The following is a 115096-nucleotide window of genomic DNA, read 5'->3' as shown; positions in this document are numbered from 1 at the left end:
TTTTGAAAAAACATATTATAGAAAATCTTGATGAAGACACGGTCGCCAAGCTTGAAGGGAAAGTCTATTTCTTCAATTCAGCCGTCGACCGCATTGTACCGATGCAGGACCAAGGTTCATTGGATGTCCTTGTTGAACCGTATTACGAGTGGGTGGTTGAAACGGCTGAAACAATCCCACCTGTCAAAGGGATGACGATTGTAGCCGACCTTGCTCCATTCATCGAGCGTAAGCTGTTCACGGTAAACACGGGACACGCGGTCATTGCGTACCTTGGTTACCTCCAAGGCAAGTCAACGATTGATCAAACATTGGCCGATGAAGCGATCGCCGAGCAGGTTAAGGAGACATTGAGAGAAACAGGTGCGTACCTTGTGAAGCAATATGGTCTTAATGAAAACGACCATCTTGCATATATTGAAAAAAACATCGAACGCTTCAAAAATGTTTACCTGAACGATGATGTCACTCGAGTCGGCCGAGCTCCGATCAGGAAGCTTGGTCCAGACGATCGCTTGATCCGCCCTACAACAGAGGCCCAAAAAGCAGGACTCTCTTATTCTTATCTTGCCAAAGCGATTGCAGCAGTCCTTCTGTTTGACAATCCAGAGGATGAACAAGCGATGGAAATCCAAGGCATGATCAAGGAACACGGACCTGCCCATGTATTGAAAGAAGTGAGTGGGCTGGATGGGGATAGTGAGATTGTGAAGGAAGTATTGGTTCAATATGATAGATTGAAGAACTAAGAACGGATGACTGTCGAATGAACCTCGGCAGTCATTTTTTATTTAGGTTGAGGAATATACCCCGAATCCTGCTCATAAACCCACAGATGTCATTTCTGTGACGCCCACATATCCACGTCACTCCTGCAATTATCCCCAACCACGGGAAAATCCCTGATTTTTCATCAAAAAAAAGATAGAATTCCCACCATCCCAGGTGTAAAATATATGAAAATACACATACGGGAGGAAACAATCAAATAATCCCTGCAGTTATACCTATTGTTGCAATCGTTTCTTTGGATTGGAAGAGTCAGAGAATGCTTCCACTAATGAAAGAATTCAGAATGTTAAAAATACGATAAGAGGTTGATGAAAAGTTGGCAATGGATACGACTGAAGTAACTATAAAAGAACAAACGATATTTCACCATACGGGGAATAAGATCAAGACGGAAGACCGGGAAATTCAAATCATCGCGAAAATGGAAGAACCGCTGATCGTCATTCTTGGTAATGTGTTGAGTTATGAAGAATGTGATGAGCTCATTCAGCTTTCAAAGGACCGGGTCGAACGGTCAAAAATAGGGAACACCCGGACAGTGGATGAACTGAGAACAAGCAGTTCAATCTTCCTGGAGGAGAATGAGCACGACGTGGTGACACGTGTTGAAAAGAGGGTCTCTCAAATTATGAATATTCCTGTGGAGCACGGGGAAGGTCTTCAAATCCTTAACTATAAACCGGGTCAGGAATATAAGGCACACTTTGATTTCTTCTCAGCATCGGCTCGACCGGTGAAGAATCCGAGAATCAGCACTCTCGTCATGTATTTGAACGACGTAGAGGAAGGCGGGGAAACCTACTTCCCGAAACTGAATCTTTCTGTTTCTCCACAAAAGGGTATGGCGGTTTACTTCGAGTATTTCTACGATAATCAGGAATTGAACGACTTGACTCTTCATGGTGGAGCACCCGTTGTCATCGGGGATAAATGGGCAGCGACCCAGTGGATGAGAAGAAGGGTATTTAAATAAAACGAAAAGGAGGTGCATGACGGCTTGCGCCTCCTTTTTAACTTGCTGATTTTACCGGCTTAGGCATTCCGGAATTCATTTTTTTCACATTCACAGTGTGGATGATCATGCCGGCGATGATCAGGAGGATACCGATCCGGGAGATTCCTGACGGAAAGGGAACGGATAGGAGTGCGGCTTCTCCCATGATGACGAACAGGATCTGGGTGGACTGGGTCGCCTCCACTGCAGCAAGCTTGCCTGGATGATGCCTCGCAAGGTTCGTAGCAAGGAAAAAGAGGGATGTTGCAATCACTCCGGAACAGATAGCGACGATAAAGGATTGCATCACTTGCGATGTGTTGGGTGTGCCTGCTTTAAAAAGCGCAAAGCATCCCAATATCAGCCAGAAGGGAGTGCTTGCAATTGTCATCCCCAGCACCCGTTGGAATGTATCAAGCCTCCCTCCGCATAATTCCATCATTTTACGATTCCCAAGCGGGTAAGCGAAGGAGGCGATTATCACAGGTAAGACACCAGCGACCATTTCTGAAAAGGACAGCCCGCTTGCATGTTCCCCTTGTATGAACAGCACCCCAACTAAAATGATCGAGGAGATGGCGAGAGCCCTTCTTTGAATGGTATGCCTGCGTCTGACAGGTCCGGTAGAATAAAACAAGGGAGCGAGCAAAATCCCCGCGACGATAGTGAACTGCCACGTGCCAGCCACGAGCCATCCAGGTCCATAAGCTGCCGCAAAGGTTAAAGGACCATAGAAGAGTACAAACCCAATAAAACTCCACGTCATCCATTCGTAAGGTTGCTTCTTCATTTCCATCCACACTTGATTTATATTCTTCCGTAAACCTACAATAAGAAAAAGAAAGGGGAGCATGAAGAGGAATCGCAGGGATGAACTCCACATCCAGCTTCCCCCGGCCAGTTCCATGGACCGGTTCAGGATAAAGGTAACGGCAAAGAACATAGATGAAATGATACCGAGAGTCAGTTCCTTGATGATAAGCACTCCTTTCTATTTTATATACTATAGTTTATTTTATATATATTATAATATACTTTCAATCATTTTCTTTAGAAAGAGGTAAACGTATGAACAATAATGGTTTAACGTGGCAAGACCCGAAAAAGCTCGCTCAACATGTCGGAAAAACACTGAGAAATATACGGAATGAGCGGAGTCTAAACTTGCAGGAGCTCTCGGAAACCACCGGTGTCAGCACTTTGACGCTTGGGAAAATCGAAAGGGGAGAGGCGAATCCATCCCTTACGATTATTTGGAAAATCGCCAATGGACTCTCAATCCCGATATCCTCCCTCCTTATGGAAAAGCAGGAAGTACAGATTTCCAGAAAAAATGAAGGAAGTAAAGTGATCAGTGCCAACGAGTCCCTGACACTCGAACCAATGTTCACTTCCTCAGGCTATGGATCATTGGAAACACATCGTGCCTTCCTTAAACCTGACAGCGAATACCGTGCCGATGCCCATCCTCCCGGAGTAATCGAGTTCGTCACGGTTATGGAAGGAACTATTCAAGTGAAGCTTGGGAATGAGTTGTTTGAGCTCAGTGAGTATGACTCTATTAAATTTCATGCAAACAAAGAACACAGCTACATTAATTCAGAGGCAATGGAAGCGGTTCTTCACTTTGTGATGATTTATACAGGAAAGGCAGATTGAAGCTTATGGAAGAAAGCTTCTTTATTAAGCCGAAGGTCAGAGAAAGGGGATCAATATACCCTTCGTGCTGACTGTATCTGAGGGCATTTCTATATGTGAAGAAAGAAGATGCCTTGAATGTGGTGCAGGAGAAGGTTTGTAAGATGTTTCCATTGATATCCAGTTTGTGAAATCCTGAGTATATAAAACAAAACTGGATTAAGAAAATCCCCGGAATTTAAATCCGGGGATTTTTTTAATAGCAGGTTGTCAGGGTTAAATACGGGGCTTTGCAGGGTCACAGTCCGGACCTTGCTGGCTGGTTGCTTCGGCGAGCTTCGTTAAGTAATAGCATTCTTCCCTCAGCATATGATCGGCCATTAAAGCGGCAAAGGTTCCGAGTGCAGTCTTACTTAATTCCATTTCCTCAATCTCATCTAAAAAGCCCATAAACAGCTTCATCTCAAGTTTGACATCATCATTGAATCGTTCGAGTGCAGGGAAGTGGCCCACTTCTGTCCGCAGGAACCCTGCCATTTCAACGGCCTTTAAGTAAAAGGCTTCAAAATCCGTTGTGAATTCATCACTTTGCTTCTTGATTTGTTTTTCTATCCGGTCCATATTATCGGAGATGGCTCCGGCATGCCCCGCTGCATCTAACAGCCACAAGAGATGATGGTGGAGTTCGTGGAAGATGGGAGGCTTTTCTCCTTTGGTCAAGTACTTTAAAACGCGGAGGTATTCTTCGAGCTCATTCACCATATGATTTATAAATGTGGGTCCAAGACCTATGCTGATTTCCCCTGTTAAATGACGTTTAATCAGTTCAAGTTTGAATTTCCTGAAGCGGAGGCTGACCTCTTCTGCCTGTCTGCTTAAAGAAATATCAGGATTCTGTTTCGACCGTTCCAACAGTTGATCCCATTCTTTTTTAAATGTATTGGCGGAATTGATCAATTCTTTTTCTTTTGGAGCAAGGGAGTCATGGATAAATCGTGCATGATCTCCAAGCACCTGCAGCCAAAAACCATGTTCAAAACGAACTGTTTCTTGATAACTTGGCATTTAGTATCCCCCTAAAATAGTTTCCTTGTATATGTATTAAAGAAATATCGAAAAAATGTCCGCCTGCTCGTCCATCCAGGGGAACAAAAAGCATTGACAATCTTTTCAAGAAAATGATATAGTAATGCCAATAAAATAATAAATCACTCTCTGATAATAGAGGCGCGAGAATGATGAGTACCTTCTTTGAGAATAATGGATTCCGGGATAAGTTGGGAAAGGCAGATCGCCGAAGCAGAAAATAGCCAATTCTATTTTTTGTTGGGCCAGCATTGAAGAAATGCTGGACTGTCACAATGACAAAGGTTGTGGAGCACTATTGAAGAGATGTTAATACATAGTCTTCATCATGTGCTGGAACTTTTGATGAGTAACCGTATGAGCATCGCTTCATACGGTTTTTTGTGTTTTTTAGAGAGAGTCAAAAGGAGTTTAGGATATGAGTACAATGGATGTAAATGTTCGTGGAGATCTTGAAATCGGTGGAATGAGTACGAGTGAGTTGGTAGAAACATATGGGACGCCTCTAATGGTCTACGATGAAGGAATGATCCGGGGGAACGCCAGATTGTTCCGTGATGCATTTCAGGAAAGTGGTTTAAAGTATCAAGTGGCGTATGCGAGTAAAGCGTTTCTGTGTAAAGAAATGGTGCGCCTGGCGGAACAAGAGCACCTATCTCTGGATGTCGTCTCAGGCGGGGAATTGTATACGGCGTTGGAAGCAGGATTCCCGGCGGCACGCATCCATTTTCACGGGAACAATAAGTCTGAAGACGAGCTTCTCATGGCATTGGAGGCTGAGATCGGATGTTTTGTCGTCGATAGTTTCCTCGAACTTGAACTGCTGCATGACCTGGCAAAGGAACATGAGCAGGAGGTACAGATTCTGATAAGGGTCACACCGGGCGTGGAAGCCCATACCCATGAGTATATTACGACGGGACAGGAAGATTCAAAATTCGGATTCAGCATTTCCAATGGACAGGCCGCGACGGCGATTCAGCTGGCTATGCGCAAACCGTATTTCTCATTGCTTGGTCTACATTCCCATATCGGATCCCAGATTTTTGAACGGGAAGGGTTTGATCAGGCGATACAGGTGCTGGCTGATTTCATGCAGCGGACCCGTATCGAACTGGACGTAACGATGCCTGTTCTGAATATCGGAGGGGGATTCGGAGTCCGTTATACGGAAGAGGACCAGCCCCTGCCTATTCCGACCTATGTAAAAGGTATTACGGATAGTGTGAAAACCTATTTCGCTAAACATGAATACCCGCTTCCGGAAGTTTGGGTAGAGCCCGGCCGGAGCATGGTGGCCGAAGCGGGTACGACGTTGTATAAAGTGGGATCGAAGAAAATCATCCCCGATGTGCGTACGTATGTCGCGATTGATGGAGGGATGACGGATAATATCCGCCCGGCTTTGTACCAGGCGAAATATCATGCGGTCCTCGCTAATCGTCCCAATGAAGAGTGCACGGAGCGTGTAAGCATTGCCGGAAAATGCTGCGAGTCGGGGGATATGCTAATCTGGGATCTCATGCTGCCGCCGACGAATTACGGCGATATACTGGCCGTGTTCAGTACTGGGGCTTACGGCTATTCCATGGCGAGTAACTATAACCGGATCCCGAGACCGGCTGTTGTTTTTGTGAATAACGGGGAATCCAGGATCGTGATTGAGCGGGAAACATATGCAGATCTCGTACGGAAGGATCGATAAGTAAAAAGAGGGTACATCCAATGACCCGTTTTTATAATCTGGAAACACAAAAGAAAGAAGGAAGCGACCTAAAGGGTGCTGCCTTCTTTCTTTTGTGTTTCCAATCAATACGGGCTTTCGCTCAAGCATGTGCTCTGAATGCCCGGTTTCGGTGTGCAGCAGATGAGATCGATCAGTCAAAAGATTTTCTTCGGAATAATAATCTTTAGGATTATATAACAGGACTTTAGTCATCTTTATATTGATCGTTATGGGTGGATAAGAGTTTTGTGTTGATATTCTCCATCTTGTTCCAACAATACGACTTAAGTATCCCTCATGTCTATGCCTAATATCATAGATTTATTTCCTTCTTTCCCCAGTGGGATTGCTCTCTAGTACTCTCGTCCCGAAAAATAACCCCAATTGAGAATTCCATGTTCCCGCCATTACAATTTAGTTAACGACATGAGCCCTACTTGACTGCCAGAACGATTTCAACAATCCATTTTAGGAGGCGGTGACTGACTCACATTCCAGTAGTCTATCATTTATGTAATTGATTTTTGGACTACATACCTTGTTCATTTTTCCTCATCAAGAATGGACTCTATGAACAAATCAAGATCTTAATAGAATAGGAGAATGATTATGAAAAAGCTGAACGTGAAACCACTTCTCGTGGGATCTATCGCTGCAACAATGATTTCAGGATCGATGTTCCAAGCCGATGCCAAAGGTGTCACTTCCAATGAGACAAGTCCGGAACAGTCAACGGTCAATGTGAATGGTGCCATTAAAGGGGAACATACCATCACCCTCATTACTGGTGATGTGGTGAAAGTCTCCACTCTGGATAATGGAAAACAAGTAATCAATGTAGAGCCTGCAGAGAAGAATGGACAAGGGGTCCGGGTCATGACGATTAAGGATGAAACATTCGTGTTCCCTAACTCAGCCATGCCATATATGTCGGCAGGAAAACTCGACGAGGACTTATTTAACATCACGAAATTGATCGAGTACGGTTATGATGACAAAAACGCCGATTCGGTACCAGTCATAGTCGAATATAAAGAGTCAAAGGTGAAAGCAGTCAACACTGAACCAAAAGGCTCGAAAAAAATGCGTGCCCTGGAAAGTATCAATGGAGCAGCCTTGTCGACAGAGAAAAAACAAGCTGAAACATTTTGGAAAGACATCACCACTGATGTTGAGAATAAAGAAGTGGGGAAATCTTCCCAGTTTGACCATGGTGTAGACAAGATCTGGCTCGATGGCCGTGTAGAAGCAGCTCTTGATCAAAGTGTACCGCAAATCGGAGCAGACCAGGCCTGGGAACAAGGATATACGGGTGAAGGCGTCAAGGTTGCGGTCCTTGATACTGGAATCGACTCAGAGCACCCGGATATCGAAGGTCAAATAGATGAGGCGGTTAGCTTTGTACCTGGAGAAGAAGTGAAGGATGTGAATGGTCATGGCACCCATGTTGCTTCCACGGTGCTTGGGACAGGAGCTGGTGACGGCAAGCATAAAGGGGTTGCCCCTGATGCCCGTTTGTTGGTAGGGAAAGTATTGAATGATGAAGGATCTGGACAGGATTCCTGGATCATCGATGGGATGGAGTGGGCTTCTGAGCATGCCAAGATCGTCAACATGAGTCTTGGTAGCGATACGCCAAGTGATGGAACTGATCCGATGGCAGAGGCGGTCAATCGGTTGACTGACGAGAATGGTACCTTATTCGTCATCGCTGCAGGTAATAGAGGCGGGGAAGGGACGATCGGTTCTCCAGGGGCCGCTGATTCGGCTTTGACAGTAGGAGCAGTGGATAAATCGGACGAACTGGCGTATTTCTCTTCCAAAGGACCACGTTTTGGAGATATGGGATTGAAGCCCGATCTCTCTGCTCCTGGTGTTGATATCGTAGCTGCCCGATCTCAGTATTCAAGTGGGACGGGATTGTACAAGAGCCTAAGTGGTACGTCCATGGCCACCCCACACGTAGTAGGAGCCGCTGCGATCTTGGCAGGTAAGCATCCGGAGTGGGACGGTCGAACCTTGAAAGAAGTACTGATGAATACGACAAAGAAACTCGATGGTTATCAGCCTTATCACGTGGGAACCGGTAGAGTTGACATACCTGCGGCACTTGAAGCAGATGTAAGGGCAACTGCATCCGTTTCATTCGGCTTCTTCAAATGGCCTCATGACCATACTGAACCCGTGGAAAAAGTGGTCACTTATACGAACGATGGTGAGCAAGAAGTGACAATGGTATTAGATTCTACTTTTACCAATGCAGAAGGGAAGGAAGCTCCCGAGGGCATGCTGTCATTATCTCATGAATCAGTTACGGTTCCTGCAGGTGGTCAGGTCGATGTAAAGGTGACGTTGGATTCCAAAGCAGGTGAAACCGGATCCCGCTATCAAGGGTTCCTGACAGCCAAAGTGGAGGGGGCAGATCTTGTCCACACGACAATGTCCATGGTCAAGGAGGAAGAGCGTTATCCACTGACACTAAATGCAACAGATCGTAACGGATCGAAAGGACAGGCGTATGTCGTCCTATTCAGTGAAAAAATGGAACCTGAGGTTGTGGCTGTCGATGGAACACTCGAGCTTCGATTGCCTCCAGCTACGTATTCTGCCATGTCCCTCATGGATGTGGATGTAGAAACAGATCATGCGGGTGTAGCACTTGTAGGTAATCCGGAAGTGAAACTGAATGGACCGAAAACAGTTGAACTTGATGCAAGAAAAGCCAAGGAAATTCAAGCAGTTGTTCCTAAGAAAACGGAAGCGAATTACCGACGTATGGAGTATCATCAAACCATCGGTGATATGCCGATGACGAGCCTCTATTTAATGCCGGTATGGATTGATAAACTGTATGCTGTTCCAACTAAAGAGGTGAAAAGTGGTTACTTCGAACAGTTGACCCGCTGGCGTCTGACCAAGCCCCTTTTGACGATTGATTTTAAAGGAAAAGAATTAGATGATATTCCATTATCCGGAAGTACTTTGTTGGATGGAAAATACAATCTGTCCACCGTGTATGCCGGAAAAGGAAGCACTGCAGACTTTGAGCGATTGAAAGCAAAAGGAAAGGCAGTCGTAGTGGATCGAAATGCAGAAGTGAGCGTTTCACAACAAGCTACAAATGCTGCAGATGCAGGAGCGAAACTGGTTATTGTTGTAAATAATGAAGATAAAGAATTCAGTGTATATGCAGGGACTCCGGATTATACAGACAATCCATTAGCTGTTGCAGCCATCAGCAAAAAAGAAGGGGATAAGCTAGTAAAAGCAGTACGTTCCGGGAATATAAAGCTGAAGGTGGAAGGAAACTCAGATTCTCCATACGTGTATGACCTGATGGATGTCCATGAAGGATCAATCCCTAAGGACTTAACGTACGCACCAAAAGGCAAGGATTTAGCGAAAGTCGATACCCGTTACAATTCACCTGTTGAAGCGGATGGAGGGGAATTCCGTTATGATCTTCGTCCACATACAATGGGAGCGGTAGGCTTCCTTCAAAAGGTTTCACTGCCAAGTGCCCGCACTGAATATGTATCGGCAACAGAAGGCACAGGCTGGTATCACCAGGCAAATGTACTCGATGCAACGTGGGAGATCCGTCAACCTCTCGTTACGTATACAAAAGGACAAAAAATAACAGAGAACTGGTTTTCACCAGTGGTTCGTCCAAGTCTGGGAGAGGGATACTGGGCACCTAAAAGACAAGGAGATTCCCTTCAAATCAATGTTCCGGCATGGGCTGATGGAGGGAAAGGAAACACTGGGGGGACGGACTACGATGTATCTGTCCAAAACCAAACCTCTCAATTATTCAAAGGGGACACATTACTCAAAGAAGGTAAAGGGCAGGCGTTGAATGCATTTGGTATCTTACCGAAAGAACGCACCCAATTCCGATTCGTAACAGACGCGAAACGTGATGAAAATCGCTGGAATACATCCACCCGGACCCATTCGGAGTGGACATTCTGGACGGAAGAAACAGATGATTGGCAATATGACCTGCCTTTCCTGACTCTGGATTACAAGGTGGATACAGATGTGAACGGTGATGCTATAGCCAATCGCCCGACAAACCTTGAGCTATCTGTCGGCAAGGTGAAAAATGGCATAGGCTACGGAAATGTGGAAGGAGCAACGTTAGAAGTGTCCTTTAATGAAGGGAAGTCATGGAAGAAAGTGAAGCTGCACCAGGACGGAGACACGTTCAACGTCACGATCAGAAATCCTAAGAACGCAGCAAACGTTTCTTTGAAAGCGAGTGCCTGGGATGATGAGGGGAATAAGATTACACAGGAAATTATTAAGGCATATGGATTGAGATAATAGTATAGGAAGAAGATGCCTCGTTCATTTTGAGGCATCTTCTTCTATTTTTATTTGTATTATGATTTACGCCTCCAAGAAAATTTCCTCCAGGGAAGGTTCTTCTACTTCAACCCGTAATATGTCCACTTTCAATTGGTTGAGGGCACGGATAAGAATTATGTTTCCAATTAAACTCGGGAAAATGCAGAGAATGTGGGAATCCAGGACCATCTTTGAAACCTTTTGAGCATCGATTCGTATAGAATAATGATCGATATTACAATTTCAATAACCATATGTGATTACGGAGTTATGATACTGAATAAAAAGAAGGTGCCATAAATGAACAGTGAATTAGAAAGGATTTTCTTCCTGCCTATTTGGATCGGAACGTGGGTTGAGAAAAGGATTGGACGAGGAGTCAAAGGAGTCTTCAGTTACGTGGTCATCTACTTCATTGTTACGTCATTCCTATTCATCCTCACGAATGGGGTAGATGGATGGTGGATTAATCAAATGTTTTCATTTTTCAATACATATCTTTTGTTAGGGATGTTGTATGTGTTTTTTGATTACTGGAAGAGAACCGGGCATGAATCCTGACTGAAAACTTAACTCACTTTTACTTTAGACTGCAAGCAATCGACTGATGCCAACTCAGCCTTTAACACCTAAGACGAAATACTATTAATCAACATTTTTTTAGATATTCAAATGAAATGGATGCCAACTTCAGGCTACACCATCTACAACCGTGAGCACTTTGGACGATTCAAGTAACACTATCCAACCATCCGATCCCAACGCAGGTGGAAGAGGTTTTGATCCCGATGCGAGGGACGGACCTGCGAATTTGATAAGAAAGTCAAGAGGGACGGGCCTTCATATGCAAAAATGAAGGTCCGTCCCTCTACAATTGATTCAGTTTCCTGCCAATGTTGTTGAAGTAGTCGAGCATGAATGGGTGGAATTGTTTGGCTGTTTTGGTGAAGTGTCTGCGTTTGGACCAGCCGAGTCCGATGGTTCGTTGACTGGTTGGGTTCGTGATCCGGATTTTATGCGGGAATGGGGAACGCCGGTTCATCCATGAGATGGCAGGGATGAAGGCGATGCCGAGTCCCTGTTTTACAAGATCCCCGATGACACCGGGCTCGTCCCCTTCAAAGGAAATCACGGGTGAGAAGCCTGCCCTCAAGCAGAATTCATCGGTCAGATTACGCAGTCCGTAGCCTGTATTCATGCTGATAAACGGCTCATCCCTCACCTCGGACAGGTCGATTTCATCCCTGTCCTCTAACCAGTGCCCGGGAGGAACGATCAGGAAGATTTCTTCTGTCATCAGCGGTTCCCATACAATGTCCTCCTCATCATCTATCGGGACTGAAGAGATGCAGAAATCAACGTCTCCATTTTTTAACTGTTCCCTCATTTTTGACATGGAGTGGACGAACTGCTGAAATCGGACGTGAGGATTTTCTCTCAAGAACGATCCGACCAGGTCCGGAAGAACCCTTGGTATCGTGACGGCCATCCGGATGGTATTCTCCTCAAGCTTCATCTCCTCAAGAATCTCTCTTCTTCCTTCATTGATTTCCATAAAAATACGTTCAACCCGATTTAGAAAAAGCTCTCCGAACCGGTTTAGCTTGATCTGACGGTGTTGTCGTTCAAATAATGGGACCCCAAGATCTTCTTCCAAACGGGAAATCGTTTTACTGAGGGAAGGCTGGGCAATTCTTAGTTCCTCGGCAGCCTTCGTCATATGTTCCAGTCTGGCAACGGTTTGAAAATAGTACAGTTGCTGTAGTTCCATATATGTTCACATCCTTACATAGACTAAAAGCTATATATGTATAATTAATTATATATTATACATTATCATTTTATACACGTATGATAAATGAGTGTAAATGAGTAGAAAAAGGAGTTTGCTATGAAAGGATTCACATTAATACTTCAAGATTTAAAAGCAATGGTCAGTCATAAACACAGAAGAATCGCCCTTGGCTTTCTTCTTTTAGTTCCACTAATCTATTCTGGATTATTCCTGTCCGGTTATTGGAACCCATACGGTAAGCTTGAGCAATTACCTGTTGCCGTCGTCAATGAGGATGAGGGAGCTGTCATGGAGGACGAACCGATCCAGGCAGGCAAGGATTTTGTAAGCGAGCTGAAAAATTCAGGAGAGCTGAATTTTAAGTTTGTTTCGTCATCTGAAGCGGATGAAGGTCTGAAAGAGGGCACGTATTATATGGTGGTGACCATCCCGAAAGACTTCTCAGCAAAGGTGAGCACCTTGATGGATGAGAACCCCGAGCAAGCCAAGCTTCTATATAAGGACAATCCAGGGAAAAACTTTGTTGCCTCTCAGATCGGTTCAAGTGCTACAGAGAAAATGAAGGCAAAGCTGTCCGATACGATTTCGAAATCCTATGCGGACGGAGTGTTTTCAAAGTTTGAGGAATTGGGGAAAGGCTTAACAAAAGCGAGTGATGGGGCCAGCCAATTGCATCAAGGAATGGCAGATGAAAAGGAAGGAATGAATACTCTTGCTGCTGGCATCAACGGACTAAGGGAAGGGTCTGACCAGCTCCAAGCAGGAGGTCAGAAGCTTTCAACCAGTGCCGCATCCATCGAAAGTGGAATCAACAAACTGGATTCAAGCTCTGCACGATTATCAGCTGGCATCACCAGTCTCTCACAAGCTGGAGAAAAAATGAAAGCAGGTGCCGAACAGCTGAAAAATCAAACCAGGCAGCTGGCCGGGGCAGAAAGTCAGCTCTCCCAACAGCAATCTAACGCAAAAACAAAGGCAGAGCAGTTGGAAAGTAAGCTTAAAGAATACGAAGAATCAAATCCAACCGCGAAAAATGATCCTGAATTCGCCCGGATTCAAGCGCTATCCGAAAGCGTGTCAGCCTCCACGACAGAATTGGAGAGTGAGCAAGCAAAGCTTCACCAGGAAACAGAGCAGCTTGCAGGAGCTCAAAGTCAGCTAAACGCAGGATTCTCCCAGTTTACCGGCAAACTGAATCAGGCATCTGAAGGAGTTTCTGAACTGGCATCCGGCACTTCAAGGATCTCAGCAGGATTTGCTGATTGGAACAAAGGTTTCATAAGCCTGACCGCCGGAATCGATAGCTTATCAATTGGGACTGACAAGCTGTCTACAGGAGTCGGTTCCTTAAACAACGGACTGACAAAACTTGAAGCAGGCTCAGGAGAGCTATCGACGAAACTCGCCGACGCGGCAGAGAAAACATCAGAGGTCCATTCAACGGATGAGCTTTCTTCCATGTTCTCGGATCCCGTCCAACTCGTAAAATCCAATGTTTCCAAGGTGCCGAACTATGGAACAGGAATCGCTCCCTATTTCCTATCATTGGCTTTATACGTTGGAGGAATCATGGCGGCGAATATTCTGCCACTGGGCAGACGCAACGATCTCCACGTGAATGGGACGACTCATTTCATCAATAAATTGGGACTGGTGTTTTCAATAGGATTCATTCAGGCACTCATCGTTGACGGTGTCCTTCTATTTGGGTTCCATTTAGAGGTCGTGAATATACCTTTATTTATTCTCTCGAGTGTCATTGTTTCCTTTACATTCATGACCTTTATCTTCATGTTGGTCACTGTATTCGGATTTGTCGGGAAGTTTGCAGCTGTGACCTTCCTCGTGTTGCAGCTTGCCACATGCGGAGGGACATTCCCCAGAGACTTGAATACACCGATCTTGCGCAGCATCGGTGAGAACTTACCGATGGCACACTCATTAAGCAGCTTTCAGGAAGTCATTACGCTAGGTGATTTCAATCAGCTTACTCATCAGCTTTGGATTCTGTTTGCATACTTGGCTGTAGCCGGCGGTATCGCCTGGTTCACCAGTCATGTGCAACATTCGAAAACGGTTGAAGTAGCGAAATGATCATAAAAATGCCTGTTCCCCTTTTTGATGGAGGACAGGCATTTTTTTATGATAGTGCATCCGTCACATACTTCTTCGTCACAGCCTGATAAAATCCCGCCTGAACAGTCAGCACAGATACGATCATGACATGGAGGACGATGCTGAGATTTTCCTCCATGATTCCGTCAAAGGTTGATAGCATGGCCTGACACTCCTTCTTGATGTATCCGTCGATGTGTTCGTTAACTGAACCATCCGCTGTCTTAATGGAAGGCAGGGATTGATGATGGATCTGATCAAAGACCGAGGCATAGGCAAGGTAAAGATCCGTAGGATTGACGATATCATCCGTACGATCCTCGATATTATTGAACACCAGTGTCAGGATCTTCCGAATGGATTCGAAATCCAAGGTGGCTTTTAGGTCTTCGACAATGAACAGCATAGCGGCTTGTTCGATCGTGTACTTTTTACCGAGCTGTGGAGAACCGATCAATCCCCTTACATCCCGCTTTACCCAATTCTGCACGGTACTTTGGGGAAAGTTGGTGAATTCGATCAGATTTCCCAGGGAGACGATTTCATTGAGAGAAAAACCGATTTCGCCTTTGGCAGGTTTGAGGATCTTTTGTAGGATACGAGGCAGCTGGTCCTGATTATGTAAATCCGTCCACGCATCCTGAAGCACTTTGAGTGGGGTCCGGTTGTTAATGCCGTGCAGAGAGAGAAGCAGGTCGGCCATATTCTTGCGTGTTAAATTAAACGTTACCATCATGATTACCCCGTCTCTATAGCAAATATCTTCTTCTATACTACTGGTTAGGGGAGGTATCGTCAATTTCACCTTTTGCTTGTATTTCACTCTGAAAGGAATTATAATATATTCAAGATACAGGTTCATATGAACTTGAAATAGGAGTGAGGAAACTAGATGGGGAAACGTATATTTTACTTCCTGTTAACGAACGTTTTAGTATTATTGACGATCAGTATCATTTTTTCCGTCACAGGAGCGGGGAATTACATCACTGCATCAGGGGGAATCGATTTAGGGGCTCTGTTGGTATTCAGTGCAATCATCGGATTTTCCGGGTCGTTTATTTCTTTAGGGATGTCGCGCTGGATGGCGAAGAAGATGATGGGCGTCCAGGTATTGAATCCCGATGGTGCTCTATCTTCTGAGGAACGTGCTGTTGTCGAGAAAGTCCACCGTCTATCAAGAGCGGCTGGACTTGTGCATATGCCGGAAGTGGGAATCTATCATTCTCCTGAAGTGAATGCCTTTGCAACGGGTCCTTCGAAGAAACGCTCACTCGTTGCCGTTTCGACAGGATTACTTCGTGAAATGGATGATGATGCAGTTGAAGGAGTCATCGCCCATGAAGTGGCCCACGTAGCGAACGGAGATATGGTGACGATGACCCTGCTGCAGGGTGTAGTCAATACATTCGTTGTCTTCCTGGCACGGATCGCTGCATGGATCGCTTCCCGTTTTGCAAGGGAAGAAATGGCACCAATCGTGCATTTTATTGCCGTCATTGTATTCCAAATCGTTTTCTCGATACTTGGTAGCCTGGTAGTCTTTGCCTATTCCCGACACCGTGAGTACCACGCTGACAGAGGCGGAGCCGATTTAGCCGGTAAAGACAAAATGGTGCATGCTCTCCAAATGTTGAAAGCTTATTCCAGCCGCATGAAAGGTGAAGACGACACTGCGATTTCTACGTTGAAAATCAATGGAAAGCGTAAATCTGCGATGTTTTCGACTCACCCGGATTTGGATGAGAGGATCAGTCGTTTGCAAGGAAAATAATAGTTGAAAAGATGCCTGATCCCGATACTCGGGGTCAGGCATTTTTTTCTGTCAACATTCCCGTTTTACTAGCCGTGACCAATTTTTCAACTTAAGAATATTTTACTAGTAAAGGAGGATACAAAAAATGGCAAAAGCTAGTGATTATTTAATAGCATTGGATGATGGTCACGGTCTTGGGACAGCTGGTAAACGGACGCCTTATATTCCGTCTGTTGGAAGGAAAATACAGGAGAATGAGTTCAATGAGAGAGTGACCTTGTTTTTGAAGATGGAGTTGGAAAGGTGTGGATTTCGCACGTTGTTAACGGCTCCGACGGATGCAGATACTCCGCTTAAGGCTCGGACTGACGCAGCGAACTCCATGGGGGCGGATGCGTTGGTTTCCAACCATTATAACGCTTTCGATGGGAAGTTTGATGGCCCGGGAAAGGATGCTGAAGGGCATTCGCTACATGTTTATTTTAATGATGCCAAGGACAGAAGACTTGCTGAAAATATCGCGAAGTACTTGAAACAAGGCACGAAGCAAGTGTACCGGGGAATCATCGAACAAAATCTTCATATGACGAGGGAATTCAATGGACCGGCTGTTCTTGTGGAAAATGGCTTCATGGATAATGAGAGGGAAGCATTGCTCATGATCAACGAGGATTTTCAACGAGAGACAGCAAGGGAGCAGGCACTTGGAGTATGTGATTTCTTCGGCATCCCTTATGTGGCTGCTGGAAACGGCGGAAACGGTGGAACTCCCCCGAATCCAGACGGGACAAGCGGTGGGAATGTTGTCGGTAAGCGAGTCGAGAGCATCTATAGAGGAGCAGAAGGACTTGACTTTTACAGCCGGCCGACTTTTGATGATGCCTACCGTGCAGGAACACTGAAGTTTGGATATGGCTTCCCGACAATCGTAAGGAAGTTGAAGGTGGAAGGAGCAGACATGTATGAGGTCAAGAACTCAAGGGGACATGTGTTTTATGTAACGGCGGCTCCACAATTCGTGAAAGTGGAAGGAAGCGGACAATCATCCGGGGGTTCTGCCTCGCCTCCTCCTGCATCAGGAGGTCCGATTGCCATCGGGGAAATTACCATTATAGGTGTTGCGAACGCTGCCATCGTACAAGACCGTCCGGATCGTTTAACATCAAAAGACCTGGGAACCATCAGAAAAGGACGTACCCTGCCCGTTACAGGGTCTGTAAGAGGGAAAAACAGCAGCTCCGGCTACTGGGAAGTTATCTACAACGGCAGAAGAGCCTATATCACCGGTAAATTTGGCCGTTACAAGGCATATTAAGGAGGGGCGGAGGGACAGGTCCACTGTCCCGGTTCACATTCTTAGTACAAAAGGAGACTGGACATCCAGGCTCCTTTGTCGCGTTACCGTCCTCATATCCCTGTTGCATTCCATCTCCATTTTTAATAAAGTATAGAGTTAGAGAGAATTTTGAAGGAGGACGTAGAAATTGGCGAATTTCAAACCAGAAACTATGGTTGCTACGATAGAAGAATTAGATACAAAAGGGTCGGGACAGGCTGTACTATGGCGGGAGAATGAGCTTGGGAATCCGAAGAAGTTGAGACTCACGATCCCACAAACCCTTCCCGGAGAAAAAGTGGAAGTGACCGTGGACCAACCGGACCGCAGAAGACGAAAGGCGATGCCGGATGAAATTCTGGAGGCACACCCTGAACGTACGGATCCACCTTGTCCGCATTTTGAACGCTGCGGTGGGTGTGTGTGGCAGCACTGGGAATATGAAGGTCAGCTGAAGCATAAGACGGATCACGTGAAGCATGCTCTAAAAGATCAAGGGTTTGACCCCGCCCTCGTTCGTGACACGATAGGAATGGACAACCCGTGGCGTTACCGTAATAAGATGGAATTTACTTTCTCACGGGATGGAGCCCTCGGTTTGCATGAACAGGGGAACTTCCGGAAGGTCATTTCCCTTGAAACCTGCCTGATCGCTAGTGAAGAAATGGTGGAAGCGACGATGGAAGTCGCTGATTGGGTGAAGGATCATGCCTTACAAGGGTATGACAAGGACAAGCATGAAGGGCTGCTGCGCCACTTGATGGTCCGCCAATCGTTTGCGACAGGTGAATTGATGCTTGCGCTGTTCGCTACAGAAGCACCTGATTCCCATTCAAGAGCTGTTGTCGATTTAATCAAGCGTGTCGGCGAGAAATTTCCTCATGTAAAGAGCTTATTGTGGCTGGAAAATACCGCATGGGCAGACCGCACACAGGCAGAGGAAATTCATCTGCTGTCTGGCAGGGACTTCATCTATGACGAAATGGACGGCTACCGTTTCCGCCTATGGTTCGATACATTCTTCCAGACCAATCCGACACAGGCTCAGAAGCTTGTGGATCTGGCGGTGGAAATGGGGCAGCCGAAGGAATCTGAAAAGATGATCGACCTGTTCTGTGGAGTCGGGACGTTCTCTCTTCCGTTTGCAAGCAGAGTAGGAGAACTTGCAGGTATTGAAATCGTGGAAAGCTCCATCGAATCGGCGAAGCGCAATGCTGATGATAATGGAATTTCAAATACCACGTTCCTGGCAAAGGATGCGAGAAAAGGAATCGACCAGATGCTCGAGAGCTTCGGACATCCGCAGTTGTTAATGCTTGATCCTCCACGTTCCGGTGCAGGCGGAAAGGTCATGAGACGGATTGGTCGCGCCAAACCGGAGCGCATCGTATATGTTTCATGCAACCCTGATACATTTGCAACAGATATCAAGGAACTGGAACCATTCGGATACACTCTTGATGCGGTTCAACCTGTTGACCTGTTCCCGCATACGGTGCACGTCGAATGTGTCGCAACACTGACATTGAATTCATAAGCAGTGCAGAAGCTGCATCATCCGCATGAAAGGAAAAACCTGACCATACGAAGGTCAGGTTTTTTTGTGGTATGAAGAGGGACGGACCTCTTTTTCTCGACCCAATACAGAATTACAGGTCTAAATAGAGGTCCGTCCCTCATTTTATTGCCCTGGATTTTTTCGGGATGTTTGTCAGGTTCCATTTAGCCTTATTTCCGTTGGGGTCGGTGATGCTTACAATGGGGGCGACTTTGATCATCCCGGAGATGGTGTTTTCGTTGTATTCGAAATCCAGATAGCCGATGTTGGGGGCGATGTCTTCTCCCCAGAATCCGTAGATTTCCTGGACTTTGGATTTTTGGATGGCCGGATTAAAAAGGACCTCGAGCTTGTAGCGCGATTCCGGATTGCCCCGGTCCACTTTGATTTGGAAGTTCCCTTTTTCGTCCACCACACCAGTGTTTTCCGTGACATATTCCTTCCCTTCTTCCCCCTGCCAGTTAATGACCCTGGCGTAGGGTTCGAACTCACCGTAATCTTTGAGACCGGCAAACATGATGCTATCCTCAGGAAGATTGGATTGTCCCTCTACAATGAGCTCGTTCCCTTGAAGCAGGACAGTTCCGGTTATATCGATCCTGACTCCGGACGGCGCCGTCTGCTTTTGAGGGAGTTCTGTCGCCATTTCAACCCGGCATCCGGTCAGGAAAACAAGGCAGGCAGTTAAAAGACACAACAGCCAATTTCTCAATGGAATTCCTCCTTTGAGCGATTGGTGAACGCAAATGGATCTTCAAGGTATAAAGGAGCTGCCGGTTTGATGGAAGGGGCTTCTCCCATCCCGACAGGAAGTGTATCCTCGAGAAGCACCTCTTTTAAAAACCTGGTCAATTCATTGATACAGAAGATGGAAGCCGCAAAAAAAGCAAGTGGAATTAAAACCAGCCACGTATGAAGAAAGACCATCTGAATATTGATACTCATCGTGGCCGCCCACTCATTTGTATAAGAAAAGTATTCCGGTATGTGCTCCATGATCCCGAACTCTTCTGTTTTCAGACCACCCAGACAGATGTGAAGTACCCCAAGCTGTATGAGGAGGTACAGGGTCTGGGAGATTTGTTCTGAAAACATGACCAGGGCATGGCGGCTGAACTGCGGACGTAAATGCCGCTTGATTATATAGAATTTCGTTGCACCGATTTGTTTTGATACACTAATAAAATCATTTTTCAAATAATCCTTCATTTCTTCCCCTATATACATCCCTAGTGAAGGGATCACAATGATGGCAATCACCGCTATTTCAATGAGTAGAAATTGGAACGAATACATCGCCCCAGTCTCGAAGGCAAGCTGGAGAGGGGTGAGGAGAACAAAGGCAATGATGGCAAGAGGAATGAAGTTGAATGTATCCCCGACTCCTTTAATCATCTGTCTAGCCCAATGGGGAAGGAAAGCATACATTATTCCGAATATGAATCCACCGACCATACGTAGGAGTGCAATGGAGATCGCCGACAGCAGCGTATATTTCGCCCCTGCAAGGAGTAAATAGAATAGATTCCGTCCAAGTTTATCGCTACCCAAAGGGGTCATTTCCTCCATTGTATATGGGGGATCCGCAATGACCCTTCCGGCATCATCCTTTAAATAAGGCGGACCGGGCTCCAGAAGTCCTGGGTAGCAGGCAGGCACAATGAAGCTTGCAATGAGCATAATCAGGAGAAAACCAAGTGGCAGCCAGAAACGGAGTGATGTAAGAATTTTCATGAAGTGACCTCCTCGCCTGAAAGCCATTTCTTTAGTAGTACGGCTCCCAACGTAAATACAATGAAAAAGGGTATGTAAATCATCATCATCCCGATGAAAAAAGCGATAGGTGTATGAATGGACACGTCAAGAAGCACATTCATAAATCCGTTGATGTTAAAGAGAATCTCAATGATTAACAAATTCGAAAGCATAAGAAGAAAAATCGGCTTAATATGATAATAAAAGTGTATCCATACATTTCGGAACAGGTGAACCCATATCGTATATGCCTTCGAAAAACCTTTTGAATAGGAATACTCCACATATGGTTTCCCCTCTTCTTCCCGAAGCTGGAATAAAAAGTGTTTCGTTAAAAAAGCAATCGGCATGATAGCAAGACAAATGATCGGGAGAAGATAGATCTTTTCGTCCCCCAGGGTGTAAATGTCAAACAGCAGGATATCCGTTTTCTTGAAAAACCAGATGATGAAAAGCTGAATAAATACGATGATTAAGACGTCGGGAAGGGAATCCAGTGAATCAAGTAAGCGGAAGCTGATACGATAGATTTTTTTAGGCAAAAACATAAACAAGTAGCTTATAAGGGAAGACATGATGCCAGCAAGAAAAAAGGCTAATAGCAAGAGTGAGAAGGAATAACCGAACAGCTGGAAAAACAATGGGTACATCGGGTAGCTTTTATAGTCCATCGGATCTCCGATTTTGATATTAATGGAGCCGGGATTAAGCATTTCACGTCCCATCTCCTGCAGGGTTTGAAGGTATTTTCCCAGCATGATAACCAACTCATTGTCGTATGCAAGCAAAGAACCTGCGCCGCTGAAGAGGAATAGTCCGATACATGTGAGTAAGAATTGGATGGGAAGACCAATGACATTTAATCTTTTCAGGAGAAACACCCCCAACGTCTTTTAGGTCTATTATATCTTTGTGTTACAAAAATTTCAAAATTATTGTAATTTTTACAATAATGTTAATGTACTGGATGCTGCCTCTCTGAATAGTAATGGATGCTGATGAAAAACCTAACCGTATGTGTACATGTGAAAGGGTGGTTGGATGAAAGACGAGCATTTATTGACTCAGACGGTTGCTCATCAGCAGAAAAAGAGAAGTGAAAAAAGGAAAGGGACCAAGCTCAGTTGGTGGCAGCTTTCTCTCATCGGCATCGGGTCCGTCATCGGGGCAGGGTTCTTTCTGGGAACGGGGTTATCCATCAATACGGCGGGACCGTCGATTCTCATCGACTACATTATCGCCGGCGTGACGGCTTATTTTGTGTTCAGTGCCCTGGCGGAGATGATCACGAATGATCCACAAAAGGGGACGTTTCGTATATACGCGAAAAAAGCATTCGGACATTCTTTCGGATTTGTCTCTGGTTGGATGTACTGGCTATCCGGTATTTTGATCATGTCCAGTGAAATTGTTGCATTATCAACATTTACCCAGTTCTGGTTTCCCCAAGTCCCCCTATGGGTCTTTTCCATTCTTTATGCGGTGTTGGGATTTGGTATCAATCTACTGGGGGCAAGCAATTTTGGGAAGATCGAATCCATTTTTGCCGTGATCAAGTTATCGACTTTGCTTATATTCATCGTGTTCGGTGCCCTGTTACTCTTTCATATCATCACCCCCATTGAACTCGCTTCAGCTAAGGACGCAGGAATTTCGCCGTTTATGCCCGAGGGGATCAAAGGGACATGGGCCGCATTGATCTTCGTGTTTTTCTCATTCGGGGGAATTGCTGTTCTCGGTATCGCTTCCAATGAGTTGCGTGATAAAAAAGATGTTCCGAAAGCGGGGAAAGGGACTCTATTTTCACTTGTTGCCGTGTATGTTCTTTCCTTGTTCTTTGTTTTGAGTATGGTGTCCTGGACAAAGATCAATGAATCGGAAAGTCCGTTTGTGACGGCGCTTTCGGCTTATCACATTCCGTTCCTTGATTCGATTTTTAACATCATCATTATCAGCGCAGCCTTCTCTACAATGGTCGGGGCTCTCTTCTCCATCACGAATGTGATGATTTCCCTGGCAGTAGACGGAGATGCACCGAAAAGATTTGCCGAAAAAAATGACCGGGGAGTGGCGGTGAAATCCTTGATGATTACAGCGGTAGGACTTGGACTATCGATTCTGTTTTCCTTCCTCCTGCCCAATGAAGTGTATGAATACATCACTACTGCGGCAGGAGTCATGCTGATTCTGAACTGGGGTATCATCCTTGTTTCCCATATCAAGCTACACCCTTCCTATGATACTTCGAATGGGGAATTTAAAATGTTTGGTTACCCCTTTACCTCATATCTTGGAATCGTGTTGATTCTCCTCGCGATTTCAGGTGCCATGGTCCACGCTAATCAACGGGTTGGGTTGTTCATTTCATTAGGATTGATCCTTGTGATTTATCTTTCTTATTGGGGTGTTGTCCGAAGGGGCCATAAAGGACTTTAGAGGAAAAGAACGATATAATGAAAGGGAGGTAAAAGGGATCTTTACAAAAAATCATAGAACAGGTCTATGATTTTTTGTTTCATTTATGAAAAGAAGGAGATGACGATTATGGAAAAGAAAACATGTTGGAATCTCGAAAATAGTTATAGAAGTCTTCCGGGGGTCTTTTTCACAAGTCAGAACCCGGAACCAGTGCACGCACCTGAGCTGATCGTTCTAAACGAGCAGGTTGCTGAGTCTCTGGGTCTCGACGTCAAAGAACTGGGAGCGGGTTTCTTATCGGGCAATGTGGTGCCAGAGGGTGCCGCCCCTCTTGCTCAAGCCTATGCCGGCCACCAGTTCGGACATTTTAATATGCTGGGGGACGGTCGTGCTGTACTGATTGGCGAGCAGATTACTCCAGGAGGAGAACGATACGATATTCAGCTTAAAGGGGGAGGAAGAACCCCTTATTCCCGGGGAGGGGATGGTCGGGCAGGACTTGGTCCCATGCTGCGGGAGTATATGATCAGTGAGGCCATATATGGACTTGAAATCCCCACGACCAGGAGTCTGGCAGTGGTTACCACCGGAGAATCCATCTATCGGGAAACAAAACAGCAGGGGGCGATTATGACCCGTGTAGCCACCAGTCATATCCGTGTCGGCACATTCCAATTTGCTTCAAGATTCGGAGAGGTGGATGATCTTCGTGCCCTTGCCGATTATGCATTGAGACGCCATTACCCCGACGGGTTGGATGCTCCTAACCCCTACCTGTTCCTCCTGCAGGAAGTCATTAAGCGACAGGCCGCCCTCATTGCCAAGTGGCAGATGGTTGGTTTCATCCATGGTGTCATGAACACGGACAATATGACAATCAGCGGGGAAACGATCGATTACGGTCCCTGTGCCTTCATGGACGCGTATGATCCGAAAACGGTCTTCAGCTCCATTGATACAGGAGGACGATATGCCTACGGAAATCAACCGGCGATTGCTGGCTGGAACCTTGCCCGTTTCGCCGAAAGTCTGCTGCCGATCCTTCATGACGAACAGGAAGAATCTCTAAAGCTTGCACAGGAAGCCGTAATGGAATTTCCGAACCTATATGAGGGTCATTGGATTGATGGCATGAGGTCGAAGCTTGGGTTATTCAATGATGAAGAAGGGGATCGTGCACTAGCAGAAGAATTACTTAATCTGATGGAAGAAAATCAGTCAGATTTTACTAATACCTTCCGCAGCCTGACCTTGGACAATGCCGATTATGCCCTTTTCAAAACACCTGGATTTTCTGCATGGAAAGAAAAGTGGGAGATAAGACGGAACAGGCAGGGTGAATCGATGGAAGCTTCCCAGAGACTCATGCAGAACAGCAATCCGTCTGTCATTCCCCGGAATCACAGAGTAGAAGAAGCATTGCAGTCTGCTGTTGATCAGGAAGACCCCGGTATGATGGAGCGGTTACTAGCCGTGTTGAAAAATCCTTATGCTTATTCTTCTGAACAGGAAGAATATTATATCCATCCAAATCCTTCGAGTAGACCGTATCGAACATTTTGTGGAACATGACGATATGACAATTATTTTAAAGCTCAGAGTTAAATACTTTGAGCTTTTTTACATTTACTAAAGGGAAATAGCGGACTAAAGAAGAACTATTATGAAAGTGATGAAAAGGGGGCGGTTTATAATGACAATTATAATTGAACGACAACCATACGGCAGAGGATTAAAATCGTAAAGGGGTTTTGAACGTGAAACAGGCATTACTGGTCATTGATGTACAGGAGGAATTAGTGGAAGGAAACGAAAAGGAACAGGCAGTCTTTCAAAAAGAAAAACTGATCGACACCATCAACGGAGTGATCGACAAGGCGAAGAAAGTGGATGCCCACATCGTCTTCATCAGGGATCGGGATGTTGCAGGCGGTACGGGTGCAGGGTTCGAGGTGCATAGGGATCTGCTGGTTCCGGATCATGCTGAGACATTTGATAAGCTGGCTACCAATTCATTTTACGGGACGCCGCTATTGGAGTTTTTAAAAGAAAAAGAAGTGGAGCATATCGTGATGACAGGCTGCCAAACCGAATACTGTATCGATACGGCAGTCCGTTATGCTACGGTAAGTGGTTTCGACGTCACCCTAGTGTCAGATGGTCACTCCACCAAGGACTCATCTGCATTGAAGGCGGAACAGATCATCGCCCATCATAACGTCGCTTTGAGAGGTCATTACAATGTGGATCATTTCTCGGATGTAAGACCTTCCCATGAAGATCTATTCCAACCGAAGCATAATGAATATCGGAAGGAATATGGAATGTAAAAAGAAAAGCCCACTTTATCAGTCACAGCACTGATGAAGTGGGCTTTTTTTAGTGAAAGCAAGGATTGTTTCCGGAAACTGCCCCTCTGATCCTGATATGCTATAGTAGTAGCATATCAGGGCAGGTCCCGTTTTTTCATCATAACAAGGGGGAAATGGAGAATGTATGATTTAGTTCAGAAAGTCCGAGAAGAAAATCCATTAGTACATAATATAACGAACGTAGTGGTCACGAACTTTACGGCCAATGGTTTATTGGCTATCGGGGCATCCCCGGTGATGGCCTATGCAAAAGAAGAAGTAGGGGATATGGCGAAGTTGGCAGGTGCCCTCGTCCTTAACATCGGAACCTTATCGACAGACATCATCAATAGCATGATCATTGCTGGAAAAGCGGCAAATGAAAAAGGGATACCTGTTGTTTTGGATCCAGTTGGAGCTGGGGCCACATTATTCCGTACCGATATGACAAGGAAAATCCTAAATGAAGTAAACGTCTCTATCTTAAGAGGGAATGCAGCCGAAGTGGCTCATGTTGCAGGAGAACAATGGTCAATCAAAGGTGTAGACGCAGGCTTGGATGGGGGAAACACGGTGGAATTAGCCCAAAAGGTAGCAGAGCAATTGGATTGTACCGTTGTCATAACAGGGAAAACTGATATCATCTCAAGTAGGCAAGAAACCTATATAGTAGCGAATGGTCATCCGATAATGACGAAGGTCACCGGAACCGGCTGTTTATTATCATCGGTCATCGGTGCGTTTGCAGCCATTGAGAAAGATCTATTAAAAGCGGCTGTAGCTGCAGTTGCTGTTTATGGAATAGCAGCAGAAAAAGCAGCCGGTGTCACGTCAAATATGGGTCCTGGAAGTTTTCAAATTGAATTCATCGACCACCTTTCCTCCATCTGTGAAGAGGATGCTGCACTTGCGAAAGTAGAGAAAATCTAAAGGGAAAGGGAGTTAGTATCATGACTGTATATAAGGCATTAACAAAAGCAGGTTCAAATAGTGGAGAAGAGGCAGCCTTTGAAAATCCCCTTGGAAAAGGTCATATTCCTACGAATCGATATGCTTATAATGAGACTGTATCAGGTGTTAACAAATGATAAATAGGCGGGAGCAATTAAAGGATTTTCTTACTCTTTATTTTATTATGGGAAGTGCAAATTGCCTGAAAGATCCGATTTATGTGTTACAACAGGCAATAGAAGGGGGCATAACCCTCTTTCAATTCCGGGAAAAAGGGGTCGGTGCCTTAGAAGGACAGGAAAAGATGAAATTTGCAGAAAAACTGCAAAAGATATGTAAGGATGCAGAAATCCCTTTTATTATAAATGACGATGTGGAATTGGCACTAGCCCTTGAGGCTGATGGAGTTCATATCGGTCAGGAAGATGAACGGGCAAGTATCGTACGGGAAAAAATCGGTCACAAATGGCTCGGGGTGTCCACCCATACACTGCTAGAAGCGCAGCAGGCAATTGCCGATGGGGCGGATTACTTAGGGCTTGGCCCTATTTATCCTACGATTTCAAAAGACGATACGGTCAAAATTCATGGACTGGATATTATAAAAAGCTTTCGCACAAACGATATTCCTATCCCAATTGTAGGGATTGGAGGTATCAGTGCAATGAATGCCAAAGAAGTCATCGATGCTGGTGCAGATGGAATCTCGGTGATCTCATCCATATCGGGTGCAGAACACATCACAGATGCGGCGAAAGAGCTGAAGAGAGCAGTGAATCCAACCCGATAAATAGCATACCCTGGCCTGCCCAACACGTTAGCTCAATAATGTGTTGGGCAGGCCTTATTTGACATTCAAAAAAATACCAACTAAAATATGAATATATTCATAAATGAACTCGTTCATTTTTTAGGAGGAGCAACAATATGGCAGGGTTACGAGAAGATAAAAAACGGCAAACACAGCAAAACATTATGGAAGCGGCGAAGCATATTTTTTCTGAGAAAGGGTTTCAACAGGCTTCGATGGCTGAAATTGCAAAGGATGCAGGAGTCGGGACAGGGACCATTTATAATTATTTTCCATCTAAGGGATCATTGCTGCTCCGCATTTTCACAGAAGAAGCCGAGGAGATGAAGGGGGGGCTCGATGATCCATACGAGAATGAAGGTGGTTTAGTAGAGAGTGTGATTGGAGCCATGCATGGCTTTGCTGAATTTTTTCAACACTATCCGAAATCGTTTTGGCGTGAACTGTTTCACGTGATGACGGAGGAAGTGGAGGAAAGCATCCGCCTGAGACAGGGATTATTCGGAATTGATGAAGAGATGATGAAATGGATCATGTTTATGATTGAAAACCATTCCGATTGTTTTCTCGTCAAGGTTGACCCACAGGAAGCGGCCTATGCCATCTATAGTGCAGCCATGTCGGATACGATTTTTTACATGTATAGCGAATCCATGAGTCACGAAGAGTACAAGGAACAGCTGGCGAGGCATATAGGATTTTTATTTGTTGGGAAAATAAAACCGGGAAAGAAGGAATGAAGATGAGCATCTTGAGTATCGATGGAGTTCATAAAACCTATCAAAGCGGCCAAACCACCTTTCAAGCCCTGACGGATATACACATACAAGTAGAAGAGGGAGAAATTGTCGTCATTCTTGGCCCCTCCGGTTCGGGGAAATCCACCTTGTTGAATGCTATTGGCGGCATTGATGGGATTGATTCCGGAAGTATCAAGATCCATGAGAAGGATATCACCCAATTAAATGATCGTAATCTCGTGGATTATAGAAGGGAAGAAGTTGGATTTGTCTTTCAAATGTATAATCTGATCCCTAATTTAACGGTCTATGAAAATATCGAATTGACGGCGAATATCAGTCCCAAGGCACTTTCAATTCCAGAGGTTATTGATGCCGTTGGATTGTCTGGGATGGAGGATCGCTTTCCTCGTGAATTAAGCGGTGGGCAGCAGCAGCGAGTATCGATCGCCCGTGCCGTCGTGAAAGCTCCGAAACTATTATTATGTGATGAACCAACGGGAGCTTTGGATTCCGGCACATCAAAAGAAATTCTGCAGCTGATTGAGAAAGTGAATAAAGAGTTTAACACAACAATCCTCATCATTACACATAATCAAGCGATCCAAAACATGGCGAACCGGGTCATCACACTAAAGGATGGGAAAATTGAATCCGACTTGGTCAATGAACATCAAATCTCCGCTGAAGGGGTTGAGTGGTGATGCCTCTTCGAAAAAAACTCTTTCGGACCATTATGGAAAAGAAAGCGCAGTTTTTCTCTGCTTGGTTTCTGATCGTAATCAGCACCATTGTATTTTACTCGTTTACTGCAGCTGGTGCGAATCTAATTGAAAATCTACACATATTCTTCAAGGAAAATAAGGTAGAAGATGCTTACTTTATTACACAAAAGCCATTAAACGATATCGAAGAAATTGAAAAGCAGAGTGGAGTGAAAGTCGAAAAAAGGTTGGCAGCTGATATTTCATATAGCAAGGATTCGATTCTGAGGGTGCTGGATGAGACGGATGATATTAATCTTGCCACTATCGTGGAAGGTGATAAGCTATCGTCGTATCACGATATTTTAGTGGATAAAGGTTTCGCCAAAGCTCATGACATGGAGATAGGAAACGAGGTTGAACTGGGAGGGGAAACTTTCCGTGTCTCAGGATACATGGCGATCCCGGATTACATCTATCCACTAAAAGAAGAATCGGGCTTCCTGAAAAACCCTGATGCCTTCGGTGTAGCAGTCGTGAAAGAATCTGTCTTATCAAAGTGGGAAGACAATCAGAGTTACTATAGTATCCGTCTTTCCGATACCTCCCCAGAAGAATTGAAGAAGCAAATCAATCAAACAAATTCCATCATTCAATGGACGGATAAAAAAGATAATAATCGGATTTCCTTCATCAAAGGGGATATTGCCGGCGTCAAAAAGATGGGACAATTTCTTCCAATAGGCATTTTGTTCATTAGCATGGTGATCATTCTCATCTTGCTGTGGCGCTTAATGAAAAAGGAATATGTACAGATCGGCACATTGTATGCCCTCGGATACAGGAAAAATGAAATTATCCGTCATTATCTTTCCTATGCCGGAATTCTCGCCATCACAGGAAGTGTGGTGGGAACGATCCTTGGCTGGGGGTTTCTGCACCCATTATTGTCAGCATTTGCGGCTTATTATAATCTGCCTGTATTAGAAGTGAGACCACATGTGATTTATTTACTCACGAGCCTATTGTTACCACTAGTTCTGTTCATTCCGTTAACCTATTTCTTGGTTTACCGTGTCTTAAAGATTCCACCTGTGAGTTTAATTAAAGGTGGGGAACAAAAGGTGAAAGTAAGCAGACTGGAGCGGTTGCTTAAACTGAGGAAGCTGCCGTTCCGGAGGAAGTTCGTGATGAGGGAAATCATGAGAAACCTTCCCAGGGCACTCTTTTTGATCATCGGTGTAATGTTTGCCACATTATTATTGTTATTCGGATTTGTCACGAAAAACTCGATGGAATACCTGGTGACTGATAATTTTCAACAAGTGTACGACTATGAGTATAGCTATTTATTCAAAGCTCCACAGACCGAAGAGCCTGAATCGGGGCAAATTGGAGCGGTGGCGCCATTTACAATAGACAGGGAGAGCGTGACGATCACGGGCCTTAAGCCAGATAATACAGCGATTCGGTTAGTGGACTCCAGGGGGGAAAAGCTCAGGTTCAATTCAGTCATCATGAATAAATCCCTCGCAGATAAATTAGGGGTTCAAAAAGGAGATTCCATTCATGTGTCAAATGAATTAACAGGCAAATCCTTCACTCTCACCATTGATCACATCGCAGAATCATATCTTGGAAATATGATCTATATGCCACTGGCGAAATTCAACCAATTAAATGACTATCCTTCAGGTAGTTATACAGAGGTGTATTCAAAAAAAGAACTCATGCTACCTCAAGAAAAACTCGTGTCGACAACCAAATCCTCGGATACGATAGACGGATTCAAGGAAATGATCAAGCCGTTGAACTATGGTGTAGCGGGGATCGCCTTTGTTGCTGCAATCATTGCTGTCATCATCATCTATATTTTGATTTCTTTATTAATTGAAGAAAATTCATTCAAAATTTCACTCATGAAAGTCATTGGTTATCGGGAGAAAACAATCATGAACATGATGATCGGTTACAATATTTGGTTTATCATACTTGGGTATGTGGCAGGTATACCCGTGACGCTCCTGTCTATTTCAGCCTTTATGAATTCGATCACCGCAGAGATGAATGTAACAATTCCTGTAAAGCTGGATTGGATCAGTGTCCTCATCAGCTTTATCATCATCATAATTTCGTACTATGTATCCCTGTGGCTGAATCATCGAAAATTGAAAGGGATTTCCATGAAAGAAGCGATTAACAGGAGTACGGAATAAAAACGTTTAGTTTGAGGGTACGTGGCATTAAGTAAGAATGCACGTACCCTTTTTTTCGTTATTATTCAACTCCTTGAGAAGCAGGACAATAATAGAGCCTCCTTGAAGCTGGCCACTCTTATCTCGATTTTATTTCCACAGTTGAAGCAAGATTCACCTTCACGACAGGTACCACGTCTTGCCCCTATGATATACCCATTCTATTATGGCGCGTCCGTCCTCCCTATTCAATCAATCCAACGATTTGTTCACAAATCTCATGGGTGATCAGAGAGTCCTCTATGGAAGGATCGGGCTCAAGTCCTTTTTCCACACAGTCCAGAAAGTGGTCGATAAGATCATAAAATCCACGCTTAAACAAGGTAGGCTCCCAGTCTCCAAATGAAGATATGCACTTCTTTTTGTTATGGTAGTGAGTCGTTTCAACGAGATTGTTAACGACATACTTATGGTGATCCGATGCGTATTCGATGATTTCTTCCGTCACGCCGCCATCACGGTTCATGATGCCGACAGCCGTGCAGTCGTCAGCGATAAGCTGGATGATGAGATGGTGGAGGAAATCTCCCTTTTTAAGGGATTGAACCTTTACATCCTTCACTTCCGAATCCATCAGGAAACGCAGGGTGTCTACGACATGGATGAAATCTTCCACGATAAATCTCCTCGGTTCTTCAGGTGAAGCATAGCGATTTTTCTGCATTAATATAAAACTGGGTTTCCCATGCGATTTCAGTTCCTTCACCTTGGGAATGAAGCGTCTGTTGAATCCGACCATGGCGATCCTCCCGCTGTCTCTCGCGAGTTGAACGATTCGTTCAGTTTCTCGTAAGTTCAAGGAAATCGGTTTGTCTATGTATACATGAACACCATTTTCGAGAAGATTTTCCGTTATCTCAAAATGGGCCTCTGTAGCAGTGCTCACGATGGCCGCGTCGATATTTGAATCAATCAGTTCATCCACCGTCTGAACGCAGTTTTCGATTCGATATTTGTCAGACAATCTATGCAGTGTTTTTTCGTTTCGAGTACAAAGTACAAGTTCGATGCCGTCTTTTTCAGAAAGAACAGGTAAATAGGCTTTTTTTGCAATATCGCCTAATCCAATAAGTCCAATTTTCACGCTCTTCACCTCATCGTTTTTCTTTCATTATAGTATTCTGTCTTAAGATTTCAAATTTCAGGCTAATCCTTCAATAAAAATTTTTGGTGAAAAGACGAACATTAAAATAAAATTTTAAAATAAAATTCGTGTTTTTGTTGAATTTGAGAATAAGGTTTGTTATAGTTGCAACGTAGTACAATTACATAGCGTTACTCGTATATTCTCAGTAATATGGTCTGAGCGTTTCTACCTGGTTCCCAATATAAGAACTGGACTACGAGTTAAAGTATTCGGGTTTTCGGATTGTTTGCCGTTCACTCATACTTTGACTTCAGAGGTCTGGAACGTAGAAATCACTCTACTATTCTAGGTCTTTTTCTTTTGGCCAAAACAGACATCGGAATCTAATCATCAAAGAAAAGGGAGAGATTTAAATGAAAAAGAAAATCGCATCATTGGCAGTATTATCCGTACTTTCTTTATCCGTATTTACAGGCTGCAGTTCAACCAAACAAACGGAAGCGAAGGGGAAAGAGGAAGAACAGCCGATCATCATACAGGGGCCAATGCCCATCGAAGCTGAAAAGTTTGCAGGGAAGCTTGAAAATGTGAAAGAAGAAACATCCGGATCATTTGTTTTTTATAAAGGAACGGTGGATGACTACCCTGTCATTGTTACCAAGACAGGAAAAGGAATGGAAAATACGGCAGCAGCTACAGCTGTCGCCATTGAAAAATATGATCCTATCGCCATCATCAATCAAGGAACATCCGGCGGTCATGACCCGGAATTGAATGTGTTCGATATCGTTTTAGGTGAAAAAACGGTGAACCTCGGTTCTTTAAAAACAGGCAACATGGCCGATGAAGAAGGGATCGATCCGACTGCCTGGAAGCCGATGGACCTGATGGCCTCTGAAGGAAGTGCAGGGGAAGATCCGAATGCTGAAAAAATCCGTTACTATGATGGTGATGAAGAATTACTCGCAGCGGCCAAAGCCGTCAAGGACATGTACAAAAAAGGGAAAGTCGTAGAGGGGACGATTGGTTCTGCTGACGTGTGGAATAACGAAGTGGATCGTATCCAATGGTTCCATGAGAAATACGGCACGTCTGTAGAAGAAATGGAGGGCGCGGCTGCAGCACAAATCGCAGGTGCCTATGAAGTCCCATTCCTTGGGATCCGTGTATTGTCTAATAATAAGACAAATGATGGAGCATACAATCCCGATACTGCATCAGCGAATCAGGAATATGTATTTGAAGTGGTGAAAGAGTATATTTCAGAGATGGAATAATTTCTATTGTGGGGACGGACTTCCGGTGAGCTGATTCTAAAGCGGGCCGGGAGTCCGTCCCTTTTTTGTGTTACAATGATGGAATGGAACATAACGTATTTAACCTCACACGGAGTTGATCATAATAGAAATGAAGAAATATATTTATACGTATACATGGGAACCGAACGAAGAATCCCTTTGTGCACTGGAAAAGCGTGTTTTATTCGGAGAGGATTCTAAATCCGGCATTCTCGAAAGTTCGCATGAAATTGATCCGAGCAGAAGCCCATTCATTCGTGAGAGGGTGGAGGTTCTTTGCGAAGCTGTCGAGTTTGAGGAACTACTGAATGAAATACACCAATTAGAATCCGTTGATGGTTTTAAAGTCGTGTTTGTACAGGATCCGGATTCTGAAAGAGTGGGTTTCAAGAAGCTGCGCAAAATTGAGAAGGAAGTGGGCCTGCATCTTAAAGGGGAAGCAGAGTTAGTCGATCCGGAAATCTGGTATGGGGTCATGAAGGTAAATGATCGCTGGGTGTTTGGGAGCTATGAGAGAAATGAAGCGGTGTGGCTGCACCATGTGAAAAAGCCCCACAGCTATTCTACGGCACTTAGTACAAGAGTAGCAAGAGCCGTCGTTAACATTGCCGCCCCGGATACTGATGGAATAAAGATGATCGATCCCTGCTGTGGAATCGGGACGGTGCTTGTAGAGGCCTTATCCATGGGTATCGACATTATCGGCAGTGACCGCAATCCGTTGATCCTCGATGGAGTGAGAGAGAATATTGCACATTTTGGACTAGAAGGAGAAGTGTCGCTGAAAGATATTAATGATGTGACGGGAAGCTATGACACTGCTGTCATTGACTTGCCATATAATCTTTGTTCCGTCATAACCAACGACGAACAATTGGAAATGCTCAAGAGTGCGAGGCGATTCGCTGAAAGGGTCGTGATTGTGACGTTGGAAAATGTTGATAGGAACGTGATAGAAGCTGGTTTCGATATCGTCGACCGCTGTGAAGTCACGAAGGGAAGGTTCGTCAGACAGATATTAGTATGTGCGTGATGAGTGTGGGAGAATGTTTCCACGCTCTTTTTTTGTCCCTCGTCCATCGGGTACTTCCAGGTACCTATCCCACAAAAAAGTGCCTACTTCTCAAATTCAATGACATGATTCATACTAAGTGCATGTTCCCTTCAAGGGGCAAACCACTATGATTTAAAAGGAGAGTGCAGCTATGACAATTAAATCTATCACTTTAAATAATGATATAAACATGCCCGAGGTGGGATATGGCGTTTTCCGTGTGGAAAATGGTCCCGGTTTGGAGAAAGCAGTGCAGACGGCAATCAAAATCGGTTACCGCAGTATTGATACAGCGGCTATTTATGAAAATGAAGCGAGTGTAGGGAAAGGAATCCGTATGGCGATTGAAGCGGGTCTCGTCACGCGTGAAGAATTGTTCGTAACATCCAAGGTGTGGAACAATGATCTTTCTTATGATGAAACGATTGCCGCTTATGAAGAAAGCTTAGAGAAAATGGGTCTGGATTATCTTGATCTTTATTTGATTCATTGGCCGGGGAAGAATAAGTACATGGAATCATGGAAAGCTCTTGAAGCCCTATACAAAGAGGGGCGCGTGAAATCAATAGGAGTTAGTAACTTTCAAGTTCACCACTTGGAGAGACTATTAGAAGAAGCAGAAGTAACACCGGTCATCAACCAAATCGAGTTCCACCCCAAGCTGATCCAATCCGAGGTGAGAGCATTCTGTCAGCAACACAATATTCAGGTGGAAGCCTGGTCACCGCTGATGAATGCTGAATTATTGAACAATGAAACGGTCAAAGGAATTGCTGAGGCACATAATAAATCGGCAGCACAAGTGATTCTGCGATGGGACCTTCAACATGAAGTCATCACCATTCCTAAATCCATGACAGAATCAAGAATCAAGGAGAACATTCAGCTCTACGATTTTGAATTGACCGAAGAACAAATGAATCAATTGGATGTACTGAATGAAAATCACCGCAGCGGCCCGGATCCCGATGAGTTTGATTTTTAATCTGCCGTAATTAAGAGGATGTTCTCAGGTTTTATTGAGGACATCCTCTTTTTATTGTTGAGGGCGTATTGACCACTGGGTTCTGTTCTTTTTGGCATTTTTTTCTCTCAAACAAGAATATTTTTCTTCTGTCCAAAAATAATAAAACCAATTGAATAGGAATGGGTGACTGGAAAATCGAGTAGTATCAAGGGTTTTCACTACTGAAAGCGCATGACAATTTCTCCCTTATGACATTTGTCATGCCCAGCATATGACACCTACTACTAACACGATGATTCCTTCTATCCTATAATGAATCCAATGCCTTAAACGAAGGGAATAATGACATGACTAATATAAAAACGTTGAAAAAAGAAGTTGCTCCATATGAAAAATCAACCACGAAGGAAAGTGTCTGGCAAATGATCAATACACTGGGACCGTTCTTTCTATTATGGTTCCTTGCATATCAAAGTCTGTCGGTATCGTATTGGCTGGCACTCGTTCCAATCGTGATCGCTGCAGGATTTTTGACCAGGATCTTCATTATCTTTCATGATTGTACCCATTTCTCATTCTTTAGAAGCCGTCGTGCCAACCGGGCAGTCGGAACGGCTATGGGTGTCCTGACGCTGTTCCCGTTCGATCAGTGGGGGCATGATCATGCCGTCCATCATGCGACAAGTGGGAATCTGGATAAACGAGGGACTGGTGACATCTGGACTCTTACCATTGATGAATATTTGGCAGCGCCTTTGAAAACTCGTTTAGCGTATCGCTTCTACCGCAATCCGCTCGTTATGTTCGTCTTGGGACCGATTTATGTATTCCTTTTGAAAAATCGATTTAATCGTAAAAATGCACGCAAGAAAGAGAGATATAACACTTATTTAGTGAATGTTATCATCGTGGCTCTCATTGCACTGCTCTCTGTCACGCTTGGATGGCAGGAGTTCTTACTCGTTCAGGGTTCAATCTTCATGATTTCAGGCTCGATTGGAATCTGGTTGTTCTACGTGCAGCATACGTTTGAAGATTCTTATTTCGAAGAAGACAAAGAGTGGCAATATGTACTCGCAGCCGTGGAGGGAAGTTCATTTTATAAACTTCCGAAAATCATGCAGTTCCTGACAGGGAACATTGGGTATCATCATGTTCACCACTTAAGTCCAAGAGTACCAAACTACAAGTTGGAACAAGCTCATGTAAATACGGAGCCTTTGCAGAATGTACCGACGATTTCACTCTTAACAAGCTTAAAATCTCTTCGCTTTAAGCTTTGGGATGAAGAAAATAAGACGTTTGTAAGCTTTCGAGGCATTAAATCTTCAGCGAAATCGGACGCACGTATTTCTGCAGAAGCCAAACCTGAATTATAAACGCAGCGGGCTCTCCTTATGAAACATTCATAAGGGGAGTCTTTACTTGATACAGTTTTAAAAGGAGAGGACCCACATGATTCGCATTGTAATGGCCGAGGATGAAGAATTGTTGTTAGGAACAATCGGCTCTCTACTCAACCTTGAAGAAGACATGGAAGTGGTGGGGAGGGCAGCAGACAAGGAACACACCCTGGAGCTCATCCACCAACTGCAACCCGACATCCTTATTCTGGACATTGAACATCTTTTGAGGGACGGACCTCTGGAGGTCATGGGGTGCAGACTGCTGGTACTCGCAACATTCGCCAAAGAGGGGTATCTTAAGAGGGTACAAGAATCCAGTGCAAGCGGATACTTATTGAAGGACAGTCCGAGTGATGAATTAGCTTTCTCGATTCGAAGAATGTTGGAGGGACAAAAGGTATACTCCCCGAAGCTATTGGAGAAGAAAGACCCTGCCTCATACGAGATCCCCCATGCACCTGGACCGGTGAAAAAGAATTATTTCACGATGATCTTGGATAAAATGAAGCATCCGACAGGGTGAATATCGTATAGTGAGCCAGACCTTCACAGAACATAATGAGGGTCTGGTCTTTTTATGTGTCATCATCATCATCATAATCATCGTACATATAGGTAATGAGATGTTAAAATATAGAAAAAAACGAAGGGGGAAATGAGTATGTATGACGGCGGAGATTTTATGTTTCAAGCGGTCCCGATTTTCATTGGAATCATCTTTGTGATTGTGATTTCGTTCGTTTTGTTTACTGCCATAAAGGGAGTTTCACAGTGGAACCAGAACAATCAATCGCCTGTGATGAATGTGCGGGCGAAAGTGCTCGGTAAACGGACGGCTGTGAAAGGCGGAGGAGAAAGCAGGGCCTACAACCATTATTTCATTACCTTCGAAATGGAAAGCGGCGACAGAATGGAATTGAAGGTGAAAGATGCGGATTATGGGATGCTCGTTGAAGGAGACGAGGGGGAATTGACTTTCCAAGGGACTCGTTATCTGGGGTTTGAACGTCAAGGACTAAAAGCACAACGATAAAAGGAAGTCAGAGGAGGGAACGTCCCTTCTGACTTCCTTTTTTTAGAAAAATAAATTCAAAATATAAAAGAAGATGGCGGCAAGACTTGCCGAAATGGGCAATGTGATGACCCATGTGATTAACATTCTTTGAGCTGTTCCCCATTTGACACCCTTCAATCTGTGAGCGGAACCCACACCAAGGATGGAAGAGGAGATGACGTGAGTCGTACTGACAGGTAAGTGAATGGCCGTTGCACCAAAAATAACGGCGGCTCCAGTTAAGTCTGCTGCCACTCCATTCACGGGACGGATCTTCATGATTTTCCCACCGACGGTTTTAATGATTTTCCATCCACCGATAGAGGTCCCGAGCCCCATGGCTGTTGCACAGGAAACCTGTACCCACGTTTGAATATCATCAGAGGTTTGGTAGTTGTTGACGATAAGGGCCATCGTGATGATTCCCATCGCTTTTTGGGCATCGTTCGTTCCGTGTGTGAAGGATTGAAGTGCCGCAGTCGCAATCTGGATCAGACGGAAATTCCGATTCGTTTTCGCTAAATTCCCGTTCTTGAAAACGATTTTAAATATACTATAAAGAAGGAAACCGACTACAAAAGCCAGGATCGGTGAAAAAATCAAGGCTTGAATAATTTTAATGAATCCACTGTAATTCAAAGCGGACACCCCTGCTGCAGCAATGGCCGCCCCTGCAATCGCGCCGATCAGCGCATGAGAAGAACTACTTGGTATCCCGTAATACCATGTCACTAAATTCCAGGTAATAGCTGCAAGGAGCGCCGCCAGGATGACGATCGTACCGTTCTCCAGGGAAAATGGGTCGACGATGTCTTTGGTGATCGTTTTGGCTACTCCTGTAAAGGCTAATGCACCGGCGAAATTCATGACTGCTGCCATGATGATGGCATGCCTCGGCTTAAGTGCCTTTGTCGATACAGCTGTCGCGATGGCATTAGCCGTATCATGGAACCCATTGATGAAATCAAATGCAAGGGCTCCCACAACGATAAGTATGGTTAAGATTAATATTGTATCCATTCCCGCAAGACTCCTTATGCATTCTTCATAATAATGGTTTCGAACGTGTTGGCCACATTTTGACAATAGTCCGCTATTTCCTCAAGCTCTTCATAGATCTCCTTGTACTGAATGATACGAATGGGATCCTTTTCCGTATGGAAGAGATGTTTGATGGATTGACGGAGAATGCCATCACATCTTGATTCATAATCTTTGATTTTGATTGCGTGTTCTCTGATTTTGAGCCATTTTTTTGTTGAAAGAAGCTCTACTGCTGCTTCAATCTCATCTGAGCACTGGCGGATAGCTTCGACAAACTTCAGCATATACTCATCTGCCTGAGTGATAGAATACATTTCAAACATAGCGGACGTGTGTTCCAACCCGTCCAATACGTCATCCATACTCATGGCGAGTGCCAGGATATCTTCCCGCTCGATAGGGGTGATGAACACTTTATTCAAATCCAGGATCACATCATGAACAAAGGAGTCTCCTTTTGTTTCATAATCCTTCATCGTACTTGAGAATTCTTTCAGATCACTCACATTTTTGATTTTATAATCGGCAAAATAATGAGCACTCACTTTCAAATTACCAGCTATTTGACTAAGAAGAATAGCGAATTTATCCTTTTTCTTGAAAACCATGTGTTCTCAAACCTCCACAAAATCTAGTTAGAATTTCTAAACTATATAATAATAGCGTATATTGTCGAAAATAAGAAGAGCCAATCCACTATTTTTTGAAGCGGGAATCAAAAAAAGCCGATGATATGACTGTGAGACAGTCACGGCATCGGGATTGTCTGATATTACCATTCCTTCGGTTCATAATCCAGATCCTGAAATAATCGCGTCTTTTCTTTCTTGGAAAGGTCTCGCCACTGCCCAATGGGTAGATTCCCCAATTGAATATTCATGATGCGTGTTCGCTGCAGACGGTATACCTCATATCCGAGGACCTCGCACATGCGGCGGATCTGCCGGTTCAATCCCTGGGTCAGCGTGATTTGAAATACATATTTCGACACCTGTTCCACTTTACATGGCATTGTTTTCGTTCCAAGGATCTTGACGCCTTCTGACATCTGCTTTAAAAAATCGTCTGAAATAGGACGGTCTACCGTGACAATATATTCCTTCTCATGCCGATTTTCCGCACGGAGGATTTCATTGACGATATCCCCGTCATTCGTCAGAAGAATCAATCCATCGGAATCCTTATCGAGGCGTCCAATATTGAAAATTCGCAGCGGATGATTGACAAGGTCGACAATATTCCCCTTTACCCCTTTTTCTGTCGTACTTGTAATGCCGACGGGCTTGTTTAGAGCGATATACACATTATTTCGGGCGACACGGACAGGAGCGCCGCTCACCAACACGTCATCCCCAGGGTTCACTTGATCGCCGATTTTCGCAATCCTCCCGTTGATCGTGACCCGGCCTTCTGTAATCAACTTATCAGCACCTCGTCTTGATGCCTTTCCAGCTTCACTGATATATTTATTAATTCGCATACACAACACAACCTTATACTAAAAAATGACTATACTAAGAATATCGGACTGACACTTTATTTTCAAGGAAATCCCCAATTAGATCCCAACCCGATTTTTTTCTTAAATCCCCTTTACATTCACGCTGCGTCAACCTGTAAAGTAAGAATTGTCAGGAGGTGAAATCATGGAATATACCGTCAAAAAATTGGGAGCGATCGCCGGAGTGAGCACGAGGACCCTTCGATATTATGATGAAATTGAGCTTCTGAAACCCGCCAGGATTAATTCGTCAGGGTACCGGATATACGGTCAAAAGGAAGTCGACCGCCTGCAGCAGATCCTCTTTTACAAAGAATTAGGTGTAGGACTCGATGAAATCAAGGATATTCTTGATGATCCTGCCTTTGATGCAAACCAGGCTTTAGAGAATCATCGTGAAAATTTACTGGCCAGACGGTCACAACTTGATCGATTGATTGCGAATGTCAATAAAACATTACGTGTAAAGGAAGGAAGAATCACCATGTCGGATAAAGAAAAGTTTGAAGGTTTCAAAGAAAGATTGGTCGAAGAAAATGAGAAAAAGTACGGAAAAGAAGTGCGGGAAAAATACGGTGACAAGCGAGTGGATGAATCCAATGCGCGTGTCATGAACATGTCACAGGAAGACCATGAAAAAGTAACGAAGCTGGAGGGAGAAATTAAACAAGTCTTAGGAGAAGCATTTCAAAACGGTGATCCTGCAAGTGACACCGCCCAAAAAGCAGCTGATCTTCACAGACAGTGGCTTACCTATTTCTGGGGTCACTACAGCAAGGAAGCCCATGCCGGTCTTTCACAGATGTACGTGGATGATGAGCGGTTCAAAGCATATTATGATGCTGAAAAGGATGGGGTGGCGGAGTTCCTCAGGGATGCGATTCACATTTATACGGGGCAGAAAAATCAGGTGGAATAAACAAGAAGTATTCTGCTCTTCTGATACGTGTTATGATAGGGAGACATGTTTGAAAGAACGTACCTTATTATAATGGAGTGGAAAAATGAGTAAACCAAAGAAAAAGAGCGGAACGGGTCAAGGCACTGGAAAAAAAGGCTGGAATCGCTGGCAGGCCGGGGCAAATAAGAAGAAGAGTAACAAGCCTTATACGAGTAAAGGTGTAAAGCACGGGAATAAACAAGAAGATTGAGAATCGAATTCAGGTCCATTTCCTTTCGGGAAATGGACTTTTTTCTCTTTTGAACTCCTCAGGCAGAGGTGAGAAGAATGGTTTACTTCATTTTATACTTCAATTCAGAGACCGTTTTTAACGATTTTTAAAAAAAATTTGCTATTTTTACGATTTCCTGTTATTCTAAGGAAGAATTATTTTTGTTCGGTCTGTAAGGAATGAAAGTATTTAAACTTTTCGCCTTTGATATCTAATTGAGCAATAATAGTAATAAACCGTGGACACAATGTTCACACAGGAGGATACACATATGCAAGAAGGTACAGTAAAATGGTTTAACGCAGAAAAAGGTTTCGGTTTCATCGAAATCGAAGGTGGAGAAGATGTATTCGTACATTTCTCAGCTATCCAAGGCGAAGGATTTAAATCTTTAGACGAAGGTCAAAAAGTTACATTTGACACTGAGCAAGGTCAACGTGGACTTCAAGCGACTAACGTAAACAAAGCATAATCGCTTTGCTTTGAAAAGGGGACTCTCTCTGAGAGTCCTTTTTTTGTGCAAAAAAAAAAAGGGTGCCGGATGTCTGGCACCTTTTTACAATCAGGTTAACGCATATTTCATAATTCCTTGAATGTAGACTGAAGTTTCCTTCAGAGTACACTCCCTGATCTTGATCTTGCCCTCTTTTTCTAATTCATTTGCCGTCTTTTCAATGGTTTCTGCTTCTTCTCTGGAAGAGGCAGGTAACTCAATTGAAAAGAAGTTTCCACGACTCGCTTGACTCAGACTTTTGAGTAATCCGATTTTATTCATTGGGCCATCCCCTTTATATCTCTTACTTTCGACAAAGGGAGGGGATTCTCCTTTATAAAGAGACAGTTTGAAGATAAAATTCAAATCGATTTGCTTTTTATCAGATTATCTGTTATTCTAAGGAAGAATTATTTTTGTTCGGTCTGTAAGGAAAGAAAGTTTTAAACTTTTCGCCTTTGATATCTAATTGAGCAACGATAGTAATAAAACGTGGATGCAAACATCCACACAGGAGGATACACACATGCAAGAAGGTACAGTAAAATGGTTTAACGCAGAAAAAGGTTTCGGTTTCATCGAAATCGAAGGTGGAGAAGATGTATTCGTACATTTCTCAGCTATCCAAGGCGAAGGATTTAAATCTTTAGACGAAGGTCAAAAAGTTACATTTGACACTGAGCAAGGTCAACGTGGACTTCAAGCGACTAACGTAAACAAAGCGTAATAGCTTTTGATGAAGGGGCTCTCTCAGGAGGGTCCTTTTTTTATTTGAGTGACAGATTTTCAGATAGAGTTGGGTGGAGACTGCTTGTTGCCTCTGTTCGAGCCTCCTGCGCATTTGGTGACGTCTAGCTCCGGCGGCTAGAGGCTCGAGGTCATAAGCGAAATGGACCAAGAAGGCAAAAGGACGCCTTCTTGGTCCATTCATCTTATGCTTGTCGCCTCTAATCAAGCCGCCTGCGCTTTTGGTGACGTCCAGCTCCGGCGGCTAGAGGCTCGAGGTCATAAGCGAAATGGACCAAGAAGGCAAAAGGACGCCTTCTTGGTCCATTCATCTTATGCTTGTCGCCTCTAATCAAGCCGCCTGCGCTTTTGGTGTCGTCCAGCTCCGGCGGCTAGAGGCTCGAGGTCATAAGTCAAACAGGTCAAAAAGGCAATGAGCGCCTTTCCGGCCTGTTCGTCTTATGCTTGTCGCCTCTGTTCGAGCCACCTGCGCATTTGAATATAAAAAGGGACCGACAGCGTTCGTCGGTCCCGGAGACAACATGTTACAAGTTAAAAATGGTTAGGTAAAGCATAACACACTATTGGGGGAATACCTAAATAAATTTGAAAAGAATTTAAGAAGAGTTTTTTTCTTTGAATAGAATCCACCCATTCCTTTGAAAATAAGAAAAAATAAATGAGGTTTTTGAATATGACAACCATACAATTTAGAGATTATAAGCTCAGCAAAGAGATTGTACGAGCACTCTCCGATTTAGGCTATGATACACCAACCGAGGTACAGTCCAACGTACTGCCACTTGCCCTTGAGAAGAAGGATCTTGTCGTCCGCTCTCAAACAGGAAGCGGAAAGACGGCTTCTTTCGGGATTCCCTTATGTGAGATGGTGGAGTGGGAAGAAAACAAACCCCAGGCACTGATTCTCACACCGACCCGGGAGCTTGCGGTTCAAGTGAAGGAAGACATCACCAACATCGGGAGATATAAGCGGATCAAAGCTGCTGCTGTATACGGGAAATCTCCTTTTCATCGCCAAAAGCTTGAGTTGAAGCAGAAAAATCATGTCGTCGTCGGTACACCCGGTCGTGTGCTTGACCATATTGAAAAGGGGACCTTTCCCCTTGATCGACTTGCATACCTTGTCATTGACGAAGCAGATGAAATGCTCAACATGGGCTTTATTGATCAGGTGGAGAGGATTATTCAGAAGTTGCCATCTGATCGGGTAACATTGACATTTTCCGCTACATTACCGGAGGATGTTGAGGCACTTTGTCATAAATATATGAAGAAACCTGTTCATATTGAAATCAAGGCAACGGGGATCACGACGGATAAAATTGAGCATTCGGTCATCCAGGTGAAGGAAGAAGAGAAGCTGTCTCTTCTGAGAAACGTGACAACCGTTGAAAATCCTGATAGCTGTATTATTTTTTGCCGGACAAAGGAAAATGTGGACACATTATGTGATGAGTTGGACCGGTCAGGGTATCCCGTTGATAAAATTCATGGTGGTATGATTCAGGAAGCACGCTTTGAAGTGATGGACGACTTTAAGCGCGGGGATTTCCGCTACCTGGTAGCCACGGATGTGGCAGCACGTGGGATCGACATCGAGAATATCACTCATGTCATCAATTATGATATTCCGATGGAGAAAGAAAGTTATGTTCACCGCACAGGAAGAACGGGCCGAGCTGGTTCTGCTGGAAAAGCGATCACCTTCTGCACACCGTATGAAGAAAAATTCCTTGTGGAAATTGAAGACTATATCGGGTTTATGATTCCAAAGCTACAGCAACCCTCACAAGACACAGTGGCAAAATCAAAGGCTGACTTTGAACGGAAATTAGAAACAGAACCCGATTTTAAATCAGACAAGAGTGAGCAATTGAACAGAGACATCATGAAGCTCTACTTCAATGGAGGAAAGAAAAAGAAAATAAGAGCAGTCGATTTCGTCGGTACACTTGCGAAAATCGAAGGAGTGAGCGCTGGTGACATCGGCATCATCACCATTCAGGAAAACCTTTCCTATGTGGAGATTTTGAATGGTAAAGGCCCACTCGTATTGCAAGCGATGAAGAAAACTACAGTTAAGGGTAAAATGCTGAAGGTTCATGAAGCGAGAAAATAAATATGTAGGCCCCCCTTCTCTAAAGAGGAGGCCATTTTTATAAAAATCAAATCCTGCAAAATGGTGCACGATAAGTCGGGTTGGTTTATTTCAATTTTGCTATTCTATTGATGAAGGGGGCAGTGGAAATGGATTCATTGAAGAATATGAATGACGCATTACGGTACATCGAAGAGAATTTAACGGAAGAGATCAAGTTTTCGGATGTGGCCAGGATTGCCTATTGCTCGGAGTATCACTTTAAACGGATGTTTTCGTTCCTTGCGGGGATTCCCTTATCGGAATACATCAGGCGCCGCCGTTTGACCCTGGCAGCCCTTGAACTGCAAAACAGCGACGTAAAGGTAATCGATATTGCCATGAAATATGGCTATTCTTCACCCGATTCCTTTACGAGAGTGTTTCAAAGAGTGCATGGGATCACTCCGTCACATGCGAGGGGCCATTCACTCAAAGCATTTCCACCTCTGGCCTTCCAGTTATCCATCAAAGGAGGTAATGAATTGAATTATCGAATCGTAGAGAAAGAACCGTTTTCCATTGTAGGTATCAAGAAGCGGGTACCAATCATCTTTAATGGGGTGAATCCTGAAATTGCAGCCATGTGGCAGAGCTTGGACGAGGCCATGATCAAGAGATTTAAGAGCATATCAAATGTAGAACCAAAAGGATTGGTTAGTGCATCCGTCCATTTTTCCGAAGGCAGAATGGAGGAAAAGGGGGAGCTCGATCATTATATAGGGGCAGCAACTACAGAGAAATGTCCAGATGGATTATCGGAACTTGATGTTCCCGATCTGACATGGGCTGTTTTCGAAGCGGTCGGACCGTTTCCGGACACGTTACAGCAGGTGTGGGGACGGATATACGCTGAATGGTTCCCGTCATCGAGCTATGAACTAGCAGAAGGACCGGAGATGTTGTGGAACGAGAGTAAGGATGTTGAGTCGGATTCGTTTAGAAGCGAAATATGGATACCGGTTAGGAAGAAGTGAGGAGAAAGCAGCGAATTCATTGGGATTCGCTGCTTTTTTGAGGATGCAGAAATCATATGGGAATAGTGATTTATCATCGAACTAATGATTTTATCAGCGATATTTTCAATTTATCAGCGAAATTCGGATTATATCAGCGGAATTTCAAATTTATCAGCAAAAATATCTCAAAGTAGGCTGGACATGTTGGAATTCAAAATCATCAATAAAAAGAGTAGACCGGAACCAACATGGATCTGCCTCTCTTCAAACAAATCTCAGCTTAAAAATATTCCGCATATCGACCGTATTTATCCAATGACCTTAGCAAGTGAAGGGAAGTACTCTGCCCTTTTTTTCTCTTCTATTATATTTGCCGGTCCAACTCTACCATTTTTTCATAGAATAACGTTGTAAGAGAGCTCACTTACTAGATTACAGATAGAAAGGGGGGATTCTATATGCCTTTAGGACTTATTACCTTTCTTATTGCCGTTTTATTACTTGTCGGATGGTTGTTGGTATCAATCTTGGCTCCAAACAGTAACCTGGTATCTGTTTTGAAAAATGCTGTGTGCAGTACTTTAGGATGTTAATGAAGTTAAGACCCTATATATTAGGGTCTTTTTGATTTTTCTAGGGGAACCAAAAAAATATTTAAAAAAACTGTAGGGATTTCCCTGTTTCCTTCGTCTATTATTATGAGACCACAGGAAAGGGGGAGAGAGATGGTTGATCCACTAGTTGAAAAAGCGAAGAATGGCAGTGAACATGCGTTCAGGATGCTGATTGAAATGAATAAGCAGTATGTGTTCAAATGCATTTACGGTGTCTTGAGAAATCAGAAGGATGCAGAAGATGCGTCTCAGGAAGTGTGGATGAAGATTTACAACTCTCTCCCTCAGTATGAGCATCAAGGTTTCAAGACATGGATGACGAGGATTGCAGTGAATCATGCGATTGATTGTAAACGGAAACTTGCAAGAAAAAGCGAGGATCTTGTCGATGAGCTCCCGGTCAAGCAAACACTCGATTCAGCAGAAACCAGGTTGTTAAAAAAAGAGCAAAAGCAGCTAGTGATGAGATATTTACAGGATGTACCTGATTCCTACAGAGAAGTAATTGAAGGATTCTACATAAAAGAAAAATCCTATCAGCAATTAGCGAATGAACAGCAAGTGCAAGTGAAGACGATTGAGACAAAACTGTACCGCGCCAGGCTTTGGATGCGGAAAAATTGGAAGGAGGAGGATTTCAGATGAGACATATCGCCCTGGAGGAATGGAAGATGTATGCCAAAGATGAAACAGATGAGGACATGCGCATCGAGTATGAAGAGCATCTTTACAGTTGTGATCAATGTATGGTGCTTTATATGGAAGCTGTGGATGCAGTCCAGGAAGATCTTCCTTCCATTGAAGGTCCGTCCCTCTACACAGATGAGGTGATGGAGCGGATTCCGTTTGAAAACAGTGATGTAAGAAAACCGTCCCGGAAGCGTTGGTATGAGGAGAAGGTGTTTCATTATGTGCTGGCGACGGCGATGACGCTGATTTTGATGGCTACGGGTATATTTAGTGAGCTTCTGAAGGTCACCTCGGAATTCGAAAAAAATCGTCAGCCATCCATTACAGAAAATATGTTATTGAAAACAACGGCACTACTCGATGGTGTCGAAAAAGTAGAAGAACAGGAGGCAGAGTAAGATGGAAAATAGGAAGAATCCGATTATAGCATTTTTGTTGGCGTTCATACCTGGGGTTGGGTTGATGTATCTGGGGAGGGTGATGAGAGGATTCGGGTTCTTAATGATTGTTTTCGGATCCCTTCCCGTCGCTTTTTTTGCAGCAGACTATATCATGAGTGCTCCGCTGGCCATATTGTTTGCAGGAGGTGGATTTCTCGTTTATGTGATCAGTATTGTGAATACAGCATTATTGGCATCAAAAGGATTAAAGGGCCGGGAAAAAAGCATAACAAATGATGAGAATTTAAGCAGTGAACGGTTCTACACGATCATTCTTTCTATGATTCCGGGACTTGGTCATTTCCAGCTTGGATTGATGAATCGTGGTGTTACGTTTTTGGCGACGTTTCTCGGAGTTGCCGCTATGATCCTATTTGTGACTGCGATGACGGGAAGAGGAGAATTTATGGTATTCCTGATCGTCCTCCCTGTTGTTTGGGTATACAACTTCTTCGATACGATGCAGCTGTTGAATAAAAAACAGGCAGGCGAGGTGCTTGCGGACAGGTCAGTATTGGAAGACCTGGAAGCGCAGCATGAAGGGGGAAGGAAGAGCAAGGCATTCGCCACTTTCTTATCCATGTTTCCCGGGGCAGGGCATTTATACCTTGGTTACCAAAAAAGGGGCATTCAGCTCATGGCTGGATTTTTGTTTTCAATCTACATCTTGGATGTCCTTCGCCTGGGTATCTTTCTATTCTTAGTGCCGATCATCTGGTTCTACAGCTTTTTCGATGGACTTCAGCGGGCGACGAAGCACGGGAAAGAGCCTTTAGAGGATACCCCAATCGTATCCTATTTGATTAATCAGCAGAAGTGGGTGGGTATCGGATTGATGTTGCTGGGGGTCTATTACCTGGGAACGAACATTCTCGTGCCAATGACCATGCCGTTTTTAGAGACATATGGAATTGATCTTTATCATGTGATGAACAATTATATTCAACCGGGTATCGTATGTCTTCTCCTGATTGGGGGAGGCATCAAATTGGTGGCCGGAAGTAAAAAAGCACATTCAAAAAAGGGGGTATCAGAATGAGGACCTGGAGAGTCGGATCTATATCAATGGGGGCATCCCTGTTGTTCTTGGGAATCTATTTGTTGCTTTCACAGTTGTTAAAATGGGATTCCGCCTATGTACTGGCAGGCTGGTGGCCGGTGATACTGATCGTATTGGGAGCAGAAATCTTAATATATTTGTACTTTTCGAAGCAGGAAAAACCGAGTTTAAAATACGATTTTTTAAGCATATTGTTTGTCGCTGTCATTGGAACAGTTGGAATCGGATTTACCGTTCTGCAGGCAACAGGCTTGATGGGACACGTACAAAGGTTCATTGATTCTGAAGTGAAAACAGCGGATCTTCCTGTCTTTTCCCAAAAGGTGAGTGAAGACGTGAAGCGGATCGTGGTCGATTCCAGTCATCATCCGTTAACAGTAGAGACGGTAACGAATAAGGAAGTAAGTGTGTTTGGTACATATCGGGCAACCTCCACGAATGATCGGCCATTCCTTTTGAAGCCTGACGATTATTTAATGACAACACAAAAAGGTGACACATTGTATGTCACTCTTAAGGACCTGCCTGAGTCCAATGGATGGAGACAATCTGGTCAGGAAATAAAGGCGACCCTCGTCGTCCCGGCATCCAAGTCCTTGGAAATTTCCAGTGACTATAATGAAATCACGCTTAAGCCGAGAACCCTTTCGAGCTCATGGGAAGTAACAAGCTCTGCAATGGTCAACCTGGTTGTTCCTTCATCAGGAGACTTGACCATCAATGCCGAAAACGTAGGTGACATACAGGGGGAGGATGCCGATTGGCAGTTTACACAACAAGCAAATGCACAGAATTCAAAAGAAGAAGGTAGGAACGACGAAGGCATCCCAACCAAATCCGCCACCCTCAAACTCGGCAACGGACAAAACCCCATCACCATCTCCAAAGCCGACCAGATAAACGTATCAATCAGCAACTAAGGGACGGACCTCCAAGATATCACCATTCCATTTATCAATCTACTGGAATGAGTGAACAATTGGAGGTTCTTTTCTTTAGCGGGGTAATGTGTTGAGGGACGGACCTCATCATTTATCTTCTGCCAGCTTCTTACGGTCTGCAGACTGTGGGGGTTCTTCCAGCCAACCGTTAGTAATCATGATGTCTGCCCCGCTTTTACCTAACTCCGCTACCTCAAGAATGAGCCTGAAATAATTTAAAGCCAGGTCTGCTCTCATACTTGCGGCTGCAGCCATACCATAGTTCCCAATTCCGGCGTTGCTGATCAAAGTGGTGTGAAACATCATCAGCTTATCCGAGAATGCCGGTTCTGTTGATGCTTTGACATTTGTATCCCATGACATAGGTGCCTGCATGTCGTTGTTAATGAGTGCGTCACTAAAAATATTCAAGTGTTTTTGAGCAATTTCCTGCGAGCGGCGCATGAACTTCCTTACCTCTTCAGACTCAGCCATTTGAGCAAAACTCGTAGCAATCATACTTACGAGTAAATTGGTTTCAGTGTTTAAGAAAAGGTGAGATATTTCAACGGCATTCAATGGCCGTCTATGAACAAATGGATTCAAACTGGAGCTAAGATATGATTTTTCCTTAATAAATTCCACTTTTTCTGGATAGTCAATATAAGGTGGTCTGATTAATATCCCTTTTTCTTTGGAAGCCTGAGTTGATTGGGCATAAAGGTCGCTTGAAAATTGAAGGGCGTGTTGAAAGAACTCGAGAATGTCTTTCCTCACTGTAAGAGAAACAGCACCACTGTAGGTGATCATCCCTACTTTCGCCATTTGCCTGAGATACATGAGGAAAAAGGAGTCACTATATATGGTGGATGCTCCTGGAAATACATCTTTCTCCTTAGAAAAGCCAACCGGTATCGGGATCTGCTCTTCTTCGAATATGGAGGAGATGAATTCAATATGCTGTTCGGACGTTTTATAAGCAGAAAGAAGAATGGATTCGGTATCAGGATCCTGATTTTTCGCGATAAAATATTCAAATACACAAAGAGCCAGGCTGTCACTTTGATATGTAGACCAGAGTGTGGCTAATTCTGCTGAGGTTAAATCGGTTTTCGGATGGTGCACCATGGATATTATCCCCCTACTTTTGAATGTATGTATTGATTAGTATGGTTTTGTCAGATGAAGATTATGAATTGTGAAGAGCTTTATTGATGACTAGGGAATACGCCACCATATTTTAAGTGAATAATGAGTACATCTGAAGAAATGCAAGGATGATCATAAATGATTTTAATGTGGCTTACAATTTTTATTCTTAATGGACTCGTTTTCATCGTCAGAAAAAAGCTATCCTCAATAGAGATGTATACCACTTCTTTATTTTCCATTTTCTTGGCTTTATTTGCAGATTCCATATTCGGTGGGATGTTTAAACTATATTCATATTTTGAAGCTGGGGTCGATTGGATCGATTTTGTTGGAGCGATCGGTATTTATCCCGCAGTAAATATCTTGTTTTTAGCGTTATATCCTACCGGGAAGAGCCTGATCAGGAAGGTCATATATATAGTGGGTTGGACCCTTTTTGCTCTTAGTTTTGAATATGTAGCGTCCCACTATTCTACATTTTTTCAATACAGTGGTTGGAAATTGATCTATTCTATTCCGATATATCCTGTTTTGTATATACTCCTTCTATATAATTTCCGCTATGTTAAAAAATTCCGGGGAATTAAGGAACCAATTTTTCATTTGACCCCTTTGGAGTGGTATGGCAGCATATTTTTTATCTTGTACATGAACTTATCCACTGATGCAGTGCTGAAAGGGAAGTACGAACTTTATTATTATGTAGTGAATGACGTCCACCTGGTTGATTTCCTTTATCGGTGGATCGGTTTATGCATCCCGATCCTGCTCTTTCTTAGTAAACAAGCCGCACATCCCTCGCTATGGAGGTTCATCCTGTGGATAGGGATATTAAGTGTCATTCAACAAATCGCTATCCTGATCAACCTATTTCACACCATCGAGTGGGACCACTTCCATTCCATCCTTCACTTTGCATTCATCCTTTTCCTTCCATGGATCAACCTCCTTTTGCTCCGATATTTAATGAGGGGGAAAAATAGAGGGACGGACCTTACATAAAGGGTTTTTGAGACCGTGAATAGAGGAATTGGAGGTCCGTCCCTCAAACCATATCTTCCCATCTATCATCAGATGTGGTAGAATGGTTTTAACTTATGAGAAATGGAGGTTTTCCTTTTGATTTTAATCAGACTACGCATCCGCAATTTGAACGTTTAATTGAATAAGTTCAAAGGCTCTGCCTGTGTGCAGGGTAAATGGGATTGGTCTGACTATTTTTAAAGGATAACTTCATTTGACACGGAATGAAGGAAGGGTGTTCATCACACCTCATAAAAATAGAATTGAATACTTACCGAGCGGTGCTATTTGGCGTTTTTTTCAGTCAGTGAAAATATCGCCAGGGGAAAATGCGGTCTTCTTCTTGTGCCCATCGGTATATTCAAATCCATTTACAAAAAGCACAGGCGGAGGCCTGTGCTTTTTTCCGCATCCAAATAAAAAATAGGAAGTGAAAACCAAATGGAAGATAAATTAAAAGCCATCGCCATTGGCGTTAATACAAAGGATAAGAACAATGACTTTGAGTATTCGATGCTTGAATTGAAAGGGTTGGCAGACGCGAGGCACATTGATGTCGTTGGGGAACTCACTCAAAACCTGCCCCGGCCAAATCACGTGCATTATATTGGTAAGGGAAAGATTGAGGAACTGCTGCCCCTGATCGAAGAGTGGGAGGCGGATGTTCTCATTACAAATGACGAGCTTTCTCCTTCCCAAATCCGCGTCCTGGAGGAAAAGCTGGATGTTCGGGTTATGGATAGGACGATGTTGATTTTAGACATCTTCGCAGAACGGGCAAAAACCAGGGAAGCACAGCTTCAAGTCGAGGTGGCACAGCTTCAATACATGCTTCCGCGCCTGGTCGGCCGCCGGGAGTCACTGGGTCGGCAAGGCGGCGGTTCAGGACTTGCCAACCGCGGTGCCGGTGAAACGAAGCTTGAACTTGACCGCCGTCGAATTGAAGAGAAAATCACAGCCCTGAATAAGGAACTTGATTCACTTATCGACTTGCGAACAACACAGCGAAAGCAGCGGAAAAAGAGTGAAATCCCCGTTGTTTCCCTGGTTGGCTACACCAATGCGGGAAAGTCGACGACGATGAATGCTTTCGTGGAAACATTCCATCCGAACGAGAACAAGCAGGTATTCGAGAAGGATATGCTATTTGCGACCTTGGAAACATCGGTGAGAAACATCACTTTACCGGATAAAAAAGAATTTCTCCTGACAGATACTGTGGGATTCGTGAACAAACTGCCACATCAACTGGTCAAGGCGTTCCGTTCCACTCTAGAAGAGGTCGTGGAAGCTGATCTAATCGTTCACGTGGTGGATTATTCAGATCCTCATTATGAAAAATTGATGAAGGTGACGGATCAAACCCTTGATGAACTTGGGACTGGTGACATTCCTGTGATCTATGCGTTTAATAAAGCTGAACTGAAGGAAGAAAAAGTTCCCAGAATTGAAAAGAATCGAGTTTACTTATCTGCTAAAAAGAGAATCGGGATAGACGAATTGTTGGACGTAGTGAAGAGCTATATTTTTAAGGACTACAAAAAGTGTCAGATGCTTATACCATTCGATAAAGGTCAATTGATTTCTTATTTTAATGAACATGCGAATGTAGTGGAAACAGATTACGAAGAGAACGGGACGAAAATGATCCTTGAATGTAAGGTAAGTGACTTTGAAAAATATCAACAGTATGTCATTCATGAATAACTAGGAAAAGAGGCTGAGACAAAAGTGTTTTAGTCAAAGGAAAATCCGAACGATCATTCGAACTTCTTTTATGAAAATCGAAATCGTTCGGATTTTTATTATTTTTTTATAAAGCCTATTTAGTGTATATAGCTGGTTCCAGCTGTTGATTGGAGTGAGAAGACAAAGACTCCAGCGGGAAGGTAAAAAAGCGAAAGGGCTTTGACCAATAGCGACAAGCAGAAGATGAGACTACCGGAAAGGTGTCTTTGCCTTTTGACTTATGGCCTCTAGCCCTTAGCCCTGTAGCTGGACATCTTGAGGCCAGGAGGAGGCTCCGGCTTCCACGGAAATCAACGGCGGTGTAATAAATGTCTAAATTCTATTTCATATGAATAGTTCGTCTTAGATTGGATCGATTAAATTATGTCCCGATAAAGCTAATAAGTATGGTGAAGCTCGAATGTTGATGCAATTACGGAACTTTATAGAGCTGCTTACGAAAAGTTTACCTTCATAAAAGAAAGGGTAAAATGGCTAATAATTTACAAAGGGGGGCCATGGTACCATGCAAGAAAACTATACAAAAACATCTTCAATACGGAATTTGTGGTCCGGTATCTTATTTGGAATGGGACTTGTGGCATTTATTGATGAAACAGTATTCCACCAGCTGCTCCATTGGCATCATTTCTATGACAGGTCCACCACAGTTGCAGGGCTTGTATCCGATGGTTTTTTTCATGCGTTTAGCTGGTTTGCTACAATTGGCGGGTTGTTTATGTTTGCTGATTTACGCCGGAAAAAAGGATTATGGGTGAAGAGATGGTGGGGAGGCATCCTACTTGGTGCAGGCGGCTTTCAATTGTATGACGGGACAGTGCAGCATAAGCTGATGGGAATTCACCAAATACGCTATGTGGAAAATATCCTATTGTATGATATTGTCTGGAATTTCATTGCGGCAGGTATGATTCTTGCAGGCATCATAATGGTTGTAAATACAAGATATAACAATTGGACCGTCACCCATGCACGCTGACCATTCTATCACACACGTAACTCAAGGATTCGAATGGGTTTCTCAGATTCTCCTATCCCTTCCTTTTACAGTGGCGTTGGTACTGTATATGCTGGCTGTCGTGGTTTCCAATCGTAAACATAAACCATGGCCCATTCACCGTATACTCTTATGGATCATCGGTGTCTGTTGTGCCTTAAGTGCTGTATCAGGACCATTGGTTCAGCAGGCACATGTAGAGTTTACTTTCCATATGCTTGGTCATTTACTTCTTGGGATGTTGGCTCCTCTCCTCATGGCACTCGCTGCACCGGTAACCCTTTTACTGCGGGCCATGCCTGTCGCTCAGGCGAGGAAACTTTCACGAATAATGAAAAGCCGGATAATGAGAGTAATCAGTGATCCCATTGTTGCTGTCATCCTCAATGTGGGAGGCCTCTGGATTCTTTACACAACCAGTTTGTACGAAGCAATGCATCAACACATTCTACTTTACCTTTTCGTACATTTGCATGTTTTTCTGGCTGGATATCTATTTACGATTTCCATGATTTATATTGACCCTGCTCCACATAAAACCGGCTTTATCTATAGAGGAGCTGTATTGATCATAGCTTTGACCGGTCATGGCATTTTGTCGAAATACATATATGCATTCCCTCCAAACGGTGTACCCAGTGATCAGTCACAGAGTGGTGGGATGCTTATGTACTATGGAGGCGATATGATTGATTTGATTTTGATAACTATCTTTTGTTATCAGTGGTATAAGGCAGCCCGGCCAAAAGGCGATGGAGGTAAGAGCTTGGGCAGTAAGAGACTCCTTAGGACGCCGGAATTCTAGGAACAAAGAGATTTTAGCACATTTCGGAAAATGGTAACATGTTTATTTGTTTGTGGAGGAGGTAAAAGTATAGCACTAGAAGAGAAAGGAGCATGCAGATGCCGACATTAACTGTAGGATTCCAAACCATGCCAAACGGAAAAGACGTTGATACAAAAGGAATTATCCCAAAAATGGTTAAAGTAGTGGAAGAATCAGGTTTAACATATGAGGTGGGGCCGATGGAAACCGTAGTGGAAGGTGAATATGATAAAATTATAAGTGTCATTAAAGAGACCCAGGAAGTGGGGATACAAAACGGGGCAACGGAGATTTTTACCAATATTAAAATGCACTATAAATCAGATGGTGTATCAATCGCAGAAAAAAAGAAGGATGCTTAATGAGAACTTCGGGTTATATAGAGTATGATTATAAGCACCTGATTCAGGTGCTTATTTTTTTATAGTAAAAAGTTTTTAGTGAAAAATCAGGCGGGGTTTTTACTCTTCATCATTGTACTTGCTCCTCCCCCTGGGCTGCTGCATACAGTAAATGTGGAGGAGGGATGCAGTATGTTTTTTCAGAGACGATATCCGGTTTATCCCGTACCGTATGAATGCTATCCATATGGAGCGGAAGTAAGAAACGGTTTTGAAGAGACTCTATTACCACATACTTATCAGCAATACTTTCCACAACAGGAATACTATCCACAGAATCCTAACTACTATGATCCTTATCAGGGATACGTTCAAGAGCCTATTCACAATGACCCATTCGATTCACGGGCCAACTGGAGGGAATGGGAAGATCTGGGTGCACCGGCACGTGGGATGAAGGGTTCACCCGCCGTTGCATCCTGGCAGGCGAACCGGCTGGATACATTTGTAAGAGGCGAAAACGACAGAATGTATCACAAATGGTGGGACGGTTCTCGTTGGAGTAATTGGGAGGACCTTGGAGCTCCAAAGCGAGGGTTGAAGAGTTCTCCTGCTGCTGTGTCATGGGGGCAGAACCGTATTGACACCTTCGTAAGAGGAAACCGGGATACTCTTTGGCACAAATGGTGGGATGGCAGGAGATGGAGTGAGTGGGAAGACCTTGGGGGACCACCGCGGGGCTTCAAGGGAGATCCGACAGTGTCATCTTGGTCAGCCAATCGCCTGGATGTATTCGTCCAAGGATACGACAATAATCTTTGGCATAAATGGTGGGACGGCAGAAACTGGAGTCAATGGGAGAACCTTGGCGCACCGAGGGGCGGTTTGAGGGACTCACCTGGTGCTGTATCATGGGGACCGAATCGCATTGATTGCTTTGTACGGGGAAACAACGACCGGATGTGGCATAAATGGTGGAATGGCTCAAGGTGGAGTAATTGGGAAGATCTCGGTTCACCGCCTCGAGGCTTCGAAGGTGCTCCTGCTGCAGCTTCATGGGCACAGAATCGCATTGATACCTTTGTACGAGGAGACAACAACAATATGTGGCATAAATGGTGGAACGGTTCCCGTTGGAGCAACTGGGAGGACCTTGGTGCTCCACGGGGAGGCGTACGTTCATCCCCGGGAGTTGTATCGTGGGGAGCCAACCGTGTGGACGCCTTTGCCAGAGGTAGAAATGATCATATGTGGCATAAGTGGTATGCGTGATGAGAAGAGAACCATCCCTGAGTGTGAATAGGGATGGTTTTTTTATTGCTGAAAATTAAGTATTTCGTATGTTATTATTTTGGAAAAGGGAAGGGGTGCCTCCAACAATGTTAGAAGAGATTCGTACTATCAGACTGGCGAAAAGTGAAGACCTTGGGAAAGTTCTGGAGCTATTGGTAAATGCAGCAGGCTGGTTACATACTAAAGGAACGAAGCAGTGGGATTATTACCTGACCAATCTAGAGGGAAACAAAGAAGAAGTGGCAGCTTCCATTGAAAATGAGTCAACCTATATCGTAGAAAAGGCAGGGAGAGCCATGGCTACACTGTCACTTGAATCTGTCCCCAGTGAGTGGGATATGGATATATGGGGAGAGGGGGCAGTGGATGATGTTGTATACCTGCATAGATTGGCCGTTCACAGAGATTTTGCTGGGAAAGGAATTGGAGAAAGCCTTTTGGATTGGGCTGAAGGCGTTGTGAGAGCATCCGGCAAAAAAAGCATCCGCTTCGATTGCATCGCAAGTAATGAGGGTCTGAATCGTTATTATCAACAACGGTATCCTCTAAAAGAAGTCATCAATATTCACGGCCGTCACTGTAAATATGAAATTCTATTAAACAAAAGCCCGGAGTGATTTCAAATCACTCCGGGCTTCTATTTAACTCGCTTTTCGTTTAGGACGTGCGTCCATCATCGGCATATATTCATTGAAATAATGATTCGTCTCCGAAACGATCACTTTATAGAGTAATAGTAATGCGATTAGGTTCGGAATCATCATTAATGCATTAGACATATCTGCAAAGGCCCAAACAAGTTCCAAATTGGCGACTGCCCCAAGTCCAGTGGCAATAATGTAAATGAGCCTGTAGGAATTGGCAAATCGATAGTTTGTGATATATTCAAAGCATTTTTCTCCGTACATATACCACCCGACAATAGTGGAGAACCCGAAGAAGATGACAGAGAAGGAAACGATATATTCTCCTACTACACCAAGAGCATGTCCGAACGCGGCGCTGGTCAATGCTCCACCGTCAAGGCTCGGTGCGTGCTCGACTCCTGATATCGCTCCTCCAGTCGGGTCCCAGAAACCTGTGATCAACAGCACAAGCCCCGTCATTGTACAAACCACTATCGTGACGATGAATGTTCCCGTCATGGCAACAAGAGCCTGCTTGACCGGGTGATCGGTTTTCGCATTTCCGGCAATCAGTGCCGCAGTACCAAGACCTGCCTCATTGGAGAAAATTCCCCGTGAAACCCCGCTGCGGACTGCTTCTGAGATAATGATTCCCGTAAATCCACCTGCAGCTGCCACAGGATTAAAGGCATAGAAGAAAATCATTTTAAATGCCGGAATGATCATATCGTAATTCAACACGATAATCAGGAGTGAACCTCCGATATACAAGAACGCCATGACAGGGACAAAGAAGGAAGCGACGGTACTGATCCGTTGAATCCCACCGAAAATGATCAATCCTGTCAGGACGGCGAGAACGATCCCTGTTACCAGGTTGTTTATGTGAAAGCTTGTACTCATGACATCCGCGATGGTATTTGACTGCACGCTGTTCCCGATTCCGAGAGCGGCGAATGCACCGAATAAAGCAAACGCAACTGCCAGCCACTTCCACTTGCTGCCGAGGCCTTTTTCTACATAATACATAGGACCGCCGGAGTATTCCCCGTTCTTATTTTTCACACGGTATTTCATGGCAAGCAGTGCTTCGGCATATTTCGTCGCCATGCCAAGAAGACCGACGATCCACATCCAGAAGATCGCCCCGGGTCCACCGATGGTCAGAGCTGTTGCCACCCCGGCAATGTTCCCATTCCCGATTGTTGCCGATAAAGCCGTCATCAGTGTTTTGAAGTTACTGATATCCCCTTCTGATTGGTCAGATGAGGCAGAGGGCTTCTCTTTTGTAAAAGCAAGTTTAAAAGCATACATCAGTTTACGGAACTGAAGCCCTTTAAGCATAAATGTTAAAAAAAGACCTGTACCGAACAATAGTACTAAACTTGGTGTCCCCCATAAGAATGAATTAATCTTGTCTAGCACATCTAACATAGAATCCTCCTTGTCATCTCATGTTGTAAACGTTTTCTTTGTGAGTTTCCATCTACTATTTATATAGTATTCCAAACAATCTGTCCATAACAAAAGCCGAATTTCCATAGATTGAGCCTTTTTTAGTAGGGACGGACCTCGGTTTCAGGTGCATAAGGGAGGGGGCAGCATAGATATGAAACGTGGAAACCGCATAAGGAAAGGGACGAACCTCATTTCAGCACTACGTGAACGTTACGTAGTGACTTGATTTTAGAGGTCCGTCCCTCGACATTATAATAGTATCACGATTAGTATGACGATAAGGGGTCCGATTAGGACGATATATCCCAAGGGTCTGGCGAAGTTCAGTGTCCACCCTACTCCGAAGCGTTTTTCCACGAAGATGGAGGGATCTTCAGGGTTGTAGTAGAAGAGTCCTCCTTTCCAGTATTGATCTTCATCTGCGTTGATCACTTCATGGGAATCTTCATTGATGACTTCTACGTCCAGGTCTGAATCCTTTTTCCCCACTTTGATTGCGAGTATGACCGTCCCTATCAGCACGAGTGCAGAGAAAGCAAGTGGAATCGTGATGATCAGGAGGTTGCTGACACTGTTTTCATATAATGTGGTGAATTGCAGGAATGTAAACAGCATGGATACCAGTATGGAGATGAGGAATAATAGCCAGCTCGTGTATTTTCGCAGACAAAGCTGACGAATGCGTGATGCCTTTACATTACCCGCGCTCAGCTTGATGCCGGAATTTCTTGTGAGTTCATTGATTCCGAGGAACATGGCATTCATCACAAGTAAGACAAGGGGCAGGGTCAAGGCAGAAAGATATGTTTTTCCCGTGAAAGCATCCGGCTTACCATCGGGTCCCCAATGGGTGGGGATCTGGTCAGGGAGGCTATTGTAATGGAATAAAGTAAACACCACTAACCCAACTGTGATCACCATGGGTACGATATAGGCCATCCAAGGGAGCATTTCATCTTTTGTCCGCAGGTTCAGTTCTGAAACCCTTATTTGTTTGCGATCCTTGAACCACTGCCTTTGCTTTTTCAACGTAGTGACTTTCATATGAAAATAAAAATAAAGGGTCATCGAAATGAATAAGATGACAAAAGGTATAAAAAATTCTGCAAATATCAGGTGATTTTCAGAAGGTGTGGTAGTTGATGACCAAATGAAATAGATGGCAAGAACACCTATGCTGATGAGAAATGTAAGGAAGGCATAGAGTTTTTTAAATTGTCGAAGTTGGACATTCTTCACCTCATCAACAGGTATAGTTACACCAAAGACCACCGTCCGTTTTACAATGAAAGGTATAGCCATTTGAAGCGCCGCCAGAAAGCCTGTTGTGACGAAAATTAGTGTCATTTCCAATTGTTACTCCCCCTTAACTTTTAAAATGATGGACGCGACTAATTCTGCAATCTCCTTTTCACTCATACCGACGACCAGGGATTCCACTAATACCGGACGCAATTCTACTGAAATCTGATTCAACCTTGCAGTCGGGATCTGTCCTTCGGAAGGTGAACAAATGACGGCACCCGACTTCGGCACAATCCGGATCACCCCTTTGCTTTCCAATTCATGATAGCTCTTATTCACCGTATGCATGTTCACACCAAGGTCACTGGCAAGACTCCGGACAGAAGGAAGGATGTCCCCAGGGACCAATTCACCTCGGACGATCCCTTCCATGATTCCATTCCGGACCTGAGCATAGATCGGTATATCTGATTGAGGTTCAATTTGGATAAACAAAGTGTCACCTCCTAGTTTTGTTATATGATTAGTATAACAGAATTGTTCTAGTAAAGGTATAACAAAGGTGTGCGATTTCCAAAAAAAGTTAGTGTGTTGGCTAATTACCCGTTATAATTTGATTATAAAGATGATGGGGGAGAGGGATAGGGATAGGTGGGGGAGTAAGATTCCAGGGAGGTTAATGACAAAAAGCTATTTGGAACGGAAGATGAATGAATATGTATGTTATCGGGAGAGTAAACGTTGGTTTATAGAGGGATTTACATAAAAAGAATAGTAGTATAGAAGGATCCATATCGTCATAAAGTTTTATAGCATGTTGCAAATGAAGAAAAGAGAGTGAGGTGGCCATGATGAATAAAGTCCTGGAGATTAATGAATTGACTACCATAGGTCAGCATATTGTAGAGCTTTCTGACCTATTGAGGATAGTGGTGGATGACGGGGCATCCATTGGTTTTTTATCCCCGATGGCTCCTTCAGCTGCCGCGGAATTCTGGCATCATGCCTTTAATCCACATGTGATTTTATATGTAGCCTGGATGGATGATACGTTAGCGGGAACCGTGCAACTTCACCTATGCACTAAACAAAACGGTACCCACAGAGCCGAAATCGCTAAGATGATGGTTCACCCTGCATTTCGCCAAAAAGGCATCGCCAAGAAGCTCATGCAAACCGCTGAGAAAAGAGCGAAAGAAGAGGGACGGACCTTGCTCATTCTCGATACGGTTGAAGGTGCTCCCTCTAATCATTTGTATACCTCTCTAGGATTCCTACAGGGAGGGCGGATTCCTGATTATGCTGCCTCTCCATACGGTGAACTCGAGCCGACGGTCATCTACTATAAACACATTTAGAGGATTAGGAGGGACGGACCTTAAATTAGACATGTGAATGAAGGAATTATTCGATTTTAAAGGTCCGTCCCTCAAATAATAGTAAAATAGGATCAGGAACCCATTTTTGTTTATTTCGTATGTGTAGGTAGTAATGGGGGATGAGGGGGGAAGATATGAAGCAGAAATGGTCGTTATGGATTTTTTTGTTGTGTTTGCTGACCGGTTTGCTGTTGGTGACGGCCTGCAGTGATTCGGATGCCATTAGCGAGGAAACGAATGCTCATAATAAAGAAGAGCCGTATGAAATAGAAGTAAAGAAAATGAACGAAGAAATCGGGGAACAAGAACCTCTGAAGCTCACATCCTACAGCGAGGAAATCGGTGTCACAATCAAAGAACCGCTATATAAAGAATTTGCTGCAAATGGACATGTGAGCGTGAACGGGGAAATTGAAAAGTATCAAGGTTTGCAATCTGACTATGCCTGGATCAAGGTCAGGGCAAGTAAAGAAGGTGCTGTAGGAAGACAACTTGAATATTATACACCGATCGAAGACGGAAAGTTCAAACAGGACATCCATTTTTTCAATGGGGAAGGTGAGTATAGCGTCTCTGTGCAGCTTCCGAGCAGGGACCGTGAGAATTACTATTATGATACGGCATCCTTTACCGTTCATAATGTGAATCCTGAGGCCAATAGGGATATGACCCTGACCCCGTTTGGCCATGATGCCGAGCTGTCCTTGAACACCAAGTCGAGCTATGTCAAAGGGAACGAAGTGTTCACATTAAATGGAGCTGCTGCTAATCTCGCAGATGATGACACGATTATGCTCAGACTAAAGAAGGATTCAGAGAACTGGAAGCATGTTATCCCAATAAAGAATGGGGAATTCAGCTATGATGTCCCCCTGTTTTATGGAAAAGGGATTCATGAGCTTGAAATACTGGTACCGGATGAAGACCGGGACCAATACTACCAGACGGCGACCACTCTTCTCATTGATAATGAATCTGATCGGGTGATGAGTCCGATTGAGTATGCGGATACTTACCTTGAGCGGGGTGTGACCCTGGAATCCCCCCAATTCGGAGGAGAAGAGTCTTCTGGCCAATACAAGATTAAAGGAAGCATCGATCCGAAAGCAGAATTTGGCCGTGAAACCACTCATATTTATATCACTACGAAAAAAGGGGAGGATGAAGCATTGGATGTCATCCCAGTCGAGGATTTTACCTTTGATGATTCGTTTTACCTTCGCTTTGGGCCGGGTACCTATGAAGTGACCCTCAGCGTACCTGAAATAAAAGAAGAAAACAGCGATTACTTCAGGTTTTTCGGTTTTGCAAAGTTTGAAGTTGAATCCACGGGAGAAGACAAACGGGATCTTCTGCCTTCACGAGGGGTTCAGTCGGATTCTCCTGAAATCAAAAAACAGGCAGAAATCGTTACAGCGGATAACAGGAGTGACAGGGATAAAGCAAAGTCCATATATGATTATGTCGCGAAAAATGTTTCCTATGACGTTGAAAAGTATGAAAACGATGACTTTAACTGGGATGACAGTGCACTAAAAACACTTGAATCCAAAACCGGTGTATGTCAAGACTATGCGTACTTGGCGATTGCCATGTTACGTGCCAGTGGGATTGAGGCAAGATTCGTTGAAGGTAGGGCAGGCGGTATTTTCCCAGGAAGGCATGCATGGGTGGAAGCAAATCTGGATGATGAGTGGATCACCCTGGATCCGACATGGGGGTCCGGGTATTTGAAGAATGGTAAGTTCGTACCGGCCTTTAATGAAGATTATTTTAATCCGGATATGAATGAATTTAAGAAGACGCACACACGTACAGGTGTGTCATATTAGAAAAGATGAATGTTCCATAGAATCAGCTCTGTTTTCCCAGAAGCTGATTCTTTTTTATAAATCATGAGAGGTAATTATAAGCAATATTGTGAATGAAAGCCATAAATAGTACACTTGGATAAGAAAGAATTCTTATATTCAGGAGAGTAATGAATGTTTTTTACACAAAATAAGAAAACAGTCCTCATGCTTTTTATCTTAATGATTTTATTAGAAATATTGGATTTTTCATGGAAAACGGTTGATCAATCTAATGGGGAAGTGTCACTTTTTCTCCACACAGGTTTAGTGTTATGTATGCTGGCATTATTATTTCTTCTTTTTAGAGGGAATTGGAGTGCTTCAAAGGAGTTATCCAATAGCAATAAGAATTTAAACAACATTTTTGAGACGCTGGATGTTGCCATCTGGTCTCATGATATGAAATCAGATGTTCTTTTGATTACGCCGGGCATTGAGAATTTGTATGGATATCCCTTGAGCGATTTTTATCAGGATACGCTCCTGTGGAAAAAAGTCATACACCCTGAAGACATGCCGGTATTAGATGAAAGGGCAGAAAAACTTGGCTCCGGTCAGGCGTGTGTCAGTATTTACCGTATCATTAAACCTGATGGCCAGGTTCGCTGGATACAGGACAGAGGGATTCCGACCTTAGGGGAAAAAGGAGAAATGATATCTTTTACCAGTGTATTGTTTGATATCACCAATCGTAAGGAAAGCGAAGATCAATACCGAAGTTTGGTTGATTTATCACCTGATATCATCGCAGTGATCAGTAACCAGACGTTTGATTATATCAATGAAGCAGGAAGCAGGCTGATCGGTGCCGATGGCCCGGAAGACATTATAAATAAAAATGTTTCCCATTTTACCAGTCTTGAGAATATCAAGAAAATAAGGGAGCAGACCAAAGACTCGACGGCAGGGGAACGATTTGAACTGACCATTTATCGTCTTAACGGTGATGAGATAGAGTTGGAGATTTCGGCTATTCCCATTTTATATGGCGGAAGGATGGCCATACAATTGATTGGCCGGGATATTACGAATCGGAAAAAAACTGAGAAAACGATCCATGCAATGGCCTATTATGATTCATTAACGGGTCTTCCAAACCGAAATAAATTTAAGCAATATTTAAACCAGTCATTACATGAGTCTCCAGATCAACCTATGGCGATTTTATTTTTGGATTTAGATCGATTCAAGGTTATCAACGATACGAAAGGGCATTCTACTGGAGATACCATATTAGAGAAGGTTGCCTATCGACTGAAAAAGGTGGTAAACGACAAAGGGATTGTGTTTAGACAAGGGGGAGATGAATTTATTATCATACTCCCCAATGTGAGTAAACGAGAAGTTGCAGAAACGGCGAAGGAGATTTTACAAAGTTTCACAAGTCCGATCATCATTCATGAACAGGAATTCTTTGTGACACCGAGTATCGGTATCAGTATGTACCCAAAAGACGGAAAAGAGCAGGAAAATTTGATTAAACATGCCGACACAGCCATGTATTTAGCGAAAGACCAAGGAAAGAACAACTATCAATTTTACTTCCCTGAACTTGAAAAAACTTCTTCGAGGAATATGGAAATTGAAAATGGATTAAGGAAGGTATTGGAGTTTGATCAATTAAGTCTCCATTATCAGCCGAAGGTGGACCTGGATACACTTGATATTATTGGGGTAGAAGCATTGATTCGTTGGGAACATCCTGCATTGGGGATGGTTCCTCCGTCTGAATTTATTCCACTGGCTGAGGAGACAGGCTTGATCATACCAATTGGGGAATGGGTACTGAGAGAAGCTTGTAAACAAAGTAAGGAGTGGGAAGAGGACGGATTAGGTATCATTCCCGTTGCCGTCAATATATCTGTCAGGCAGATCAAGGATGGAGGGTTTGTTGAAATGGTTAAAGAAACCCTATCAGACATCCAGTTTGAGCCGGAACGTCTTGAGCTTGAAATAACGGAGAGTATCATGCAGGATTTTGAAAAATCAACAAACGTTCTCAACGAGTTGAAAGAGGTAGGGGTCATCATTTCCATGGATGACTTTGGTACAGGTTACTCGTCTTTGAATAATTTAAGGCACTTACCGATTGATAATATCAAAATCGATAAATCGTTCGTAGATGATATTATGAAAGACTCGAATCAGGTTTCCATTGTAAAAGCCATCATTGATATGAGCCAAAATATGAATTTCACCACAATAGCGGAGGGCATTGAAACAAAAGATCAAGTGTTATTTTTGAAGAAGAACGACTGTCAGGTTGGACAAGGATACCATTTTAGCAGACCATTGCCTGCAGATGAACTGAAATCTCTTTTGAATGGGAAAAGAATCAACTTAAAATGATTTAATGGAGGAACGAATGAGGGACGGACCTCTGATGAGTGATTAACCCAAGGGTTTTATTGCTGATTGGAGGTCCGTCCCTCTTCCGGTTTACTGAAATGGTAAACTTATATTAGTGGGAAATGTTCTTTAGGAGGGATGATTGTGGGTGAGAATTCGGTGGGCAGTCACGTTCAGCTGGGTGACCCGGTTATAGAGAGAAAGATTGGGTATGACGGAAGAGTGGTAGAACATCGCTGCCGGCTTTTGAAAGCGGGAGTTGAAGATGTGGTCCTTTTTCATAAGATAGAAGATGCCTTTACCATGAAAGCAAACCAATTGAGTTTAACCATCCCAGAAGGAAGCTACACCCTGGCGTACTACTGGAGGGACCGTGCTTATAACGTGTATATTTGGAGAGATCAAAGAGGTGAATATTTAGGGTCCTATTTTAATATTGTGAGGAATACCCGCATTAACACTGAAGTCGTGTCTTTTGAAGATCTCATCATCGATGTCCTTGTATTTGCCGATGGGAAATTTTCTGTTTTGGACGAAGAGGAATTACCTGTTTCTTTAGTGGAGTTTGAGGGTGGATATGTGCTGGAGGAACTACAATTATTAGTGGATAAGGTTAAGGATATCCTTCCGAAGCTTATCTCTGGTACAAGGAGTCATTTTCCGCATGAGGATCTAATGATGTGGCTTAACGACTCGAAAGATAGAAGGGAGGTCACTAAGCATAAAGATGAAACGTAAGGAGAACGAAGAAATCATCAATCCGGCTTCAGCTGCCATCATCATGGCTTTGGGAATCTTTCTTTATGCTGCCGTTGATGCTTTTACTTGGGTTTCCCCCATCATGGGAAAAATACTGACGGTATCCTTGATTGTGTTGGCTGCCTATATCTACAGATGCCTATTCAAACAGATGTTTAATAAACCTTTTACCTTAACTTTAATAGGTGATCCCGTACATTCTTTCGTGATTGGATCATGGGTTGCGGGTATTTCGGTATTGAGCAATGTGATCGTAAAATATTTTCCTGATATGAGCGAGGCAGTGCAGGTCATCACACTACTGAATACCTTTTTGTGGCTCGCTTTTTTAGTGAATTGCTCCTACCAATTTAAAGAGATGATGAAACGGCCGGCAGCGTATTCCACTCATGGGATTGTGCTGCTTTCTACCGTTGCGACACAATCAGTGGTGATTGAATGGGTGAAGGTCTTTTCACTTCCTGATGAACTGCTGATCGGGATGATGTCACTTGGCATCCTTTTTTATTTGATTGGCATGACATTGATTGTGCTTCGGTATGCGAGAGGAAAGCCTTGGACAATCAGTAATGATTGGACGAGCACGAATTGTATCATTCATGGAGCTTTATCCATTTCTGGTCTGGCGATCGTTTCTTCACAGATGTTGTCTGGAATCGTTATGATGATTTTTTGGCTTTTTGTATTGATCCTCCTGATTAGTGTGGAATTGTTGGAAATGGTAAGAGCGGTCAAGCGGATTCAGATGCTGGGCTGGAAAAAAGGGGTATTTACCTATCATACAAGTCAATGGTCCCGGAACTTCACTTTCGGAATGTTCTATGCTTTTACCATAACTATGCATGAGAATCCTTATTATTTGAATGCATTTTATGATTTTCATACAGTCTTCTTACATTTTTGGGCATGGGTTGTGCTCATGTTTCTCATTACAGAAATTGGTTTATGGGCTGGCTCGAAGGATGATCTACGGGAAGAAAAAATGGAGGAGAATGTTTCTTGAGTACGTTTATCTTGTTTATGCTATTCATTTTATGTGCATCTATTTTGCAAACCAGTACTGGTTTCGGTTTTTCCATTTTAGCCACACCTTTTTTATTGCTTTTATTTCCACCAAAAGAAGCGATACAGATTAATTTGATCTTATCCCTTGTGATTTCGCTGGCATTAATAGCGAAAATCAGACGGGATATAGATTTTAATCTTGTAAAAAGGTTTGTGGTTGGGAGCATACCTGGTTTACCGCTGGGTATATTAATTTTTACTCTAATTGATATGAGTCTTTTAAAGATAATCATCAGCCTGATCATCATAATGCTGACAGTCTTACTTATCATGAAATACCGCATTCGCCAGTCATTAATGCGTGACTTTCTGGCAGGGGGCTTGTCGGGAATACTGACCACAAGTATCGGCATGCCCGGGCCGCCGTTGCTTCTATATTTTTCTGGAACGGAGACCAGGAAAGAGAAGCTAAGAGGAACAACCCTTGCCTTTTATTTGTTCATCTACCTCGTCAGTTTAGGGATCCAGGTGGAAGTCGCCGGGACGACTCTAACCGTTTGGAAGTCAAGCTTTCTAGCATTACCGGTAGTTGCTCTAGGTCTAGTGTTAGGACAAGCTCTATTCAGCAAAATCAATCAAAAAATCTTTCAGATTCTAACCTACGCCCTCCTGCTATTTACTGGAATCTATCTTTTGCTAGAAAGCTTTTTTTGAGGGACGGACCTCTCATGAGCGAATAACCAAATGGTTTTATGCTGATTTAGAGGTCCGTCCCTCTTATAGATCGTCTAATACTTCTTTTAAGACAATGGCATGGTTATGTTGTTCGTCTTTTGCTCCGTAGAGGAGGACTATTCGTTCATTTTCTGCCATTTTTTTCAGTTCCCGCAACCTTTTTTGCTTTTCTTCATTTTGATAGAGTTCTTCTTTGTAGGCTTGCCTGAATTCCCGAACTTCTCAGGATCGTGATTAAACCACTTTCGTAAAGAAGGACTTGGCGTAATCTCCTTCATCCACTCATCAAGACGTGCATTCTCTTTTGATATTCCTCGCGGCCAGACACGGTCGATCAAAATCCGTTGTCCCCCTAATCGGGGAGGTTCATCGTAGATTCTTTTAAGTACGATAGACATTGTTTAGCCTCCATTCCTTCTATTCTCCCTCTACTTTCAGGATAAATGGGATTGAAGAATGAAGCAAAGATTTTAACCAAAAGAATCACCAATCCTTTTTATTTTCTTTAAAGTCATTGGAGTCAGAATAATGGGGATCTGGAATACTTTAATATCATAAAAAATTAAAGTGATCCTGACGGTTATGAACATGTTAGGGCTATGTGACCGCCAGAGGTCTTCAGGGAATGGCGAATGACCCTTACCTGGATACCAGGTTACATGAAAGTCTCAATGAATTAATAATAGCTACTAACCTTGCATATGAATATAAAGATGAGGCAAGGGCGTTTGCCTTGTCTTAACATTGTGAAAATCAGAGTTTGTGACTGCTCCACTGAATGAAGTTGACCATGCACAATTTCAGCCGTTTTACCAATTGAATTGACTTCTTCGGGGAAAACGCATGGAGGATTGCAGCACTGGCATTCCTCTCATCTAACAATAAAGAGTATCAATTCAAACATGTTTAATCCGGCAACTTTGCCGAAATCCTTGAAGAATACTGCGATGGAAATCAGAAAGAAATCCAGCACCAATGGTTTGAAAAAGAGAGGGACGGACCTCCAATGGCGTAGATTATTCTCTTCTGGAGAATTACTGGAGGTCCGTCCCTCTCATTGGAGGATGATGATCTTTTGAATAGACGGAACGGTTGTAGTGGAGATATGAATAGGGTCAGGCGTGGCGAGGGTAAGGTCCTCCCGGAATTAAGCAGGAAACAGATAACGATGATTAGGGCTTTGTTCAGAAAATGGTTGTCATTCCCATTGAAATTATATTTGTTCTCTATTGAATCGTGACACCGTCATGATGGATTTTATTCTATTTATTAAAAGTCTGCTTATAGGTGTCACTATTGCCGCTCCGGTCGGTCCAGTCGGTATCCTCTGCATTCAACGGACGTTGGCATATGGAAGGTGGACAGGTTTTGTGTCGGGTTTGGGAGCTGCTGCAGCAGATGCTCTATACGGTTTGGTCGCTGTGATGGGGGTTTCGGTTGTATCGGTATTTCTCCTTGATCACCAATATTGGATACAGTTATGGAGTGGGATATTTCTTTTCTTACTGGGGTGGAAAACATACACTTCAAAGGTGGAAACATTCATGACAGACCAATCAAAAACCACTTCTTCGCTTAAAGGGTTTCTTTCTGTATTTCTAGTGACGCTTACCAATCCGATGACAATTTTCGCCTTTATTGCGATCTTTGGTGTCTTCCGCGTGACAGCTTCTGGTGATAGCTTATCTGCACTGCTGGTCGTATCAGGTGTATTTTGCGGCTCTGCTTTATGGTGGGGATTGATTGCAATGGTCGGGGGATGGTTAAGCAGTTGGATGGAACCGGATTCTTTAAGAGTGATCAACCGCGTTTCAGGAATCATCATGACCATATTCAGTGCATATTTTCTGATAGATCTGATTTAATAAGAGGGACGGACCTCCCAAAAGGGTACCCATTCTATTTTAGGTATTATATTGGAGGTCCGTCCCTCCATTAATGATCTCTGTGCACATTTGCCTAAGGGCGGTGTCTTCATTCTCAAGATCGATAGGTTTCATAACGACATACCAACTGAACACCTCTCTATAAAAAAAGAGCGAGTCAACTTTCTGAAAAAGGTATTTCGCTATAGATGAAGAATCTATTAAGGGTACGTCTATTATACATAGAGAGGAAACCTGCAATGGAAATAGTAGAATTACACAAAGATTCATGCCTGTTTGACCAGGCAGTAAAAGTATTCTGGGGACAATGGGGGAGTAAAGAGAATTATAGATTCTATCACGATTGCATATTCCATTCCAGCCGTACCGAAGAGGACCTTCCCCGATTTTATATCGCTTTACATGAAGAAAATATCATCGGTACTTACGCGCTATTAAGAAATGATCTCAACAGCCGCCAGGATCTGTATCCATGGCTTGCATGTCTTTATGTAGAAGCAGGTGAAAGAGGAAAAGGACTAAGTTCCATGCTTCTTGAACATGCTTTGCAGGAAGCGGATAAAAAAGGATACGACAAGCTCTATCTCACAACAGATCTTGAAGGCTATTATGAAAAATATGGATGGTCCCAATCAACAGAAGCCGTTGGATTGAACGGAGAATCCATGAAAGTTTATCATAAGCGAACAAGTGAAATGTCTTGAAATAAAAGGAATGAAGAACTTAAGTCAGGAATACGCATAAAGAAAAATCGGCAGGGAGTTGGTACCTTGACGCAGGTGGCAGCGGCGATCTATCTTTCTTTCGGAATGCTAGGCGTATTTTTGCCGGAGTATTGATATTAATATTCTTGTCTGTCCTTGTACCGGAGAATTCAGGAGTGTTTTACAAAAAAGTAATCATGAAACAGGCACGCAATGAGCATGCGCGCCTGTTTTCTATTACAGTCCCAAGGAGATATATTTCACTTCTAAAAATTCTTCAATCCCCTGGTGTCCGCCTTCACGGCCGAGACCGCTTTGTTTGAATCCGCCGAATGGGGCTTGAGGGGTGGACGGCATGCCGTCATTCAATCCGACGATTCCGTACTCCAGTTGTTCACAGATCCGAATTCCTTTGGTGATATTCTCCGTGAATACATAGGCCGCAAGACCATAAATGGAGTCATTCGCCCGCGCGATGGCTTCTTCCTCGGTTTTAAATGTCGTGATAGGGGCTACTGGACCGAAAGTTTCATCTTTCATGCAGAGCATGTCATCGGTCACATTTGTCAGGACAGTCGGTTCAAAATACAATCCCTCTATTCCTTTCCCTCCGTAGGCAACGGAAGCTCCTTTTTCAACAGCATCTTCTACGTGTTTCCGGACTTTTTTGATGGCATCTTCATCAATCAATGGTCCGATATCCACACCATCTTCCAGGCCGTTCCCGACCTTCAACTTCTTCACTTTTTCAACGAGCTTCTCTGTAAATGAATCTGCGAGGGATTCATGAACATAGATACGGTTGGAACAGACACAGGTTTGACCGGCATTTCGGAACTTCGATGCAATGACTCCATCAACAGCCTTCTCAAGATTAGAATCGTCCATTACAATGACAGGTGCATGACCTCCAAGCTCCAACGATATTTTCTTGACTGTGTCAGCCGAACCCTTCATCAGGACCTTCCCGACTTCTGTTGAACCTGTGAATGTCAGTTTTCGTACACGAGTGTCTTCCATCCATGCTTCCCCGATGGATTTCGAAGCACCTGTCACTACATTGATGACACCTTTAGGAATACCGGCTTCTTCAGCCAGAGCAGCCATCTTTAGAGCAGTCAAAGGGGTTTGGTTAGCAGGCTTGATCACAACCGTACAGCCTGTAGCAAGTGCAGGTGCCACTTTACGAGTAATCATGGCAGCAGGGAAGTTCCATGGGGTGATGACCGCGACAACCCCGACAGGCTGCTTATGAACAAATAATCGTTTATTTCGATGAGTGGCGGGGATTTGTTCACCATAAACTCGCTTTCCTTCTTCAGCGTACCAAGAGATAAATCCGTTTGCGTATTGGATTTCACCAAGTGCTTCTTTTAAAGGCTTTCCTTGCTCGATGGTCATGGTACGTGCCAAGTCCTCTTTATTTTCATTAATCAGGTCATGCCATTTACGGATGAGGTCACTTCTCTCATATGCCGAGAATTGAGACCAGTCCTTGAATGCATCATGAGCTGCGTCAACTGCCATGGTGGCTTCTGGTTTGCTTCCATGGGGAATGGTCGCGATTACTTCTGAAGTTGCTGGATTGGTTACTTCCTTTTTCTCAAGATCCGAACCGGTTGGTTCTCCATTGATAAACATATTGTAGTGTTGCATAGTGTTCCTCCTTTTAAATGATAGATTCCCATATGCTTATTACTATGTAGGTTGTTTTAAATTTACAATAGTGAATGGGAAGAATCCAGTCATTTGTATTCATTACGTCTCATTGTTTAAATACCCACAAGAAGAGGGAAGATAAACCGTATGAATACAAACAAGGAGGAACTCTCATGAAAGCGGTTATTATCAATCAATATGGAGATAAAGATGTATTAGAGGGGAAAGAAATTGATCAACCGACGATCCGTGACAATCAAATCTTATTGGAAAATCATGCGACATCAATCAATCCCATCGATTGGAAGGTGCGGGCAGGGTATTTAAAAGAGATGCTCGACTTTGAATTTCCAATTATCTTAGGCTGGGATGCAGCAGGAGTGATCGCAGAAAAAGGAAAGAACGTGCACGGGTTCGAAGTAGGTGACCGGGTTTTCGCAAGACCCGCCACTACAAGGGAAGGAACATACGCTGAGTATGTGGCGGTGGATGAAGAGCTGCTTGCTAAAATGCCTGAGAGCATGAGCTTTGCAGAAGCGGCGGCTATCCCTCTTGCAGGCTTGACGGCGTGGCAGTGCCTGGTCGATTTCGGCAGGATTAAAAAAGGGGATAAAGTGCTCATTCATGCAGGATCAGGTGGAGTAGGGAACTTTGCAATTCAGATTGCGAAAAGCTTCGGGGCATATGTCGCGACGACAGCAAGCGGAAAGAATGAAGAATTCGTCAAATCATTGGGTGCGGATCAATTCATCAATTATAAAGAAGAAGATTTCAGTGAAGTGCTGAAGGATTTCGACCTGGTTCTCGATTCCATGGGTGGGGAAGTTCAGTCCAACAGCTATAAAGTGTTGAAGGAAAGTGGTAAGCTCGTATCGATTGCACAGCCTCCATCTGAAGAAGAAGCGGCAAAGTACGGAGTGAAAGCCGAATTTTTGTGGCTCGATCCCAAGGGAGAGCAGCTGACCAAGCTTGCCGACCTATACGAGACCGGTCAATTAAAGCCTGTAATCGGAGAAACATTCGACCTGAGCGAGCAGGGATTGAAGGATGCCCACGCATTGAGTGAGACACATCATGCTCAAGGGAAAATCGTGATCAAAGTGAAATAATTAGAGGAGGGACGGACCTTTGGAAGGTCCGTCCCTCCATTTTTTTCTCCCGAATACCTGCCGGCAGTTGTAACCGAGACAGCAGAAACTGTAGCGAATCATCGTCGCTCTTTGTGCATGGATAAAGGGTTCCATGGAAGTCGGCAAGCTTACCTGCATCACAGAGCTGTTCTAAAATCTTATCTCTGATGAGAAAGTTTACTGCCATCATCAGTTTGCAGCCTTTAAGCCACGGTCGATATAAAATCCGCGTTTCTTGGTCCCATAATAATGGAGCGACCATTCTCAAGAAGGGGAATCCGATACCTTTCAGAGTAATTACTTCTTTAATCCAGTATAAATAACCTTGTACTCCTCCAATTTACTCATAACATCATCAACCCAGTTCACATCCCCTAATTTATTGGTTAACGGGTAAAAAAATTTTCGGCACAAAAATGTAAAGGGAGCTTGACGTAAAGTTTCCTTTACATTATCATATGGAAATATAAGGAGGTATCCTTCTTTGAAAAATAAACTAGTAGAATACAGGAAGACCTTTGGTTACTCACAGGAAAGATTGGCGGCTAAATTAGGGGTATCAAGACAAACCATCATTTCGATTGAAAAAGGGAAGTATGATCCTTCTTTGAATTTGGCTTTTCAGTTGGCAAATGTATTTAATATGTCAATTGAAGAGATTTTTGAGTATGAAGAGAAAGGGGAAAAGAAATAGTGCAAAAAGGATATCTGATTTTAGGTTGGATTCTGGCTATACAAACTGCTTTTATGTTCTTCGTCGGAATAATGGCGAAAGAGTTTCCTTATTTCGCACTTACTCCTATGTCCTTAACTGTTTTGAGTTTTTGCATGCATTATCTATATCCACAGTTCAAGCAAAAGGATGAGCGGATGAAGGTGATCAGGGAGAAGGGAATCTTTTATTCATATTTCGCCATCCTTCTATATCACATTATATTCATGACAGCTCTGCAATTCGATGTGCTCCACCTGACTGCAATGAATCTATTGAATATCATGACAAGCCTCATCATCATAACCGTATTTATTTCCATGGTGGTCATGGCGAAAATCTACTAAATAAGAGGGACGGACCTTTGATTCAAAGGTCCGTCCCTCCCCGTTCAGTCTGTTCTGTTATTGACTTCGGAGGCTGCACGGATGGCGGATTCGATTGCCCCTTCCACCCAGCCGTGGAAAGGGGATGTGTGTTCACCGGCAAAGTGGATGCGGTGCTCTGGTAAGTACAATTGATCAGAAAAGTCCGACGCCTGGTTCGGAGCGAATAGGGTAAAGCATCCGGCAGAAAACTGGTTTTCTGCCCAGCTGTAGGAGGCACCTGTAGAAAATTCTTTGTATACTTGCTCCCCATATATTTTATAAAGGTTTTGCAGTGCTTCACGAATCCGTTCATCCTCGGGCAAGCTGGACCACAGATTTGCATTTTGTCCCCAGCTGTAACTGCCGAGCATGACACCTGGACCCGGGGCTCCTATATTATGACTTGGTCGGTACGTATATCTTATGGGAAGGTCTGATATAATATTTCCAATTTTGATTGTTTCCCAGAACTTTGATTTAAACTCTAATCCGATTTTGATAGAGGACACATAGTTAAGCTCATTTATCGCCTTCCATTTTTTAAACGAGATAGATTCATAGGGATGGACGTCAATAAATTGAAAAACAGAGTAAGGAACCGTAACGATAGTGTAATCCCCTTGAAAACGATGATAACGATTTGTGGTTCGGTCTCTCACTATGACTTCAACACCGTCATCCTTCTGAATGATCCCATGGACCTTTTGGGAATAGAGGATATTCTGCTGGAGTTCTGGCAAAAAGGAGTAAGGAAGCTTATCATTCCCCCCATCAATTTCATAAAACTTTAATTTCTCATTGAAAACCGTACGGACAATGTCGAGGAGAATATCTACGAATGCTAGTTCCGGGAAACCTTCGATGCCTAAGATTACCTTTACGATCCGGATGGCTTCCGGAGAAAGGGACGTTCCGATCGGGTTAACACGCAAGAAGACGTCAAATGAATAATGATCGAACTTGGTTCGCAGTCGTTCTTGTTCTTCGGGGCTTGCTTTTTCGTACAAGTCTAAAAACGGCTTAACGGCAGACGATAATAATTCGATGGCCGTTTTCCCCTGTTCTTCAGGAGGTAAAGGATAATTCAAGATGTCAGGGTTTAGGTTGTAATTGTATTCGGTCGTCTGAATCCCATTCACGAGGTAGAGATCGCTCTTATTAATAAATTCATTTGTCGGTAAGTTGAATTTGCGAATATATTCGAATACTAAGTCATGTGTTTCCGGAAATCGCATAGCACCGACATCGAGATATTGGCCTTCTGAAAAGGGCTGCCGCAGCGTATATATCCTTCCACCGATTCGATCGTTTCCTTCGAGGATCGTAACGGTATGCCCAGCTTTTTTTAAAAGAGAGCCCGCCACCAGTCCGGACATTCCTGCCCCGATTATGATCACATTCTTTGGCTCTTGATTTGGAACTAAACCATTTTTCACGATGGATATCATGTCATCTGGATAGGAAAGATCACCGTAATTGTGCTTATCAGCCCTACTCCTCATTTCATTCTCCCCCTTAATCCGAAACTGCATTACCTAATATATATGATTAAAGAGAAGGTGAATAGAAGGATAGGGGTCGTTCCAATTCTCTAACTTATAAAAAATACAGGGACGGACCTTTAGGAAGGTCCGTCCCTGTTATAATCAATCTTCGTCCTCGACTAGGTATTTAAGCTTGGACAATTTGTTGGTCCAGAACTGTTCGTAATACGCTAACCAGTCCTTTAATTCAGCCAGCGGCTCAGGTTGCAGGCGGTAGATCTTTTCCCTGCCTACTTTTTTTCCATAGACCAATTCAGCTTCAGAAAGAATGGTTAGATGCTTTGCAATGGCTGTCCGGCTCATTGAGAAATGGGATGTCAGAGCCGATATGGGCATCTCTTTTTCAGAAAGAAGACGGAGCACTTTCCGGCGTGTGGGATCTGCAATCGCCTGGAATACATCATGTTTAACGGCAGACACTTATTCTTCCACAACCTTCCGCAGTCTTTGGTCCACAATGCCGACCCAGCCGTTCTCCATTCGTTCCCGGATGACAGAGCTTTTTTCATTGGGTTTTGAAACAACTGCATCATCATGCTTCCAGCCCCCATGAATCAGCGTGAATTCCGTTTGATCCCCAACCTCCTTAAGAAGGAATGTGACGAACCAGCCATCTGTATCCCAAGAGAAGGACAGCTTATGAGGAGGATTTACTTCCAATACTTTACAAGGAGAAGGCCCAAATGGGGACTGGATATGAAATTCGTACCCGACTTCAAGTTTAAAATCATTGGGCATAAACCATGAAGAAATACCTTCTGATGTGGAAACTGCGTCCCATACTTTTTGAATGGATGCATTGAAAAGGACAGTTTGTTTAATGTCTTGTAGTTGATTGCTTTGATTTGACTTCATATGTGTCGCCTGCTTTCTATGAGTATAAATAACACCAATTGGTTTCGTTTTTATGATATAACACCATATGGTTTCATGTCAACAAAAGAAGGAGATAAGTGAAAGAGTATAGAAGTAAACTCTTGGTGAACGTTAGTATTTGCTTACATTGAATAATTTATAAAGAGCCAGCCGGTCACAACATCGCACAGAATGACCGGAGTTTACACAATCTGGATGGTACATTAGTTGAGTGGGGAGAAGATACACAATGGAAATGCTGCATAGGATGAATGATTGCATTCAGTATATTGAAGATAATCTAGATGGGGATATCGAGATGGAGGAGCTTGCCCGGCTGTCACTCAATTCAAAGTATCACTTTCAAAGGTTGTTTTCTCTAGTCACCGGCTGCACAGTAGCTGAATATATCCGGAGGAGAAGGCTGACTCTTGCGGCTCAGGAACTCAATAATGTGAATATGAAGGTCATTGATGTCGCTTTCAAGTATGGATATGAAACGCCGGAGTCTTTTTCGAAAGCGTTTCGAAAGGCTCACGGTGTTTCTCCATCCCAGGTGAGGGAAACAGGCACACCCTTAAAGGCATTTCCGCGTATCTCTTTCCAAATCCAATTAAAAGGGGAAGTTGAAATGAATTATAGAATTGTTGAGAAAGATGCATTCCAAGTGATTGGAAAAGGAAAAAGAGTCTCATCCTGTAATGGTCAAAACTTGAAAGACATTCCTGCATTTTGGGATGAAGTGAACACCTCGGAATTAGATAGGGAGATTTGTAGAGCTGCAGGTAATGATGAAATGCTCGGGATATGTATGGAGTTTGATCACCCAAATGAAGAGTTCACATATTTTATCGGAGCCGGGAGGAAGTCTGATACAAATCATTCACTCGAGGTTAAAGAAATACCCTCATCGACATGGGCGGTATTTGAATCGGTAGGTCCTATGCCGGATGCGATCCAGGGCGTGTGGAAACGGATCTTCTCGGAATGGTTCCCTTCCACAGGATATGAGCATGGGGATGCCCCGGAGTTTGAATTGTATCCGCCGGGAAATCCGAATGATGAGAATTATCGTTGTGAAGTTTGGGTGCCGGTTATGAAAAAATAAGGAAGATTTGCCTCCAGTGTGGACTGGGGGTATTTTTGTGTGAATGGTGTGTGAAGAATATTAAAGAAGATGGAATGATCGACTTTGAACAAAATAGTTTCAACTGCACACTTTCTGATGTATTTCGTTGACTCTTCAAAACCATCATGTTACTATAAGGTCACATAATACATGTGGCCATTCGTTCACATGTTGGTCAAAACGAAAGGATCGTTAACATGAAGGATGAACTTTCCACTTTATTTAAGGCTCTGGGTCACCCCATTCGCAGGGAGATTCTGGACCTCTTAAAGAAGTCGGCAAGAACGACAGGCGAACTGAATGAACATTTCCCCGAGGTGACAAGATACGCGATTATGAAGCATTTGACTATCTTGGAGGAAGGGAATTTGGTGGTGGTGAAGCGTGAAGGGAAATTCCGGCGTAACTATCTGAACGCGGTCCCACTGCAGGAAATGCACAACAGGTGGGTAGGGAAGTACATGGAATCTACCGGCAAATCGCTGTTGAAATTACGAGAATTAGCAGAAAATCAAGGAGGAGAATTGATGGAACAAAGTAAAGTATTTCGAATCGAGCAAGAAGTGATGATAGATGCACCAAGAGATAAGGTATTTAAAGCGCTAACCGGGCAAGTGGGGGACTGGTGGGAGTTTAAATTGGCACCTGAGGGAGTAAGTTCACACTTCACATTCAATCCTGTACCCGGTGGGCAATTCATAGAGAAATGGCGCGAGGATGAAGGAGCACTGTGGGGGACCGTGTATTACATTAATGCTCCGGAAGAAATCCGACTGCATGGCCATCTTGGAATGCAAGGTGCAGTAAACAGTGCATATACGTATCGATTGATCGAAAAGGGAAATTCAACGTTACTTCAATTATCCCATTCAGCTTCTGGAGTCATTGAAGAGGACTGGGAGGAAAAGCATTCCGAAGGTTGGAACTATCTACTTGGGACCCTGTTGAAAAAATATGTTGAAGAGAAATAAGGAAATGGTAGATATCAAAACAGACATAACGATACGCTGTCCGATTCAAAAGGTAGCAGAGTATGCTGCGAATCCGGATCATGCACCAGAATGGTATGTGAATATTGATTCGGCAGAAATGAGAACGGAAAAACCTTTATCCTTGCATTCTCAAATTGCATTTAAAGCTAAATTCTTGGGGAAGGATCTCTCCTATATATATGAAATTACAGAGTTAATCCCAGAACAGAAGCTCGTGATGAAAGCGGCTAACGGACCTTTCCCTATGGAAACCACCTATGAGTGGGAGACGATTGATGAACAAACGTCAAAAATGACCCTAAGGAATCAGGGGAACCCTACCGGATTTTCAAAATGGATGACGCCTCTCATATCTGTCATGATGAAAAAAGCAAACCAAAAGGATTTAATAAAAATCAAAGAGATTTTGGAAAACTAACAAAAAAATGTCTGCTTTTATAAAAGGCAGACACTTTTTTTACATGAGAAAGGACCACCAGACAATCACTTTATTATCACATAAGGCCTCATCATTTCATAATCCACCTGCTTGGCACAGGCCGTGCTTTTTTACATAATTGATTCAACAAGCATTCGATTTTAGAGAAAAGAATATGGGGAGACCGCTGATAAAGTAGTCATTTCTTAAGAATGCTGTATTTTAGGGGTTCAAAAATGTCTCTCTACCAGTTTATCATCCCTTAGAAGCGAATCTGGCGCCTCGGTTTTAATACATCATTTTTTATCTCTAAAATTCTGAACTTTTTCAGTGGCCTCCAAATGGGAACCGTTCTTTTTCCTTGTCCTCCTTTTTTTGTTACACTATCGTAGTTGTTAAATTGTTAATCACTGGAGGAAATTATGTCAAATCGAAATAAAGGAATATGTCTATTGCTTTTATCAGCGTTTGGCTTCTCTCTCATGGCGGCTTTTGTTAAGATGTCGGGAGATGTGCCTACGATTCAGAAAACATTTTTCCGGAACATCGTCTCTGCATTCATTGCATTCGGTTTTGTCCGGTATCATAAGGAAAGGCTATTCGGGAAGAAAGAAAATCAAAAGCTTTTATTGCTGCGCTCGGCTTTAGGAGCTGTGGGGATTGTATTGTTCTTCTATGCCATCGATCATCTCGTGTTATCCGATGCTGATATGCTGAACAAGCTGAGCCCTTTTTTGACCATTATCTTCTCAGCTCTATTCTTGAAAGAGCGGACGCGTGTCTTTCAGGTGGTGGCGATTATCATTGCCTTCATCGGTACATTGTTCATCATCAAACCGGCCTTCTCCTTTGATGTCATACCGTATATTGCAGGCTTGTTTTCCGCCATTTTTGCAGCAGGTGCTTACACGGTGCTGCGTGTACTGGGGACCAGGGAGAAGTTTTACACGGTCGTCTTTTACTTTTCCTTCTTTACGACAGTGGTGCTCATTCCATTTGTCGTCGGATTTTATGAACCGATGAGCGCGAAGCAGTGGATTTACCTGTTATCCGCAGGTGTTTTTGCGACAGTCGGTCAATTCGGGATCACGATAGCATACAAGTATGCACCGGCAAGAGAGATATCGATCTTCTTCTATTCGACTGTGGTGTATTCCGCTCTCATCAGCATCTACTTATTTGGTCAGATCCCGGATGTATTCAGCATTATGGGATACGTTGTGATTTTCGGAGCATCATTGTATATGTTCTTGAAAAATAATGAAGCTGGTAAAAAGCAGAGAGTATAAAAGTGGCTTGTACAAAACCAATAAACCCGAACCAATCTGCCTATTAGGAAGCAGGTTGGTTCGGGTTTTACTTAGACTAAAACACTTTTGTCCCTGCCTTTTTTTTATACATGTGATAGAAAGTTTACAAATCAGTTTCCCTCTTTACAAAAATAAATAGGTGGTAATTCTCAAAAGCGGGTGGAAGGGGATGAGGCAGCGGATAATTCTGTCCCTTTCAAACATCGAGGGAATGGAATGGGGGAAAAGAAACCAAGCAAAGGCATGGTATTCATGCTGAATGACTTCGAAGAGATTCATCCTCAAGTGATCCTGTTCTTGAAAGTACCTGTTGAAGCGACCATGTTCATGGGAAGAAAAGAAGAAGTGTCTAAAGTGGCATTGAGAGCGGATGATCCTGAGAAGCTAAAGCGGTTGTTGGAGCAAAAGGAAAGTGCCTGACTGTTTGCCAGGCACTTTCCTTTACTTACCTCATCCGATACACCCAGTCACAATCCCTGATCATCGATTCATCATGAGTAACCATGATGGTGGCGATATGCCTCTCCTTCGTTTCTTTTACTAATAATTCCACCACGGATTTCCCCCGTTCACGGTCGAGACTGGCCGTGGGTTCATCGGCAAGGATCAGCTTCGGTTCATTCATGAGGGCACGTGCGATGGCTACGCGCTGCTGTTCGCCACCCGAGAGTTGTTCAGGATAATGGGAGCTCCTTTCTGCAAGCCCCAGATGTGATAATAACTCAAGTGCCCGCTCCTGAAGGCGTTCCTTCTGCTTTATCAGCTTGCCAACGAGTAATAATTGTTCTTCCACCGTTAAAAAAGGAATAAGATTGGATTGCTGAAAGATGAAACCGATTTCCTTCAGGCGAAGGGACGTTTGTTCTTTTCCGTTCATGGTGTGTACATTCCGTCCGTTTAAGATCACTTCACCATTTGAGGGACTGGTTAATGCTCCGATGACGGAGAGAAGAGTACTTTTTCCTGACCCGGATGGCCCCAGTATGGCACCAAATTCCCCCTTATTGACCTGCATGGAAATATGGTCGAGAACCGTGAGTACTTCCTGTCCCTGTTTGTATGATTTCGTAACCCCGTTTAATTCTAAAATGGTTGTCATGTTATTTCACCCCTCCGATTGCTTCTAATGGATCGACTTTCATAATGCTTCTGAAGGACAGAAGTGAACCGATCCATGCCATGAGTAAGATCAATGCGCTATTGAACAATATCATTTGTGTCGATAATTCAAACGGGACGTCTTTCGGAATCATCAGTGTCAGCCCATAGGTAAGGGTATTCCCTGCAGCGATCCCCAGAATGGAAAGAATGGAGATCTGGGCGAAAAGGGCGCGAAGCAGGACGACAGCTTTTGTCCCGATCGCTTTCAATACCCCGTAGTGTTGAAGCTTTTGCAACGTCATTACATAGAAGAAGGTAGCCAGTACAATCGCTGAGATGATGAGAAGAAAAATCACCATCATATTCAAAGATCCCTGTTCTGCCGAATAGCCAGGTACGTTTGCAAGGATGTCTTCCTTGGTTGCTGTGTCCAGATGGGGAGGAGCTTCTACTTCATCTTTATCAGACAAGAGGATTGCCTGATACGTAAGCTTATCCTGATGGAGATCATCCCACGTTTCTGACGATGTGAACATGGCCGGGGTATGGCCGTAGCTGAAGCGCTCATCGGTAAACCCTTTGATTTTCCACGTCCTGTCTTTGTATGTGAAGGAATCCCCAACGTTGAATCCTTCTTTCTTCAGACCGGGATCAGCAAGCACCTCGTAAGGTGCCAATTTATCTTTAAGTTGAGTTTCAGGCATAAATGTACTGTCTGTGTTTAAGGAAAAGAGGCTGATATTCACTGCTTCACTTTCATGGATTATTTCCACCATCTTCAAACCAAGTGGAGATCCTCCCTTTACAGAAGTGAGGTCTTCAACCGTCATATTCGATCGTTCAAGCTGTTGTGTGTCGCTTTTTTCCACAATATATGTTTCAGCAGCCATATTTTTAATAGCGGAGGCATTATCAACAGATAGACCGTTGGCAAGTCCGGATATCGACAAGACGAGGCCGGTTATCAGCGTGATGATCCCTATGATCAATAAGAATTTCATTTTTGAATAGCGTATTTCTTTCCAAGCGAGAAACAAAAAAATCACCTTCCCTTTCATTACTTCTCTTTCATGATAAGAGGAAAGTATGAATGGAAGATGAACAAAGGATTAAGGAAGTGTCACAGTGAAGGTGGTTCCCCTATTTGGAAGGCTCTTTACATGTATGTTCCCATGATGGAGGGAAATGATTTTCTTGACGATGGACAGACCAAGACCGCTGCTGTCTCTTTCATGACTACGGGACTCATCGACTTTGTAGAATCGGTCAAAGATCTTTTCCATATGTTCTGGAGGGATGCCGATTCCAGTGTCCTCGATGATAAACGTGATACCCTTTTGTTCTTTGTAAAGAGACATGTTGATGTCTCCCCCAGCCGGAGTGTATTTAATGCTGTTGGTTACAAGGTTCTCAAAAGCCTGATACAGCAATTCTTCATGCCCGATGTATTTCACCTCATCCGCTTCCAGGGATACGGCAAGGTCTTTTCCTTCCCACAACCATCTTGTTTGGACAATGAGAGCCTGAAGCATCTTGGTCAAGTCAACAGGCTCTGACTTGGTCACTCCTCGATCCTTATCAAGGGAGGCAAGAGTTAAGAGCTGTTTACTAAGCTTGGACAACCGTGTGCTTTCAGATTCGATCACCTTTGTGTAGTAATCCTGATCTTCTTTTGAAAGGGAAGGGGATCGTAACAGATTCGCGTAGCCTTTCATGGAAGAAAGAGGTGTCTGAATTTCATGGGACACATTGGAAACGAACTCCTGGCGCATACTTTCCACCTGCATCAGCTGGCGGCTCATGGTGGTAAACGATTTGGCGAGGGTCCCGATTTCGTCCTTGCGATTTTCATTCAGTTGTATGGAATAGTCTCCGCCGGCTATATTCTTCGTAGCAACAGTAAGCTCCCTGATCGGCTTGACCAAATACCGCGTACTAAAGAATACGATCAGCATACTGAATACAATCGTCAATAGAAGAAGGACAGATAGGAGAATATGTATTTCATTGAATTGCTGCTTGACGTTCGGTCTCATAAACATGGCGTGTGGTACCCCACCTATTTCAATCGGGACACCGATGCTGTTGGATAATTCATTTGAGAAAAATCCGGTCACAAAAGTGGTGGAAGGATATTCAGCCATACCGTGGTAAGTGGTCCCGTTCAGAACACTCCTGATCACTTCCGGGGACAAAGTGCGATCCCGAAATTCCTCCCCATAAAATGTTCCAGCTCCTTTTCCGTCGGTAACATAAAATTGATAGCTGAGTTTTGCCGTTTTCTCAAAAAAGGAAGATTCTCCAATGGAAGCTTCATTGTATAATTCAACAACGTCCCTTGCAATTTCAGTGTTCTTCTCATCATTGGATGGTTTTAGAATCATCTGATAGTACAGGTTCGAACCGATAAAAGCGACGACGCTGCTCGTGACCATGATCAACAGGGTGACGACAACGATCCGAATATATAGAGTTCTCATTTGCTAACCTCCAATTTGTAGCCGACTCCTCGAATAGTGGTAATCGTGAAAGCATGGGAAGAACGACGAAACCGTTCACGAAGCCTTTTAATATGAACATCGATGGTCCGGTCGTCCCCTTTGAAGTCGATACCCCATACATGCCGTATGAGTTCATCCCTTGTAAATGTTCTGTTGGGGAAGCTTGCCAGATAATATAGCAGCTCAAACTCCTTAAGGGGGAGAATGATGGTTTTCGTTCCGACTTTCACCTCATAAGACCGTTTATCAAGCGTCATGTCTCTCAGGTGAATGGATTGAGAAGAGGCTCGATCGAATCGTCTCAGGATGGCCTGTACACGGAATAAGAGCTCTTCTTTCTCAAAGGGCTTCACTATATAATCATCGGTTCCGGCCTGATAGCCTTTCGCTTTATCCGTGATGGTGCTCTTGGCAGTCAACATAATAATCGGTATATCATAGTCTTCTCTCATTTCCCTGGCTAATTGAAAACCATCTTTATTCGGCATCATAAGGTCCACAATCGCGAGGTCGATCGTTTGATTTACGAGAACGATTGATGCAGCTTCGCCATCAGGTGCTTCTGTTACCAGATAGCCATTCTGCTCTAAATGGACACGGACGAGCTTTCGAAGATGGGGATCATCGTCGACGACAAGTATTGAGATCATAACGGCTCCTCTTTCTCTTAACGTTTTTTAATGATTCCACTTTAGCACAAGTAGCGGAGCTGAAACCAATTTATTACCCATCTTTCCTCAATTGGATATACTATTAATAAAATCATCCTTTTACCCATATCTTTTTCACATACTTATCCGTTATAAGCATGAGAGGATGTAAAGGAGTGGAAATAATGGAACCGAAATCATTGGTGAACCGGAATTGGAAAAAGCAGAGTGATGAGGGAATAGACGTTATGGTTCCGAAACTCTATCGATACTGCTATTTCCTGACAAAGAACAAATGGGACGGGGAAGATCTTGCTCAGGAAGCCGTTTGTAAGGCACTGAATCATTATCCGGATAGACAGAGGTGGAGCGCTTCCCTGCTGAATAAAATGGCTTACCATCTTTGGATCGATAAAGTGCGGAAAGAAAGCAGGGAAACAGTTGGTTCTGTTCCGGAGCTGGGTGGGGAAGATCATATAAAAGAGAGTCTCAGTCCTGATATGATCGTGATGCTTTCAAAAAAGATGACACCGAAACAATTGATCACCTTCATATTAAAAGAAGCCTTCCAGTACAAGATTTCGGAAGTAGCGGCTATGTTGAATCTGACGGAAACCGCTGTGAAGGCCTTATTGAATCGTTCCAGGGCAAAGGTGAAAAAAATATCAGAAGATGAAGAATGGAATGGTTTTCAAACGAATTGGGATGATGATCTTCAAAAAGAGCTGCACGCTATCCTGTATCGAAGCCTGAAAGCCCAGGATCCAAGTCTCCTGATAGCCTACATCCCGGTACTGCTTGCGTACGGTCCGGTACCAATGTGTGTACCAACTTCTTCTTCTCCATCAAACGTCCTCTCAATGGCTGCATAACGAATGAGGGAGGAAGTAGACATGAATGCAATACCTTATGTCATTGAACAATCCGGTAAAGGAGAGCGTTCTTACGATATTTACTCGCGATTATTAAAGGACCGGATCATCATGGTGAGTGACGAAGTGAATGATCATATGGCCAATAGTATCGTGGCTCAATTATTATTCCTGGCAGCAGATGATCCCGATAAAGATATTTCCTTATATATTAACAGTCCTGGTGGTTCCACTTCGGCGGGGTTTGCGATCTTTGATACGATGGAATACATTAATCCCGATGTGCGGACGATCTGTACGGGAATGGCGGCATCGTTCGGTGCAATGCTGCTTCTTGCAGGCACGAAAGGAAAACGATTTGCCCTGCCTAATAGCGAAATCATGATCCATCAGCCGTTGGGAGGGGCACGGGGGCAGGCGACAGACCTTGAGATTTCAGCGAAGCGCATCCTGAAATTAAGGGAGCATATTAATGAGATTATTGCGGATAAGACAGGTCAATCTGTTGAAAAAGTCGCCTTCGATACGGACCGGGACTATTTCATGAGTGCCTATGAGGCGAAGGAATATGGGATCATTGATGAGATTATCGAGAAGAAAAAATAGTGGAAACTGGAACGGTCTACGGACCGTTCTTTTTTATGCCATTCGGATGCTGAACGAGGGGGAGGTGTATCTGATAGACAAAGCGCCATGATCTAAGAAGAATATGGTAAAATGAACCATGGATTCACTAGAAATCGATGTTTAGATCACTACAGAAGGAGGGAGTGGCTGATGACACTGATGTTAGTATTGGGTTTGATCGGACTGTTCTTGTTTATGAGAAGATCCAGAGAGAAAGTGTATTCCATTCAATGGATCACTTCATTAAATAAGTATAGGTGGTTTCAGAATTCCTGGTTGATCGGAGTTTTTTTATTTGGGATGAATATGGTGTTATTTGGTACAACTGTCTTTATATTGTACGCCCTTACCTTCATGACGATTCCATACATCCACCTTGTGATCATGGCAGCTGCAACTGTCGCGAGTATTCTCGTGTGGCAATCGATTGTCCATGCGAGGGAGTGGAAGAAAGGCGAGAGATTGAAAGCAGGGATGGCGGGGAGCAGTTTTTATTTGATCCTTTTTTTGTTTATCGTGTACAGATGGGTTACGTATGTACCACAGAATCCAGGTGAAGATGGGTTTATGGCCGTTGTCGGTTTTTTTCTAGGGTTATTGGTAACGGGAATGGCCTTTGTCATAGGCTTTGTGATGATGGTTTTTCTTCCAGTTGATAGGCGTATGTAGCAGGGTTTTGGATTCCTTTCCTTTTACCCACCTTTTTATTATCCTTAAAGAATACATTTCGACAAAAACGAGGTATACAGATGAAAACGATACATAGCGATGTGATCCAATTTCGTGGATCTCATTACGAATTTGGTTTTAAGCAAGGTGAAAGAATAAGGGATTCGATCACGGTAAGAAATCGGGAGAATCAGTGGAAGGTAAGAAAACCACGGTTTTCCATCAGTATTGAGGAAACAAAGGAAGCCATTATACGATTCGCCCCCGGCATCTGGGATGAACTCCTTGGCTTACATGAAGCACTCAAGTGGCCGATGGAACGGGTCCTCCAGGAGTTTGGCGGGTATCGGGTGGAGTACGTGAAGTCCGGCTGTTCGATTGTCACCGGACAGGATTATTTAATTAGAAACTATGATTATCACCCGAAAACGTATGAAGGACGCTATACGTTTTATCAGCCAACGGATGGCGGGTATAGTATCATCGGGCCGAGTCAGCGCGTGACCGGGCGGATGGATGGAATGAACGAAGAAGGTCTGGCATTGGGTTATAATTTTATGCACCGGAAAAATCCCGGTGATGGGTTCATTTGCTGCATGATTGGACGTTTGATACTTGAATCATGTAAAAATGTAACTGAGGCGGTTGAGATGTTAAAGGAAATCCCTCATCGGCACTCATTCAGCTATGTCGTATATGACAGGAGTGGGGAAACGTTTATTGTGGAAACCTCACCGCGTGGCGTAGAGGAAAGGCAATCAAATGCATGTACCAATCATTTTGAAGTGATGACCCAGGAAAATCGAAATCACTTGGTTGATTCAAAAAGACGATTGGGGATTATCCAGGAAAAAGGGGAACAGGACGCAACCCAAGCCTTTCGCTTAATGAATGATACGGATAAAGGCGTTTTTTCCGATCTTTACGGGAGTTGGGCAGGTACGATTCATACATCCGCTTACTTTCCGAAAGAGATGAAAGCCTGGTTTGCCCTTGGAGGGGACAGGGAACCTGTAGTCTTTGATTTTGCCGAGTGGCTCGAAGGCAAGGACGATGAGAGAGAAAAAATCACTGGTGAAGTGGATACAGACATTCCGTTTGTTCATATGGATGAGAGGGCGGATTGGTTTAAACAATAGACCAGCATTTAAAAATGACCCGCGGTGATTTTGAACCGGGGTCATTTTTGCTTTAAACAAACTTCACGATATCTTCATAAGGACGACGTGTTTTCGGAGCTGGTTCCTTGACACGATATCCGAATGCGACCATGACGGAAATCATGAAGCTGCCGTCTTCGAGAAGGCCTTCCTCATCCAATAATGTATTCATTTTTTCAATATCAAAGCCTTCAATCGGACAGGAATCGACACCGATTTGGGCAGCCGCGGTCATCATATTCCCAAGGGCTAGATAGGTCTGCTTACCGGCCCAGTCGTATAGGGGGCGATCACCTTCAAGTAAATCGAAGTCAACCTTCTGGAACTGTTCGATTCGTTCTAAGTATTTTGCCAAATGATCCTCTGGCATGTTCTTTTTATTTTTGAAATGATCTTGTAAGTAGTCTGAATCGTATTTCGTATCTTTCTTTGTCCTTGCCAGAATCACGACGAAATGACTGGCTTCCGGCAGTTTTCCGTACGCTCCCCATGCAGTGTTCTTGATCTTTTCTCTCAGTTCAGAATTTTGGACAACCACAAATCTCCATGGTTCAAACCCGAATGAGCTCGGTGACAGTCTACCCGTTTCCATAATGAATCTGAAATCGTCATCGGATACTTTCTTATCTGGGTCGAATTCCTTGGTTGCATGTCTGAAATGGTAAGCATCTAAAATGTCTTGCTTGATTTGATCTTTATTAGACATCGAACATTCACTCCTTATCCATTAATTCCAACATGTTTAACTTACCACAGGTTCAGAAGGTTAATCATGTAATGTGTCTTGAGTAATTCTTTTTCCCTGAACAATTGATTGGAAGTGAAACAAATGGCCAACCTCACCCGTAAAGAAGTAAGAGTATCTAAAAAGGAGATGTTGGGGTATGGGAATTATCTGGGGCACACTTGCAGGGATTGGGGCTCTCCTTCTATTTAATTGGCTGATGGGTTATAGAAAAGGGCATATTCAAATCGATTTTGAAGAACGTTATTTCAAAGAAAAAGAATACATCGCGGCCATCGAAACAGAACTTGAAGGAAAGGGAAAACAGGTGAAATACATGGGGAACAGGAAATTTATTGTAGATGGCTTACCTTATTTGTTCATTGAACGGAATGTTTCAATGGGTGGCGTCCCTTTGCAAAGAACAATCTTAAAGCCTGTGAAGAAATAAGATTGATCGTAAATACAGACAGAGTCAATAGACAAAGGGGAACGAATAATGGATAAGGATATTCAAATCAAAACAGTGTTTGAGTTCGATCTAAACGAAGAAATCCGCCATCACCTCCAACCATTATTATGTGAATGCTTCGGAGAGGATTATCCTGAGGATAGGATTTATTTTAAACAGATGCCCCATTTTAGATTCCTGGCATACAACCATAGTCGTTTGGTGGGGCATACTGCATGTGACTTACGAGTGATGAATCTACAAGGGAAAGCGATCAACGTATTAAGTCTCATCGATGTATGTGTATCCTCAGAAATGCGGTCTCAGGGAATCGGTTCCCGCTTACTTTTGGAATCAGACAAGTTTTGCCGGAATCGTGATATCGATTTTATCGTGTTATTTGCTGATCAGGGTGACTTATATGAAAGAAATGGATTCAAAACCGTTCAAAACCGATGCAAATGGTTAAAAATCAATGATAGGAATCTAACTACAAGAGGAATCGGTTATGAACTTATTCCAGAACTAATGATTAAATCAGTCGGTGAGAAGGAATGGAATGAGGGGGAACTGGATTTACTGGGCTATCTCGGTTAGAAGATGCAATATACTCAATAGGGAAATTGTGAAAAGGTATCTGTCAGCCAGATACCTTTTTTGTCATTGGTAATAGATAAGCAATATGAGTGCGTCCCTTCAAAAAATCCTTAAAATAAATAAACTTTGTTTGACATTTTGGGGGTAAAGGGAATAAGATGAACATATAATTTGCATTAGGGAAACTTTTTAATATAAAGACAATATAATTTACCGGAGGAATGAAACATGTCCGAAGTCAAAACGTTGCTTCTCTCAGAGTGTAAGCCAGGAGACCGCGTTCTTATAACATCATTATCATTAGAGGGTACGATGAGGAGAAGATTATTGGATTTAGGATTTGTGAAGGGGTCCGAGGTTGCGGTCATTCAAAAAAGTCCGCTGGGTGATCCTATGGCCTTTCGGGTGAGTGACACCACGATTGCACTACGGAAAGAAGAAAGTTCAAGGATTCATGTTAAGAAATTAGGAGGTGCGTAAAATGGGATCTTACAGAATTGCTCTTGCTGGAAATCCGAATACAGGGAAAAGTACATTATTCAATCTGTTGACGGGTTTACGGCAGCACACAGGGAACTGGCCTGGTAAAACGGTCATTCACGCAGAAGGTGAGTTCAAGCACAATGGGACGGATTTCACTATTGTCGATCTGCCAGGGACCTACTCCCTCTATTCCAATTCAGCGGATGAAGAAGTGGCGAGGGATTACATTATCTTTGACAAACCGGATGTGACACTTGTAGTACTGGACGCAACGTCCCTTGAGAGAAATATGAACCTCGCTCTTCAGGTTATGGAAATGACAGATAGAGTGATCGTAGTCCTCAATTTAATGGATGAAGCAAAGAAAAAAGGGATCGAAGTGAATAGTGAGGTACTCCGCAAAAAGCTTGGTGTCCCTGTTGTGAAGATATCGGCAAGAAATAAAACGGGCATCAACGAATTATTGGATACCGTCCATGAAATGGCAAAAGGAAATGTGCCCACTACGCCATATCGCATGGGGTACTCAAGTGATATTGAAGCAAAAATTGAAGAGCTGGCTCCTAAGGTACGGCAGCTGATTGGGGATGAGTTTCCGATTCGATGGATTTCCCTGCGTTTGTTAGACGGAGATGAAAGCATACTCAACTCGTTGAATGATTACTTCCGGAGGGAACGAAAGGGAGGAGGATTCTCCAATGTCTCAGTCAATGCAACCACATGAGGGAGATCAGGGTCTGGCGTATTTATTTAATCATGCTAAAGGGATGTCAAGTGACAACCTTCGGGATGAAATTGTAGAAAATATTTACTCCACGAGCAGAGGAATCTGCCAAGAAGTCGTTAAATACAAAAACAAAGAAAGAATCCATTCCGAAAAGTTGGATAAAGTGTTAACTTCACCGATATGGGGGTTCCCTATCATGCTTGCCCTGCTTGGTGCGGTTTTTTATCTGACAATCGCCGGGGCGAACGTCCCATCCAGCATGCTGGCACAGGGATTTGCCTGGATGGAAGGACAGCTGACTCAACTCTTTAATGCCATGCATGCACCTGCCTGGCTTCACGGAGTGCTGGTACTCGGCTTCTTCAGAGGTACTGGCTGGGTAATCAGCGTCATGCTTCCACCGATGGCCATTTTCTTTCCTGCCTTTGCACTTCTGGAGAATTATGGGTATTTGCCGAGGGTAGCATTCAACATGGACCGACTCTTTAAGAAAGCGGGAGGTCATGGGAAGCAGTCTTTGACAATGGCGATGGGCTTTGGCTGTAACGCTGCCGCCATCATGTCGACGAGAATCATCGAATCACCGAGGGAGAGAATGCTTGCGATCCTGACGAATAACTTTGTTCCTTGTAATGGACGATGGCCGACGTTGATTCTACTTGCTTCTTTATTCATGGCAGCCGGATATGCCGGGGGGATGGCTTCCCTTGTGACTGCAGGAATGGTCATGACCATGGTGTTGGTCGGGATTGTCGTCACAATTTCCGTATCGTGGATACTCTCCAAAACAGCCCTTAAAGGAGTTCCGACTCATTATACGCTCGAGTTACCACCATATCGTCGTCCGAAAATCTGGAATACAGTATTACGTTCAAGTATTGATAAATCATGGTACGTTTTAAAGAGAGCCGTGATCGTGGCAGCACCTGCGTCAATCATTACCTGGATCATCGCCAATATTACCATCGGTGACACAAGCATTCTCATGCATTTCGTTAATTTCCTTGATCCATTCGGGCAAGCACTTGGAATGGATGGGTTCATCATGGCGGCCTTTATTATCGGGCTTCCGGCAAACGAAATTGTCGTTCCCATCTTAATCATGGCTTATCTGTCTCAAGGGGCGATGCTGGAGCTTGATGATTTGACTGAACTAAAAGCGGTTTTCGTCAGTCACGGATGGACGTGGTTAACGGCACTGAATATGATGCTCTTTTCACTCCTTCACTTCCCTTGCGGAACGACCCTTGTGAATATTTACAAGGAAACAAAAAGCAAGAAATGGACGTTCATGTCCTTTGCAATCCCGACTGCGATTGCTATCGGGGTTACATTTTTAGTAGCTACCGTTGTTAGAGCATTGGGTTGGGTGTAAAACAATTGAAAAAACAAGAGGTTGAGACAAAAGTGTTTTAGTCAAAGAAAAATCCGCTCGATTATTCGACATTCTTTTATGAAAATCGAAATCGTTCGGATTTTTTATTATTTTTAATATTGCTTACCTCGTGTATATGGCTGATTTTTGTTGTTGATTGGAGTGAGAAGACGAGACTCCGGAAAGGCGCGTTTTTTCCTTTTTGGTAGGATTGACTTATGAGCTTGAGGACCTAAGCCATGTAGCTGGACATCTTGAGGAAAGGAGGAGGCTCGCCTTTCGCCCGAGGAAAAAAGCGCAGTCTTGCACGAAATCGGCCAGCGGTGTAACAACTGATTCTAAAGACTAGTTTATTGACTTTAGATTGGATCGATTTAGTTATGTCCCAGCCTCTTGTTATTTTTATGAAGGTATGATTAATCGTGGTACGATAGATGGTGTATACATACAGCAGGTTCGATAAGGAGATCAAAATGAAAGTACATGACTATGATACTGTATTGAATATTAAGACGGGAGAACGTCAAATAGGGTTTCACAGATCCTTTCATTATCATCGCTATGAACCTACACCCTACGCGGCACTTGAAGAGTTATTTCAGCAATATGAACTGAAAAGCAGTGATCAAGTGGTCGATTTCGGATGTGGTAAAGGGCGATTGAACTTTTTCATTCATTATCTTTTTCAATCAATTGTTGTCGGGGTGGAAATGAACGATACGTTTGTTGAGGATAGTATGAAAAACCTCTCAACCTACCGTGAGAAAGTGAATATCAAGACCGGCTCTATTTCTTTCCGCCATTGCCTGGCAGAGGACTATGATATTCATCCGAAAGACAACCGCTTCTATTTTTTTAATCCGTTCTCTGTCCAAATTTTTATGAAAGTCATCAACAATATTCTCCTATCAGTGGAATCCTATCCCCGGGACATCGAAATTATTTTGTATTACAGTTCAGATGACTATGTTCATTATTTGGAGGATCATCCGTTATTCCAGCTGCGAAAAGAGGTTTCTTTAACAGGGGAGTTTGAACAGAATGAGTATGAGAGATTTTTGATTTACGGATTGATGTATTAATCAAAATCTTTGATTTATCCGCTTTCATATCGGACAATGAAGTGGAAGATAGAACAGAAATGGAGGCGGATGGAATGAGGATTTTAGTGGTAGGTGCAGGTGCCGTCGGGGGTTACTTCGGAGGTAGATTGATAGAGAATGGTGAGGACGTCACTTTTCTTGTCCGGGAAAGGAGGGCACATCAGCTGAGAGAACATGGATTGCAAATCGAAAGCGTCCATGGCGATTTTAAATGTCAGCCGAAAACTCTTAAAGCAGAAGAAAAAGCAGATCCTTTTGATGCCGTCATATTATCCACCAAGGCCTATCATCTAAAAGGGGCCATTGATAGTCTAGAGCCTTTTGTTGGAGAGGACACGATGATCCTTCCGTTGTTAAACGGAATGTCCCACGTGGATGTTCTGGTTGAAGCCTTTGGGGAAGAAAAAGTGTTAGGTGGTTTATGCTTTGTTGAGTCAACACTGGGGGAAGCAGGGAAAGTCATTCAGACAAGTCCTATCCATGATCTGGTGTTTGGTGAGAGAAATGGAGAAAGAACCACAAGGATCACCAAGCTTGAAGAAGCTTTCTCAGGAACGAAAGCGAACTTCCGTTTATCCGATACCATCGAGCAGGAAATGTGGCATAAATATCTCTTTATCACGACTCTTTCAGGGGTTACGTCCCTTTATCGTTCACCAATCGGTCCAATTAGAGAGACCGATGAAGGAGCCGACAGAATCAAAGCAGTCCTATCACAGGCTGCAACGGTTATGAGGAACCTCGAAGCCCCCCTTGCAGATCATATAGAAGATGCTCTATATGATAAAATCAGAGGAATGGGTTATACCATGAAATCTTCCTTGCAGCGTGATATGGAGAAAAATCTTTCTGTGGAAGCCGATCATTTGTACGGTTATTTATTGGAGGCAGCAGAGGGTCAGGGAGTTAAGGCTCCTGATTTGCGGTTGATTTATGGGAATTTGAAGATTTATGAGATTGCGAGTCAATGAGAGTGGGAAACATCAGATACCTTTTGAAGGTGTCTGATGTTTTTTTTGAATAGATTCAGCAGCTGAATATTCCGGTAATATCAGCTGCTGAATCATAGCACTCTATAAATCTACTTATGAAAAGAAGGGCGAACGTTCCTGAAGGGAGCCAACTTATACAATCGCTGTAGAACCACCATTGACACACCGGTTACGATTACATCCAACGGCAGGTACGCCACCATCCAGCCCCAGGCAACCGTGTAGCTGAATCCACTTGGTGCATCTGCCCATAAGGTAAGTGCCAGGTACATGAAATTCGTGCCGATTATATAATTGAACAATATGGCAGCGATCCCTGCCATAACATATCCTTGAAATGTACGGTTCCTTGTCAGGATCATCCCCACTATGAATGCAACCACTATAAACGATAAAACAAATCCAAAGGTAGGACTGAGTATACTTGAAGGACCTCCTTTAAACTGTGCAAAGACCGGTGTACCGATCAATCCCAGTGCTACATACACAAGCATTGCCTTCGCTCCTACCCGGCTCCCGAGCACCCCTCCGGCAACGATGGCAAACATTAGCTGAAGGGTCACCGGAATCCCCCCGATCATTAGAAATGGTGATACATTCGCTCCCACCGCCATTAAAGCTGCAAAAAGGCCACATAAGACTAATTCCCTTGTTTTCCCCATTTTGATTTTCTCCTCCTAAAAACTGTGGTATGATTGATATTATCTTAAATGTTAACCAATTTGTAAATAAGGTTAACATAAAAGGAGGAGGACACTTGAAAGGTTTTTTTATCACGGGAACCGATACGGAAATCGGTAAAACGCTAACCACAGGGTTGATAGTAAAGTATTTTTTAGAAGAAGGCATCGATGTGTTTCCGTATAAGCCTGTGCAAAGTGGGGCAATCAGGAAGAATGATAGATTGGTTGCGCCTGACATGGAATCCTATGAAAGGATCACTAAATGTACGTTTGGGGAAGAAGTGAATACATACGTATTAGAAACGCCAAGCTCTCCTCACCTTGCCGCTTCAATCGACGGTGTGTCGATAGAGCTTAAGCCGATTTTAGAGCAGGTGAAGAAGTTAAGGAACGCCCATGAACTTTTACTTGTAGAAGGGGCAGGGGGTCTGATTGTTCCTTTAAACGAGGAGGCAACAATATTAGATTTGATTGATCAAGTGTCTCTACCGGTCATTCTGGTCGCACGTGCCGGACTGGGTACGATCAATCATACAGTTCTGTCTGTGATGGCTTTGAAACAGCGAAATATTCAGATAGCAGGCATCGTCCTGAATCAAACTTCGCCAGATGAGATGCTGGAAATAGAAAAGGACAACAAACGGATGATTGAAAGGATAACAGAAGTACCCATAATTGGCATGCTTCCTTTCATGACGCAGGATACAATGGATGAGTTGAATGTAAAAGACTTATTTAAAAATTGGAAAATGGAAGTGTTAAAGGAGGACGTTCAAAGTGAATCAGCAGCAGCTAATTGAAAAGAGCAGTCAATATATGTGGCTTCCATTTACGCAGATGAAGGATTACGATGAGAACCCTTTAGTGATTGAGAGCGGTGAGGGTGTATATTTACGAGACATCAACGGCCGCGAATATCTTGACGGTTATTCGTCTCTTTGGCTTAATGTTCACGGCCATCGCAATGAGGAAATCAATCAGGCGATCAAAGATCAGCTCGATAAAATCGCTCACTCCACTTTGCTTGGTGCCGCGAATGTACCATCCGTATTATTAGCAGAAAAGCTGGTGTCACTTTCACCGGAAAGGTTAAAGAGAGTCTTTTATTCAGACAGTGGTGCAACCTCGGTTGAAATCGCTATTAAAATGGCTTACCAATACTGGCAAAATAAAGGAAGACCTGAAAAACAAAAGTTTATCACGCTTCAAAATGCGTACCATGGTGATACGGTAGGAGCGATCAGTGTCGGGAAAGTGGATATTTTTCATCGTGTTTATAAATCACTTATGTTTGACTCACTCGTTGCTCCGTTTCCTGACACTGCTCATCACCCTGATTTAACGACGGAGGAAGAGATTCGGGATCAGGCTCTCAGTGAATTGGAAGAGATATTACAAGAGCATCACCAAGACGTCGCCGGCATGACAGTGGAGTCGTTGATACAGGGTGCAGGCGGCATGAATATTATGCCGAAGGGATACTTCAAGGGAGTCGAAAAGCTTTGCCGGAAATATGAGATTCTGCTTATTGTCGATGAGGTAGCAACCGGCTTCGGGAGGACAGGGGAAATGTTTGCCGTTGAGCATGAAAATGTGCAGCCTGATATCATGACAGTGGCAAAAGGAATCACTGGGGGATATCTGCCGATTGCTGCCACCCTTACAACAGAAGACATTTATGAAGCGTTTTATGATGACTACACATCACTGAAGACTTTTTTTCACGGTCATTCTTATACAGGAAACCAGCTGGGGTGTGCGGCTGCATTGGCGAATCTGGAAATCTATGAAAGGGACAATCTGATTGGAAAAGTGCAGGAGAAAACAGAAATCATCCACTCCCTATTGGCACCTTTGAACGATCATCCCCATGTTAGCAGCATCAGGCAGCTTGGAATGATCTGCGGAATTGAACTGGTTCAACACAAAGCATCAAAAAAGTCATTTCCGTGGGAAGAACGAGTCGGCTATCGGACGACGATCAAAATGCGTGAGTTGGGAATGCTGACCCGTCCTATAGGTGATACCATCGTCTTCATGCCCCCGCTTGCCACAACGGAAGCGGAACTTGCGAAAATGATTGAAATCATGACGGAAGCCATCGACATCACTACCAAAGAAGCGGCTGGCGTTTGAAACTGGAGGGACGGACCTTGCAGGGGGTTCGTCTTTTGTAGGTTCCTGTACCTGGTACAAAAATTCTCATTTCCCAATGAAAAAAGAAACCGTTCCTTTATCTAAGACGTATATATTCATATAATCCAATTCTGACCATAAAGGAGGCACCCTAAATGAACAGATTCATCGCAATCAGCGCAGTACTTGTCGCCATCGCTACCATCATTATCTGGCTCACCACCAACCTCACCAATGCCCTTTCACTGCTGGCAGCCTACGGCATCATCCTCTCCTTCCTCGTTTACTTTTCATTTTTCAAGATAAGAAAACAATAAAAAGAGAGGGACGGACCTCCAAGCCTTCCTTTCACGCAAGTAAAATGTTGGCTGAAGAGGTCCGTCCCTCTTATTCGATTGCTTCTAATAAGAAGTCTGATATGTGGATGGCCCGGATCTTTTTGGTGAGGCCTTCTCTTTCGATGCCGAGTTTCATTTGGAGGAGGCAGCCTGGATTGGATGTGATAATGGTGGTGGCCATGGTGCCTTCGACGTTTTCCATTTTGTGATCGAGGATCTTCATGGACATTTCGGATTCTACGATGTTGTAGATACCTGCTGATCCACAGCAGTGGTCGGCTTGTTTCATCTCAATGTAATCGGCATTTCCCACTGATTGAAGAAGCAGCCTTGGTTCCATAAATGTTCTTTGTACATTTCGCAGATGACATGAGTCCTGATACGTGATTCGTTGTGGCATAACATTCAAATCCTGTTTATGAAACTCTAATTCTACCAGGATTGAAGAGATATCCTTGATTTTATTTTTAAATTGAACGGCACGTTCTTTCCACTCGGGATCATCTTTCAGTAAGTGATCATAATCGACGAGAAAAGCTCCGCATCCACCGGCGTTGGTGATGATGAAATTGACTCCCGCGTCTTCAAATGCCTCAATATTCCGCTTGGCCAACTCCTTAGCAGCATCCTTCTCACCACTATGCCCATGCAAGGCTCCGCAGCAGGTTTGCATGTGGGGAATCACGATGTCGCAGCCTGCCAGTTGAAGCAGTTTTGTCGTGGCCTTATTCGTTTCCAAAAACATCGTATCCATCAAACACCCGGAGAAGAAGGCGACCTTTTTCCGTACTTTACCAATGGAGGAAAGGGAAGTCGGGCGTTCCTTCATCTCTTTCAGCGTAGGAACTTGGGGGAGAACGCGCTCCATCGTTGCCAAGCTTTCCGGAAACAGCTTCATCACGCCCGTGGTGTGGACTGCTTTCTGCAATCCGGACCGCTGATAGATTCCGAGAAGGTTCGTCACCATTCTCATTCTATCCGGGTGTGGAAATAATCCCTCAAATACGGTCTTTCTAACAACCCGGACAGGAAGGGAATGTCTTTTATTTTGATTGATGATATCCCGTGCTTCCTCCAGTAAATGTCCGTAATTGACGCCTGAAGGGCAGACCGGTTCACATGCCCTGCATCCTAGACACAGGTCCAGAGTACGTTCAACTTCTTCGTCCGGTTCAATCACTCCATCAACAACTGCCTTCATCAGGGCAATGCGTCCCCGGGGGGAGTGTGATTCTTTAAACCCCGATTCAATATATGTCGGACAAGAGGGAAGGCAGAAGCCGCATCTCATGCAATTCAATAATTCATCTTCATCTATGCGGTTTTTAAATTCCTGTTGTATCTTTTGCTTTTCCTGGACTGTTGTCATCTTGAAATCACCACACGTTTTCTCGATTCTTTCGCAAACACTTTATTTGGATTCATAATGTTATTGGGATCGAAGGATTGCTTGATCATTTTCATGGCCCCGATTCCTTCAGGACCGAGTTTCCATTCCAGGTAGGGGGCTTTCATCATTCCGACACCGTGTTCGCCGGTGATGGTACCACCCAGTTCGATGGCATGAGCGAAGATCTCTTCAAAGGCTGCTTCGACTCGCTCCATTTCATTATGGTCCCTGACGTCAGTTGCCACCGTCGGGTGAAGGTTTCCATCCCCTGCATGTCCAAATGTACAAATCTTCAAATCGTGGAGCTCGGCAATTTCATTGATGGCCTTCACCATCTTGGCAATTTCCGAACGGGGAACCGTCGCATCTTCCAAAATCGTCGTCGGTTTGAGCCGGGCCAGAGCCGACAGGGCTGAACGCCGGGCAGTCCGAAGAGCATCTGCTTCGATTTCCGTTTTGGCCAGTTGAACCGATACGGCACCGTTTTCTACACACACTTCTTCCATCCGTTTCATATCTCGGGCCACAACTTCAGGAGGACCGTCCTGTTCAATCAGAAGTACAGCTTTTACATCGGTAGGAAGTCCGATCTTGGCAAAATCCTCAACCACTTCAAGGGTGGGTTGATCTAAAAATTCAAGCGTCGTCGGAATGATTCGATTGGAGATGATGCTGGAAACGCTTTGTGCCGCTGCTTCAATATCCTGATAGAGGGCAAGCATCGTCTGCTTCGTTTCAGGCATGGGAATGAGTTTTAAAGTTGCTTCAGTAATGACACAAAGCGTTCCTTCTGATCCGACAAATAGACGGGTCAAATCATATCCGGCTACATCTTTTGCGAGTTTTCCACCGGTCCGGATGATATCCCCATTGGGAAGGACCGCCTCAAGGGCGAGTACATAATCCCGTGTGACCCCATACTTCAATCCTCTGAGTCCACCGGAGTTTTCATTGATATTCCCTCCAATTGTGGATATTTTCATGGAACTTGGATCAGGAGGATAAAAGAGGCCATTTTCTTCAACGGCGTGGATCAGATCGAGGGTCACTACCCCTGGCTGGACGGTGATCGTTAAATTTTCTTCGTCCAATTCGAGGATCTTGTTCATCTGAGTGAAAAGGAGAACAAGTCCACCTTCAGTGGGACACGTACCTGCGCATAGATTGGTCCCCGAGCCCCTTGGGACAATGGGGATACGCTGCTCATTACAGACCTTCACGACTTCCGATACTTCCTCGGTAGACTTTGGAACGATGATTGCATCGGGCATGGATTGGTAGTTAGGTGTTGCATCATAAGAATAGACAAGCTTCTCAGCAGGAGTATCACGATAATTTTCTTCTCCGACGATGCTGATGAAACGTTTTTTGATGTCAGGAGTGATCATACTAATTTCCACCTTTTTCAGCGAGTTTTCAAATCTGTTCGTAAATGAGTAGAGAGACGGTACCCGACTCAGGTCAAGGTCCGTCCCTCAAGAATGATTCTTATTTTGAGTTAATAGGGCTTGGCGTGATGGATCCGAGGATGACGGGTTTTTCTGCGCCTGTTGCGCCAGGAACATTGCCCGGGTTTCCGTTCAGGGTTTCGTTGGCTAACAGGGCAAAGGCGATCGCTTCCTTGGCATCGGATGAGTAGCCGATATCTTCCTGGATAAGGATCGTCACGTCGGGGAGAAGTTCCCTCAGCATACGGAGAAGCGTCCCGTTATAACTCCCCCCGCCACCGATGATGACCTCGTTGATGGAATGTTCTGGGAATACGTATGTTTTATACGCATCCGAAATGGTAAGGGCAGTAAAGTAGGTAGCAGTCGCGACCAAATCTTCTTTTGGTAGATGACCATATTCCTGAAGGATCCGCTTCACGAATATCTCACCAAACAGCTCCCGCCCCGTGGACTTGGGAGGTGCTTTCTGAAAAAATTCCTGTTCCCATACAAACCATTCCCGTACTGCTTCATGATGGATGATTCCTCTGTCGGCAATCATTCCATTCTCATCAAAGGAGCGATGATATAGTTTTTCGCAAAGTCCATCGATCACCATATTCCCAGGGCCTGTATCAAAGGCGTAAACGTCCTCGAGGGAACAATCCTTTGGCAGGACCGTCACATTCCCGATCCCCCCGATGTTCTGGAGCAGCCTGCCTCCATCCTTTTTTCGGTAGAGAAGGAATTCTGTATAAGGGACAAGAGGAGCCCCTTCTCCGCCTGCAGCCATATCCATAGATCGGAAATTGGATACCACTTGTGTGTTGGTGCGATATGCAATCACGCCCGGTTCTCCGATTTGAAGAGTGGAAGCCACAGAATCTTCCGTATGAAAAGGCTGATGATAGACTGTTTGGCCATGAGACCCGATAAAGCTAAGCTCATCAACAGAGATACCTGCCTCCGTACATACTTTTATGACGGAATCAGCGTAAACGTCTCCAAGTTCAAAATGCAGACTGGATAAAAGGGGGGTGGACGAGTCAGAAGGACTCATCACCTCATATATTTTCTTTTTCACTTGAGGGGGGAAGGGAGTCGTCGAATAATGCACTAGTTTCACCACTGTATCTATACTCGCTCCTTCAATGGATACAAGAGCTGCATCCACTCCATCAACGGACGTACCGGACATTAGTCCGACTGCTAAGCGCTTACTCACCTGTCATCCTTCCTTCCTGGATTGCTTCCACAATATCCACCGCACCTGTAGCAGGGGATGTGGAATCTATGATATAAGTCGATTCAGAAAAGTGTGTTGAAATGGTTTCTTTAAAAACGGACTGCACTACGGGATTATGTTCAAGGACACTTCCTTTCATGGCGATGACCGGCTTTGTATCAATCTGTAGCTTCTCGATTAATGCCAATGTCTGGGAAGCTAGCTGTTCACCAGCCGTCTTTAATAAGTGAAGGGCTGATTCATCACCAGTCTCAGCTTCCCTGTGAATGACTTTCGCAAGCTGCGCCATTTCTCCTTTAGTAGATGAATAGATAAATCCCTTCAATCCTCTTGCATCACTAGCGTTCATTTCGTTCAGCAGACTGCGCGAGAGGGGGGAGAGGGATAAGCCCTGATCCATTTCCCGGGCGATCTGCCTACTGGCTTCGATAGCAAGGTGATACGCACTGCCCTCATCACCAATCAGATGACCCCAGCCACCGGTCGTTTCCTCCCGCTTTCCGTTCCGTCCGTAACAAATCGATCCCGTACCCGCGATCGTCAACACACCATTCTGATTTCCAATCAAACTGAAGTAAGCAAGGGTGGCATCATTTAATAGGACGATGGGCATGGAAGTCATTCGATTCAATTCGGACTTGATCCTTTGAGATAGATTACCGGACCCGCCACCAGCCATTCCAATCACGATATGGGAGACACTGTCTGAAGAAGGTTGATCCAGGCATTGTTGAACCACCGATGAGAGGTTACTCAAAGCTTCATCAAACGAAACCGAGGGATTCCCATGCCCTGATAAGCTTTGGAAAAGGATATTCTTCTCCATATCAAGAACCAGTCCTTGAATCTTCGTACCTCCTGCATCGATTCCTATTACTCTAGTCATCTATTACACCTCCTTACTGCTTTGGTTGAAAGGCAAATTTGCCCCAGGGCTTTAGGTAGTCCAGCAAGAAGATTTCTTCTTCACGGATCCTGCCTACTACGTTCGTTTTACCTGAATTCTCCATATCCTGAAGGGCAATCTGCAGTTCCCCTGCGTATTGGGCATACAGGTCGTTTTCAATGATAATGTCACCACGTTTGATATCGACGTTGTTATGCGGCGCAAATTCTCTTCCTCTGTATTTAACGCGGCTTTGAGTGGAACGGATCATATAATCCGATACATCCCCACGGTAAAAATGGGGTTCTTCAAAGATGATCGTTTTCTCTAGATTCGTGGTCGTCTCATGGGTTTCAACTGTGAATGTCAGCTTGGATGTATTGAGTTCACTAAGTATCTGCATTTCACGTTCAGATGCATACGCATTGCTGATGATGACGTCGTCAATCAACCCAGTGGCAAAGAGATGCTTCGTCTGTACATCAATAGGAAGGGAACGGTGCATTTCCAGTGTAGGTAACCCTTCTGTAACCGGCCATGGACCGAATGTGGCATCTGCGGAAGACACAAAGGCTGCCGTTCTCATGCCGAGGTCTTTGAATTTCTGGCTGCATTCGATAAAGAAAGGATAAGATAAGCCGGAGTAGCGGTGCGGATAGAAATTATGGCACCCTAATAATTGATCCTTATTGGGCTGATACGTCATGATGTTATCGATGTATTTCGTGGCATTGCTCATGTTCAGTTCGATTTTTAAATCATAAGGGTTGTACGACATCATCGATTCTTCGTGACCGGTATATCCCAGATCCAGTCTGATTCCGTGGGCACCGAGGTCGGCAAAAAAGGAAAGATCATCATAGGAGATATCCAGCTCTTTAAAAATGCGGGGACTGATGTCAGCTATGACTTCCATGTTCTTTTCCCTGGCAAATTTGATCGTTTCCTTGAAGTTTGCGATGATTCCTTCCTTGTCCCCATCGACAGATAATAAGCAGGTAAACACACGTTGGAATCCGTAAGAAGCGGCCAGTGCCAGATATTCTTTATCTTTTTCTGTGGTAGAATGGTTTGGATAGATTGAAACGCCGAGTTTTTTACTCATCATCGGGATCCCTCCTTAATTGGATTTGTTTTCGAGTGTATGGATTCTTTTAAGCATTGGAATCATTTGTTCGATTAGTGCGATTTCACTGATCGAGGTCATTAAATGGTCTTGTGCATGAATCATGAGGAGTGATTTTTCGAATTCTTCTCCGTTGATTTCAGCCTGTATCAAGCTTGTTTGCGTTTTGTGGGCTTTATTCAGTTCTTCATGTGCCCTTTTCACCATTTCCTGCGCTTCAGCAAACTTCCCTTCATGTGCTTTTGCAAGGGCTTCATAAGCCGTACTCTTCGCATTCCCGCCGTTCGAGATGATTTCAAAAATTTCCATTTCTACGTTGCGTACTTCAGCCATTGTATATTCCTCCCCATCCCTTTTTAGAACTCTTTTCTACAAAAAAAGTAAAATAAAAGTTTAAATATTTTAGAATAATATTGAAATTTAATTTCATTATCGCATATAATCATATTAAACTGAAAGCCTTTTCAAGACAATCATTTTTTGGAGGTGACTATGACAGAATTTCAGGTATTAAAACACATCAAAAGTCAGATGGAGAGCTATACACCGTCTGAAATAGCGGTTGCTCAATATGTGTTGGAATTTCCAGAGAAAGTGATGGAAATGACGACAAAGCAACTCTCACAATCATGCGGAAGCAGTGAAGCTGCCATCATCCGATTCTGCAAACGGATCGGGATCAACAGTTTCAGCGGCCTGAAGATCGAGCTCGCGAAAAGTACGAACATCGAAGAAACGAAGAGTCATGATATCAATACACTCCTGTCCTTTGAAGACAATCTTGAGACCGTCTTCAATAAAGTATTGGTCAATACCTATCAAGCCATCAAGAATACAGAAAAGCTTTTTTCCATTGATGAACTCGGTAGAGCGGTGAATGCGTTTCATGAAGCCGAAAGAGTATACTTGTATGGAGTGGGCGGTTCTGCTGTGGTGGCGGAAGATTTCACCCAGAAGCTGTTGAGATTGAACTACCTGGCGTTTCAGGCAAGTGATATCCATGTGCAGATGATGATGGCAGCAAACTTAACTGAGAGAGACGTTTTGTTCGTCGTATCGACTTCCGGGCAGACGAAAGAAATTTTGAAGCTGATGAATGTCGCACAGGAAAAGGGAGCCACCATCGTACTCCTGACACAGCACGGAAAATCACCGGCAAGAAAGCTCGCCGATATCGTCCTGACGATTTCCGAGGAAGAACATAATATCCGGATCGGGACCATGACGGCAAGAATTGCTCAACTCGTCGTGATCGATGCATTATTTGTCGCACTGTGCATGAAAAAAGGACATGGCGTTTACGAGCAAATTATTCATACACATGAAGTAGTACAACGAATGAAAGAGGGGGAGGAATAGGGATGAAAGTATTATTCGTATGCTCTGGAGGAATGTCCAGCGCTATCGTCGTCAATGCCCTGAAGAAAGAAGGAACAAAAGAGGGGATCGAGATGGAAGTGCATGCAATCGGAACAGGGGAAGTATCCGAAGAAATCTCAAAGGGATGGGATGTTTGTATGGTAGCACCTCAGATCAGACATCGTTTCGATCAGGTGAAGAAAGCGGCCGATGAAGCCAATGTTCCATGCGGGCCGATACCGCCGCAGGCTTATACGCCGCTGGGGGGACCTACTTTACTGAAAACAGTAAAAGAACTAACAAACTAATTTAATAGGAAACAAGGGGGTAGTAACATGCAAACGTTTGTGAACTTTCTGGAGAACAATTTGTCTGGTCCCATGGCCAGGCTCTCTGAACAAAGGCATTTGCAAGCAATCCGGGATGGGGTTATTTCAGCACTGCCATTTATTATCGTCGGTTCATTCTTTCTGATCTTAGCGTTTCCGCCACTTCCTGACGCATGGGTGTTTGGTGACATTAAACAGTGGGCTGCTGACAATATCGTTGAGATCCTGATTCCGTACCGGTTGACTATGTTTATCATGTCGCTCTATGTCGCCTTCGGAATCGGATACAATCTCTCGAAAAGCTATAAGCTGGATCCTTTATCCGGTGCGCAGATATCAGTGGCGGCGTTATTATTGACCATTACACCAAAAGTAATGGACGGAGAAGGATGGGTCCTTCCGATGACCAATCTGGGCGGTCAAGGTTTATTCGTGTCCATGGTTGTCTCGATTCTGGCGGTCGAAATTCTTCGCTTCTGTAAGACAAAGAACATCACGATCAAAATGCCTGAGCAAGTTCCGGCATCTGTTTCACGAAGCTTTGAAGCACTTATACCTGTAGCAATTGTTATTTTATTAATTTCATCCGTGACTGTCTTAGCAGGAGTAGATTTGCATAAGTTAGTTGGTGTGGCTGTTGCTCCGTTGGTTACAGCCGGTGACAGCATATTCGGAGTACTGGTTCCGGTATTCCTGATTGATTTCTTCTGGTCATTCGGGATCCACGGGGTATCCGTTGTTGGAACGGTAGCACGACCACTATGGGAAGTATTCCTCGTGAACAATGCTGATGCTGTTGCAAGCGGGCAAGCGATCCCGCATATCGCACCGGAAACGTTCTACCAGTGGTTCATCTGGATCGGTGGATCAGGAGCTACGCTTGGATTGGTTCTCGCGATGGTCTTCTTCTCCCGTTCAAAATATTTAAAAGCATTAGGGAAAACGTGTCTTGTACCGGGTCTTTTCAATATCAATGAGCCTGTCATATTTGGTGCTCCCATTGTGTTGAACCCGATTTTGATCATCCCTTTCATCACGGTTCCTTTGATTACAGCAACCATCTCTTATGTGGCAACCACTGTTGGATTGGTATCACCAACGTACATCATGCCGCCATGGACACTTCCTGCACCAATCGGAGCGTACCTGGCAACCGGTGGTGACTGGAGAGCGATTGTCATGGTTCTGATCAACATCGGAATCTCATTCTCTATCTACTTCCCATTCTTGAAAATGTACGACAAGAAAATGATGAAAATGGAAGAAAGCGATCAACAAGCGGCATAGAAAAGCGGAGGCGGCTTGCCCTGAGGCGACAAGCATAAGACGAACTAACCAGAAAGGCGCTTTTTGCCTTTTTGGTTAGTTTGACTTATGACCTCGAGCCTCAAGCCGCTGGAGCTGGACAAAGAAAAGCGGAGGCGGCTTGCCCTGAGGCGACAAGCATAAGACGAACTAACCAGAAAGGCGCTTTTTGCCTTTTTGGTTAGTTTGACTTATGACCTCGAGGGCCAAGCCGCCGGAGCTGGACAAAGAAAAGAGGAGGCTGATCGTTCAGGTCTGCCAAGTAATCTACTATACTAAGAAAACAGAAGTGGGGGTCCTAGGATTCCCACTTCTTTACTAGCAAAAGGAGTGATGGAAATGACAGAAACCGTAGTGCCAAAGAGAATAGGTTTTAAAAGTGTGTTTGTACTATTAATCTCTGTATCTATTGGACTATTGCTACTTTCAAAGCCATTGATGAGCACTGGACTCGCAAAGGAATGGAGTATGTTTTTGGCTACGGGCGTTTCAGCTTCAATCGGGCTTTCATACGTTTTATTGAAAATAGAAGGGCCAGTCGAAGACGCTTCTGTTAAAAAGAAGCGGATATTATTAGCAGTGGTGGTCAGTTTCGTCATAAGTTTTATTCTGGCATTTGTGGCCAGGTAACTGGGGGCATATAAAATGAAAAAGGGAATCAAAGTCGTCACGATCGGCGGGGGATCGAGCTATACTCCCGAATTTGTTGAAGGATTGATCAAGCGTTATGATGAGCTTCCGGTTAGCGAGCTGTGGCTTGTGGATATTGAAGCCGGAAGAGAGAAGTTGAACATCGTTGGGAACTTAGCTAAGAGGATGGTAGATAGGGCAGGGCTCCCAATGGAAATTCACCTCACAATGGACCGAAGAGAAGCATTGAGTGGTGCAGACTTTGTCACGACCCAAATGCGGGTCGGACAGTTGAAAGCACGGATTCAGGACGAACGCCTTCCGATCAAGTACGGCATGATCGGTCAGGAGACGAATGGGGCGGGTGGATTGTTTAAGGGGATGAGGACGATCCCGGTCCTTTTGCAGATTTCAGAAGAAATGAAGGAGCTCTGTCCAGATGCTTGGCTGATCAATTTTACCAATCCCGCAGGTTTGGTGACGGAGGCGATGCTCCGCTATGGACCCCATCAGAAGGTTGTCGGTGTTTGCAATCTTCCCATCAATATGAGAATGACGCTGGCAAGACTCCTCGACGTCGAGTTGGAACGCCTTCATATCGACTTTGCCGGGCTCAATCATATGGTTTATGGATTGGACGTGAAGGTGGATGGAGAGTCCGTATTAGACGAAGTGCTGAATATTATGTGCGATCCGGACAGGCAGGTGAGTATGCAAAATATTGCTCCACTTCCATGGGAGCCTGAATTTATCAGGAGTCTTGGCGTCGTACCATGCCCGTACCACCGTTATTTCTATAAAATGAGTGATATTTTGGAAAAGCAGTTAGAAGAATTCAAGATGGGGACGACTCGTGCGGAAGTTGTTCAGCAATTGGAGAATGAGCTGTTCGATTTATATAAGGATGAAAGCTTAGCCGTTAAGCCTCCGCAGCTTGAAGAGCGGGGAGGAGCCTATTACAGCGATGCAGCATGTAACCTCATATCGTCCGTCTATAACGACCGCGGGGATATCCAGACACTGAACGTCCGCAATGATGGGACTATCAGTTCACTTCCACGTGAATCTGCCGTGGAAGTGAACTGTGTCGTGACGAAAGCGGGACCGAAGCCGATTACGGTTGGGGAACTGCCGGTTTCTGTAAGTGGACTTGTGCAGCAAATCAAATCCTTTGAACGGGTGGCCGCAGAAGCATCCGTGACTGGTTCGTATGAGAAAGCACTGCTTGCCATGACAATCAATCCATTGGTGACAAGTGATGTGAAAGCAAAACAGTTGTTGGACGAAATGCTTGAGGTCCATAAAGAGTATCTGCCTCAATTTAGTGAGCGGTTGACCCATAATTAAAGGAAAGAAGCGTCCCGAATCGTGATTTGGGACGTTTTTTTGTTGGAGAGGGGGGTGTAGGAAGCGGGTTGGGTGGACTTATTATCAACTCCATATAAGAACTTATTGCCCTTGCCTGAACTTATTCCCGTTTTATTTTCAAAAAACAGGATAGATTTTAAAACGGTACAACCCTCTGTACATCTTTTCACGGGACGAGCATACCTTTGTAGAAAGAAACCATGTCCAGAAAGGATGCCCGGTCCATGATTCCAGATAAAACAAAGGCTGCCGCCTCTTTATATGCCACGATGTCCATCAGTTTCTGGGGGATTTCCTTCGTATCCACGAAAGCTGTGCTGGATACCCTTAATCCGTATACGCTCCTCGTTCTGCGGTTTGCGATTGGAGCTCTGTTTCTGCTCATGCTTCTACTATTAAAAGGATACAGACTCACGATCCCTTTAAAGTATATCCCTCACTTAATTATTCTTGGCGTTCTCGGCGTCTTCATTCACCAAGTCATCCAGGCGATGGCCCTTCTTACTATCGATGCTTCTTCGGCAGGGTGGATGATTTCATTTTCTCCTGTGTTCACCGTCATCCTTTCCATGATTTTTTTACATGAGAAAATGACCGTCCCTAAAGCGCTGGGCATGATCATAGCGATTACAGGTGTTCTGATGGTGACGGCCTCTAGGAACGGGCATTCTTTCGGGTTTTCTGTCAATATCGGGTATATTCTTATGATTCTCAGTACATTGAACTGGGCCGTCTACTCAGTGCTTCTGAAAAAACTTCACATCGAGCTGCCTTCCCTCGTCATCACCTATTATATGTGTGTATTGGGTTTTTGTTTAACCTTCCCGTTTCTCATCCGAAACCGTGGTTGGGAAAGCATTTCCCTACTTTCAAATGTGGAGTGGGCCCACTTGGTGTTCCTTGGTGTATTTGTTTCAGGTATCGCGTACTGGTACTGGGCGAAAGCGTTGGAGGTATTGGATGCATCCAAGGTGTCGATGTTTCTGTATTTGGAGCCTGTCACTACCCTCATTGCGGCGATTCTCCTCCTTCACGAGAAAATAGTTTTCATAAGCATACTGGGTGGAGTCATAATTATAATGGGAGTTGTCATTGTAAATGGCCAGATGATTTCTGTACTCCATCGGTTTCTAATGAGGAAACGATAACATCAGGGGGGATCCGCTGTGACCTTAAAGGAACGGATAAAGAATCAATTGGATGAATTGACCAATCCATCAACAAAAGAAATGAAAGAAGTCTTGCAGTCTCTTAATGTAAGTCTTGATGATTTACAGCCATACTTACAGTCTCCGGAAGGAAAGCCATATTATCGAAAGCTCCTTTATCAAAATGAAGCAGTGGAGCTCCTTGTGATGAATTGGTCTGAAATGGAATGCGCCCCTCATGATCACGGTGACTCAAAGGGATGGATCCAAGTCATAACCGGGACTTCAGTCAATACAATCTTTGAAGTGAAGGATAACCAGCTTCCCCGGGAGATATTCGACTGCGAATATAGGAAAGGTTCTTTCTTCTTTGCACCGAAAAAGGGTGTTCACAAAATGAAGAAGGGAAGGGGGAAAGACCTGGTGACCCTCCACCTATACTCTCCGCCCATTCAGGGTATGGTAGTGTACGATTTGGAAACGTGTGCTGCCTGTGTGGTTTCTGATGAATGTGGGGCATGGTGGCCGGATCATATCAGACAAAAGATAAAGGAAATGCAATTGAAATAAGAAGGAGCGCTTCGCCGTGATGGGGAAGCGCTCCTTTCATGATTAGTGTACTCTTACTGTTTTCGCATCTTTACTTTCTACCCCTGTAGGAGAAATGGACGTCACACCATATGTGTACAGTCCACCTTTCAGAGCAGAAGTATCTTCATACGTTGTAACCCCTTGCTGGGAAAACACGACATCCACAATATTAGCCGGATTCTCGTAATCTCCTTCTTTTACGCCACTGAAACGGTAGATGACATATTTTCTGGCATCGGAACGCTTCTTATCATCGATGGTCAACGTGATCCCGCCTTTATGCTTATCTGCTTTCACCGTGTTCGGTTTCTTCGGAAGGTCATTATTGTTCCATGGTGTGGCCGGAGTCAATGCTTTCACCGTATATACTTCATTTCTTAGAATATCTGCGTATCCAAGGGGATTCTCGAAAATTTGTCTGAGAGAGAAATGCATTTGCCCAAGAGCCGTTCCGTTGGCACGGTTGTCCATGATTTGCTCAGGAAGCTCGTAAGGATTAAACCATTCCTGGTCAAAGTTGTCCCCGACCTTATAATCCGCCATTCCGATATACAAGTTGACCGGGTGCTCAAAAGAATACTCGTTCACTTCCCGACTCCACCAATCAAGCAGGACAGAGTAGTTGGCGACAGCGAGTTTCCTAGACCAGTAGATTTGAGGAGTGATATAGTCTATGCTGCCATCCTTGATCCACTGACGGGTGTCGGCATACAGGTCGTCGAAATTCGTTTGTCCGGCCTGTGTCGCACTTCCTGTAGGATCATCAGCGATGTTTCTCCATACGCCAAAAGGGGAAATCCCGAATTGGACATAGTCTTTGATTTCTTTGATTTCAGTGTTGATATCTGCTACCAGTTCATCGACGTTGTTGCGTCTCCAGTCATCGATATTGTCGAAGGCACTGCCATATTGCTCGTATGTATCTTGATCTGGGAAGCTTTCTCCTGAAATTTTATAAGGGTAGAAATAATCATCCATATGAACGGCGTCTATGTCGTAGTTGTTTACTAGTTCTTTTACTGTATCAATCAGGTATTGTTGCACTTCGGGAATACCGGGGTTGAGATAATACTGTTTACCATACTTTAAGACCCACTCAGGATGAAGTTTGGCAACGTTATTCTCTGCAAGTGATTCGATGGTTTCATTGGGCATCGTGATGCGGTAAGGATTCACCCAGGCGTGGACTTCGATTCCGCGCTTATGCGATTCGCGTAACATGATAGCCAGTGGATCATAGCCTGGGTCGGTACCCTGCTTGTCCCCGGTGATGTACTGGGACCATGGAGCGAGTTCAGAGGGATACAGGGCATCAGCGGTCGGTTTGACTTGATAGATCACCGTATTGAAGTTTAATTGTTTTAATTCATCCAGTGTGCTCATCACCCAGTCCGTAAATTCCTGCTGATCCATTCCTGCTGCCATGTCGATATTCGTCACTGTCGCAATCCATGCAGCCCGCATTTCGTGCTTTGGAGCACTTGACTCTGCCGCTTTAGCTTTCCCGGTAAAAGGAAGAGCCAGTGAGAACATCATCACGGCGATGATCATGTACTTTACTGCTTTCATGAACAAACTCCTCTCCTACGGTTAAAAGAAACCGTTTTCATTTTTTAAAATAATACTTCAAAAAATAAATGGAAAACATGAAATATTATTTCTAATTTCATTATAGTGGGAGATGAACTTATGGTATATAGTACCATTGAGGTAAAAATCTGAATATTCAATCGTTAATTAGGATGAAAGGACTAGTTGAAACGTTCTAAAAAGAATGAAAAGGGAAAGAATGAATAAGGAATTGGTGTAGAATAGGAAGGAGAGGCAACGAGGGGAGTGGGTGTCATGTTCAAGGAGCTAACCATAGATCAATGCGATTTACATAAGTATACATTGGTGGACGTAAGATCTCCTTCTGAATACAGGGAGATGACGATCCCGGGAAGTGTGAACATCCCTGTGTTTGATGATGGGGAAAGAGCAGAAGTAGGGACGCTGTATAAGCAAGTGAGTAAGGAAGTGGCGACGGACCGGGGGTTGGAATTTTTTTCAGGGAAGCTTCCTGCCTTCATTCGTGAGTTTCGAAAGCTGGATGGTGAGATTGTCGTGTTTTGCTGGCGGGGCGGCATGCGAAGCAAAGCGGCGGCTACCTTTCTTGACCTGATGGGGATCAAAACAGCCCGTATCAGTGGCGGTGTGAGGGCTTACAGACATTGGGTACTGAATGAGCTGAAAACGTTTGAATTGAAACCGGCTTCTTTTGTTTTGAACGGTGGGACTGGTATTGGAAAGACCGCAATTTTGAAGAAGTTTCAAAAGGAAGGGTATCCGATTCTTGATATTGAAGGGCTGGCTAACCATAGAGGCTCGATCTTCGGGGAGATCGGTCTTACCGCCAATAACCAGAAAACATTCGATTCCCTGCTCCTTCAAGAACTGACGAAACTTCAGGAATCTCCTTTTCTATTGTTTGAAGCAGAAAGTAAACGAATCGGAAAGCTCCTTCTACCTGACTTTTTAGTAGAGGAGAAGGAGAAGGCATTCCATATCTTTATTGAGATTCCTATGAAAGAGAGGGTGGGGCATATTTTAGAAGAGTATCGCCTGCACGAGCATCATGAAGAATTTGTTGAAGCATTCAGGGTAATCAAGAGAAGAATTCACAGCCCGGTGGCCAATGAAATCGAGGATGAGCTGAAACTAAGACATTATGAGCGGATCTTGGAATTGCTCCTTGAATACTATTATGACCCACGTTACAGACATATGGCGAATCAATATCCTGTGAATCGAAGGATTTCGGTGAAGGTCAATTCAATCGAAGAAGCCTTTCAGGAGATCAAAAAGCTCCTTCAGAAAAAAAGTTCATTCGTTCCAGCACAGTGAGACTTTCCCTTGATGATGGGGTAAGTTCTTCTTTTTTGTCTAAACTTTTATGGAAGATGTTGACCGTGTAGTGCACCACATGGTTTATGATCTGGGTGTGAGGTGATGGAGTTGTACAAGGTGAGCGAGTTTTCCAAGATGACCGGACTGAGTAAGGAAACGCTGCGTTACTACGCAGAAATCAAGCTGCTTGAACCTGTGTATGTCGATCCTTCAAACCACTATCGCTATTATGATAATGGATCTTATCTTGTAGGGCGATTACTGGTTTACTTGAGGAGGTTTAATTTTACCATACAAGAGATGCTCGCCGTCGTGAATGATGAATCCTTTGAAAATCTGGAACAGTTGATCAAGGCAAAAAAACGGGGTCTCGAAGCTGAAATAGAACGTATACAAACCGTGATTCAAGAAATGGACGATTTCTTTGAAATTCGAATGGAGGATGAAATAGATGATTAAATGGCATGAAGAACGCATCATACCAGTCAATATTGAAAGAATGTGGCATTTATTTGAGCTTGAAAACATTCAGCGAATTATGCCGAACGTAGTTGAAAACAAGATCCTTGAACAAAAAGAAGGTGTAGTGGGGTCGACCTACCAACAGAAATACAAAGAGGGGAAGAGAATAGAAACGTATATCGTTGAAGATCTGGAGTACGAAAATACCCCTTTGAAGAAGCATAACAAAATCGGCTTCACATTGGCCAAGGCATTTGAAATCGAGGCAGAATTCACCCTTCATAAAATCGATGAAAACCAAACCAAATTCATATATAAAGGCGAAAACAGAGGGGTGAACTTCCTTGGAAAAGTACTCATCAAACTCGGTGGCGAAAAAAACAACAACAAAGTCGTCATCGAATTCATGGACCGGGTTGAAACAGAAGCGCTGAAAGAAGCATGAAAGAGGGACGGACCTCCGATATTTTTCGG

At 43.9% G+C, this 115096-nt stretch carries 117 protein-coding genes, 1 pseudogene and 2 riboswitches (1 of these 120 cut by a window edge); of the genes and pseudogenes, 84 read left to right on the top strand and 34 right to left on the bottom strand.

The annotated features are described in order from the left end of the window. On the top strand, positions 1 to 749 hold the 3' portion of the coding sequence (locus BAA9072_RS00585; protein ID WP_201713166.1) for a mannitol-1-phosphate 5-dehydrogenase. The gene continues 391 nt to the left of window position 1, outside the view; 749 of the gene's 1140 nt are visible here — the last part of the coding sequence; its start codon lies beyond the left edge, outside the window; its stop codon occupies positions 747 to 749. 365 nt (positions 750 to 1114) lie between these two features. After that, complete coding sequence (locus BAA9072_RS00580; RefSeq protein ID WP_201713165.1) at positions 1115 to 1765, top strand: 2OG-Fe(II) oxygenase; 651 nt, start codon at positions 1115 to 1117, stop codon at positions 1763 to 1765. 37 nt (positions 1766 to 1802) lie between these two features. Here the strand turns inward: BAA9072_RS00580 and BAA9072_RS00575 are convergent, their stop codons facing one another. Continuing rightward, entirely contained in the window at positions 1803 to 2762 is a 960-nt protein-coding gene (locus BAA9072_RS00575; protein WP_201713164.1) for a DMT family transporter, read from the bottom strand. Positions 2763 to 2854: 92 nt separating this feature from the next. Between BAA9072_RS00575 and BAA9072_RS00570 the strand changes: the two genes are divergently transcribed. Next, a complete protein-coding gene (locus tag BAA9072_RS00570) occupies positions 2855 to 3445 on the top strand; it encodes a helix-turn-helix domain-containing protein (protein WP_201712752.1) in 591 nt (196 codons plus the stop codon). A gap of 255 nt (positions 3446 to 3700) precedes the next feature. Here BAA9072_RS00570 and BAA9072_RS00565 read toward each other — a convergent pair whose 3' ends face one another. Then, a complete protein-coding gene (locus BAA9072_RS00565) occupies positions 3701 to 4489 on the bottom strand; it encodes a DUF2935 domain-containing protein (RefSeq protein WP_201712751.1) in 789 nt (262 codons plus the stop codon). 149 nt (positions 4490 to 4638) lie between these two features. Further along, a riboswitch (Lysine riboswitch) is annotated at positions 4639 to 4816 on the top strand. A gap of 112 nt (positions 4817 to 4928) precedes the next feature. Between BAA9072_RS00565 and lysA the strand changes: the two genes are divergently transcribed. From lysA to BAA9072_RS00545, 4 genes are all read left to right on the top strand, one after another. Next, entirely contained in the window at positions 4929 to 6215 is a 1287-nt protein-coding gene (lysA, locus tag BAA9072_RS00560) for a diaminopimelate decarboxylase (protein WP_201712750.1), read from the top strand. 20 nt (positions 6216 to 6235) lie between these two features. Beyond that, entirely contained in the window at positions 6236 to 6424 is a 189-nt protein-coding gene (locus tag BAA9072_RS00555; protein ID WP_201712749.1) for a hypothetical protein, read from the top strand. 421 nt (positions 6425 to 6845) lie between these two features. Beyond that, a complete protein-coding gene (locus tag BAA9072_RS00550; RefSeq protein ID WP_201712748.1) occupies positions 6846 to 10565 on the top strand; it encodes a S8 family serine peptidase in 3720 nt (1239 codons plus the stop codon). A 324-nt stretch (positions 10566 to 10889) separates the two neighbouring features. Next, positions 10890 to 11150: a hypothetical protein gene (locus tag BAA9072_RS00545; protein ID WP_201712747.1), complete on the top strand. Its 261-nt coding sequence runs from the start codon at positions 10890 to 10892 to the stop codon at positions 11148 to 11150. Between the two features lie 307 nt (positions 11151 to 11457). On the opposite strand, the gene BAA9072_RS00540 is transcribed toward BAA9072_RS00545, so the two are convergent. Continuing rightward, positions 11458 to 12360, bottom strand: a complete 903-nt coding sequence (locus tag BAA9072_RS00540) for a LysR family transcriptional regulator (RefSeq protein WP_201712746.1) — start codon at positions 12358 to 12360, stop codon at positions 11458 to 11460. A gap of 120 nt (positions 12361 to 12480) precedes the next feature. Here BAA9072_RS00540 and BAA9072_RS00535 point away from each other — a divergent pair, with 120 nt between their 5' ends. Beyond that, complete coding sequence (locus BAA9072_RS00535) at positions 12481 to 14478, top strand: YhgE/Pip domain-containing protein (protein ID WP_201712745.1); 1998 nt, start codon at positions 12481 to 12483, stop codon at positions 14476 to 14478. Positions 14479 to 14524: 46 nt separating this feature from the next. On the opposite strand, the gene BAA9072_RS00530 is transcribed toward BAA9072_RS00535, so the two are convergent. Next, entirely contained in the window at positions 14525 to 15235 is a 711-nt protein-coding gene (locus BAA9072_RS00530) for a DUF1836 domain-containing protein (protein WP_230980706.1), read from the bottom strand. 156 nt (positions 15236 to 15391) lie between these two features. Here BAA9072_RS00530 and htpX point away from each other — a divergent pair, with 156 nt between their 5' ends. From htpX to rlmD, 3 genes are all read left to right on the top strand, one after another. After that, positions 15392 to 16273, top strand: a complete 882-nt coding sequence (htpX, locus tag BAA9072_RS00525; protein ID WP_201712744.1) for a protease HtpX — start codon at positions 15392 to 15394, stop codon at positions 16271 to 16273. Positions 16274 to 16400: 127 nt separating this feature from the next. Then, positions 16401 to 17570 carry an N-acetylmuramoyl-L-alanine amidase family protein gene (locus BAA9072_RS00520; protein WP_201712743.1) on the top strand — a complete coding sequence of 390 codons (1170 nt, stop codon included), beginning with the start codon at positions 16401 to 16403 and terminating at the stop codon, positions 17568 to 17570. Positions 17571 to 17763: 193 nt separating this feature from the next. Continuing rightward, a complete protein-coding gene (gene rlmD, locus BAA9072_RS00515) occupies positions 17764 to 19128 on the top strand; it encodes a 23S rRNA (uracil(1939)-C(5))-methyltransferase RlmD (RefSeq protein ID WP_408015196.1) in 1365 nt (454 codons plus the stop codon). 139 nt (positions 19129 to 19267) lie between these two features. Here the strand turns inward: rlmD and BAA9072_RS00510 are convergent, their stop codons facing one another. Genes BAA9072_RS00510 through BAA9072_RS00500 form a run of 3 tightly spaced genes read right to left on the bottom strand, consistent with a single transcriptional unit; the run spans position 19268 to position 21785 of the window. After that, complete coding sequence (locus BAA9072_RS00510) at positions 19268 to 19861, bottom strand: hypothetical protein (protein ID WP_201712741.1); 594 nt, start codon at positions 19859 to 19861, stop codon at positions 19268 to 19270. Beyond that, positions 19858 to 20883, bottom strand: coding sequence for an ABC transporter permease subunit (locus BAA9072_RS00505; protein WP_201712740.1), 1026 nt, complete (start codon positions 20881 to 20883; stop codon positions 19858 to 19860). The genes BAA9072_RS00510 and BAA9072_RS00505 overlap by 4 nt, the downstream gene beginning before the upstream one ends. After that, positions 20880 to 21785, bottom strand: coding sequence for an ABC transporter permease subunit (locus BAA9072_RS00500; protein ID WP_201712739.1), 906 nt, complete (start codon positions 21783 to 21785; stop codon positions 20880 to 20882). The genes BAA9072_RS00505 and BAA9072_RS00500 overlap by 4 nt, the downstream gene beginning before the upstream one ends. A 160-nt stretch (positions 21786 to 21945) precedes the next feature. Here BAA9072_RS00500 and BAA9072_RS00495 point away from each other — a divergent pair, with 160 nt between their 5' ends. The 9 genes from BAA9072_RS00495 to BAA9072_RS00455 all read left to right on the top strand — a co-directional run bounded on the left by BAA9072_RS00495 (position 21946) and on the right by BAA9072_RS00455 (position 31095). Continuing rightward, positions 21946 to 23340, top strand: coding sequence for an amino acid permease (locus BAA9072_RS00495; protein WP_201712738.1), 1395 nt, complete (start codon positions 21946 to 21948; stop codon positions 23338 to 23340). Between the two features lie 108 nt (positions 23341 to 23448). Further along, on the top strand, positions 23449 to 24894 hold the full coding sequence (locus tag BAA9072_RS00490; RefSeq protein WP_201712737.1) for a protein adenylyltransferase SelO: 1446 nt from the start codon (positions 23449 to 23451) through the stop codon (positions 24892 to 24894). A 185-nt stretch (positions 24895 to 25079) separates the two neighbouring features. Continuing rightward, entirely contained in the window at positions 25080 to 25652 is a 573-nt protein-coding gene (locus BAA9072_RS00485) for a cysteine hydrolase family protein (RefSeq protein WP_201712736.1), read from the top strand. Positions 25653 to 25814: 162 nt separating this feature from the next. After that, positions 25815 to 26603 carry a hydroxyethylthiazole kinase gene (thiM, locus tag BAA9072_RS00480; RefSeq protein ID WP_201712735.1) on the top strand — a complete coding sequence of 263 codons (789 nt, stop codon included), beginning with the start codon at positions 25815 to 25817 and terminating at the stop codon, positions 26601 to 26603. Positions 26604 to 26623: 20 nt separating this feature from the next. Then, positions 26624 to 26761, top strand: coding sequence for a hypothetical protein (locus tag BAA9072_RS00475; RefSeq protein ID WP_201712734.1), 138 nt, complete (start codon positions 26624 to 26626; stop codon positions 26759 to 26761). Next, positions 26758 to 27414 (top strand): thiamine phosphate synthase, encoded by a 657-nt coding sequence (gene thiE, locus BAA9072_RS00470; protein WP_201712733.1) that lies wholly within the window; start codon positions 26758 to 26760, stop codon positions 27412 to 27414. The genes BAA9072_RS00475 and thiE overlap by 4 nt, the downstream gene beginning before the upstream one ends. 137 nt (positions 27415 to 27551) lie before the next feature. Next, positions 27552 to 28175 (top strand): TetR/AcrR family transcriptional regulator, encoded by a 624-nt coding sequence (locus BAA9072_RS00465; RefSeq protein WP_201712732.1) that lies wholly within the window; start codon positions 27552 to 27554, stop codon positions 28173 to 28175. A gap of 2 nt (positions 28176 to 28177) precedes the next feature. Then, positions 28178 to 28879, top strand: a complete 702-nt coding sequence (locus tag BAA9072_RS00460; protein ID WP_201712731.1) for an ABC transporter ATP-binding protein — start codon at positions 28178 to 28180, stop codon at positions 28877 to 28879. Then, complete coding sequence (locus BAA9072_RS00455; protein ID WP_201712730.1) at positions 28879 to 31095, top strand: ABC transporter permease; 2217 nt, start codon at positions 28879 to 28881, stop codon at positions 31093 to 31095. Before BAA9072_RS00460 ends, BAA9072_RS00455 begins: the two co-directional genes overlap by 1 nt. A gap of 223 nt (positions 31096 to 31318) precedes the next feature. On the opposite strand, the gene BAA9072_RS00450 is transcribed toward BAA9072_RS00455, so the two are convergent. Further along, on the bottom strand, positions 31319 to 32218 hold the full coding sequence (locus BAA9072_RS00450; RefSeq protein ID WP_201712729.1) for a Gfo/Idh/MocA family protein: 900 nt from the start codon (positions 32216 to 32218) through the stop codon (positions 31319 to 31321). 175 nt (positions 32219 to 32393) lie between these two features. Continuing rightward, positions 32394 to 32497, top strand: a riboswitch (purine riboswitch). Positions 32498 to 32634: 137 nt separating this feature from the next. Here BAA9072_RS00450 and BAA9072_RS00445 point away from each other — a divergent pair. The 6 genes from BAA9072_RS00445 (at position 32635) to BAA9072_RS00420 (ending at position 37979) form a co-directional block, all read left to right on the top strand. Further along, the gene (locus BAA9072_RS00445) at positions 32635 to 33498 is read left to right on the top strand and encodes a 5'-methylthioadenosine/S-adenosylhomocysteine nucleosidase (protein ID WP_201712728.1); all 864 of its coding nucleotides are present in this window, start codon (positions 32635 to 32637) and stop codon (positions 33496 to 33498) included. A gap of 130 nt (positions 33499 to 33628) precedes the next feature. Further along, complete coding sequence (locus BAA9072_RS00440; RefSeq protein ID WP_201712727.1) at positions 33629 to 34552, top strand: TRM11 family SAM-dependent methyltransferase; 924 nt, start codon at positions 33629 to 33631, stop codon at positions 34550 to 34552. Positions 34553 to 34724: 172 nt separating this feature from the next. Continuing rightward, the gene (locus BAA9072_RS00435) at positions 34725 to 35558 is read left to right on the top strand and encodes an aldo/keto reductase (protein ID WP_201712726.1); all 834 of its coding nucleotides are present in this window, start codon (positions 34725 to 34727) and stop codon (positions 35556 to 35558) included. 329 nt (positions 35559 to 35887) lie between these two features. Next, positions 35888 to 36919 carry a fatty acid desaturase gene (locus BAA9072_RS00430; RefSeq protein WP_201712725.1) on the top strand — a complete coding sequence of 344 codons (1032 nt, stop codon included), beginning with the start codon at positions 35888 to 35890 and terminating at the stop codon, positions 36917 to 36919. Positions 36920 to 36995: 76 nt separating this feature from the next. Further along, positions 36996 to 37469 carry a response regulator gene (locus BAA9072_RS00425; RefSeq protein WP_201712724.1) on the top strand — a complete coding sequence of 158 codons (474 nt, stop codon included), beginning with the start codon at positions 36996 to 36998 and terminating at the stop codon, positions 37467 to 37469. Positions 37470 to 37601: 132 nt separating this feature from the next. Next, a complete protein-coding gene (locus BAA9072_RS00420; RefSeq protein WP_201712723.1) occupies positions 37602 to 37979 on the top strand; it encodes a DUF2500 domain-containing protein in 378 nt (125 codons plus the stop codon). 42 nt (positions 37980 to 38021) lie between these two features. On the opposite strand, the gene BAA9072_RS00415 is transcribed toward BAA9072_RS00420, so the two are convergent. From BAA9072_RS00415 to rluF, 3 genes are all read right to left on the bottom strand, one after another. Then, positions 38022 to 39020: an inorganic phosphate transporter gene (locus BAA9072_RS00415; RefSeq protein ID WP_201712722.1), complete on the bottom strand. Its 999-nt coding sequence runs from the start codon at positions 39018 to 39020 to the stop codon at positions 38022 to 38024. A 14-nt stretch (positions 39021 to 39034) separates the two neighbouring features. Beyond that, complete coding sequence (locus tag BAA9072_RS00410) at positions 39035 to 39652, bottom strand: DUF47 domain-containing protein (protein ID WP_201712721.1); 618 nt, start codon at positions 39650 to 39652, stop codon at positions 39035 to 39037. Positions 39653 to 39816: 164 nt separating this feature from the next. Beyond that, positions 39817 to 40524: a 23S rRNA pseudouridine(2604) synthase RluF gene (gene rluF / locus BAA9072_RS00405; RefSeq protein ID WP_201712720.1), complete on the bottom strand. Its 708-nt coding sequence runs from the start codon at positions 40522 to 40524 to the stop codon at positions 39817 to 39819. Positions 40525 to 40690: 166 nt separating this feature from the next. On the opposite strand from rluF, the gene BAA9072_RS00400 reads away from it, so the two are divergent. The 3 genes from BAA9072_RS00400 to BAA9072_RS00390 all read left to right on the top strand — a co-directional run bounded on the left by BAA9072_RS00400 (position 40691) and on the right by BAA9072_RS00390 (position 42189). Beyond that, positions 40691 to 41464: a MerR family transcriptional regulator gene (locus tag BAA9072_RS00400; RefSeq protein ID WP_201712719.1), complete on the top strand. Its 774-nt coding sequence runs from the start codon at positions 40691 to 40693 to the stop codon at positions 41462 to 41464. Positions 41465 to 41549: 85 nt separating this feature from the next. Then, on the top strand, positions 41550 to 41696 hold the full coding sequence (locus BAA9072_RS00395; protein WP_082386265.1) for a DUF3934 family protein: 147 nt from the start codon (positions 41550 to 41552) through the stop codon (positions 41694 to 41696). Positions 41697 to 41988: 292 nt separating this feature from the next. Next, a complete protein-coding gene (locus tag BAA9072_RS00390; protein WP_060671790.1) occupies positions 41989 to 42189 on the top strand; it encodes a cold-shock protein in 201 nt (66 codons plus the stop codon). A gap of 90 nt (positions 42190 to 42279) precedes the next feature. On the opposite strand, the gene BAA9072_RS00385 is transcribed toward BAA9072_RS00390, so the two are convergent. Further along, positions 42280 to 42492, bottom strand: a complete 213-nt coding sequence (locus tag BAA9072_RS00385; RefSeq protein ID WP_201712718.1) for a hypothetical protein — start codon at positions 42490 to 42492, stop codon at positions 42280 to 42282. A 244-nt stretch (positions 42493 to 42736) separates the two neighbouring features. On the opposite strand from BAA9072_RS00385, the gene BAA9072_RS00380 reads away from it, so the two are divergent. The 8 genes from BAA9072_RS00380 (at position 42737) to BAA9072_RS00350 (ending at position 49777) form a co-directional block, all read left to right on the top strand. Then, complete coding sequence (locus BAA9072_RS00380) at positions 42737 to 42937, top strand: cold-shock protein (protein WP_060671790.1); 201 nt, start codon at positions 42737 to 42739, stop codon at positions 42935 to 42937. Between the two features lie 693 nt (positions 42938 to 43630). Beyond that, the gene (locus BAA9072_RS00375; protein ID WP_201712717.1) at positions 43631 to 45076 is read left to right on the top strand and encodes a DEAD/DEAH box helicase; all 1446 of its coding nucleotides are present in this window, start codon (positions 43631 to 43633) and stop codon (positions 45074 to 45076) included. 128 nt (positions 45077 to 45204) lie between these two features. Continuing rightward, positions 45205 to 46071 carry an AraC family transcriptional regulator gene (locus tag BAA9072_RS00370; RefSeq protein WP_201712716.1) on the top strand — a complete coding sequence of 289 codons (867 nt, stop codon included), beginning with the start codon at positions 45205 to 45207 and terminating at the stop codon, positions 46069 to 46071. Positions 46072 to 46511: 440 nt separating this feature from the next. Continuing rightward, positions 46512 to 46646, top strand: a complete 135-nt coding sequence (locus BAA9072_RS24405; RefSeq protein WP_269139889.1) for a hypothetical protein — start codon at positions 46512 to 46514, stop codon at positions 46644 to 46646. Positions 46647 to 46778: 132 nt separating this feature from the next. After that, the gene (locus BAA9072_RS00365; RefSeq protein WP_201712715.1) at positions 46779 to 47312 is read left to right on the top strand and encodes a sigma-70 family RNA polymerase sigma factor; all 534 of its coding nucleotides are present in this window, start codon (positions 46779 to 46781) and stop codon (positions 47310 to 47312) included. After that, a complete protein-coding gene (locus BAA9072_RS00360; protein ID WP_201712714.1) occupies positions 47309 to 47755 on the top strand; it encodes a hypothetical protein in 447 nt (148 codons plus the stop codon). Before BAA9072_RS00365 ends, BAA9072_RS00360 begins: the two co-directional genes overlap by 4 nt. Before the next feature lies 1 nt (position 47756). Further along, positions 47757 to 48836, top strand: a complete 1080-nt coding sequence (locus tag BAA9072_RS00355; RefSeq protein ID WP_201712713.1) for a hypothetical protein — start codon at positions 47757 to 47759, stop codon at positions 48834 to 48836. After that, positions 48833 to 49777, top strand: a complete 945-nt coding sequence (locus BAA9072_RS00350) for a hypothetical protein (protein WP_201712712.1) — start codon at positions 48833 to 48835, stop codon at positions 49775 to 49777. Before BAA9072_RS00355 ends, BAA9072_RS00350 begins: the two co-directional genes overlap by 4 nt. A 108-nt stretch (positions 49778 to 49885) precedes the next feature. Here the strand turns inward: BAA9072_RS00350 and BAA9072_RS00345 are convergent, their stop codons facing one another. Next, entirely contained in the window at positions 49886 to 50905 is a 1020-nt protein-coding gene (locus BAA9072_RS00345) for a DUF3231 family protein (RefSeq protein WP_201712711.1), read from the bottom strand. A 159-nt stretch (positions 50906 to 51064) separates the two neighbouring features. Here BAA9072_RS00345 and BAA9072_RS00340 point away from each other — a divergent pair, with 159 nt between their 5' ends. From BAA9072_RS00340 to BAA9072_RS00310, 7 genes are all read left to right on the top strand, one after another. Beyond that, complete coding sequence (locus BAA9072_RS00340) at positions 51065 to 51931, top strand: CBO0543 family protein (RefSeq protein ID WP_201712710.1); 867 nt, start codon at positions 51065 to 51067, stop codon at positions 51929 to 51931. Between the two features lie 462 nt (positions 51932 to 52393). Continuing rightward, a complete protein-coding gene (gene hflX, locus BAA9072_RS00335) occupies positions 52394 to 53659 on the top strand; it encodes a GTPase HflX (RefSeq protein ID WP_201712709.1) in 1266 nt (421 codons plus the stop codon). Positions 53660 to 54206: 547 nt separating this feature from the next. Continuing rightward, on the top strand, positions 54207 to 54680 hold the full coding sequence (locus tag BAA9072_RS00330) for a DUF2243 domain-containing protein (RefSeq protein ID WP_201712708.1): 474 nt from the start codon (positions 54207 to 54209) through the stop codon (positions 54678 to 54680). Further along, entirely contained in the window at positions 54670 to 55503 is an 834-nt protein-coding gene (locus BAA9072_RS00325) for a cytochrome c oxidase assembly protein (protein WP_201712707.1), read from the top strand. The genes BAA9072_RS00330 and BAA9072_RS00325 overlap by 11 nt, the downstream gene beginning before the upstream one ends. 98 nt (positions 55504 to 55601) lie before the next feature. After that, the gene (locus BAA9072_RS00320) at positions 55602 to 55886 is read left to right on the top strand and encodes a thiamine-binding protein (RefSeq protein WP_201712706.1); all 285 of its coding nucleotides are present in this window, start codon (positions 55602 to 55604) and stop codon (positions 55884 to 55886) included. A 171-nt stretch (positions 55887 to 56057) separates the two neighbouring features. After that, positions 56058 to 57137 (top strand): carbohydrate-binding protein, encoded by a 1080-nt coding sequence (locus BAA9072_RS00315; RefSeq protein WP_201712705.1) that lies wholly within the window; start codon positions 56058 to 56060, stop codon positions 57135 to 57137. A 107-nt stretch (positions 57138 to 57244) separates the two neighbouring features. Beyond that, positions 57245 to 57775, top strand: a complete 531-nt coding sequence (locus tag BAA9072_RS00310; protein ID WP_201712704.1) for a GNAT family N-acetyltransferase — start codon at positions 57245 to 57247, stop codon at positions 57773 to 57775. Between the two features lie 24 nt (positions 57776 to 57799). On the opposite strand, the gene BAA9072_RS00305 is transcribed toward BAA9072_RS00310, so the two are convergent. The 3 genes from BAA9072_RS00305 to BAA9072_RS00295 form a co-directional block, all read right to left on the bottom strand. Next, positions 57800 to 59218: an alanine/glycine:cation symporter family protein gene (locus BAA9072_RS00305; protein ID WP_201712703.1), complete on the bottom strand. Its 1419-nt coding sequence runs from the start codon at positions 59216 to 59218 to the stop codon at positions 57800 to 57802. A gap of 273 nt (positions 59219 to 59491) precedes the next feature. Then, the gene (locus BAA9072_RS00300; protein WP_230980732.1) at positions 59492 to 60589 is read right to left on the bottom strand and encodes a DUF1648 domain-containing protein; all 1098 of its coding nucleotides are present in this window, start codon (positions 60587 to 60589) and stop codon (positions 59492 to 59494) included. Between the two features lie 9 nt (positions 60590 to 60598). Continuing rightward, the gene (locus BAA9072_RS00295) at positions 60599 to 60982 is read right to left on the bottom strand and encodes a GntR family transcriptional regulator (protein ID WP_201712702.1); all 384 of its coding nucleotides are present in this window, start codon (positions 60980 to 60982) and stop codon (positions 60599 to 60601) included. 353 nt (positions 60983 to 61335) lie between these two features. On the opposite strand from BAA9072_RS00295, the gene BAA9072_RS00290 reads away from it, so the two are divergent. The 6 genes from BAA9072_RS00290 to BAA9072_RS00265 all read left to right on the top strand — a co-directional run bounded on the left by BAA9072_RS00290 (position 61336) and on the right by BAA9072_RS00265 (position 68546). Beyond that, on the top strand, positions 61336 to 61845 hold the full coding sequence (locus tag BAA9072_RS00290; RefSeq protein ID WP_201712701.1) for a GNAT family N-acetyltransferase: 510 nt from the start codon (positions 61336 to 61338) through the stop codon (positions 61843 to 61845). Positions 61846 to 62000: 155 nt separating this feature from the next. Further along, positions 62001 to 63698, top strand: a complete 1698-nt coding sequence (locus BAA9072_RS00285; RefSeq protein WP_201712700.1) for a transglutaminase domain-containing protein — start codon at positions 62001 to 62003, stop codon at positions 63696 to 63698. 153 nt (positions 63699 to 63851) lie between these two features. After that, positions 63852 to 66068: a bifunctional diguanylate cyclase/phosphodiesterase gene (locus tag BAA9072_RS00280; RefSeq protein ID WP_201712699.1), complete on the top strand. Its 2217-nt coding sequence runs from the start codon at positions 63852 to 63854 to the stop codon at positions 66066 to 66068. A 159-nt stretch (positions 66069 to 66227) separates the two neighbouring features. Next, on the top strand, positions 66228 to 66806 hold the full coding sequence (locus BAA9072_RS00275) for a DUF402 domain-containing protein (RefSeq protein WP_408015195.1): 579 nt from the start codon (positions 66228 to 66230) through the stop codon (positions 66804 to 66806). Beyond that, the gene (locus BAA9072_RS00270) at positions 66796 to 67830 is read left to right on the top strand and encodes a TDT family transporter (protein ID WP_201712697.1); all 1035 of its coding nucleotides are present in this window, start codon (positions 66796 to 66798) and stop codon (positions 67828 to 67830) included. The genes BAA9072_RS00275 and BAA9072_RS00270 overlap by 11 nt, the downstream gene beginning before the upstream one ends. A 17-nt stretch (positions 67831 to 67847) precedes the next feature. Continuing rightward, positions 67848 to 68546: a sulfite exporter TauE/SafE family protein gene (locus tag BAA9072_RS00265; RefSeq protein ID WP_201713161.1), complete on the top strand. Its 699-nt coding sequence runs from the start codon at positions 67848 to 67850 to the stop codon at positions 68544 to 68546. Positions 68547 to 68609: 63 nt separating this feature from the next. On the opposite strand, the pseudogene BAA9072_RS00260 reads toward BAA9072_RS00265, so the two are convergent. Then, positions 68610 to 68965 (bottom strand): annotated as a pseudogene (locus tag BAA9072_RS00260) (DUF488 domain-containing protein). A gap of 849 nt (positions 68966 to 69814) precedes the next feature. On the opposite strand from BAA9072_RS00260, the gene BAA9072_RS00255 reads away from it, so the two are divergent. Beyond that, entirely contained in the window at positions 69815 to 70432 is a 618-nt protein-coding gene (locus BAA9072_RS00255; protein WP_201712696.1) for a LysE family translocator, read from the top strand. A 260-nt stretch (positions 70433 to 70692) separates the two neighbouring features. Continuing rightward, the gene (locus BAA9072_RS00250) at positions 70693 to 71157 is read left to right on the top strand and encodes a GNAT family N-acetyltransferase (protein WP_201712695.1); all 465 of its coding nucleotides are present in this window, start codon (positions 70693 to 70695) and stop codon (positions 71155 to 71157) included. A 237-nt stretch (positions 71158 to 71394) separates the two neighbouring features. Here BAA9072_RS00250 and BAA9072_RS00245 read toward each other — a convergent pair whose 3' ends face one another. Next, positions 71395 to 72813, bottom strand: coding sequence for an NAD-dependent succinate-semialdehyde dehydrogenase (locus tag BAA9072_RS00245; protein ID WP_201712694.1), 1419 nt, complete (start codon positions 72811 to 72813; stop codon positions 71395 to 71397). A gap of 176 nt (positions 72814 to 72989) precedes the next feature. On the opposite strand from BAA9072_RS00245, the gene BAA9072_RS00240 reads away from it, so the two are divergent. From BAA9072_RS00240 to BAA9072_RS00230, 3 genes are all read left to right on the top strand, one after another. Further along, on the top strand, positions 72990 to 73925 hold the full coding sequence (locus BAA9072_RS00240) for an NADP-dependent oxidoreductase (RefSeq protein ID WP_201712693.1): 936 nt from the start codon (positions 72990 to 72992) through the stop codon (positions 73923 to 73925). 505 nt (positions 73926 to 74430) lie between these two features. Next, positions 74431 to 74640, top strand: coding sequence for a helix-turn-helix transcriptional regulator (locus BAA9072_RS00235; protein WP_201712692.1), 210 nt, complete (start codon positions 74431 to 74433; stop codon positions 74638 to 74640). Beyond that, positions 74640 to 75005 carry a permease gene (locus BAA9072_RS00230; RefSeq protein ID WP_230980704.1) on the top strand — a complete coding sequence of 122 codons (366 nt, stop codon included), beginning with the start codon at positions 74640 to 74642 and terminating at the stop codon, positions 75003 to 75005. The genes BAA9072_RS00235 and BAA9072_RS00230 overlap by 1 nt, the downstream gene beginning before the upstream one ends. Positions 75006 to 75049: 44 nt before the next feature. On the opposite strand, the gene BAA9072_RS00225 is transcribed toward BAA9072_RS00230, so the two are convergent. The 3 genes from BAA9072_RS00225 to BAA9072_RS00215 form a co-directional block, all read right to left on the bottom strand. Next, complete coding sequence (locus tag BAA9072_RS00225) at positions 75050 to 76528, bottom strand: flavin monoamine oxidase family protein (protein ID WP_201712691.1); 1479 nt, start codon at positions 76526 to 76528, stop codon at positions 75050 to 75052. A gap of 144 nt (positions 76529 to 76672) precedes the next feature. After that, positions 76673 to 76990 carry an ArsR/SmtB family transcription factor gene (locus BAA9072_RS00220; protein WP_201712690.1) on the bottom strand — a complete coding sequence of 106 codons (318 nt, stop codon included), beginning with the start codon at positions 76988 to 76990 and terminating at the stop codon, positions 76673 to 76675. Then, positions 76991 to 77425 (bottom strand): SRPBCC family protein, encoded by a 435-nt coding sequence (locus BAA9072_RS00215; RefSeq protein WP_201712689.1) that lies wholly within the window; start codon positions 77423 to 77425, stop codon positions 76991 to 76993. It abuts the gene before it with no gap. Between the two features lie 250 nt (positions 77426 to 77675). On the opposite strand from BAA9072_RS00215, the gene BAA9072_RS00210 reads away from it, so the two are divergent. From BAA9072_RS00210 to BAA9072_RS00190, 5 genes are all read left to right on the top strand, one after another. Then, a complete protein-coding gene (locus BAA9072_RS00210; RefSeq protein ID WP_201712688.1) occupies positions 77676 to 78533 on the top strand; it encodes an AraC family transcriptional regulator in 858 nt (285 codons plus the stop codon). A gap of 218 nt (positions 78534 to 78751) precedes the next feature. After that, on the top strand, positions 78752 to 79525 hold the full coding sequence (locus BAA9072_RS00205) for an SRPBCC domain-containing protein (RefSeq protein ID WP_201712687.1): 774 nt from the start codon (positions 78752 to 78754) through the stop codon (positions 79523 to 79525). A gap of 4 nt (positions 79526 to 79529) precedes the next feature. Next, positions 79530 to 79964, top strand: coding sequence for an SRPBCC family protein (locus BAA9072_RS00200; RefSeq protein ID WP_201712686.1), 435 nt, complete (start codon positions 79530 to 79532; stop codon positions 79962 to 79964). 422 nt (positions 79965 to 80386) lie between these two features. Continuing rightward, a complete protein-coding gene (locus BAA9072_RS00195) occupies positions 80387 to 81253 on the top strand; it encodes a DMT family transporter (RefSeq protein ID WP_201712685.1) in 867 nt (288 codons plus the stop codon). Positions 81254 to 81490: 237 nt separating this feature from the next. Further along, the gene (locus BAA9072_RS00190; protein WP_201712684.1) at positions 81491 to 81694 is read left to right on the top strand and encodes a hypothetical protein; all 204 of its coding nucleotides are present in this window, start codon (positions 81491 to 81493) and stop codon (positions 81692 to 81694) included. Positions 81695 to 81719: 25 nt separating this feature from the next. Here the strand turns inward: BAA9072_RS00190 and BAA9072_RS00185 are convergent, their stop codons facing one another. The 4 genes from BAA9072_RS00185 to BAA9072_RS00170 all read right to left on the bottom strand — a co-directional run bounded on the left by BAA9072_RS00185 (position 81720) and on the right by BAA9072_RS00170 (position 85526). Then, on the bottom strand, positions 81720 to 82373 hold the full coding sequence (locus tag BAA9072_RS00185; protein ID WP_201712683.1) for an ABC transporter ATP-binding protein: 654 nt from the start codon (positions 82371 to 82373) through the stop codon (positions 81720 to 81722). 1 nt (position 82374) lies between these two features. Beyond that, positions 82375 to 83412 carry an ABC transporter permease gene (locus tag BAA9072_RS00180; RefSeq protein ID WP_201712682.1) on the bottom strand — a complete coding sequence of 346 codons (1038 nt, stop codon included), beginning with the start codon at positions 83410 to 83412 and terminating at the stop codon, positions 82375 to 82377. A 72-nt stretch (positions 83413 to 83484) separates the two neighbouring features. Next, positions 83485 to 84855: a sensor histidine kinase gene (locus BAA9072_RS00175; RefSeq protein WP_201712681.1), complete on the bottom strand. Its 1371-nt coding sequence runs from the start codon at positions 84853 to 84855 to the stop codon at positions 83485 to 83487. Continuing rightward, positions 84852 to 85526, bottom strand: a complete 675-nt coding sequence (locus tag BAA9072_RS00170; protein WP_201712680.1) for a response regulator transcription factor — start codon at positions 85524 to 85526, stop codon at positions 84852 to 84854. Before BAA9072_RS00170 ends, BAA9072_RS00175 begins: the two co-directional genes overlap by 4 nt. Before the next feature lie 185 nt (positions 85527 to 85711). Between BAA9072_RS00170 and BAA9072_RS00165 the strand changes: the two genes are divergently transcribed. The 4 genes from BAA9072_RS00165 (at position 85712) to BAA9072_RS00150 (ending at position 88833) form a co-directional block, all read left to right on the top strand. After that, positions 85712 to 86398 carry a sigma factor-like helix-turn-helix DNA-binding protein gene (locus tag BAA9072_RS00165; RefSeq protein WP_201712679.1) on the top strand — a complete coding sequence of 229 codons (687 nt, stop codon included), beginning with the start codon at positions 85712 to 85714 and terminating at the stop codon, positions 86396 to 86398. Positions 86399 to 86419: 21 nt separating this feature from the next. Further along, positions 86420 to 87004, top strand: coding sequence for an ATP-dependent Clp endopeptidase proteolytic subunit ClpP (clpP, locus tag BAA9072_RS00160; RefSeq protein ID WP_201712678.1), 585 nt, complete (start codon positions 86420 to 86422; stop codon positions 87002 to 87004). 171 nt (positions 87005 to 87175) lie between these two features. Continuing rightward, positions 87176 to 87694: a hypothetical protein gene (locus BAA9072_RS00155; protein ID WP_201712677.1), complete on the top strand. Its 519-nt coding sequence runs from the start codon at positions 87176 to 87178 to the stop codon at positions 87692 to 87694. Between the two features lie 80 nt (positions 87695 to 87774). Further along, a complete protein-coding gene (locus BAA9072_RS00150) occupies positions 87775 to 88833 on the top strand; it encodes a C45 family autoproteolytic acyltransferase/hydolase (protein WP_201712676.1) in 1059 nt (352 codons plus the stop codon). A 52-nt stretch (positions 88834 to 88885) separates the two neighbouring features. Here the strand turns inward: BAA9072_RS00150 and BAA9072_RS00145 are convergent, their stop codons facing one another. Continuing rightward, positions 88886 to 89560, bottom strand: a complete 675-nt coding sequence (locus tag BAA9072_RS00145; RefSeq protein ID WP_201712675.1) for an NAD(P)H-dependent oxidoreductase — start codon at positions 89558 to 89560, stop codon at positions 88886 to 88888. Positions 89561 to 89738: 178 nt separating this feature from the next. On the opposite strand from BAA9072_RS00145, the gene BAA9072_RS00140 reads away from it, so the two are divergent. From BAA9072_RS00140 to BAA9072_RS00110, 7 genes are all read left to right on the top strand, one after another. Next, positions 89739 to 90029 carry a hypothetical protein gene (locus BAA9072_RS00140; protein ID WP_201712674.1) on the top strand — a complete coding sequence of 97 codons (291 nt, stop codon included), beginning with the start codon at positions 89739 to 89741 and terminating at the stop codon, positions 90027 to 90029. 48 nt (positions 90030 to 90077) lie between these two features. Then, on the top strand, positions 90078 to 90626 hold the full coding sequence (locus BAA9072_RS00135; protein ID WP_230980703.1) for a GNAT family N-acetyltransferase: 549 nt from the start codon (positions 90078 to 90080) through the stop codon (positions 90624 to 90626). Between the two features lie 228 nt (positions 90627 to 90854). Continuing rightward, a complete protein-coding gene (locus BAA9072_RS00130) occupies positions 90855 to 91106 on the top strand; it encodes a FeoA family protein (protein ID WP_201712673.1) in 252 nt (83 codons plus the stop codon). Between the two features lies 1 nt (position 91107). Beyond that, positions 91108 to 91833 (top strand): FeoB small GTPase domain-containing protein, encoded by a 726-nt coding sequence (locus tag BAA9072_RS00125; RefSeq protein ID WP_201712672.1) that lies wholly within the window; start codon positions 91108 to 91110, stop codon positions 91831 to 91833. Then, the gene (locus tag BAA9072_RS00120) at positions 91820 to 93211 is read left to right on the top strand and encodes a ferrous iron transporter B (protein ID WP_201713158.1); all 1392 of its coding nucleotides are present in this window, start codon (positions 91820 to 91822) and stop codon (positions 93209 to 93211) included. The genes BAA9072_RS00125 and BAA9072_RS00120 overlap by 14 nt, the downstream gene beginning before the upstream one ends. Positions 93212 to 93684: 473 nt before the next feature. Next, the gene (locus tag BAA9072_RS00115; protein WP_201712671.1) at positions 93685 to 94293 is read left to right on the top strand and encodes a methyltransferase; all 609 of its coding nucleotides are present in this window, start codon (positions 93685 to 93687) and stop codon (positions 94291 to 94293) included. A 74-nt stretch (positions 94294 to 94367) separates the two neighbouring features. After that, positions 94368 to 95285, top strand: a complete 918-nt coding sequence (locus tag BAA9072_RS00110) for a ketopantoate reductase family protein (protein WP_201712670.1) — start codon at positions 94368 to 94370, stop codon at positions 95283 to 95285. 110 nt (positions 95286 to 95395) lie between these two features. Here BAA9072_RS00110 and BAA9072_RS00105 read toward each other — a convergent pair whose 3' ends face one another. Then, positions 95396 to 95968 carry a biotin transporter BioY gene (locus BAA9072_RS00105; RefSeq protein ID WP_201712669.1) on the bottom strand — a complete coding sequence of 191 codons (573 nt, stop codon included), beginning with the start codon at positions 95966 to 95968 and terminating at the stop codon, positions 95396 to 95398. 95 nt (positions 95969 to 96063) lie between these two features. On the opposite strand from BAA9072_RS00105, the gene bioD reads away from it, so the two are divergent. The 3 genes from bioD (at position 96064) to BAA9072_RS00090 (ending at position 98442) form a co-directional block, all read left to right on the top strand. Further along, positions 96064 to 96789 carry a dethiobiotin synthase gene (gene bioD, locus BAA9072_RS00100; protein WP_201712668.1) on the top strand — a complete coding sequence of 242 codons (726 nt, stop codon included), beginning with the start codon at positions 96064 to 96066 and terminating at the stop codon, positions 96787 to 96789. A 16-nt stretch (positions 96790 to 96805) separates the two neighbouring features. Next, a complete protein-coding gene (bioA, locus tag BAA9072_RS00095) occupies positions 96806 to 98125 on the top strand; it encodes an adenosylmethionine--8-amino-7-oxononanoate transaminase (RefSeq protein ID WP_230980731.1) in 1320 nt (439 codons plus the stop codon). Positions 98126 to 98280: 155 nt separating this feature from the next. Then, positions 98281 to 98442, top strand: a complete 162-nt coding sequence (locus BAA9072_RS00090; protein ID WP_201712666.1) for a hypothetical protein — start codon at positions 98281 to 98283, stop codon at positions 98440 to 98442. Positions 98443 to 98512: 70 nt separating this feature from the next. Here the strand turns inward: BAA9072_RS00090 and BAA9072_RS00085 are convergent, their stop codons facing one another. The 6 genes from BAA9072_RS00085 to BAA9072_RS00060 form a co-directional block, all read right to left on the bottom strand. Continuing rightward, positions 98513 to 99832 carry a (Fe-S)-binding protein gene (locus BAA9072_RS00085; RefSeq protein ID WP_201712665.1) on the bottom strand — a complete coding sequence of 440 codons (1320 nt, stop codon included), beginning with the start codon at positions 99830 to 99832 and terminating at the stop codon, positions 98513 to 98515. Further along, positions 99829 to 101241, bottom strand: a complete 1413-nt coding sequence (gene glcD, locus BAA9072_RS00080; RefSeq protein ID WP_201712664.1) for a glycolate oxidase subunit GlcD — start codon at positions 101239 to 101241, stop codon at positions 99829 to 99831. Before glcD ends, BAA9072_RS00085 begins: the two co-directional genes overlap by 4 nt. Positions 101242 to 101341: 100 nt before the next feature. Beyond that, positions 101342 to 102508, bottom strand: a complete 1167-nt coding sequence (anmK, locus tag BAA9072_RS00075; RefSeq protein WP_269139888.1) for an anhydro-N-acetylmuramic acid kinase AnmK — start codon at positions 102506 to 102508, stop codon at positions 101342 to 101344. Continuing rightward, positions 102501 to 103415 (bottom strand): BadF/BadG/BcrA/BcrD ATPase family protein, encoded by a 915-nt coding sequence (locus tag BAA9072_RS00070; RefSeq protein ID WP_201712663.1) that lies wholly within the window; start codon positions 103413 to 103415, stop codon positions 102501 to 102503. Before BAA9072_RS00070 ends, anmK begins: the two co-directional genes overlap by 8 nt. A 13-nt stretch (positions 103416 to 103428) precedes the next feature. Next, positions 103429 to 104520 carry a DUF871 domain-containing protein gene (locus BAA9072_RS00065; RefSeq protein WP_201713156.1) on the bottom strand — a complete coding sequence of 364 codons (1092 nt, stop codon included), beginning with the start codon at positions 104518 to 104520 and terminating at the stop codon, positions 103429 to 103431. Positions 104521 to 104535: 15 nt separating this feature from the next. Further along, a complete protein-coding gene (locus BAA9072_RS00060; RefSeq protein WP_201712662.1) occupies positions 104536 to 104874 on the bottom strand; it encodes a PTS lactose/cellobiose transporter subunit IIA in 339 nt (112 codons plus the stop codon). 159 nt (positions 104875 to 105033) lie between these two features. Here BAA9072_RS00060 and BAA9072_RS00055 point away from each other — a divergent pair, with 159 nt between their 5' ends. The 7 genes from BAA9072_RS00055 (at position 105034) to BAA9072_RS00025 (ending at position 111250) form a co-directional block, all read left to right on the top strand. Next, positions 105034 to 105900, top strand: a complete 867-nt coding sequence (locus BAA9072_RS00055) for a MurR/RpiR family transcriptional regulator (RefSeq protein WP_201712661.1) — start codon at positions 105034 to 105036, stop codon at positions 105898 to 105900. Positions 105901 to 105902: 2 nt separating this feature from the next. Then, complete coding sequence (locus tag BAA9072_RS00050; protein ID WP_060673327.1) at positions 105903 to 106208, top strand: PTS sugar transporter subunit IIB; 306 nt, start codon at positions 105903 to 105905, stop codon at positions 106206 to 106208. Positions 106209 to 106235: 27 nt separating this feature from the next. Next, on the top strand, positions 106236 to 107516 hold the full coding sequence (locus tag BAA9072_RS00045) for a PTS sugar transporter subunit IIC (protein WP_201712660.1): 1281 nt from the start codon (positions 106236 to 106238) through the stop codon (positions 107514 to 107516). A gap of 357 nt (positions 107517 to 107873) precedes the next feature. Next, entirely contained in the window at positions 107874 to 108164 is a 291-nt protein-coding gene (locus BAA9072_RS00040) for a hypothetical protein (protein WP_201712659.1), read from the top strand. A 15-nt stretch (positions 108165 to 108179) separates the two neighbouring features. After that, on the top strand, positions 108180 to 109511 hold the full coding sequence (locus tag BAA9072_RS00035) for a 6-phospho-beta-glucosidase (protein WP_201712658.1): 1332 nt from the start codon (positions 108180 to 108182) through the stop codon (positions 109509 to 109511). A 245-nt stretch (positions 109512 to 109756) separates the two neighbouring features. Further along, positions 109757 to 110680: a DMT family transporter gene (locus BAA9072_RS00030; protein ID WP_201712657.1), complete on the top strand. Its 924-nt coding sequence runs from the start codon at positions 109757 to 109759 to the stop codon at positions 110678 to 110680. Positions 110681 to 110698: 18 nt separating this feature from the next. After that, positions 110699 to 111250 (top strand): cysteine dioxygenase, encoded by a 552-nt coding sequence (locus BAA9072_RS00025; protein WP_201712656.1) that lies wholly within the window; start codon positions 110699 to 110701, stop codon positions 111248 to 111250. A 42-nt stretch (positions 111251 to 111292) separates the two neighbouring features. Here BAA9072_RS00025 and BAA9072_RS00020 read toward each other — a convergent pair whose 3' ends face one another. Beyond that, positions 111293 to 112840: a glycoside hydrolase family 10 protein gene (locus tag BAA9072_RS00020; protein ID WP_201712655.1), complete on the bottom strand. Its 1548-nt coding sequence runs from the start codon at positions 112838 to 112840 to the stop codon at positions 111293 to 111295. Positions 112841 to 113116: 276 nt separating this feature from the next. Here BAA9072_RS00020 and mnmH point away from each other — a divergent pair, with 276 nt between their 5' ends. The 3 genes from mnmH (at position 113117) to BAA9072_RS00005 (ending at position 115067) form a co-directional block, all read left to right on the top strand. Then, on the top strand, positions 113117 to 114157 hold the full coding sequence (gene mnmH, locus BAA9072_RS00015; protein ID WP_201712654.1) for a tRNA 2-selenouridine(34) synthase MnmH: 1041 nt from the start codon (positions 113117 to 113119) through the stop codon (positions 114155 to 114157). Between the two features lie 120 nt (positions 114158 to 114277). Beyond that, on the top strand, positions 114278 to 114619 hold the full coding sequence (locus BAA9072_RS00010) for a MerR family DNA-binding transcriptional regulator (RefSeq protein WP_230980702.1): 342 nt from the start codon (positions 114278 to 114280) through the stop codon (positions 114617 to 114619). Then, positions 114612 to 115067 (top strand): SRPBCC family protein, encoded by a 456-nt coding sequence (locus BAA9072_RS00005; protein ID WP_201712653.1) that lies wholly within the window; start codon positions 114612 to 114614, stop codon positions 115065 to 115067. Before BAA9072_RS00010 ends, BAA9072_RS00005 begins: the two co-directional genes overlap by 8 nt. The last annotated feature ends 29 nt before the right edge of the window (positions 115068 to 115096 follow it).

This window comes from Rossellomorea arthrocnemi (genome assembly GCF_904424705.1).
Classification (GTDB): domain Bacteria; phylum Bacillota; class Bacilli; order Bacillales; family Bacillaceae_B; genus Rossellomorea; species Rossellomorea arthrocnemi.
The sequence above is the reverse complement of the archived record's forward strand: the minus strand, read 5'-3'. Positions and strand labels throughout refer to the sequence as shown.

What these genes read in the sequence shown, in the direction of transcription:
- BAA9072_RS00325 (WP_201712707.1), top strand. Translation starts at nt 54,670, where the DNA reads ATGCACGCTGACCATTCTATCACACACGTAACTCAAGGATTCGAATGG.
- BAA9072_RS00380 (WP_060671790.1), top strand. Translation starts at nt 42,737, where the DNA reads ATGCAAGAAGGTACAGTAAAATGGTTTAACGCAGAAAAAGGTTTCGGT.
- htpX (WP_201712744.1), top strand. Translation starts at nt 15,392, where the DNA reads ATGGGGAAACGTATATTTTACTTCCTGTTAACGAACGTTTTAGTATTA.
- BAA9072_RS00140 (WP_201712674.1), top strand. Translation starts at nt 89,739, where the DNA reads ATGGGAATTATCTGGGGCACACTTGCAGGGATTGGGGCTCTCCTTCTA.
- BAA9072_RS00070 (WP_201712663.1), bottom strand. Translation starts at nt 103,415, where the DNA reads ATGACTAGAGTAATAGGAATCGATGCAGGAGGTACGAAGATTCAAGGA.
- BAA9072_RS00225 (WP_201712691.1), bottom strand. Translation starts at nt 76,528, where the DNA reads ATGAGGAGTAGGGCTGATAAGCACAATTACGGTGATCTTTCCTATCCA.
- BAA9072_RS00395 (WP_082386265.1), top strand. Translation starts at nt 41,550, where the DNA reads ATGAGTAAACCAAAGAAAAAGAGCGGAACGGGTCAAGGCACTGGAAAA.
- BAA9072_RS00420 (WP_201712723.1), top strand. Translation starts at nt 37,602, where the DNA reads ATGAGTATGTATGACGGCGGAGATTTTATGTTTCAAGCGGTCCCGATT.
- glcD (WP_201712664.1), bottom strand. Translation starts at nt 101,241, where the DNA reads ATGATCACTCCTGACATCAAAAAACGTTTCATCAGCATCGTCGGAGAA.
- BAA9072_RS00105 (WP_201712669.1), bottom strand. Translation starts at nt 95,968, where the DNA reads ATGGGGAAAACAAGGGAATTAGTCTTATGTGGCCTTTTTGCAGCTTTA.
- BAA9072_RS00125 (WP_201712672.1), top strand. Translation starts at nt 91,108, where the DNA reads ATGGGATCTTACAGAATTGCTCTTGCTGGAAATCCGAATACAGGGAAA.
- BAA9072_RS00400 (WP_201712719.1), top strand. Translation starts at nt 40,691, where the DNA reads ATGGAATATACCGTCAAAAAATTGGGAGCGATCGCCGGAGTGAGCACG.
- BAA9072_RS00265 (WP_201713161.1), top strand. Translation starts at nt 67,848, where the DNA reads ATGCTATTCATTTTATGTGCATCTATTTTGCAAACCAGTACTGGTTTC.
- BAA9072_RS00440 (WP_201712727.1), top strand. Translation starts at nt 33,629, where the DNA reads ATGAAGAAATATATTTATACGTATACATGGGAACCGAACGAAGAATCC.
- BAA9072_RS00280 (WP_201712699.1), top strand. Translation starts at nt 63,852, where the DNA reads ATGTTTTTTACACAAAATAAGAAAACAGTCCTCATGCTTTTTATCTTA.
- BAA9072_RS00370 (WP_201712716.1), top strand. Translation starts at nt 45,205, where the DNA reads ATGGATTCATTGAAGAATATGAATGACGCATTACGGTACATCGAAGAG.
- BAA9072_RS00330 (WP_201712708.1), top strand. Translation starts at nt 54,207, where the DNA reads ATGCAAGAAAACTATACAAAAACATCTTCAATACGGAATTTGTGGTCC.
- BAA9072_RS00190 (WP_201712684.1), top strand. Translation starts at nt 81,491, where the DNA reads ATGGGGGAAAAGAAACCAAGCAAAGGCATGGTATTCATGCTGAATGAC.
- bioA (WP_230980731.1), top strand. Translation starts at nt 96,806, where the DNA reads ATGTGGCTTCCATTTACGCAGATGAAGGATTACGATGAGAACCCTTTA.
- BAA9072_RS00445 (WP_201712728.1), top strand. Translation starts at nt 32,635, where the DNA reads ATGAAAAAGAAAATCGCATCATTGGCAGTATTATCCGTACTTTCTTTA.
- BAA9072_RS00530 (WP_230980706.1), bottom strand. Translation starts at nt 15,235, where the DNA reads ATGATGGTAACGTTTAATTTAACACGCAAGAATATGGCCGACCTGCTT.
- BAA9072_RS00565 (WP_201712751.1), bottom strand. Translation starts at nt 4,489, where the DNA reads ATGCCAAGTTATCAAGAAACAGTTCGTTTTGAACATGGTTTTTGGCTG.
- BAA9072_RS00035 (WP_201712658.1), top strand. Translation starts at nt 108,180, where the DNA reads ATGAAAAAGGGAATCAAAGTCGTCACGATCGGCGGGGGATCGAGCTAT.
- BAA9072_RS00540 (WP_201712746.1), bottom strand. Translation starts at nt 12,360, where the DNA reads ATGGAACTACAGCAACTGTACTATTTTCAAACCGTTGCCAGACTGGAA.
- BAA9072_RS00175 (WP_201712681.1), bottom strand. Translation starts at nt 84,855, where the DNA reads ATGAGAACTCTATATATTCGGATCGTTGTCGTCACCCTGTTGATCATG.
- BAA9072_RS00170 (WP_201712680.1), bottom strand. Translation starts at nt 85,526, where the DNA reads ATGATCTCAATACTTGTCGTCGACGATGATCCCCATCTTCGAAAGCTC.
- BAA9072_RS00115 (WP_201712671.1), top strand. Translation starts at nt 93,685, where the DNA reads ATGAAAGTACATGACTATGATACTGTATTGAATATTAAGACGGGAGAA.
- BAA9072_RS00090 (WP_201712666.1), top strand. Translation starts at nt 98,281, where the DNA reads ATGAACAGATTCATCGCAATCAGCGCAGTACTTGTCGCCATCGCTACC.
- BAA9072_RS00520 (WP_201712743.1), top strand. Translation starts at nt 16,401, where the DNA reads ATGGCAAAAGCTAGTGATTATTTAATAGCATTGGATGATGGTCACGGT.
- BAA9072_RS00285 (WP_201712700.1), top strand. Translation starts at nt 62,001, where the DNA reads ATGAAGCAGAAATGGTCGTTATGGATTTTTTTGTTGTGTTTGCTGACC.
- BAA9072_RS00435 (WP_201712726.1), top strand. Translation starts at nt 34,725, where the DNA reads ATGACAATTAAATCTATCACTTTAAATAATGATATAAACATGCCCGAG.
- BAA9072_RS00390 (WP_060671790.1), top strand. Translation starts at nt 41,989, where the DNA reads ATGCAAGAAGGTACAGTAAAATGGTTTAACGCAGAAAAAGGTTTCGGT.
- BAA9072_RS00120 (WP_201713158.1), top strand. Translation starts at nt 91,820, where the DNA reads ATGCAACCACATGAGGGAGATCAGGGTCTGGCGTATTTATTTAATCAT.
- BAA9072_RS00200 (WP_201712686.1), top strand. Translation starts at nt 79,530, where the DNA reads ATGGTAGATATCAAAACAGACATAACGATACGCTGTCCGATTCAAAAG.
- rluF (WP_201712720.1), bottom strand. Translation starts at nt 40,524, where the DNA reads ATGCGAATTAATAAATATATCAGTGAAGCTGGAAAGGCATCAAGACGA.
- BAA9072_RS00110 (WP_201712670.1), top strand. Translation starts at nt 94,368, where the DNA reads ATGAGGATTTTAGTGGTAGGTGCAGGTGCCGTCGGGGGTTACTTCGGA.
- BAA9072_RS00290 (WP_201712701.1), top strand. Translation starts at nt 61,336, where the DNA reads ATGATGAATAAAGTCCTGGAGATTAATGAATTGACTACCATAGGTCAG.
- BAA9072_RS00060 (WP_201712662.1), bottom strand. Translation starts at nt 104,874, where the DNA reads ATGGCTGAAGTACGCAACGTAGAAATGGAAATTTTTGAAATCATCTCG.
- BAA9072_RS00050 (WP_060673327.1), top strand. Translation starts at nt 105,903, where the DNA reads ATGAAAGTATTATTCGTATGCTCTGGAGGAATGTCCAGCGCTATCGTC.
- BAA9072_RS00245 (WP_201712694.1), bottom strand. Translation starts at nt 72,813, where the DNA reads ATGCAACACTACAATATGTTTATCAATGGAGAACCAACCGGTTCGGAT.
- BAA9072_RS00300 (WP_230980732.1), bottom strand. Translation starts at nt 60,589, where the DNA reads ATGACACTAATTTTCGTCACAACAGGCTTTCTGGCGGCGCTTCAAATG.
- thiM (WP_201712735.1), top strand. Translation starts at nt 25,815, where the DNA reads ATGTATGATTTAGTTCAGAAAGTCCGAGAAGAAAATCCATTAGTACAT.
- BAA9072_RS00270 (WP_201712697.1), top strand. Translation starts at nt 66,796, where the DNA reads ATGAAACGTAAGGAGAACGAAGAAATCATCAATCCGGCTTCAGCTGCC.
- BAA9072_RS00375 (WP_201712717.1), top strand. Translation starts at nt 43,631, where the DNA reads ATGACAACCATACAATTTAGAGATTATAAGCTCAGCAAAGAGATTGTA.
- BAA9072_RS00055 (WP_201712661.1), top strand. Translation starts at nt 105,034, where the DNA reads ATGACAGAATTTCAGGTATTAAAACACATCAAAAGTCAGATGGAGAGC.
- BAA9072_RS00020 (WP_201712655.1), bottom strand. Translation starts at nt 112,840, where the DNA reads ATGAAAGCAGTAAAGTACATGATCATCGCCGTGATGATGTTCTCACTG.
- BAA9072_RS00195 (WP_201712685.1), top strand. Translation starts at nt 80,387, where the DNA reads ATGTCAAATCGAAATAAAGGAATATGTCTATTGCTTTTATCAGCGTTT.
- BAA9072_RS00145 (WP_201712675.1), bottom strand. Translation starts at nt 89,560, where the DNA reads ATGTCTAATAAAGATCAAATCAAGCAAGACATTTTAGATGCTTACCAT.
- BAA9072_RS00165 (WP_201712679.1), top strand. Translation starts at nt 85,712, where the DNA reads ATGGAACCGAAATCATTGGTGAACCGGAATTGGAAAAAGCAGAGTGAT.
- BAA9072_RS00490 (WP_201712737.1), top strand. Translation starts at nt 23,449, where the DNA reads ATGGAAAAGAAAACATGTTGGAATCTCGAAAATAGTTATAGAAGTCTT.
- thiE (WP_201712733.1), top strand. Translation starts at nt 26,758, where the DNA reads ATGATAAATAGGCGGGAGCAATTAAAGGATTTTCTTACTCTTTATTTT.
- BAA9072_RS00130 (WP_201712673.1), top strand. Translation starts at nt 90,855, where the DNA reads ATGTCCGAAGTCAAAACGTTGCTTCTCTCAGAGTGTAAGCCAGGAGAC.
- BAA9072_RS00415 (WP_201712722.1), bottom strand. Translation starts at nt 39,020, where the DNA reads ATGGATACAATATTAATCTTAACCATACTTATCGTTGTGGGAGCCCTT.
- BAA9072_RS00155 (WP_201712677.1), top strand. Translation starts at nt 87,176, where the DNA reads ATGACACTGATGTTAGTATTGGGTTTGATCGGACTGTTCTTGTTTATG.
- BAA9072_RS00365 (WP_201712715.1), top strand. Translation starts at nt 46,779, where the DNA reads ATGGTTGATCCACTAGTTGAAAAAGCGAAGAATGGCAGTGAACATGCG.
- BAA9072_RS00460 (WP_201712731.1), top strand. Translation starts at nt 28,178, where the DNA reads ATGAGCATCTTGAGTATCGATGGAGTTCATAAAACCTATCAAAGCGGC.
- BAA9072_RS00045 (WP_201712660.1), top strand. Translation starts at nt 106,236, where the DNA reads ATGCAAACGTTTGTGAACTTTCTGGAGAACAATTTGTCTGGTCCCATG.
- BAA9072_RS00550 (WP_201712748.1), top strand. Translation starts at nt 6,846, where the DNA reads ATGAAAAAGCTGAACGTGAAACCACTTCTCGTGGGATCTATCGCTGCA.
- BAA9072_RS00535 (WP_201712745.1), top strand. Translation starts at nt 12,481, where the DNA reads ATGAAAGGATTCACATTAATACTTCAAGATTTAAAAGCAATGGTCAGT.
- BAA9072_RS00545 (WP_201712747.1), top strand. Translation starts at nt 10,890, where the DNA reads ATGAACAGTGAATTAGAAAGGATTTTCTTCCTGCCTATTTGGATCGGA.
- BAA9072_RS00040 (WP_201712659.1), top strand. Translation starts at nt 107,874, where the DNA reads ATGACAGAAACCGTAGTGCCAAAGAGAATAGGTTTTAAAAGTGTGTTT.
- BAA9072_RS00305 (WP_201712703.1), bottom strand. Translation starts at nt 59,218, where the DNA reads ATGTTAGATGTGCTAGACAAGATTAATTCATTCTTATGGGGGACACCA.
- mnmH (WP_201712654.1), top strand. Translation starts at nt 113,117, where the DNA reads ATGTTCAAGGAGCTAACCATAGATCAATGCGATTTACATAAGTATACA.
- BAA9072_RS00355 (WP_201712713.1), top strand. Translation starts at nt 47,757, where the DNA reads ATGGAAAATAGGAAGAATCCGATTATAGCATTTTTGTTGGCGTTCATA.
- lysA (WP_201712750.1), top strand. Translation starts at nt 4,929, where the DNA reads ATGAGTACAATGGATGTAAATGTTCGTGGAGATCTTGAAATCGGTGGA.
- clpP (WP_201712678.1), top strand. Translation starts at nt 86,420, where the DNA reads ATGAATGCAATACCTTATGTCATTGAACAATCCGGTAAAGGAGAGCGT.
- BAA9072_RS00340 (WP_201712710.1), top strand. Translation starts at nt 51,065, where the DNA reads ATGATTTTAATGTGGCTTACAATTTTTATTCTTAATGGACTCGTTTTC.
- BAA9072_RS00350 (WP_201712712.1), top strand. Translation starts at nt 48,833, where the DNA reads ATGAGGACCTGGAGAGTCGGATCTATATCAATGGGGGCATCCCTGTTG.
- BAA9072_RS00430 (WP_201712725.1), top strand. Translation starts at nt 35,888, where the DNA reads ATGACTAATATAAAAACGTTGAAAAAAGAAGTTGCTCCATATGAAAAA.
- BAA9072_RS00315 (WP_201712705.1), top strand. Translation starts at nt 56,058, where the DNA reads ATGTTTTTTCAGAGACGATATCCGGTTTATCCCGTACCGTATGAATGC.
- BAA9072_RS00185 (WP_201712683.1), bottom strand. Translation starts at nt 82,373, where the DNA reads ATGACAACCATTTTAGAATTAAACGGGGTTACGAAATCATACAAACAG.
- BAA9072_RS00410 (WP_201712721.1), bottom strand. Translation starts at nt 39,652, where the DNA reads ATGGTTTTCAAGAAAAAGGATAAATTCGCTATTCTTCTTAGTCAAATA.
- BAA9072_RS00475 (WP_201712734.1), top strand. Translation starts at nt 26,624, where the DNA reads ATGACTGTATATAAGGCATTAACAAAAGCAGGTTCAAATAGTGGAGAA.
- BAA9072_RS00385 (WP_201712718.1), bottom strand. Translation starts at nt 42,492, where the DNA reads ATGAATAAAATCGGATTACTCAAAAGTCTGAGTCAAGCGAGTCGTGGA.
- BAA9072_RS00495 (WP_201712738.1), top strand. Translation starts at nt 21,946, where the DNA reads ATGAAAGACGAGCATTTATTGACTCAGACGGTTGCTCATCAGCAGAAA.
- BAA9072_RS00215 (WP_201712689.1), bottom strand. Translation starts at nt 77,425, where the DNA reads ATGAAGTCAAATCAAAGCAATCAACTACAAGACATTAAACAAACTGTC.
- BAA9072_RS00580 (WP_201713165.1), top strand. Translation starts at nt 1,115, where the DNA reads ATGGATACGACTGAAGTAACTATAAAAGAACAAACGATATTTCACCAT.
- BAA9072_RS00360 (WP_201712714.1), top strand. Translation starts at nt 47,309, where the DNA reads ATGAGACATATCGCCCTGGAGGAATGGAAGATGTATGCCAAAGATGAA.
- BAA9072_RS00150 (WP_201712676.1), top strand. Translation starts at nt 87,775, where the DNA reads ATGAAAACGATACATAGCGATGTGATCCAATTTCGTGGATCTCATTAC.
- BAA9072_RS00425 (WP_201712724.1), top strand. Translation starts at nt 36,996, where the DNA reads ATGATTCGCATTGTAATGGCCGAGGATGAAGAATTGTTGTTAGGAACA.
- BAA9072_RS00320 (WP_201712706.1), top strand. Translation starts at nt 55,602, where the DNA reads ATGCCGACATTAACTGTAGGATTCCAAACCATGCCAAACGGAAAAGAC.
- BAA9072_RS00005 (WP_201712653.1), top strand. Translation starts at nt 114,612, where the DNA reads ATGATTAAATGGCATGAAGAACGCATCATACCAGTCAATATTGAAAGA.
- BAA9072_RS00465 (WP_201712732.1), top strand. Translation starts at nt 27,552, where the DNA reads ATGGCAGGGTTACGAGAAGATAAAAAACGGCAAACACAGCAAAACATT.
- BAA9072_RS00030 (WP_201712657.1), top strand. Translation starts at nt 109,757, where the DNA reads ATGATTCCAGATAAAACAAAGGCTGCCGCCTCTTTATATGCCACGATG.
- BAA9072_RS00455 (WP_201712730.1), top strand. Translation starts at nt 28,879, where the DNA reads ATGCCTCTTCGAAAAAAACTCTTTCGGACCATTATGGAAAAGAAAGCG.
- BAA9072_RS00250 (WP_201712695.1), top strand. Translation starts at nt 70,693, where the DNA reads ATGGAAATAGTAGAATTACACAAAGATTCATGCCTGTTTGACCAGGCA.
- BAA9072_RS00205 (WP_201712687.1), top strand. Translation starts at nt 78,752, where the DNA reads ATGAAGGATGAACTTTCCACTTTATTTAAGGCTCTGGGTCACCCCATT.
- BAA9072_RS00345 (WP_201712711.1), bottom strand. Translation starts at nt 50,905, where the DNA reads ATGGTGCACCATCCGAAAACCGATTTAACCTCAGCAGAATTAGCCACA.
- BAA9072_RS00135 (WP_230980703.1), top strand. Translation starts at nt 90,078, where the DNA reads ATGGATAAGGATATTCAAATCAAAACAGTGTTTGAGTTCGATCTAAAC.
- BAA9072_RS24405 (WP_269139889.1), top strand. Translation starts at nt 46,512, where the DNA reads ATGCCTTTAGGACTTATTACCTTTCTTATTGCCGTTTTATTACTTGTC.
- BAA9072_RS00240 (WP_201712693.1), top strand. Translation starts at nt 72,990, where the DNA reads ATGAAAGCGGTTATTATCAATCAATATGGAGATAAAGATGTATTAGAG.
- BAA9072_RS00065 (WP_201713156.1), bottom strand. Translation starts at nt 104,520, where the DNA reads ATGAGTAAAAAACTCGGCGTTTCAATCTATCCAAACCATTCTACCACA.
- BAA9072_RS00210 (WP_201712688.1), top strand. Translation starts at nt 77,676, where the DNA reads ATGGAAATGCTGCATAGGATGAATGATTGCATTCAGTATATTGAAGAT.
- BAA9072_RS00570 (WP_201712752.1), top strand. Translation starts at nt 2,855, where the DNA reads ATGAACAATAATGGTTTAACGTGGCAAGACCCGAAAAAGCTCGCTCAA.
- BAA9072_RS00085 (WP_201712665.1), bottom strand. Translation starts at nt 99,832, where the DNA reads ATGACAACAGTCCAGGAAAAGCAAAAGATACAACAGGAATTTAAAAAC.
- rlmD (WP_408015196.1), top strand. Translation starts at nt 17,764, where the DNA reads ATGGTTGCTACGATAGAAGAATTAGATACAAAAGGGTCGGGACAGGCT.
- BAA9072_RS00555 (WP_201712749.1), top strand. Translation starts at nt 6,236, where the DNA reads ATGACCCGTTTTTATAATCTGGAAACACAAAAGAAAGAAGGAAGCGAC.
- hflX (WP_201712709.1), top strand. Translation starts at nt 52,394, where the DNA reads ATGGAAGATAAATTAAAAGCCATCGCCATTGGCGTTAATACAAAGGAT.
- BAA9072_RS00505 (WP_201712740.1), bottom strand. Translation starts at nt 20,883, where the DNA reads ATGAAAATTCTTACATCACTCCGTTTCTGGCTGCCACTTGGTTTTCTC.
- BAA9072_RS00310 (WP_201712704.1), top strand. Translation starts at nt 57,245, where the DNA reads ATGTTAGAAGAGATTCGTACTATCAGACTGGCGAAAAGTGAAGACCTT.
- BAA9072_RS00255 (WP_201712696.1), top strand. Translation starts at nt 69,815, where the DNA reads ATGATGGATTTTATTCTATTTATTAAAAGTCTGCTTATAGGTGTCACT.